Source organism: Sanguibacter sp. HDW7 (assembly GCF_011300875.1).
In the GTDB taxonomy this organism is placed as follows: Bacteria; Actinomycetota; Actinomycetes; order Actinomycetales; family Cellulomonadaceae; genus Flavimobilis.
This window is the reverse complement of record NZ_CP049862.1, coordinates 1,594,264-1,709,003: the sequence shown is the minus strand read 5'-3', so window position 1 is coordinate 1,709,003 and position 114,740 is coordinate 1,594,264. Positions and strand designations below refer to the sequence as shown.

At 72.4% G+C, this 114,740-nt stretch carries 108 protein-coding genes, 1 tRNA gene, 1 pseudogene and 1 riboswitch (2 of these 111 only partly in view); of the genes and pseudogenes, 71 read left to right on the top strand and 39 right to left on the bottom strand.

The window, feature by feature from the left end; translation table 11 throughout:
* The 26 genes from pyrR to G7063_RS07830 all read left to right on the top strand — a co-directional run.
* Positions 1 to 495 carry the 3' portion of a bifunctional pyr operon transcriptional regulator/uracil phosphoribosyltransferase PyrR gene (gene pyrR, locus G7063_RS07950; protein WP_240916003.1) on the top strand. 84 nt of this gene lie to the left of the window's left edge, so 495 of the gene's 579 nt are visible here — the last part of the coding sequence; its start codon lies off the left edge, out of view; the stop codon is at positions 493 to 495.
* Positions 492 to 1,517, top strand: coding sequence for an aspartate carbamoyltransferase catalytic subunit (locus tag G7063_RS07945; protein ID WP_166413920.1), 1,026 nt, complete (start codon positions 492 to 494; stop codon positions 1,515 to 1,517). The genes pyrR and G7063_RS07945 overlap by 4 nt, the downstream gene beginning before the upstream one ends.
* Positions 1,514 to 2,863, top strand: coding sequence for a dihydroorotase (locus G7063_RS07940; RefSeq protein ID WP_166413919.1), 1,350 nt, complete (start codon positions 1,514 to 1,516; stop codon positions 2,861 to 2,863). Before G7063_RS07945 ends, G7063_RS07940 begins: the two co-directional genes overlap by 4 nt.
* Positions 2,864 to 2,880: 17 nt before the next feature.
* Positions 2,881 to 3,402 (top strand): hypothetical protein, encoded by a 522-nt coding sequence (locus tag G7063_RS07935; protein WP_166413918.1) that lies wholly within the window; start codon positions 2,881 to 2,883, stop codon positions 3,400 to 3,402.
* Positions 3,399 to 4,652 (top strand): glutamine-hydrolyzing carbamoyl-phosphate synthase small subunit, encoded by a 1,254-nt coding sequence (gene carA / locus G7063_RS07930; RefSeq protein ID WP_240916002.1) that lies wholly within the window; start codon positions 3,399 to 3,401, stop codon positions 4,650 to 4,652. Before G7063_RS07935 ends, carA begins: the two co-directional genes overlap by 4 nt.
* 3 nt (positions 4,653 to 4,655) lie before the next feature.
* Positions 4,656 to 8,000: a carbamoyl-phosphate synthase large subunit gene (gene carB, locus G7063_RS07925; RefSeq protein ID WP_166413917.1), complete on the top strand. Its 3,345-nt coding sequence runs from the start codon at positions 4,656 to 4,658 to the stop codon at positions 7,998 to 8,000.
* Entirely contained in the window at positions 7,997 to 8,857 is an 861-nt protein-coding gene (gene pyrF, locus G7063_RS07920; protein WP_166413916.1) for an orotidine-5'-phosphate decarboxylase, read from the top strand. The genes carB and pyrF overlap by 4 nt, the downstream gene beginning before the upstream one ends.
* 161 nt (positions 8,858 to 9,018) lie before the next feature.
* A complete protein-coding gene (gene mihF, locus G7063_RS15125; RefSeq protein ID WP_206188122.1) occupies positions 9,019 to 9,330 on the top strand; it encodes an integration host factor, actinobacterial type in 312 nt (103 codons plus the stop codon).
* 1 nt (position 9,331) lies between these two features.
* Positions 9,332 to 9,958: a guanylate kinase gene (gene gmk, locus G7063_RS07915; RefSeq protein ID WP_206188257.1), complete on the top strand. Its 627-nt coding sequence runs from the start codon at positions 9,332 to 9,334 to the stop codon at positions 9,956 to 9,958.
* Positions 9,959 to 10,029: 71 nt separating this feature from the next.
* On the top strand, positions 10,030 to 10,302 hold the full coding sequence (gene rpoZ / locus G7063_RS07910) for a DNA-directed RNA polymerase subunit omega (RefSeq protein WP_166413915.1): 273 nt from the start codon (positions 10,030 to 10,032) through the stop codon (positions 10,300 to 10,302).
* Positions 10,303 to 10,337: 35 nt separating this feature from the next.
* Entirely contained in the window at positions 10,338 to 11,528 is a 1,191-nt protein-coding gene (gene coaBC, locus G7063_RS07905; protein ID WP_166413914.1) for a bifunctional phosphopantothenoylcysteine decarboxylase/phosphopantothenate--cysteine ligase CoaBC, read from the top strand.
* Positions 11,525 to 12,292 carry a 4'-phosphopantetheinyl transferase superfamily protein gene (locus tag G7063_RS07900; protein WP_166413913.1) on the top strand — a complete coding sequence of 256 codons (768 nt, stop codon included), beginning with the start codon at positions 11,525 to 11,527 and terminating at the stop codon, positions 12,290 to 12,292. Before coaBC ends, G7063_RS07900 begins: the two co-directional genes overlap by 4 nt.
* Before the next feature lie 18 nt (positions 12,293 to 12,310).
* Entirely contained in the window at positions 12,311 to 13,513 is a 1,203-nt protein-coding gene (gene metK / locus G7063_RS07895) for a methionine adenosyltransferase (protein ID WP_166413912.1), read from the top strand.
* A gap of 2 nt (positions 13,514 to 13,515) precedes the next feature.
* Positions 13,516 to 15,771, top strand: coding sequence for a primosomal protein N' (locus G7063_RS07890; protein WP_166413911.1), 2,256 nt, complete (start codon positions 13,516 to 13,518; stop codon positions 15,769 to 15,771).
* Between the two features lie 134 nt (positions 15,772 to 15,905).
* The gene (locus tag G7063_RS07885) at positions 15,906 to 18,044 is read left to right on the top strand and encodes an acyltransferase family protein (RefSeq protein ID WP_166413910.1); all 2,139 of its coding nucleotides are present in this window, start codon (positions 15,906 to 15,908) and stop codon (positions 18,042 to 18,044) included.
* Between the two features lie 210 nt (positions 18,045 to 18,254).
* A complete protein-coding gene (locus tag G7063_RS07880; protein WP_166413909.1) occupies positions 18,255 to 20,387 on the top strand; it encodes a hypothetical protein in 2,133 nt (710 codons plus the stop codon).
* Between the two features lie 74 nt (positions 20,388 to 20,461).
* Positions 20,462 to 21,412 (top strand): methionyl-tRNA formyltransferase, encoded by a 951-nt coding sequence (gene fmt, locus G7063_RS07875; protein WP_166413908.1) that lies wholly within the window; start codon positions 20,462 to 20,464, stop codon positions 21,410 to 21,412.
* Positions 21,409 to 22,929 (top strand): RsmB/NOP family class I SAM-dependent RNA methyltransferase, encoded by a 1,521-nt coding sequence (locus G7063_RS07870; protein WP_166413907.1) that lies wholly within the window; start codon positions 21,409 to 21,411, stop codon positions 22,927 to 22,929. The genes fmt and G7063_RS07870 overlap by 4 nt, the downstream gene beginning before the upstream one ends.
* Before the next feature lie 60 nt (positions 22,930 to 22,989).
* Positions 22,990 to 23,655, top strand: a complete 666-nt coding sequence (gene rpe / locus G7063_RS07865; RefSeq protein ID WP_166413906.1) for a ribulose-phosphate 3-epimerase — start codon at positions 22,990 to 22,992, stop codon at positions 23,653 to 23,655.
* A gap of 83 nt (positions 23,656 to 23,738) precedes the next feature.
* A riboswitch (FMN riboswitch) is annotated at positions 23,739 to 23,880 on the top strand.
* Between the two features lie 101 nt (positions 23,881 to 23,981).
* Positions 23,982 to 25,124 (top strand): bifunctional diaminohydroxyphosphoribosylaminopyrimidine deaminase/5-amino-6-(5-phosphoribosylamino)uracil reductase RibD, encoded by a 1,143-nt coding sequence (gene ribD, locus G7063_RS07860; protein WP_166413905.1) that lies wholly within the window; start codon positions 23,982 to 23,984, stop codon positions 25,122 to 25,124.
* A complete protein-coding gene (locus tag G7063_RS07855) occupies positions 25,124 to 25,723 on the top strand; it encodes a riboflavin synthase (RefSeq protein WP_166413904.1) in 600 nt (199 codons plus the stop codon). Before ribD ends, G7063_RS07855 begins: the two co-directional genes overlap by 1 nt.
* Entirely contained in the window at positions 25,720 to 27,009 is a 1,290-nt protein-coding gene (gene ribA, locus G7063_RS07850) for a GTP cyclohydrolase II (RefSeq protein ID WP_166413903.1), read from the top strand. The genes G7063_RS07855 and ribA overlap by 4 nt, the downstream gene beginning before the upstream one ends.
* Positions 27,006 to 27,473: a 6,7-dimethyl-8-ribityllumazine synthase gene (gene ribH / locus G7063_RS07845; protein ID WP_166413902.1), complete on the top strand. Its 468-nt coding sequence runs from the start codon at positions 27,006 to 27,008 to the stop codon at positions 27,471 to 27,473. Before ribA ends, ribH begins: the two co-directional genes overlap by 4 nt.
* A 110-nt stretch (positions 27,474 to 27,583) precedes the next feature.
* Positions 27,584 to 27,847 (top strand): phosphoribosyl-ATP diphosphatase, encoded by a 264-nt coding sequence (locus G7063_RS07840; RefSeq protein ID WP_166413901.1) that lies wholly within the window; start codon positions 27,584 to 27,586, stop codon positions 27,845 to 27,847.
* Positions 27,848 to 27,940: 93 nt separating this feature from the next.
* Entirely contained in the window at positions 27,941 to 28,789 is an 849-nt protein-coding gene (gene hisG / locus G7063_RS07835; protein ID WP_166413900.1) for an ATP phosphoribosyltransferase, read from the top strand.
* A 5-nt stretch (positions 28,790 to 28,794) separates the two neighbouring features.
* Positions 28,795 to 29,259, top strand: a complete 465-nt coding sequence (locus G7063_RS07830; RefSeq protein ID WP_240916001.1) for a PH domain-containing protein — start codon at positions 28,795 to 28,797, stop codon at positions 29,257 to 29,259.
* A gap of 76 nt (positions 29,260 to 29,335) precedes the next feature.
* Here the strand turns inward: G7063_RS07830 and G7063_RS07825 are convergent, their stop codons facing one another.
* Entirely contained in the window at positions 29,336 to 31,240 is a 1,905-nt protein-coding gene (locus G7063_RS07825) for a DEAD/DEAH box helicase (RefSeq protein WP_166413899.1), read from the bottom strand.
* A 219-nt stretch (positions 31,241 to 31,459) separates the two neighbouring features.
* The gene (locus G7063_RS07820) at positions 31,460 to 32,050 is read right to left on the bottom strand and encodes a DUF4126 domain-containing protein (protein WP_166413898.1); all 591 of its coding nucleotides are present in this window, start codon (positions 32,048 to 32,050) and stop codon (positions 31,460 to 31,462) included.
* An 83-nt stretch (positions 32,051 to 32,133) separates the two neighbouring features.
* On the opposite strand from G7063_RS07820, the gene G7063_RS07815 reads away from it, so the two are divergent.
* The 7 genes from G7063_RS07815 to G7063_RS07785 all read left to right on the top strand — a co-directional run bounded on the left by G7063_RS07815 (position 32,134) and on the right by G7063_RS07785 (position 36,639).
* Positions 32,134 to 33,024 (top strand): DUF881 domain-containing protein, encoded by an 891-nt coding sequence (locus G7063_RS07815; RefSeq protein WP_166413897.1) that lies wholly within the window; start codon positions 32,134 to 32,136, stop codon positions 33,022 to 33,024.
* Positions 33,025 to 33,040: 16 nt separating this feature from the next.
* On the top strand, positions 33,041 to 33,373 hold the full coding sequence (locus G7063_RS07810; protein WP_102508668.1) for a small basic family protein: 333 nt from the start codon (positions 33,041 to 33,043) through the stop codon (positions 33,371 to 33,373).
* Positions 33,374 to 33,375: 2 nt separating this feature from the next.
* The gene (locus G7063_RS07805) at positions 33,376 to 34,383 is read left to right on the top strand and encodes a DUF881 domain-containing protein (RefSeq protein WP_166413896.1); all 1,008 of its coding nucleotides are present in this window, start codon (positions 33,376 to 33,378) and stop codon (positions 34,381 to 34,383) included.
* A gap of 95 nt (positions 34,384 to 34,478) precedes the next feature.
* A complete protein-coding gene (locus G7063_RS07800; RefSeq protein WP_166413895.1) occupies positions 34,479 to 34,949 on the top strand; it encodes an FHA domain-containing protein in 471 nt (156 codons plus the stop codon).
* On the top strand, positions 34,946 to 35,722 hold the full coding sequence (locus G7063_RS07795; protein WP_166413894.1) for a MerR family transcriptional regulator: 777 nt from the start codon (positions 34,946 to 34,948) through the stop codon (positions 35,720 to 35,722). The genes G7063_RS07800 and G7063_RS07795 overlap by 4 nt, the downstream gene beginning before the upstream one ends.
* A 178-nt stretch (positions 35,723 to 35,900) precedes the next feature.
* Positions 35,901 to 36,485 (top strand): MerR family transcriptional regulator, encoded by a 585-nt coding sequence (locus tag G7063_RS07790; protein WP_166413893.1) that lies wholly within the window; start codon positions 35,901 to 35,903, stop codon positions 36,483 to 36,485.
* Between the two features lie 4 nt (positions 36,486 to 36,489).
* Entirely contained in the window at positions 36,490 to 36,639 is a 150-nt protein-coding gene (locus G7063_RS07785) for a hypothetical protein (RefSeq protein WP_166413892.1), read from the top strand.
* An 83-nt stretch (positions 36,640 to 36,722) separates the two neighbouring features.
* On the opposite strand, the gene G7063_RS07780 is transcribed toward G7063_RS07785, so the two are convergent.
* The gene (locus G7063_RS07780) at positions 36,723 to 37,964 is read right to left on the bottom strand and encodes a phosphatidylserine/phosphatidylglycerophosphate/cardiolipin synthase family protein (RefSeq protein ID WP_240916236.1); all 1,242 of its coding nucleotides are present in this window, start codon (positions 37,962 to 37,964) and stop codon (positions 36,723 to 36,725) included.
* 107 nt (positions 37,965 to 38,071) lie between these two features.
* On the bottom strand, positions 38,072 to 39,274 hold the full coding sequence (locus G7063_RS07775) for a sugar MFS transporter (RefSeq protein WP_206188229.1): 1,203 nt from the start codon (positions 39,272 to 39,274) through the stop codon (positions 38,072 to 38,074).
* A 102-nt stretch (positions 39,275 to 39,376) separates the two neighbouring features.
* On the opposite strand from G7063_RS07775, the gene G7063_RS07770 reads away from it, so the two are divergent.
* The 11 genes from G7063_RS07770 (at position 39,377) to G7063_RS07725 (ending at position 46,881) form a co-directional block, all read left to right on the top strand.
* Complete coding sequence (locus G7063_RS07770) at positions 39,377 to 39,961, top strand: TetR/AcrR family transcriptional regulator (protein WP_166413890.1); 585 nt, start codon at positions 39,377 to 39,379, stop codon at positions 39,959 to 39,961.
* 144 nt (positions 39,962 to 40,105) lie between these two features.
* Complete coding sequence (locus G7063_RS07765; protein WP_166413889.1) at positions 40,106 to 40,510, top strand: hypothetical protein; 405 nt, start codon at positions 40,106 to 40,108, stop codon at positions 40,508 to 40,510.
* A gap of 484 nt (positions 40,511 to 40,994) precedes the next feature.
* A complete protein-coding gene (locus tag G7063_RS15410) occupies positions 40,995 to 41,123 on the top strand; it encodes a hypothetical protein (protein WP_255454248.1) in 129 nt (42 codons plus the stop codon).
* Between the two features lie 114 nt (positions 41,124 to 41,237).
* Positions 41,238 to 41,423, top strand: coding sequence for a hypothetical protein (locus G7063_RS07760; RefSeq protein WP_166413888.1), 186 nt, complete (start codon positions 41,238 to 41,240; stop codon positions 41,421 to 41,423).
* A gap of 119 nt (positions 41,424 to 41,542) precedes the next feature.
* Complete coding sequence (locus G7063_RS07755; RefSeq protein ID WP_166413887.1) at positions 41,543 to 43,645, top strand: hypothetical protein; 2,103 nt, start codon at positions 41,543 to 41,545, stop codon at positions 43,643 to 43,645.
* Positions 43,645 to 43,905 (top strand): hypothetical protein, encoded by a 261-nt coding sequence (locus G7063_RS07750; protein ID WP_166413886.1) that lies wholly within the window; start codon positions 43,645 to 43,647, stop codon positions 43,903 to 43,905. The genes G7063_RS07755 and G7063_RS07750 overlap by 1 nt, the downstream gene beginning before the upstream one ends.
* 156 nt (positions 43,906 to 44,061) lie before the next feature.
* Positions 44,062 to 44,283 (top strand): hypothetical protein, encoded by a 222-nt coding sequence (locus tag G7063_RS07745; protein ID WP_166413885.1) that lies wholly within the window; start codon positions 44,062 to 44,064, stop codon positions 44,281 to 44,283.
* Positions 44,276 to 44,911 carry a zonular occludens toxin domain-containing protein gene (locus tag G7063_RS07740; RefSeq protein WP_166413884.1) on the top strand — a complete coding sequence of 212 codons (636 nt, stop codon included), beginning with the start codon at positions 44,276 to 44,278 and terminating at the stop codon, positions 44,909 to 44,911. The genes G7063_RS07745 and G7063_RS07740 overlap by 8 nt, the downstream gene beginning before the upstream one ends.
* Entirely contained in the window at positions 44,908 to 45,336 is a 429-nt protein-coding gene (locus tag G7063_RS07735; protein ID WP_166413883.1) for a hypothetical protein, read from the top strand. Before G7063_RS07740 ends, G7063_RS07735 begins: the two co-directional genes overlap by 4 nt.
* A gap of 283 nt (positions 45,337 to 45,619) precedes the next feature.
* Positions 45,620 to 46,414 carry a hypothetical protein gene (locus G7063_RS07730; RefSeq protein ID WP_166413882.1) on the top strand — a complete coding sequence of 265 codons (795 nt, stop codon included), beginning with the start codon at positions 45,620 to 45,622 and terminating at the stop codon, positions 46,412 to 46,414.
* A gap of 278 nt (positions 46,415 to 46,692) precedes the next feature.
* Positions 46,693 to 46,881, top strand: coding sequence for a hypothetical protein (locus G7063_RS07725; protein WP_166413881.1), 189 nt, complete (start codon positions 46,693 to 46,695; stop codon positions 46,879 to 46,881).
* A 353-nt stretch (positions 46,882 to 47,234) separates the two neighbouring features.
* Here the strand turns inward: G7063_RS07725 and G7063_RS07720 are convergent, their stop codons facing one another.
* Positions 47,235 to 47,531, bottom strand: a complete 297-nt coding sequence (locus G7063_RS07720; RefSeq protein ID WP_166413880.1) for a hypothetical protein — start codon at positions 47,529 to 47,531, stop codon at positions 47,235 to 47,237.
* 55 nt (positions 47,532 to 47,586) lie between these two features.
* On the opposite strand from G7063_RS07720, the gene G7063_RS07715 reads away from it, so the two are divergent.
* Both G7063_RS07715 and helR read left to right on the top strand, forming a co-directional pair.
* Positions 47,587 to 48,042, top strand: coding sequence for a single-stranded DNA-binding protein (locus tag G7063_RS07715; protein WP_166413879.1), 456 nt, complete (start codon positions 47,587 to 47,589; stop codon positions 48,040 to 48,042).
* 653 nt (positions 48,043 to 48,695) lie between these two features.
* Entirely contained in the window at positions 48,696 to 50,900 is a 2,205-nt protein-coding gene (gene helR, locus G7063_RS07710; protein WP_166413878.1) for an RNA polymerase recycling motor ATPase HelR, read from the top strand.
* Positions 50,901 to 50,950: 50 nt separating this feature from the next.
* Here the strand turns inward: helR and G7063_RS07705 are convergent, their stop codons facing one another.
* Complete coding sequence (locus G7063_RS07705; RefSeq protein WP_166413877.1) at positions 50,951 to 53,311, bottom strand: excinuclease ABC subunit UvrA; 2,361 nt, start codon at positions 53,309 to 53,311, stop codon at positions 50,951 to 50,953.
* A 410-nt stretch (positions 53,312 to 53,721) separates the two neighbouring features.
* Here G7063_RS07705 and G7063_RS07700 point away from each other — a divergent pair, with 410 nt between their 5' ends.
* Positions 53,722 to 54,066: an RNA polymerase-binding protein RbpA gene (locus tag G7063_RS07700; RefSeq protein ID WP_166413876.1), complete on the top strand. Its 345-nt coding sequence runs from the start codon at positions 53,722 to 53,724 to the stop codon at positions 54,064 to 54,066.
* Between the two features lie 102 nt (positions 54,067 to 54,168).
* On the opposite strand, the gene G7063_RS07695 is transcribed toward G7063_RS07700, so the two are convergent.
* From G7063_RS07695 to G7063_RS07650, 10 genes are all read right to left on the bottom strand, one after another.
* Positions 54,169 to 54,969 carry a polyprenol monophosphomannose synthase gene (locus tag G7063_RS07695; protein WP_166413875.1) on the bottom strand — a complete coding sequence of 267 codons (801 nt, stop codon included), beginning with the start codon at positions 54,967 to 54,969 and terminating at the stop codon, positions 54,169 to 54,171.
* Between the two features lie 2 nt (positions 54,970 to 54,971).
* On the bottom strand, positions 54,972 to 56,606 hold the full coding sequence (lnt, locus tag G7063_RS07690) for an apolipoprotein N-acyltransferase (RefSeq protein WP_240916235.1): 1,635 nt from the start codon (positions 56,604 to 56,606) through the stop codon (positions 54,972 to 54,974).
* Complete coding sequence (locus tag G7063_RS07685) at positions 56,603 to 58,219, bottom strand: amidohydrolase (protein WP_166413873.1); 1,617 nt, start codon at positions 58,217 to 58,219, stop codon at positions 56,603 to 56,605. The genes lnt and G7063_RS07685 overlap by 4 nt, the downstream gene beginning before the upstream one ends.
* A gap of 50 nt (positions 58,220 to 58,269) precedes the next feature.
* Complete coding sequence (locus tag G7063_RS07680) at positions 58,270 to 61,095, bottom strand: RNA helicase (protein WP_166413872.1); 2,826 nt, start codon at positions 61,093 to 61,095, stop codon at positions 58,270 to 58,272.
* Positions 61,096 to 61,116: 21 nt separating this feature from the next.
* A complete protein-coding gene (locus G7063_RS07675) occupies positions 61,117 to 62,058 on the bottom strand; it encodes a diacylglycerol kinase family protein (protein WP_240916234.1) in 942 nt (313 codons plus the stop codon).
* Positions 62,055 to 62,840, bottom strand: a complete 786-nt coding sequence (gene tatC / locus G7063_RS07670) for a twin-arginine translocase subunit TatC (protein WP_370520740.1) — start codon at positions 62,838 to 62,840, stop codon at positions 62,055 to 62,057. The genes G7063_RS07675 and tatC overlap by 4 nt, the downstream gene beginning before the upstream one ends.
* A gap of 3 nt (positions 62,841 to 62,843) precedes the next feature.
* A complete protein-coding gene (locus tag G7063_RS07665) occupies positions 62,844 to 63,074 on the bottom strand; it encodes a twin-arginine translocase TatA/TatE family subunit (RefSeq protein WP_166413871.1) in 231 nt (76 codons plus the stop codon).
* A gap of 73 nt (positions 63,075 to 63,147) precedes the next feature.
* A complete protein-coding gene (locus tag G7063_RS07660) occupies positions 63,148 to 63,465 on the bottom strand; it encodes a hypothetical protein (protein WP_166413870.1) in 318 nt (105 codons plus the stop codon).
* Between the two features lie 9 nt (positions 63,466 to 63,474).
* Complete coding sequence (locus G7063_RS07655; RefSeq protein ID WP_166413869.1) at positions 63,475 to 64,464, bottom strand: YafY family protein; 990 nt, start codon at positions 64,462 to 64,464, stop codon at positions 63,475 to 63,477.
* Positions 64,457 to 65,482, bottom strand: a complete 1,026-nt coding sequence (locus G7063_RS07650; protein ID WP_166413868.1) for a YafY family protein — start codon at positions 65,480 to 65,482, stop codon at positions 64,457 to 64,459. Before G7063_RS07650 ends, G7063_RS07655 begins: the two co-directional genes overlap by 8 nt.
* Positions 65,483 to 65,516: 34 nt before the next feature.
* Between G7063_RS07650 and G7063_RS07645 the strand changes: the two genes are divergently transcribed.
* Genes G7063_RS07645 through G7063_RS07620 form a run of 6 tightly spaced genes read left to right on the top strand, consistent with a single transcriptional unit; the run spans position 65,517 to position 70,871 of the window.
* On the top strand, positions 65,517 to 66,650 hold the full coding sequence (locus G7063_RS07645; RefSeq protein ID WP_166413867.1) for a DUF3866 family protein: 1,134 nt from the start codon (positions 65,517 to 65,519) through the stop codon (positions 66,648 to 66,650).
* Positions 66,651 to 66,669: 19 nt separating this feature from the next.
* The gene (locus G7063_RS07640; RefSeq protein WP_166413866.1) at positions 66,670 to 67,410 is read left to right on the top strand and encodes a DUF4129 domain-containing protein; all 741 of its coding nucleotides are present in this window, start codon (positions 66,670 to 66,672) and stop codon (positions 67,408 to 67,410) included.
* Positions 67,407 to 67,997: a hypothetical protein gene (locus G7063_RS07635; RefSeq protein WP_166413865.1), complete on the top strand. Its 591-nt coding sequence runs from the start codon at positions 67,407 to 67,409 to the stop codon at positions 67,995 to 67,997. The genes G7063_RS07640 and G7063_RS07635 overlap by 4 nt, the downstream gene beginning before the upstream one ends.
* Entirely contained in the window at positions 67,994 to 68,989 is a 996-nt protein-coding gene (locus tag G7063_RS07630) for a MoxR family ATPase (protein WP_166413864.1), read from the top strand. Before G7063_RS07635 ends, G7063_RS07630 begins: the two co-directional genes overlap by 4 nt.
* 2 nt (positions 68,990 to 68,991) lie before the next feature.
* Positions 68,992 to 70,293, top strand: a complete 1,302-nt coding sequence (locus tag G7063_RS07625; protein ID WP_166413863.1) for a DUF58 domain-containing protein — start codon at positions 68,992 to 68,994, stop codon at positions 70,291 to 70,293.
* On the top strand, positions 70,290 to 70,871 hold the full coding sequence (locus G7063_RS07620; RefSeq protein WP_166413862.1) for a hypothetical protein: 582 nt from the start codon (positions 70,290 to 70,292) through the stop codon (positions 70,869 to 70,871). The genes G7063_RS07625 and G7063_RS07620 overlap by 4 nt, the downstream gene beginning before the upstream one ends.
* On the opposite strand, the gene G7063_RS07615 is transcribed toward G7063_RS07620, so the two are convergent.
* Positions 70,846 to 71,226 carry a hypothetical protein gene (locus G7063_RS07615; protein WP_166413861.1) on the bottom strand — a complete coding sequence of 127 codons (381 nt, stop codon included), beginning with the start codon at positions 71,224 to 71,226 and terminating at the stop codon, positions 70,846 to 70,848. The genes G7063_RS07620 and G7063_RS07615 overlap by 26 nt on opposite strands.
* 296 nt (positions 71,227 to 71,522) lie before the next feature.
* Here G7063_RS07615 and G7063_RS07610 point away from each other — a divergent pair, with 296 nt between their 5' ends.
* The gene (locus G7063_RS07610; RefSeq protein ID WP_240916233.1) at positions 71,523 to 73,991 is read left to right on the top strand and encodes a glycogen/starch/alpha-glucan phosphorylase; all 2,469 of its coding nucleotides are present in this window, start codon (positions 71,523 to 71,525) and stop codon (positions 73,989 to 73,991) included.
* A 138-nt stretch (positions 73,992 to 74,129) separates the two neighbouring features.
* Here the strand turns inward: G7063_RS07610 and G7063_RS07605 are convergent, their stop codons facing one another.
* Positions 74,130 to 76,259: an HNH endonuclease signature motif containing protein gene (locus G7063_RS07605; RefSeq protein WP_166413859.1), complete on the bottom strand. Its 2,130-nt coding sequence runs from the start codon at positions 76,257 to 76,259 to the stop codon at positions 74,130 to 74,132.
* Between the two features lie 457 nt (positions 76,260 to 76,716).
* Here G7063_RS07605 and G7063_RS07600 point away from each other — a divergent pair, with 457 nt between their 5' ends.
* The 4 genes from G7063_RS07600 to G7063_RS07585 all read left to right on the top strand — a co-directional run bounded on the left by G7063_RS07600 (position 76,717) and on the right by G7063_RS07585 (position 79,271).
* Positions 76,717 to 77,865, top strand: coding sequence for an LLM class flavin-dependent oxidoreductase (locus tag G7063_RS07600; protein WP_166415259.1), 1,149 nt, complete (start codon positions 76,717 to 76,719; stop codon positions 77,863 to 77,865).
* Positions 77,862 to 78,365 (top strand): MarR family winged helix-turn-helix transcriptional regulator, encoded by a 504-nt coding sequence (locus G7063_RS07595; protein ID WP_166413858.1) that lies wholly within the window; start codon positions 77,862 to 77,864, stop codon positions 78,363 to 78,365. Before G7063_RS07600 ends, G7063_RS07595 begins: the two co-directional genes overlap by 4 nt.
* A complete protein-coding gene (locus G7063_RS07590; protein ID WP_166413857.1) occupies positions 78,362 to 78,982 on the top strand; it encodes an FMN reductase in 621 nt (206 codons plus the stop codon). The genes G7063_RS07595 and G7063_RS07590 overlap by 4 nt, the downstream gene beginning before the upstream one ends.
* Before the next feature lie 73 nt (positions 78,983 to 79,055).
* A complete protein-coding gene (locus G7063_RS07585) occupies positions 79,056 to 79,271 on the top strand; it encodes a DUF805 domain-containing protein (protein WP_166413856.1) in 216 nt (71 codons plus the stop codon).
* Between the two features lie 88 nt (positions 79,272 to 79,359).
* Here the strand turns inward: G7063_RS07585 and G7063_RS07580 are convergent, their stop codons facing one another.
* The 5 genes from G7063_RS07580 to hemH all read right to left on the bottom strand — a co-directional run bounded on the left by G7063_RS07580 (position 79,360) and on the right by hemH (position 84,177).
* Positions 79,360 to 80,454: a ScyD/ScyE family protein gene (locus tag G7063_RS07580; RefSeq protein WP_166413855.1), complete on the bottom strand. Its 1,095-nt coding sequence runs from the start codon at positions 80,452 to 80,454 to the stop codon at positions 79,360 to 79,362.
* A 125-nt stretch (positions 80,455 to 80,579) separates the two neighbouring features.
* Complete coding sequence (locus tag G7063_RS07575) at positions 80,580 to 81,437, bottom strand: metal ABC transporter permease (RefSeq protein WP_166413854.1); 858 nt, start codon at positions 81,435 to 81,437, stop codon at positions 80,580 to 80,582.
* Entirely contained in the window at positions 81,434 to 82,174 is a 741-nt protein-coding gene (locus G7063_RS07570) for a metal ABC transporter ATP-binding protein (RefSeq protein ID WP_166413853.1), read from the bottom strand. Before G7063_RS07570 ends, G7063_RS07575 begins: the two co-directional genes overlap by 4 nt.
* The gene (locus G7063_RS07565) at positions 82,171 to 83,109 is read right to left on the bottom strand and encodes a metal ABC transporter solute-binding protein, Zn/Mn family (RefSeq protein WP_166413852.1); all 939 of its coding nucleotides are present in this window, start codon (positions 83,107 to 83,109) and stop codon (positions 82,171 to 82,173) included. The genes G7063_RS07570 and G7063_RS07565 overlap by 4 nt, the downstream gene beginning before the upstream one ends.
* Positions 83,110 to 83,130: 21 nt before the next feature.
* A complete protein-coding gene (hemH, locus tag G7063_RS07560; RefSeq protein ID WP_166413851.1) occupies positions 83,131 to 84,177 on the bottom strand; it encodes a ferrochelatase in 1,047 nt (348 codons plus the stop codon).
* A gap of 230 nt (positions 84,178 to 84,407) precedes the next feature.
* On the opposite strand from hemH, the gene G7063_RS07555 reads away from it, so the two are divergent.
* From G7063_RS07555 to G7063_RS07545, 3 genes are all read left to right on the top strand, one after another.
* Positions 84,408 to 85,535: an SPFH domain-containing protein gene (locus G7063_RS07555; protein ID WP_166413850.1), complete on the top strand. Its 1,128-nt coding sequence runs from the start codon at positions 84,408 to 84,410 to the stop codon at positions 85,533 to 85,535.
* Positions 85,536 to 85,539: 4 nt separating this feature from the next.
* Entirely contained in the window at positions 85,540 to 86,676 is a 1,137-nt protein-coding gene (locus G7063_RS07550) for a hypothetical protein (RefSeq protein ID WP_166413849.1), read from the top strand.
* A gap of 159 nt (positions 86,677 to 86,835) precedes the next feature.
* Positions 86,836 to 87,462 carry a dihydrofolate reductase family protein gene (locus tag G7063_RS07545; RefSeq protein WP_166413848.1) on the top strand — a complete coding sequence of 209 codons (627 nt, stop codon included), beginning with the start codon at positions 86,836 to 86,838 and terminating at the stop codon, positions 87,460 to 87,462.
* Between the two features lie 12 nt (positions 87,463 to 87,474).
* Here the strand turns inward: G7063_RS07545 and G7063_RS07540 are convergent, their stop codons facing one another.
* A complete protein-coding gene (locus tag G7063_RS07540) occupies positions 87,475 to 88,698 on the bottom strand; it encodes an RtcB family protein (protein ID WP_166413847.1) in 1,224 nt (407 codons plus the stop codon).
* A gap of 360 nt (positions 88,699 to 89,058) precedes the next feature.
* Here G7063_RS07540 and G7063_RS07535 point away from each other — a divergent pair, with 360 nt between their 5' ends.
* From G7063_RS07535 to G7063_RS07520, 4 genes and pseudogenes are all read left to right on the top strand, one after another.
* Positions 89,059 to 91,173: a heavy metal translocating P-type ATPase gene (locus tag G7063_RS07535; RefSeq protein ID WP_166413846.1), complete on the top strand. Its 2,115-nt coding sequence runs from the start codon at positions 89,059 to 89,061 to the stop codon at positions 91,171 to 91,173.
* Between the two features lie 55 nt (positions 91,174 to 91,228).
* Positions 91,229 to 92,187 (top strand): annotated as a pseudogene (locus tag G7063_RS07530) (M15 family metallopeptidase).
* Positions 92,188 to 92,269: 82 nt separating this feature from the next.
* Positions 92,270 to 92,452 carry a hypothetical protein gene (locus tag G7063_RS07525; RefSeq protein WP_166413845.1) on the top strand — a complete coding sequence of 61 codons (183 nt, stop codon included), beginning with the start codon at positions 92,270 to 92,272 and terminating at the stop codon, positions 92,450 to 92,452.
* Positions 92,449 to 93,174, top strand: a complete 726-nt coding sequence (locus tag G7063_RS07520) for an SUMF1/EgtB/PvdO family nonheme iron enzyme (RefSeq protein WP_206188226.1) — start codon at positions 92,449 to 92,451, stop codon at positions 93,172 to 93,174. The genes G7063_RS07525 and G7063_RS07520 overlap by 4 nt, the downstream gene beginning before the upstream one ends.
* Before the next feature lie 519 nt (positions 93,175 to 93,693).
* Here G7063_RS07520 and G7063_RS07515 read toward each other — a convergent pair.
* Positions 93,694 to 93,767, bottom strand: a tRNA-Pro gene (locus G7063_RS07515).
* Between the two features lie 88 nt (positions 93,768 to 93,855).
* Positions 93,856 to 95,196 carry an MFS transporter gene (locus G7063_RS07510; RefSeq protein WP_166413843.1) on the bottom strand — a complete coding sequence of 447 codons (1,341 nt, stop codon included), beginning with the start codon at positions 95,194 to 95,196 and terminating at the stop codon, positions 93,856 to 93,858.
* Positions 95,197 to 95,320: 124 nt separating this feature from the next.
* On the opposite strand from G7063_RS07510, the gene G7063_RS07505 reads away from it, so the two are divergent.
* Complete coding sequence (locus G7063_RS07505; protein ID WP_166413842.1) at positions 95,321 to 96,550, top strand: NAD(P)/FAD-dependent oxidoreductase; 1,230 nt, start codon at positions 95,321 to 95,323, stop codon at positions 96,548 to 96,550.
* Between the two features lie 62 nt (positions 96,551 to 96,612).
* Here the strand turns inward: G7063_RS07505 and der are convergent, their stop codons facing one another.
* From der to G7063_RS07460, 9 genes are all read right to left on the bottom strand, one after another.
* Positions 96,613 to 98,130, bottom strand: coding sequence for a ribosome biogenesis GTPase Der (der, locus tag G7063_RS07500; protein WP_166413841.1), 1,518 nt, complete (start codon positions 98,128 to 98,130; stop codon positions 96,613 to 96,615).
* A 169-nt stretch (positions 98,131 to 98,299) separates the two neighbouring features.
* Positions 98,300 to 98,992 carry a 1-acyl-sn-glycerol-3-phosphate acyltransferase gene (locus G7063_RS07495; RefSeq protein ID WP_166413840.1) on the bottom strand — a complete coding sequence of 231 codons (693 nt, stop codon included), beginning with the start codon at positions 98,990 to 98,992 and terminating at the stop codon, positions 98,300 to 98,302.
* Positions 98,993 to 99,040: 48 nt separating this feature from the next.
* Positions 99,041 to 99,757: a (d)CMP kinase gene (cmk, locus tag G7063_RS07490; RefSeq protein ID WP_166413839.1), complete on the bottom strand. Its 717-nt coding sequence runs from the start codon at positions 99,755 to 99,757 to the stop codon at positions 99,041 to 99,043.
* 78 nt (positions 99,758 to 99,835) lie between these two features.
* On the bottom strand, positions 99,836 to 100,897 hold the full coding sequence (locus G7063_RS07485; RefSeq protein ID WP_166413838.1) for a pseudouridine synthase: 1,062 nt from the start codon (positions 100,895 to 100,897) through the stop codon (positions 99,836 to 99,838).
* Positions 100,894 to 101,586 (bottom strand): SMC-Scp complex subunit ScpB, encoded by a 693-nt coding sequence (locus G7063_RS07480; protein ID WP_166413837.1) that lies wholly within the window; start codon positions 101,584 to 101,586, stop codon positions 100,894 to 100,896. The genes G7063_RS07485 and G7063_RS07480 overlap by 4 nt, the downstream gene beginning before the upstream one ends.
* Entirely contained in the window at positions 101,583 to 102,617 is a 1,035-nt protein-coding gene (locus tag G7063_RS07475; RefSeq protein WP_240916231.1) for a ScpA family protein, read from the bottom strand. Before G7063_RS07475 ends, G7063_RS07480 begins: the two co-directional genes overlap by 4 nt.
* Positions 102,580 to 103,395: a ParA family protein gene (locus G7063_RS07470; protein ID WP_166415258.1), complete on the bottom strand. Its 816-nt coding sequence runs from the start codon at positions 103,393 to 103,395 to the stop codon at positions 102,580 to 102,582. The genes G7063_RS07475 and G7063_RS07470 overlap by 38 nt, the downstream gene beginning before the upstream one ends.
* 151 nt (positions 103,396 to 103,546) lie before the next feature.
* Positions 103,547 to 104,545 carry a site-specific tyrosine recombinase XerD gene (locus G7063_RS07465; RefSeq protein ID WP_166413835.1) on the bottom strand — a complete coding sequence of 333 codons (999 nt, stop codon included), beginning with the start codon at positions 104,543 to 104,545 and terminating at the stop codon, positions 103,547 to 103,549.
* Positions 104,546 to 104,592: 47 nt separating this feature from the next.
* Positions 104,593 to 105,528, bottom strand: a complete 936-nt coding sequence (locus G7063_RS07460) for a heme o synthase (protein ID WP_240916230.1) — start codon at positions 105,526 to 105,528, stop codon at positions 104,593 to 104,595.
* A 316-nt stretch (positions 105,529 to 105,844) separates the two neighbouring features.
* On the opposite strand from G7063_RS07460, the gene tkt reads away from it, so the two are divergent.
* The 5 genes from tkt (at position 105,845) to pgl (ending at position 112,537) form a co-directional block, all read left to right on the top strand.
* Positions 105,845 to 107,959 carry a transketolase gene (tkt, locus tag G7063_RS07455; RefSeq protein ID WP_240916229.1) on the top strand — a complete coding sequence of 705 codons (2,115 nt, stop codon included), beginning with the start codon at positions 105,845 to 105,847 and terminating at the stop codon, positions 107,957 to 107,959.
* 148 nt (positions 107,960 to 108,107) lie between these two features.
* A complete protein-coding gene (gene tal, locus G7063_RS07450; RefSeq protein ID WP_166413832.1) occupies positions 108,108 to 109,247 on the top strand; it encodes a transaldolase in 1,140 nt (379 codons plus the stop codon).
* Positions 109,244 to 110,800: a glucose-6-phosphate dehydrogenase gene (gene zwf / locus G7063_RS07445; RefSeq protein ID WP_166413831.1), complete on the top strand. Its 1,557-nt coding sequence runs from the start codon at positions 109,244 to 109,246 to the stop codon at positions 110,798 to 110,800. The genes tal and zwf overlap by 4 nt, the downstream gene beginning before the upstream one ends.
* A 70-nt stretch (positions 110,801 to 110,870) precedes the next feature.
* Entirely contained in the window at positions 110,871 to 111,782 is a 912-nt protein-coding gene (locus G7063_RS07440) for a glucose-6-phosphate dehydrogenase assembly protein OpcA (RefSeq protein ID WP_166413830.1), read from the top strand.
* Entirely contained in the window at positions 111,779 to 112,537 is a 759-nt protein-coding gene (gene pgl / locus G7063_RS07435) for a 6-phosphogluconolactonase (protein WP_166413829.1), read from the top strand. The genes G7063_RS07440 and pgl overlap by 4 nt, the downstream gene beginning before the upstream one ends.
* A 100-nt stretch (positions 112,538 to 112,637) precedes the next feature.
* Here the strand turns inward: pgl and G7063_RS07430 are convergent, their stop codons facing one another.
* From G7063_RS07430 to pgk, 4 genes are all read right to left on the bottom strand, one after another.
* A complete protein-coding gene (locus tag G7063_RS07430) occupies positions 112,638 to 112,985 on the bottom strand; it encodes an RNA polymerase-binding protein RbpA (RefSeq protein ID WP_166413828.1) in 348 nt (115 codons plus the stop codon).
* A 51-nt stretch (positions 112,986 to 113,036) separates the two neighbouring features.
* Positions 113,037 to 113,276, bottom strand: coding sequence for a preprotein translocase subunit SecG (secG, locus tag G7063_RS07425; protein WP_166413827.1), 240 nt, complete (start codon positions 113,274 to 113,276; stop codon positions 113,037 to 113,039).
* Between the two features lie 130 nt (positions 113,277 to 113,406).
* Positions 113,407 to 114,189 (bottom strand): triose-phosphate isomerase, encoded by a 783-nt coding sequence (tpiA, locus tag G7063_RS07420; RefSeq protein WP_166413826.1) that lies wholly within the window; start codon positions 114,187 to 114,189, stop codon positions 113,407 to 113,409.
* A gap of 18 nt (positions 114,190 to 114,207) precedes the next feature.
* Positions 114,208 to 114,740, bottom strand: partial view of a phosphoglycerate kinase gene (gene pgk / locus G7063_RS07415; protein WP_166413825.1) — the final stretch only. The gene runs 667 nt beyond the window's last position; only the last 533 of its 1,200 coding nucleotides appear in the window; its start codon lies beyond the right edge, outside the window; its stop codon occupies positions 114,208 to 114,210.

Sequence of the window (114,740 nt, the reverse complement as noted above, 5' to 3'; positions counted from 1 at the left end):
CACGAGATCCTCGAGCGCAACAAGGGCGGTGACGACGTCGTCCTTCTCGGCATCCCGACGCGCGGCCTCCCGCTAGCGCACCGCCTCGCCGAGCGCCTCGCAGCCGTCGAGCCGAGCCTCGACGCGGCCTCGCTCGTCGGCGAGCTCGACATCACGATGTACCGCGACGACCTCCACCGGCACCCGACGCGCCCTCTCGGCGCGACGACGCTCCCTGCGGGCGGCATCGACGGCAAGGTCGTCGTCCTCGTCGACGACGTCCTCTTCTCGGGTCGCACCATCCGGGCCGCGCTCGACGCGATCAACGACCTCGGCCGGCCGCGCGCCGTCCAGCTCGCGACGCTCGTCGACCGCGGCCACCGCGAGCTGCCGATCCGCCCCGACTTCGTCGGCAAGAACCTCCCGACTTCCCAGAGCGAGCGCGTCGCCGTGCTCCTCGACGAGATCGACGGCACGGACGCCGTGACGATCACCGCGGGGGAGGAGCAGGCATGAGGCACCTTCTCGACACGCGCGACCTGACGCGCGCCGACGCGGTCCACATCCTCGACACGGCCGCCGAGATGGCGGCGACGCAGTCGCGCGAGATCAAGAAGCTGCCGACGCTGCGCGGCCGCACGGTCGTCAACCTCTTCTTCGAGGACTCGACCCGCACCCGGATCTCCTTCGAGACCGCAGCCAAGCGCCTCAGCGCGGACGTCATCAACTTCTCCGCGAAGGGCTCGAGCGTCTCCAAGGGCGAGTCCCTCAAGGACACGGCGCTCACGCTCCAGGCGATGGGCGCGGACGGCATCGTCGTCCGCCACCACGCGTCGGGCGCGCCGCACCTGCTCGCGCACGCGGGCTGGGTCGACGCGGCCGTCGTCAACGCGGGCGACGGCACGCACCAGCACCCCACGCAGGCGCTGCTCGACGCGTTCACGATCCGCCGCCACCTCGCCGAGCGAGGCTCGGCCGGTGCGGGCGCCGGCCTCGACGCACGCAGCGGCGTCGGCCGCGACCTCGCGGGCCTCAAGGTCGCGATCGTCGGTGACGTCCTGCACTCGCGCGTCGCGCGCTCGAACGTCCAGCTCCTCACGACGCTCGGCGCAGAGGTGACGCTCGTCGCCCCGCCGACGCTCGTGCCGGTCGGCGTCGAGTCGTGGCCGTGCGCCGTGAGCTACGACCTCGACGCGACGCTCGAGGCCGTCAACCCCGACGCCGTCATGATGCTGCGCGTCCAGCGCGAGCGTATGAGCGTGGGGGGCGGCGGCTTCTTCCCGAGCCCGCTCGAGTACTCGCGGCTCTACGGACTCGACCAGCGTCGGCTCGGTGCGCTCGCCGAGCACACGATCGTCATGCACCCAGGTCCCATGAACCGTGGCCTCGAGATCTCCGCGCACGCCGCGGACGCTGCCCGCTCGGTCATCGTCGAGCAGGTCTCCAACGGGGTCGCCGTCCGCATGGCCGTCCTCTACCTCACGCTCGCGGGCTCCGGCACCGCGGCGCCTGCCCCGACGTCGAAGGAGCCCGCATGACCGCCCAGAACCGACCCGTCCTCCTCACGGCGGCACGCGTGCTCGGCGGTGAGCCCCAGGACGTCCTGCTCGCCGACGGCATCGTCGCGAAGGTCGCTCCCGCCGGGACGCTCGAGGCCCCCGAGGGTGCGCTGACGATCGACGCGACGGACAAGGTCCTCCTGCCGGGCCTCGTCGACCTCCACACGCACCTGCGCGAGCCGGGCCGCGAGGACGCCGAGACCGTGCTCACGGGCACGCGCGCGGCGGCGCTCGGCGGCTTCACCGCCGTGCACGCGATGGCCAACACGACGCCCGTCGCCGACACCGCAGGCGTCGTCGAGCAGGTCTGGCGACTCGGCAACGACGCGGGCTGGGTCGACGTCTTCCCCGTCGGCGCGGTGTCCGTCGGCCTCGCGGGCGAGCAGCTCGCGGAGCTCGGGGCCATGGCGTCCTCGGCAGCGCGCGTCCGCGTCTTCTCCGACGACGGCAAGTGCGTCCACGACCCCGTCCTCATGCGCCGTGCGCTCGAGTACGTCAAGGCGTTCGACGGCGTCGTCGCCCAGCACGCCCAGGAGCCGCGCCTCACCGAGGGCGCCCAGATGCACGAGGGCGTCGTCTCCGCCGAGATCGGCCTGCGCGGCTGGCCGGCGGTCGCCGAGGAGGCGATCATCGCGCGCGACGTCCTGCTCGCGGAGCACGTCGGCTCGCGCCTGCACGTGTGCCACCTCTCGACGGCCGGCTCTGTCGAGATCGTCCGCTGGGCGAAGTCCCGCGGCCTGCAGGTGACGGCCGAGGTCACGCCGCACCACCTCATCCTCACGGACGAGCTCGCGCGCGGCTACGACCCCGTCTACAAGGTCAACCCGCCGCTGCGGACGGCCGAGGACGTCGAGGCCGTGCGCCAGGGTCTGGCCGACGGCACGATCGACATCGTGGCGACCGACCACGCCCCGCACCCTGTCGAGGACAAGGACTGCGAGTGGGACGCCGCGGCGTTCGGCATGACGGGCCTCGAGACGGCCCTCGCGGTCGTCCAGGAGACGATGGTCGAGACCGGCCGCCTCACCTGGGCGGACGTCGCCCGCGTGCTCTCGACGAACCCCGCGCGCATCGGTCGAGTCGACGACCGTCACGGCCGTCCCGTCGCCAAGGGCGAGCCTGCCAACCTCACGCTCGTCGACCCGGCCGTGCGCCGCACGGTCGAGCCCGCGCTCCAGGGCACGATGAGCCGCAACTCGCCGTTCGCGGGTCGTGAGCTCCCGGGCCAGGTCGTCGCGACGTTCCTCCGCGGACGTCCGACGGTCCTCGACGGCGAGGCGCTCGCGCCCGCCGGTGCGCCGGCACCGCAGAGGGCGACCGCCTGATGGGCGTCCCTCCCTGGGTGACCATCACGGTCCTCTCGTTGCTCGCGGTCGGCACGCTCGTCGGCATGGTCATCGGCTGGCGCCACCGCACCGCGCGCACGTCCGCCGTGATCGGCGAGCTCCCGGCGGCCCCGACCGTCCTCGGCGCTGTGCTCGCGGGCGAGATCGCCGTGAGCTACGTCGCGACGACGTTCCACGACGAGTGGCTCGAGCGCGTCACTGCCCTCGGCCTGGGCGTGCGCGGCCGCGCGACCGTCACGGTCCACGAGCACGCGCTCGTCGTGTCCCGCAACGGTGCCCCCGACCTCGTCCTGCCCGCGACGGCCCTGTGCGGCGTCACCCGGTCCTCGGGCATGGTCGGCAAGTTCGTCGCCGACGCGTCGATCGTCGTCGTCACCTGGGCCTCGACGGGCCCGGACGGCCACGAGGTCCTCCTCGACACGGGGCTGCGCCCCGACCACACCTCCGAGCGCGGCGTCCTCGACGACGCCCTCCGCTCGATCATCAGCACCGCCCCCGCACCGAAGGAGCAGCAGTGAACCAGCCCCTCGACCTCGTGCCTCTTGACGACGACGCCGCAGTGCTCGTCCTCGAGGACGGCCGCGCCTTCGTCGGGCGCGCCTTCGGCGCGGTCGGCACGACGCTCGGCGAGATCGTCTTCAACACCGGCATGTCCGGCTACCAGGAGACGCTCACGGACCCGTCCTACCACCGCCAGATCGTCGTCATGACGGCGCCCCACATCGGCAACACCGGTGTCAACAGCGAGGACCCCGAGTCCCTGCGCATCTGGGTGGCGGGCTTCGTCGTCCGGGACGCGGCGCGCCGCGCCTCGAACTGGCGCTCGGAGGGTGACCTCTCCGACGACCTCGCGGCCCAGGGCATCGTCGGCATCTCCGACATCGACACGCGGGCGCTCACGCGTCACCTGCGCGACCGCGGCGTCATGAGCGGCGGCATCTTCTCGGGCGCGTCGCTCCTCACCGACGGCCACCCGCGCCGCATCGGCTCGCTCGTCGAGGAGATCCTCGCGAGCCCGCAGATGGCCGGCTCCGACCTCGCGACCGAGGTCTCGACCGACGCCGCCTACACGGTCGAGCCTGCGGGCCGCTTCGCGGGCCAGGAGCCCGTCGCGACCGTGGTGGCGCTCGACCTCGGCATCAAGTCGATGACTCCCGCGCGGCTCGCCGAGCGCGGCGTGCGCGTGCACGTCGTGCCCGCCGCGACCTCGTTCGACGAGCTCATGGCGTACTCGCCCGACGGTGTCTTCTTCTCGAACGGCCCCGGCGACCCGTCGACGGCCACCGGCCCGATCGCGCTCCTGCGCGAGGTGCTCGACGCGAGGGTGCCCTACTTCGGCATCTGCTTCGGCAACCAGCTCCTCGGTCGCGCGCTCGGCTACGGCACTTACAAGCTCGCCTACGGCCACCGCGGCATCAACCAGCCGGTCATGGACCTCGCGACCCGCAAGGTCGAGATCACGAGCCACAACCACGGCTTCGCGGTCGACGCGCCCATCGGTGAGGCGTCGACGGCCCCGCACGCGGACGGCCGCTACGGCCGCGTCGTCGTCAGCCACGTCGGCCTCAACGACAACGTCGTCGAGGGCCTCGAGTGCCTCGACATCCCGGCGTTCTCGGTGCAGTACCACCCGGAGGCCGCAGCCGGCCCGCACGACGCCTCCTACCTGTTCGACCGCTTCATCGACCTCATGACCTCGGGTGCGAAGACCGCCGCCGGCCTCTCGGCCGCGACCGCCGCCACGCCCGCCGCCAGCAAGGAGAGCTGACCCGTGCCTCGTCGCAACGACATCCAGAGCGTCCTGGTCATCGGGTCGGGCCCGATCGTCATCGGCCAGGCCTGCGAGTTCGACTACTCGGGCACTCAGGCGTGCCGCGTGCTCAAGGAGGAGGGTCTGCGCGTCATCCTCCTCAACTCCAACCCCGCCACGATCATGACGGACCCCGGCTTCGCCGACGCGACCTACGTCGAGCCGATCACGACCGAGGTCCTCACGTCGATCATCGCCAAGGAGCGCCCCGACGCGGTCCTCGCGACGCTCGGCGGCCAGACGGCCCTCAACGCGGCGATCGCGCTCGACGAGGCCGGTGTCCTCGAGGAGTACGGCGTCGAGCTCATCGGCGCGAACATCCCCGCGATCCAGAAGGGCGAGGACCGCGAGCAGTTCAAGCAGGTCGTCGAGGTGTGCGGCGGCGAGTCCGCGCGCTCGCACATCGTCCACACGATCGACGAGGCGCTCACGGCCGCCGTCGACCTCGGCTACCCGCTCGTCGTGCGTCCGTCGTTCACGATGGGCGGCCTCGGCTCGGGTATCGCGTACGACGAGGGCGACCTGCGCCGCATCGCCGGCCAGGGCCTGCACTACTCGCCCACGACCGAGGTGCTCCTCGAGGAGTCCATCCTCGGCTGGAAGGAGTACGAGCTCGAGGTCATGCGCGACAAGGCGGACAACGTCGTCGTCATCTGCTCGATCGAGAACGTCGACCCGGTGGGCGTCCACACGGGTGACTCCGTGACTGTCGCGCCCTCGCTCACGCTCACGGACCGCGAGTACCAGAGCCTGCGTGACATCGGCATCGCGATCATCCGCGAGGTCGGCGTCGACACCGGTGGCTGCAACATCCAGTTCGCGATCCACCCGGAGACGGGCCGCGTCGTCGTCATCGAGATGAACCCGCGCGTGTCGCGCTCCTCGGCGCTCGCGTCGAAGGCGACGGGCTACCCGATCGCGAAGATCGCTGCCAAGGTCGCGATCGGCTACACGCTCGACGAGATCACGAACGACATCACGGGCACGACGCCCGCGTCGTTCGAGCCGACGCTCGACTACGTCGTCGTCAAGGTGCCGCGCTTCGCGTTCGAGAAGTTCCCGGCGGCCGACGACACGCTCACGACGACCATGAAGTCGGTCGGCGAGGCCATGGCGCTGGGCCGCAACTTCACCGAGGCGCTCGGCAAGGCGCTGCGCTCGATCGACAAGTCCGGCACGACGTTCCACTGGGACGGTGAGGTCGCGACGGGTGCTGAGCTCGCCGAGCTGCTCGAGCTCATCCAGCGTCCGACCGAGCAGCGGCTCGTGCAGGTGCAGCAGGCGCTGCGCGCAGGCGCGGGCATCGAGGCCGTCTACGAGGCGACGAAGATCGACCGCTGGTTCCTCGACCAGATCGAGCTCGTCAACGAGGTCGCGGCCAAGGTCGCGTCGGCGCCCGCGCTCACGCGCGACGTCCTCATGCTCGCCAAGCGCCACGGTCTCTCGGACGTCCAGGTCGCGGCGCTGCGCGGCATCGGTGGTGCGGCGGGGGAGTCGACGGTCCGTGAGGTGCGCCGTGCGCTCGGCGTGCGTCCCGTCTTCAAGACCGTCGACACGTGCGCGGCGGAGTTCGCCGCGACGACGCCGTACCACTACTCGACGTACGACGAGGAGACCGAGGTCGCGCCGCGCGAGCGCGAGGCCGTCATCATCCTCGGCTCGGGCCCCAACCGCATCGGCCAGGGCATCGAGTTCGACTACTCGTGCGTGCACGCGACGCTCGCGCTCGCCGAGAAGTACGAGACCATCATGATCAACTGCAACCCGGAGACCGTCTCGACGGACTACGACACGTCCGACCGCCTCTACTTCGAGCCGCTGACCTTCGAGGACGTGCTCGAGGTCTACGAGGCCGAGCTCGCCGCCGGCCCCGTCAAGGGCATCATCGTGACGCTCGGTGGCCAGACGCCGCTGAGCCTTGCGCAGCGCCTCGCGGACGCGGGCCTGCCGATCCTCGGCACGCAGCCCGAGGCCATCGACGCCGCCGAGGACCGCGCCGTCTTCGGCCGCGTCCTTGAGGAGGCCGGCCTGCCGGCGCCCGCGTTCGGCACGGCGACGACGCTCCCGCAGGCCCGCTCGATCGCGGCGGGCATCGGCTACCCGGTGCTCGTGCGCCCCTCGTACGTCCTCGGCGGCCGCGGCATGGAGATCGTCTACTCCGAGGAGCAGCTCACGGGCTACGTCGAGCGTGCGCTCGGCGCCGCGGCCCAGCAGGGTGGCCGTGTCGCCCCGATCCTCATCGACCGCTTCCTCGACGACGCGCTCGAGATCGACGTCGATGCGCTGTTCGACGGCGAGGAGCTCTACCTCGGCGGCGTCATGGAGCACATCGAGGAGGCCGGTATCCACTCGGGCGACTCGGCGTGCGTCCTGCCGCCCGTCTCGCTCAGCCAGGCCGAGCTCGACCGGATCCGCCGCTCGACCGAGGCGATCGCCCGCGGCGTCGGCGTGCGCGGTCTGCTCAACGTCCAGTACGCGCTCGTGAGCGACGTCCTCTACGTCCTCGAGGCGAACCCGCGCGCGTCACGCACGGTGCCGTTCGTCTCGAAGGCGACGGGCGTCTCGCTCGCGAAGGCGGCCGCTCAGGTCATGGCGGGGGAGTCGATCGCAGACCTGCGCGCGAGCGGCATCCTGCCGGTCGAGGGCGACGCCGCGGTCATCGAGCTCTCGCAGCCGATCGCCGTCAAGGAGGCCGTCCTGCCGTTCAAGCGCTTCCGGACTGCGGACGGCGTCGCGGTCGACACGGTGCTCGGCCCGGAGATGCGCTCGACGGGCGAGGTCATGGGCCTCTCCCAGCGCTTCCCGACGGCCTTCGCGAAGTCGCAGGCCGCGGCGTTCGGAGGCCTGCCGACGTCGGGCACGGTGTTCGTCTCGGTCGCCGACCGCGACAAGCGCGACATCGTCTTCCCGCTCAAGCGGCTCGTCGAGCTCGGCTTCGAGATCCTCTCGACGACGGGCACGGCGACGGTCCTGCAGCGCAACGGCATCGCGACGCGCGTCGTGCGCAAGCAGTCCGACGGCCGCGGACCGGACGGGGAGCCGACGATCGTCGACCTCATCTCCGCGGGCGAGATCGACCTCGTCATCAACACGCCCTCGGGCCAGGGCGCACGCGCCGACGGCTACGAGATCCGCGCAGCGACGACGGCCGCGGACCGCGCGATCGTCACGACGACGCAGCAGCTCGCCGCGGCCGTCCAGGCGATCGAGGCGGTCCTCGCCGGACCGTTCGAGGTGACGTCGCTCCAGGAGCACATGGCGGCCCTCGTGGCCTCCGACCTGCCGACCCCGGCGGTCGTCGCGTGAGCCTCGCGCCCTTCGGTGCCCGCCTCGCGGCGGCGATGGACGCGCACGGTCCGCTATGCGTCGGCATCGACCCCCACGCCTCGCTCCTCGAAGCGTGGGGGCTCCCCGACAGCCCCGCGGGCCTGCGCGAGTTCTCCTCGCGCGTCCTCGAGGCCGTCGGCGGCCGGGTCGCCGCGGTGAAGCCGCAGGCGGCGTTCTTCGAGCGCCACGGCTCGGCCGGGCTCGCGGTACTCGAGGAGGTCGTCGAGGCGGCCCGGGAGACCGGGACGCTCTCGATCGTCGACGCGAAGCGCGGCGACATCGGCTCGACGATGGGCGCGTATGCGGAGGCGTTCCTGCGTGACGGCTCGCCGCTCGCGGGGGACGCGCTCACGGTCTCGCCGTTCCTCGGCTTCGGCTCGCTCGCCCCGGCGGTCGAGCTCGCGGCGCAGACGGGCCGCGGCCTGTTCGTCCTGTGCCTCACGTCGAACCCCGAGGGCGCGTCCGTGCAGCACGCACGGCGCGGCGCGGGCGCCGGCACGACGACGGTCGCAGCGTCGATCGCGGCCGCTGCTGCCGAGGTCAACGCGGGCGCCGACCCGATGGGCTCGATCGGGCTCGTCGTCGGAGCGACGATCGGCGACGCGGCGCAGGGGACCGGGACCGACCTCGTCGGCGTCAACGGCCCGCTGCTCGCCCCGGGCGTGGGCGCGCAGGGCGCCGGCCCCGACGAGCTGCGCGCTGTCTTCGGCGACGCACGTCGCACCGTGCTCGCGTCGTCCTCGCGCGGCGTGCTCAAGGTGGGCCCCGACGTCGCGGCGCTCCGCGCCGCTGCGCTCGACGCGTCGGCGGAGGCAGCACGCGCTCTGCGCGGCTGAACCACCCGGGTCTCACCCGGAGCCCGCGAGGGGCCCCAGCACGCCGCTGGGGCCCCTCGCGAGGCTCTGACCGGGGGTGATCACCCGTGGCACTGCTTGCCGACCAGCAAGGATGTGCCTAGGTTCACATATATCAACCCACCGCGAGGAAGGTGATGAACGTGGCACTCCCACCGTTGACCCCGGAGCAGCGGGCAGCTGCTCTTGAGAAGGCAGCCGAGGCCCGCCGAGCGCGCGCCGAGATCAAGAACAGGTTGAAGTACTCTCAGGGTTCACTCTCCTCCGTCATCGAGGCGGGCAGGACGGACGACGTCATCGGCAAGATGAAGGTCACCGCGCTGCTCGAGTCGCTGCCGGGGGTCGGCAAGGTCAAGGCGCAGGCGATCATGGACGAGGTCGGGATCGCGCAGTCGCGTCGTGTCCGTGGCCTCGGCCCGCACCAGGCTCAGGCCCTCATCGAGAGGTTCGGCTGACATCTCCGCTCCCACCGCCCCCCACGGCCCCGCCCCTGCACGTCTGACGGTCCTCGCCGGACCGACGGCGGTCGGCAAGGGGACGGTCTCGGCAGACCTCCGCGCGCGCTACCCCGAGGTGTGGCTGTCCGTGTCGGCGACGACACGGGCGCCACGCCCGGGTGAGGTCGACGGGGTGCACTACCTCTTCCTCGACACCGAGGAGTTCGAGCAGCGTCTCGCTGCGGGGGAGTTTCTCGAGACCGCCGTCGTCCACGGGCAGAACCGCTACGGGACGCTCCGTGGCCCCGTCGACGAGCGGCTCGCCGCGGGCGAGCCCGTCCTTCTCGAGATCGACCTCCAGGGCGCGCGGCAGGTCCGTGAGTCCATGCCTGACGCCCGCTTCGTCTTCCTCGCCCCGCCGAGCTGGGACGAGCTCGAGCGTCGCCTCGTCGGACGCGGCACGGAGGGCCCCGAGGAGCGCGAGCGTCGCCTCGCGACGGCCCGCGTCGAGATGGCCGCGGAGGCCGAGTTCGACCACGTCATCGTCAACGACGTCGTCACGCGCGCGACCGACGAGCTCGTGAGCGTCATCGGTCTCACGCCACGCCCGGCGGAGCCGGTCGCGGACGGCGCGCCGCTGCGCTGATAGGATGACCCTTCGGTCCGTGCGTTCCGCGCCGGGCCTCCATCACCGACCACCACGTTGCGGAGACGATCTTGTCCGGAACCGTTGCCCAGCCGACGGGCATCACCGACCCGCCCATCGACGACCTTCTCGAGCACGCGAGCTCGAAGTACGCGCTCGTCGTCTACTCGGCGAAGCGTGCCCGCCAGATCAACGCGTACTACTCGCAGCTCTCCGAGGGCCTCCTCGAGCACGTCGGCCCCCTGGTCGAGACGCGCACGCAGGAGAAGCCGCTCTCGATCGCGATGCGCGAGATCAACCAGAGCCTCCTCGAGCTCACCGAGAACGAGGCCGCCGGGGTCTGACGCCCCAGCCCCATCAGCTCCACGGAGGACGTGCGGTGCGGATCATCCTCGGCGTCGGGGGCGGCATCGCCGCCTACAAGAGCGCGCTGCTGCTGCGCCTCCTCACGGAGGCCGGCCACTCGGTGCGGGTCATGCCCACCGCGGCAAGCCTCGAGTTCGTCGGGCGGGCCACCTGGGAGGCGCTCTCGGGGGAGAAGGCGACGCACGAGGTCTTCGACGACGTCGACGAGGTCGCCCATGTCCGGCTCGGACATGAGGCAGACCTCGTCGTCGTCGCTCCGGCAACTGCCGACCTCCTCGCCCGCGCGGCCTCGGGCCGCGCCGACGACCTCCTCACGACGACGCTCCTCACGGTGACGTGCCCCGTGCTGCTCGCTCCCGCGATGCACACCGAGATGTGGCGACACCCTGCGACGCAGGCGAACGTCGAGCTGCTCCGCAGCCGAGGCGTCACCGTTCTCGAGCCCGACTCGGGCCGCCTCACGGGCGCCGACTCCGGCCCTGGGCGCCTGCCCGAGCCCGCCACGATCGCGGACGCAGCCCTCGGTCTCGTCCGGACACGGGACCTCGCGGGTCTCGAGGTCGTGGTCAGTGCTGGCGGGACCGTCGAGGCCCTCGACCCGGTCCGGTTCCTCGGCAACAGCTCCTCGGGCCGTCAGGGCGTCGAGCTCGCGCGTGCGGCGCTCGAGCGCGGCGCGAACGTCCGGCTCGTCACCGCGTCGATCCAGGTCGCGACCCCTCCGGGCGTCGCTGTGACCCCGGTGCGCAGCGCACGCGAGATGCAGGCCGTCATGGTCGATGCCGCAGCGACCGCGGACGTCGTCGTCATGGCGGCCGCCGTCGCCGACTTCCGGCCCGAGACCGTCGCGACCGACAAGATCAAGAAGGTCGAGGGCGGCGAGCCACCCGTCCTGCGGCTCGTCGAGAACCCTGACATCCTCGCGGGCCTCGCCCGCGACCGCCGCGACGGCCAGACCGTCGTCGGCTTCGCCGCCGAGACCGGTGACGCCGACGGCTCCGTGCTCGACCACGCGCGCTCCAAGGCGCGCCGCAAGGGCGCCGACCTCCTCGTCGCGAACGACGTCGCCGGCGGGCGCACGTTCGGCGCCCCGGACAACGCGGTGACGATCCTCGACCGCGACGGCGGCACGGTCGCGACCGCGTCCGGCTCCAAGGCCGAGGTCGCGCACGCCGTGTGGGACGCCGTCCTGCACGTTCGGGGATGACGACGACCGTCCATCCGCTCCTCGTCGTCGCGTCGACGACCGAGGTCCTCGCCGCGCTCACGCACCTCACGCTCGACCCGACGGAGGAGGAGCGCGCCCTGCGCATGGTGAGGGCGGAGGACGCGGCTGACTTCCGTGCCGCCCACCTCCTCGCCCGGTGGGCGCTCGCCCTGGCGACGGACACCGCCGACGGCGTGCTCGTGCCCGCGCAGAGCTGCCCCGGCTGCGGCGGTCCGCACGGCCGTCCGACGGTGCCGGGCCGGCCCGACGTCCACCTTGCGTGGGCGCACACGCGTGGCGCCGTCGCGGTCGTCGTCGCCGACGTGCCGTGCGGCGTCGACATCGAGCGCTCCGACGGCCGACCCGTCGCGCCGCGCGTCGTCGATCGCACGCTCATGCCCGACGAGGCGGTGCGCGTGCGATCCTCGTCACGTCCCGACCTCGCGTTCCTCGAGGCGTGGGGCGTCAAGGAGTCCCTCGTCAAGGCCGGAGAGGGCGATCTCGCCGCGCAGCACGGACGTACGGTCGTGGGTCCCGACGGGCTGCGGGCGCCGGGGGAGCGGGACCGCTCGACCGCGCGGATCCGCGTGAGGACGGGCCCCTCGCGGGTGCTGGACGGCATCGTGAGGGTCGATCACGACCCTGGCGTCAGCACCGTCGCGCTCGTGCTCGGGGACCTCGTCGCGATCCCGCGCGTCGGCCTGACCACAGGGGCTCTGGACACGTCTCACGTCCCGATCCTGGGGCGGCCCCGACCTGCCTGACGACTAAGATCGGCAACCATGACCGACCACCTTCGCCTGTTCACCTCCGAGTCCGTCACCGAGGGCCACCCGGACAAGGTCTGCGACCAGATCTCCGACGCCATCCTCGACGCGATCCTCGAGCAGGACACCGAGGCACGGGTGGCCGTCGAGACCATGGTGACGACCGGCCTCGTCCACGTCGCCGGCGAGGTGACGACGTCCGCGTACGTCGAGATCCCGCAGATCATCCGCTCCGTCGTCCGCGAGATCGGCTACACGTCGTCCGCGATCGGTTTCGACGGCGACTCGTGCGGCGTCTCGGTGTCGATCGGCCAGCAGTCCCCGGACATCGCGCAGGGCGTCGACAAGTCCGAGGAGTCGCGCACGAACGACGCGGGCGACGTCGACCCGCTCGACCTCCAGGGCGCGGGCGACCAGGGCCTCATGTTCGGCTACGCGTGCTCCGACACCGCCGAGCTCATGCCGCTCCCGGGCTGGCTGAGCCACCGCCTCGCGGAGCGGCTCGCCGCCGTGCGTCGCTCGGGCGAGGTCCCCGGCCTGCGCCCTGACGGCAAGACCCAGGTGACGATCGGCTACGACGGCGATCGCGCGGTCTCGCTCGACACCGTCGTCGTCTCGACGCAGCACGACCCCGACGTCCGCCACGACGTTCTCACGAGCGCCGTCCGCGACCTCGTCATCGCGCCCGTCCTCGAGGCCGCGCAGCTCGACCTCGACACGCGCGCGACCAAGGTCCACGTCAACCCGACCGGCATCTTCGTCGTCGGCGGTCCGATGGGCGACGCCGGCCTCACGGGCCGCAAGATCATCGTCGACACGTACGGCGGTATGGCCCGCCACGGTGGCGGCGCCTTCTCCGGCAAGGACCCGTCGAAGGTCGACCGTTCGGCGGCTTATGCGACGCGCTGGGTGGCGAAGAACGTCGTCGCCGCCGGGCTCGCGCAGCGCTGCGAGGTCCAGGTCGCCTATGCGATCGGTCGCGCGCACCCGGTCGGCGTCTACGTCGAGACCTTCGGCACCGAGACCGTCCCGCTGCCGCGCCTCACGGCCGCGATCCACGAGGTCTTCGACCTGCGTCCGGGCGCGATCGTCCGCGACCTCGACCTGCTGCGTCCGATCTACCGGGCGACTGCCGCGTACGGCCACTTCGGCCGTGAGCTCCCCGACTTCACGTGGGAGCGCACGGACCGCGTGGACGCGCTGCGGTCCGCCGTCTGAGCATGACGGGTCCGGCGGGCCAGGAGCCCGCCGCATCCCCTGCCGCAGCGGCCCTGCCCGACGCCCACGTCCCGGACGCCCACACGCCGGACGTTGACCTGCTCGGCGCGCCCGACCAGCTCGAGCTGCCGGGGATGCCTGCGCAGCGGCGTCGGCCCGCGCCCGGAGCTCAGGCAGTGACTCCCGCCGACGAGCTGCCGGTCGCGAGCGTCGTCGTCGAGGTGCCTGTGCTGCGCCTCGACCACACGTACGACTACCTCGTGCCCGTCTCGATGGCCGACGGCGTCGCGCCGGGCGTCCGCGTCAAGGTGCGCTTCGGTGCGCAGGACGTCGACGGCTACGTGCTCGAGCGTCGGGCGACGACGGCGCACGAGGGCACGCTGCGCCCCCTGCGCCGGCTCGTGTCGACGGAGCCCGTGCTGCCCGCGGCCTCGGCCCGGCTCGCACGGACCGTCGCGGAGCACTACGCGGGCTCGATGAGTGACGTGGTGCGTCTCGCGGTGCCGCCGCGGCATGCCCGCACGGAGGGCGAGCCGCTCGCCGACGACCCCGGCCCCGACGCCGACGGTGCGGAGGCCGAGCCCGTGACGCCCGGCCCCTGGGCGGATCTCGCAGGGGGTGAGGCGTTCCTGCGTCATGCCGCCGCGGGCGCTGCGGTGCGCGGCGTGTGGTCGGCCCTGCCCGGCCGCTGGGCGCCTGGCGGTGCAGTCCTCGCGGAGGACGGCTGGGAGCTCATGCTCGCCCGTGCCGTCCGCACCGTGCGCGATGCGGGGCGCGGTGCGCTCGTCGTACTGCCCGACGCACGCGACGTCGACCGCCTCGCGCGCTCCCTCGACGCGACGGGGATGCGCGACGCGACCGCGTCCGGCGGGACCCTTCCCGACGCCGACGGACGCGCGCACGGCTACGTGCGCCTGCTCGCGGACGACGGCCCCGCACAGCGCTACCGGGCGTTCCTCGCGGTGCTGCGCGGCCACGCTCGGGTCGTCGTCGGAACGCGCGCCGCGGCGTTCGCACCCGTCTCGGACCTCGGCCTCGCGGTCGTGTGGGAGGACGACGACCAGCTCCACTCCGAGCAGCGCGCCCCCTACCCGCACGTGCGCGAGGTGCTCGCGCTGCGCTCGGAGACCGAGGGCTGTGCCCTGCTCGTCGCGGGGCTCGGCAGGTCGGTCGAGGCGCAGGCGCTCGTACGCGGCGGCTGGGCGCACGAGATCGGTGCGCCGCGGGCGGTCGTCCGCGAGCGCACGGCGCGCGTCCGGGCTCTCACCCGGGTCGAGGTCGCGCGGGAGGGCCCGGCGGCCGTCGCGCGCATCCCGTCGGCCGCGTGGCGGTTGGCGCGTGAGGGTCTGGCACGGGGACCGGTGCTCGTCCAGGTCCCGCGTGCGGGCTATGTGCCCGTGACCGCGTGCGCGACGTGCCGGGAGCCGGCGTCGTGCCCTGCGTGCCACGGGCCGCTCGGGCTCTCGGCGGGCTCGTCGACGCCCCAGTGCCGTTGGTGCGGGCGTCTCGCGGCGGCGTGGACGTGCGCACGGTGCCACGGCGGCACGCTGCGTTCGGTGCTCGTCGGTTCCGAGCGGACCGCCGAGGAGCTCGGGCGGGCGTTCTCGAACGTGCCCGTGCGGGTCTCGGGCGCCCGCTCGGCCGGGGGAGTGCTCGCGTCCGTCTCGGGCGCGTCCGCGCTCGTCGTCGCGACGCCGGGTGCCGAGCCGGTCGCGGCGGGCGGCTACGCGGCCGCTCTCCTGCTCGATGCGGGGGTCGCGACGTCAGGGACGCACCTGCGGACGCGGCAGGACGCCGCGCGACGCTGGTTCACCGCGGCGAGCCTCGTCCGCCCCGCTGCGGCGGGCGGGATCGTCGCCGTCGTCGGCGACGGTGACGAGGTCGTCACCGGGGCGCTCGTGCGCTGGGACCCTGTGGGCCTCGCGGAGCGTGAGCTCGACGAGCGCGCCGAGCTCGGTCTGCCCCCTGCGGTGCGCGTGGGCGCGCTCACTGGGCCTCGGCAGGCGGTCGCGGCGGTGCTCGCGGAGGCGGAGCTGCCTCCCGGAGCCTCGGCGCTCGGTCCTGTGCCGGTCGCACCGGCCGACGGTGGTTCGGCGGTGCTCGGCGGCGAGCTCGGCGACGTGCGGGCGATCGTCCGGGCGCCGCGTGCGGAGGGTCGTGGTCTTGCGGCTGCGCTGCGTGCGGCGGTCGCGGGACGTGGTGCCCGACGCGGCGCCGGGACGGTGCGGCTCCACATGGACGTCGCCGATCTCGTGTGACATCCGCACCCGGCGACGTCTGTCCGTGACGAACGTCACCGACGTGCCGAGATCCTGCGGCGCGCGTCCCGGCAAGCACCGGGGGTCGTGGCACAGTGGAGGGCTGGAAGTGACGCACGGAGGCAGCTCGAGCAGTGACAGCACGGACGACGGACCCGACGATCGAGGACGCGGCAGGCACGACGCAGGACGTCGACGCCGCCGCGTCGCCCAACCCGCTCGCGTGGACGGCCGCAGACAGTCCCGTCCAGCGGCGTCCGACACCGCGGCGGATCGCAGGCATCGACGGGCTGCGTGCTGTCGCGGTGCTCCTCGTCCTCGCGTTCCACCTCGCTCCCGACGACGTCCCGGGCGGCTTCGTCGGGGTCGACGTCTTCTTCGTCATCTCGGGATTCCTCATCACGATGGGTCTGCTCCGGGAGAAGGCGCGCAACGGTCGCGTCGACCTCGCGCGGTTCTGGGTCAAGCGCGCCCGACGGCTTCTGCCGGCGCTGCTCGTCGTCGTCGCGGTGTGCTCGCCCGTCGCGCTGGCCGTCGGGGGTGACGTCCGCGTGCACCTCGACCGTCAGGTCTTCGGTGCCATGACGTTCTCGAGCAACTGGGTGTCGATCGCGGCCGACGACAGCTACTTCTCGGCGCTCGTGCCCCAGATCTTCTCGAACCTGTGGTCGCTCGCTGTCGAGGAGCAGTTCTACCTCGTGTGGCCGTTCGTCGTCGTCGGCGTGCTCCTGCTCGCACGGTCGCGGCGCGCAGGTCTGCTCGCCGCGGGCGGGGCGGCGCTCGTGTCCGCCGCGGCGATGGCGTTGCTCTACTCGCCGGGAGAGGACCCGACGCGGGTCTACTACGGCACCGACACGCACGTCTTCGGCATGATGCTCGGCGCGCTCCTCGCCTTCTGGTACTTCGGCAACGTCCGGACCGGGCGCCCTGCGCCGTGGCCCGCGGCGATCGCCCCGGTGGGTCGTGGCGCACGGCTCGTGCGTGCGCTCAAACGGCGTCGCCCCGGGGTCGTCGCGATGGTGTGCCTCGCCGTCATCGGCGCCTTCGCGCTGCTCGTGCCGTGGGACTCCCCGGTGACGTACCGCGGCGGGCTGCTCGTCCTGTCGCTCGCGGCGGCGCTGCTCGTCACGACGATGCTGCACGAGTCGCGGGTCCGACGGGTGCTCGAGACGCCCGCTCTGCGCTGGATCGGCGAGCGGAGCTACGGCGTCTACCTGTGGCACTGGCCCGTGTTCGTGCTTCTCACGCAGATCTTCGCGAAACAGTACGTCGAGGGTTCGGGCATCCCTCTCGTGTGGGTCGTCACGGTCGTCGTGACGTTCCTCCTCGCCGGCCTCTCGTACCGGTTCATCGAGCAGCCCGTCCTGCGCGACGGCGTCCTCGTGTCGCTCGAGCGGCTCGCCCGTTGGGCGCGCCCTGTGCGCGAGGCTCCGGGACGGGGCCTGCGGGCGCCCGTGCTGGGTGGCGCCGTCGCGGCGTGCCTCGTGCTCACGGGCTTCGCGGTGGCGACGGCGCCGCACGTCTCCTCGATCGAGCAGGACATCGAGGCGGGCATCGAGCTCAACGGCCCCGGGCTCGATCCGGCCGTGCCGGTCGCACCCACGGAAGGCGGCGCCACCGCGCCGGGGTCCGGAGGCTCACCTGATGCGGGCGCCGGCTCGACGCCCACGGGAACGCCGGGTGCGAGGCCCAGCAAGAGGCCGGGGGGCACGCCGGGGAAGGAACCCGCGCAGGATCCTGCCGGGACGGCGGGTGCGACGCCCACCCCGGACCCGACGACGCCACCTCCGCCTGCGACGGGCTCGGACCTCGTCATCGTCGGTGACTCGGTGACAGCGGCGTCGGCGAAGCAGATCCGGGGTCTTCTGCCTGACGCGCGGATCGACGCAGCGGTGTCACGGTCGATGCTCGTGGCGCCCGGGATCCTCTCCCAGCTCGAGAAGAAGGGTGCGCTTCCCGACGTCGTCGTGCTCGCGCTCGCGACGAACACGACGCTGCGCGAGCGGACGATCGACGACGTGCTCGCGGCGGTCGGGCCCGAGCGGCACGTGGTGCTCGTCAACGCGTACGGGGCGCGGAGCTGGATCAAGGGCACGAACGCGGTGATCGACGAGGCCGCGAAGAAGCACCCGCAGGTCTCGGTCGCGGACTGGCACGACGCCGTCCGGTCGCACGGGGAGCTGCTCGCGGCGGACGGGATCCACCCGACGCGCGACGGCGCGGAGGTGTACGCGCGTCTGCTGGTCGACGCGTACGCGGCCGCGCGCGGCTGACGCGGGCGTCCGCACACCACCCCACCATGTGACGTGGATCACGACGTCGTGTAATCTTGCAACGGCAAGTACCTGATACGCCACGTCTCAGATAAATGATCGACCGGCCCTCGACGACGCGGGCCGGACCTCCACCGGACCGCCGTGCAACGTTGCACGCCGGCCCGGTCTCGTGCGCACGCCAGTGCGCACCGTGACGAAGGAGTCCGGATGAGCTTGACCTCCAACGGGGTGAGGGCCTCGCGGTCCACGGCGGCACACGTCGTCGGCCACACCCTCCTGCTGATCACGGCGATAGTTCTCATCGCCTTCCTCCTCATCTTCTCGGGACGCGTCCGCGACGGGTCCATGCGCCTCGCCGAGGGTTCCGGCAAGGTCGACGACGGCGCCGCGCAGCTCGCAGCCGGCGCCGGCACCGCCGCCGCCGGGGCAGGCAAGGTCTCCGACGGCGCGGGTGCCCTCTCGTCAGGCGCCACGCAGGTGGCCGACGGGGCCGGGGCCCTCTCCGACGGCGCCTCGACGCTCGCCGAGGGCACGTCGAAGCTCGGCGCCGGGGCGACGTCCCTCGCCGACGGCCTGAGGGACGCCGACGACGGCGCAGGGCGGCTCGCGACCGGCGCGGGCGACCTCCGTCAAGGTGCGCGCACCCTCGCGACAGGGGCGTCCGCGCTCGACGCCGGCGCGACGACCCTCGCGACCGGCGCGCGGGACCTCCGCACGGGCATGAGCAGCGCGCACGAGGGCGCCGGGAAGCTCGCGGCCGGGGCCAGCACGCTCGCCACGGGTGCCACGTCGCTCCGCGACGGCGCCAAGGCCGCCGACAAGGGCGCGACGCAGGTCGCCCAGGGCGCCAAGGACCTCGCCGCAGGTGCAGGCACGCTGTCGGCCGGCGCCGCGACTGCCTCGGCGGGTGCCGCACAGGTGCGTGTCGGCGCAGGAGACCTCGCCACCGGTGCCGGCGAGCTCGACGAGGGCGCCACGGCGCTCCAGAAGGGTACGTACGAGCTCGCCAAGGGCATCACCGCCGCCCACAAGGGAGCGGGAGACCTCAGGGACGGAGCCGGAGCGCTCGCATCGAACCTCGTCGCGACCCAAGGCGCGTTCACGAGCGTCGACCCTGCCAACCCGGGCCTCCTGCCTGGTGCTCAGAACCTGGCCGGCGCCCTTGGCGCCGCGCCGACCACGGCAAGCGACATGGCCGACGGCTACTCGGCACTCGGGACCGGCGCGGGCGACCTCGTCACGAGTCTCGATGAGCTGAGGCTCGCCATCGCGAACGACGAGCCACCCACCAAGGCCGAGATGCTCGCCATCATCGACGGGCTCTCCCGGGGCGCCTCGACGATCCAGGCCAGGGCTAACGGAACCGCACAGCAGATCATGGCACCCGGCGTCGGGTTCCACGCCCGGCTCACCGCGGCCCACACGGGGGCCGTGGCCCTGGCTGGCGGAGCCGCCAAGTTCAACACGAACGCGCTCACGCCGCTCGTCGCGGGCGCCGCACGGCTCAGCACGGGGAGCACGGACCTCGCCACGGGCACCGGCGACCTCGTCGCCGGTGCCTCACGGCTCACGTCCGGAGCCGACACCCTCGCAGAGGGGGCGACCAGGCTCGCCACGGGTGCTGGCACCCTCAGCACGGGCGCCACGGAGCTCGCTTCGGGCACCGCTGCACTCGCCGCGGGCGCCGGCTCGCTCGCCGAGGGGTCCCAGACCCTCTCGGAGGGCACGACGACCCTCGCGAACGGGACGACGGCACTCGCGAAGGGCGCAGGAACCCTCGCGACCGGGGCTCGCACGCTGAGTGCGGGCACGAAGGACCTCACCTCGGGCACGAAGCAGCTGCTCGCCGGGTCGACGTCCCTCGCCTCCGGAGCCCGCACCCTCAACGCCGGCACCGGGACCCTCGCAGGCGGGGCGGCCCGGCTCTCGACGGGGTCCGGTGACCTCGTCAACGGCGCGACCTCGCTGGCTGCCGGGACGGACCTGCTCGCCGCAGGCTCGGTCGAGCTCCGCGACGGCCTCGGCGAGGCTGACGCAGGCGCCCAGAAGCTCGCGGAGGGGGCGGGCACGCTCGCGACCGGCGCAGGCGACCTCGCCGACGGCGCGGGCACGCTCGCCACAGGGGCGGGCGACCTCGCGACCGGCACGGCGACGCTCGCCGACGGTGCGACGACGCTCGCCGACGGCACCAGCCAGGTGGCGGGCGGGACCGTCGATCTGCGCACGCAGGTCGAGGGCAGCCCGACGAAGCAGCTCGCGGCCGGCGGCGGCGTGCTCGCGGCCCTCGCGATCGCTGCGGCGGCCGCGGGCGTCGGCAACCGTCGTCGTCAGGAGGGCTGAGCGTCCTCGCGCTCACGGACGAGCCCCCGACGACCGCGTCGTCGGGGGCTCGTCCGCGCCTAGGATGGGTTCCCATGCGCATCCTCTTCGCCGGGACCCCCGAGGTCGCGGTCCCGTCCCTCGAGGCGCTCGTCGCCTCCCCGCACGAGGTCGTCGCGGTGCTCACCCGCGCCGACGCCCCGGCCGGTCGCGGCAAGCGGCTCACGCCGACCCCCGTGCGGGTCCGCGCGGAGGAGCTCGGCCTCGAGGTCATCACGGGCCGCCCGCGTGACCCCGAGACGCTCGCGCGGCTGCGCGAGCTCGCCCCCGACGCGGCGGCCGTCGTCGCCTACGGGGAGATCCTGCGGCCTGACGCCCTCGCGATCCCGCCGCTCGGCTGGATCAACCTCCACTTCTCGATCCTGCCCGCGTGGCGCGGCGCCGCCCCGGTGCAGCGCGCGATCATGGCGGGCGACGAGGTGACGGGCGCGACGACGTTCGTCATCGGCGACGGCGTCGACACGGGCCCCGTCCTCGGGACGCTCACGGAGACCGTGCGCCCGCGCGACACCGCGGGCGACCTGCTCGACCGCCTCGCACACGCGGGCGCTCCGCTGCTCGTCGCGACGATGGACGCGCTCGCCGCCGGACAGCTTCTCCCTGAGCCGCAGCCGGCCGACGGCATCTCGCACGCCCCGAAGATCGAGGTCGCCGACGCACGCGTCGACTGGGCGCTCCCCGCCCTCGCGGTCGACCGACGGGTCCGCGGCTGCACGCCCGCGCCGGGCGCGTGGACGACCCTTCCGGACGGTGCACGCCTCGGTCTGGGTCCCGTGACGCTCGCCCCGGACGTCACCGACCTCGCTCCGGGCGAGCTGCGCGTGGGGCGGCGCGACGTCCACGTCGGCACCGCGACGCACGCCGTGCGACTCGGCGAGGTGCAGCCCGTCGGCAAGAAGCTCATGGCGGCCGCCGACTGGGCGCGCGGCGCCCGGGGTCCCGACGGGGCGCCGCTCGGCGACGGCTCGATCCTGGGTGCGGCATGAGCCCCCGGGACGAGCGCGGCCAGGGGCCGCGTCGCGACGCGAAGGGCCGCGAGCGCGGGGCCTTGCGCCGCTACGACGAGCGGTCGACGCTCGCGCCCTCGGCGCGGCGCAAGGGCTCGGACCCGGCACGTGAGGTGGCGCTCGAGGTGCTGCGCGAGGTCGACGGCTCTGACGCGTACGCGAACCTCGTGCTGCCGCCCGCGCTGCGCCGGGCGCGCCTGCGCGGGCGGGACGCGGCGTTCGCGACGGAGCTCGCGTACGGCACGCTGCGGCTCCAGGGGCGCTACGACGCGATCCTCGCGCACTGCATGGACCGTCCGCTCACGGACGTCGACCCGGTCGTGCGGGACCTGCTGCGGCTGGGTGCGCACCAGGTGCTCGGCATGCGGGTCGCGACGCACGCGGCGGTCTCGGAGACCGTGGGGCTCGCGCGCGAGCACGCGGGCACGGGCCCGTCGCGCTTCGTCAACGCTGTCCTGCGCCGGGTCTCGGAGCGGACGCCCGAGGAGTGGGACGCGCTGCTCGCGGCCGAGGCACCCGACGACGACGCCCGGCTCGCGGTCCTCGGCTCGCACCCTGCCTGGGTCGTGCGCGCGCTGCGCGAGGCGCTCACGGCGCACGGTCGCGACGCGTCCGAGATCGAGGCGTTGCTCGAGGCGGACAACGCCGCACCCCGGGTGACGCTCGTGGCACGGCCGGGGCTGCTCGACGTCGCCGAGCTCGCCGAGGAGGTCGCCGAAGAGCTCGGTGACCGCGAGGCGCGCGTCGTCCCGAGCCGCTACGCGCCGACGGCCGCCGTGCTCCAGGGAGGGGACCCCGCGTCGATCCCCGCGGTGCGCGCGGGCGCCGCCGCGGTCCAGGACGAGGGCTCGCAGCTCGTCGCCCTCGCGCTCGCCGCCGCGCCCCTCGAAGGCCCGGACGAGCGCTGGCTCGACCTGTGCGCCGGCCCGGGCGGCAAGGCGGGCCTGCTCGCGTCGCTCGCGGGGGAGCGCGGGGCGCGGCTGCTCGCCAACGAGTCCCAGGCGCACCGCGCGCGCCTCGTCGAGCAGACGCTGCGGGCCGTGCCCGCCGACGCGGTCGAGGGAGTCGTCGTCGGGGACGGCCGCACGATCCTTGAGCGCACGACGGGCGGCTTCGACCGCGTCATGGTCGACGCCCCGTGCACGGGGCTCGGTGCGCTGCGCCGTCGTCCTGAGTCGCGCTGGCGTCGCGAGCCGTCGGACGTTCCCGCGCTCGCGAAGCTCCAGCGTGAGCTGCTCGGCGCGGCGATCGACGCGACCCGGCCGGGCGGTCTCGTCGCGTACGTGACCTGCTCGCCGCACCTCGCCGAGACACGGCTCGTCGTCGACGACATCCTCGCGGGACGCGACGACGTCGAGCGGGCGGACGCCGCGGCCGCGGTGCGGTCGGTGTCGCTCGAGGAACCCGAGCTCGTGCCCGGCACGGACGTGCAGCTGTGGCCGCACGTCCACGGGACCGACGCGATGCACCTCACGCTCCTGCGCCGCACGCGCTGACCTGCGGCGCCGGGACCGGCACCACCCTTGCCGGCCCGGGCCGCCGGTAGGGTGACGCTCATGGGCATCGCCATCCACCCCAGCATCCTCTCGGCCGACTTCGCGAACCTCCAGCGCGACCTCGAGGCCATCTCGACCGCGGACGCGGCGCACGTCGACGTCATGGACAACCACTTCGTGCCGAACCTCACGCTCGGCCTGCCGATCGTCGAGCGGATCGTCGAGGTGTGCCCCGTGCCGGTCGACACGCACCTCATGATCGCGGACCCCGATCGCTGGGCGCCCGCGTACGCGGAGGCCGGTTCTGCGTCGGTGACGTTCCACGCGGAGGCCGCCGCAGCGCCCGTGCGGCTCGCACGCGAGATCCGCCGGCTCGGGGCACGGGCCGCGCTCGCGCTGCGCCCCGCGACGCCCATCGAGCCGTTCATCGATCTCCTGCCGGAGCTCGACATGATCCTCGTCATGACCGTCGAGCCCGGGTTCGGCGGCCAGTCGTTCATCGAGGCGACGCTCGCCAAGATCGCGCGAGCCCGTGCCGCGATCGATGCCACCGGCCTCGAGGTGCGGCTCCAGATCGACGGGGGCGTGTCGCGCTCGACGATCGAGCGTGCCGCCGAGGCCGGGGCGGACGTCTTCGTCGCGGGGTCGGCCGTCTACGGGGCCGAGGACGTCGCGGCAGAGATCGCCACCCTGCGCGAGCTCGGCGCGGCCGCCTGCGGCCACTGAGCCCGTTCTGCGGCGTCCACGGCTCGGACCTGCGGCCCACGTGCGGGAATGAACCCTTCGCATGTGGCATTGTTGAGGGTGAGCACGTGCTCCGGGGTCGGTGAGAATCCGAGCCGGCGGTCATAGTCCGCGAACCGTTACGTCGTCACCGCCGGTGACCGACTGACGGCTGATCCGGTGGAACTCCGGGACCGACGGTCAAAGTCCGGATGGGAGGCGTACGTGACGACGACGCAGGCATGCGCGTCCCCTCACGGGTGACGTGTCGTGCGGCGACGTCGCGGACGTCCGTCCGTCGCCCCGGGGCCGACCGTCCGGGAGCGACCATGCACGACGACGCCACCACGGGGACCACGCCGACCCCCGAGTACCTCACGCCCGTCGAGGCCCTCGCGCACGCGATCACCAGCGCCGCGGGCGGCCCCGCGTTCGGTCCCAACCCGCGCGTCGGCGCGGTCGTCCTCGCCCCGGGCGAGGGTGACGACCCGCGGCGCGTGCTCGCGACCGGCATCCACCTGGGCGCGGGCACGCCCCACGCCGAGCAGGCGGCGCTCACGCACGCGGCGGACGCGGGCGCCGACGTCACGGGCGCGTCGGTCTTCGTGAGCCTCGAGCCGTGCAACCATCAGGGCCGGACGGGGCCGTGCAGCGAGGCGCTCCTCGCGGCCGGCGTCGCCGCGGTGACGTACGCGGTCCCGGACCCGAGCACCGTCGCGGCGGGCGGGGGAGCGCGCCTCGCGGACGCGGGCGTCACAGTCGTCGGCCCGACCGAGGACGGCGACGGCCCCGGCCACGAGCTCGTGCGCGCGTGGCTCCACTCCGTGACGACGGGGCGTCCGTTCGTGACGCTGAAGATGGCGACGACGCTCGACGGCCGGGTCGCGGCCGCTGACGGCACGAGCCGCTGGGTGACGTCGGACGCCGCGCGCCGCCACGCGCACGCGCGCCGCGCCGAGGTCGACGCGATCCTCGTCGGGACGGGCACCGTCCTTGCCGACGACCCGGCGCTCACCGCACGCACCGAGCCGATGCGGCTCCTGCCCGACGGCACGTCGGTCGTCCACCAGCCGCTGCGCGTCGTCCTGGGTCGCACGGAGATCCCGCGCGAGGCGCGCCTGCGCCGGGAGCCCGGCGGCCGCATCGTCCACCTGCGCACGCACGACGTCCACGAGGCGCTCGTGCAGCTCGCGGCGCTCGAGGTCCGTCACGTCCTCGTCGAGGGCGGGCCGCGCGTCGCGGCCCAGTTCCTGCGCGCGGGACTCGTCGACGAGGTCCACGCGTACGTCGCCCCCGTCATCCTCGGCGCCGGTCGTGGCGCCGTCGCCGACCTCGGCATCACGTCGATCTCGCAGGCGCTGCGCCTCGAGCCGGTGTCGGTCGAGGTCCTGGGGCCCGACGTCCTCGTCGTGTCCCGTCCCCGGCGTGCGGCGCTCGACGCCGACGCCACCACCCTCACGAAGGAGCACTGATGTTCACCGGCATCGTCGAGGAGCTCGGCGCGATCGTCGCGTCCGAGGACCTCGGGACCGACGCCCGCCTGACGATCCGCGGCCCGCTCGTCACCTCGACGGCGGCCCACGGGGACTCGATCTCCGTCAACGGGGTCTGTCTCACCGTGACGACGCTCGACGCGGAGGCCGGAACCTTCGGCGCGGACGTCATGCCCGAGACGCTGCGGCTCACGCAGCTCGGCGCGCTGCGCCCGGGAGACCCGGTCAACCTCGAGCGTGCGGCGCTCGTCGGCGGACGGCTGGACGGGCACATCGTCCAGGGACACGTCGACGGCGTCGGGCGGCTGCGGTCGCGGACGCCGGGGGAGCGCTGGGACGACCTCGTCGTCGAGGCCCCCGCCGACGTCCTGCGGTACGTCGTCCACAAGGGTTCGATCACGGTGAGCGGCGTCTCGCTCACGGTGACGCACGTCGACGACGAGTCGTTCGGGATCTCGCTCATCCCGACGACGCTCGCCGCGACGACGCTCGGGGCGCTCGCGTCGGGCGACGCCGTCAACCTCGAGGTCGACGTCGTCGCGAAGTACGTCGAGAAGCTGATGGGGGCACGCGCATGAGGCTCGCGACCGTCGAGGAGGCGCTCGAGCAGATCCGGCAGGGGCGTCCCGTCCTCGTCGCCGACAACCCGGACCGAGAGAACGAGGCCGACGTCATCCTCGCGGCGTCGACCGCGACCGACGAGTGGGTCGCGTGGACGATCCGTCACTCGTCGGGCTACCTGTGCGCCCCCATGCCGGGGCCGCGCGCGGACGCGCTCGAGCTGCCGCTCATGGTCCCGCAGTCGCAGGACCCGCGCCGCACGGCGTACACCGTGACGGTCGACGCGGCGACGGGTGTGACGACGGGCATCTCGGCCGCGGACCGCACGCGCACGCTCCACGTGCTCGCCGACCCGGTCTCCGGCCCGATCGACCTCATCCGTCCCGGGCACGTCCTGCCGCTGCGCGCGGTCGCGGGCGGCGTCCTGCACCGCGGCGGCCACACCGAGGCGGCGGTCGACCTCGTGCGCCTCGCGGGCGCGGGGGAGGTCGGCGCGATCGCCGAGCTCGTCCACGACGACGGCACGATGATGCGCCTGCCGGCCGTCATGGAGCTCGCCGAGAAGGAGGGCCTCGTCGTCCTCACGATCGCGGACCTCCAGGCCTGGCGTCGCGAGCACGACCCGGTGACTCCCGAGGCTCCCGGCCGGCTCGCCGACGCGAAGCGCGTCGAGCGCACGGGCGTCGCGGACCTGCCGACCGCGCACGGCGACTTCCGCATCCACGGCTACCGCGACCTGCGGACGGGCGCCGAGCACGTCGCTCTCGTCCCCGCGATCCCGCCGGTCATGCCGGGGGAGCGGCCCGTCGTCCGTGTCCACTCGGAGTGCCTGACGGGCGACGCGTTCGGCTCGTCCCGCTGCGACTGCGGGCCCCAGCTCCACGCGGCGATGGAGGCCGTCGCCCGCGAGGGTGGCGCCGTCGTCTACATGCGCGGCCACGAGGGCCGGGGCATCGGCCTCGTCGGGAAGATCTCCGCGTACGAGCTCCAGGACCGGGGGCTCGACACGGTCGAGGCGAACCTCGAGCTCGGGTGGCCCGCCGACCGCCGCGAGTACGGGGCCGCGGCCGCGATCCTCAAGGACCTCGGCCTCGACCACGTCGAGCTGCTCACCAACAACCCCGCCAAGGTCTCGGGTCTGACGGCCAACGGCGTCGACGTCGCGAGCACGCGGCGCATCGAGGTCGGCCACACGCCCCACAACCAGGCCTACCTGCTGACGAAGAAGCTCGCGATGGGCCACGTCCTCGATACCGTCGAGGCACCCGCGGGCACCACCACCACCGAGGAGGACCCGCGATGAGCGGAGAAGGCGCACCCCAGGTCGTCACGGACGGCACGGGCCTGCGGGCCGTGCTCGTCGCCGCCAGCTGGCACACCGAGATCATGGACGGTCTCGTCGCGGGTGCCCGCCGTGCGTTCGAGCGCACGGGGGTCACCGACGTCACAGAGATCCGCGTGCCGGGCTCGATGGAGCTTCCGGTCGTCGCGAGCCGCGCGGCCTCGGCGGGCTACGACCTCGTCGTCGCGCTCGGCGTGGTCATCCGCGGCGGCACCCCGCACTTCGAGTACGTGTGCCAGGGCGTCACCTCGGGACTCACGGACGTCGCGGTGCGCACGGGCGTCCCCGTCGGGTTCGGGCTGCTCACGGTCGACACGGTCGAGCAGGCGCGCGAGCGCGCCGGTCTGCCGGGCTCGAGCGAGGACAAGGGCGCGGAGGCTGTCGAGGCCGCCGTCGCGACCGTCGTCGCACTGCGCGCGATCTGATCCAGGCGGGCGGGACGCCGGACGTCCCACCAGCACGCACGGCCGCGGCCGGTGCCCGTCCCTCGGGACGGGCACCGGCCGCGGCCGTCGGCGCGCTAGGCTCAAGAACCGTGAAGACCTTCGACACGCTGTTCGCCGAGCTGGGCCGCAAGGCCGTGGAACGTCCTGAGGGATCAGGCACCGTCAAGGAGCTCGACGCGGGCGTGCATGCCATCGGCAAGAAGATCGTCGAGGAGGCGGCCGAGGTCTGGATGGCCGCCGAGTACCAGAGCGACGCGGAGCTCTCCGAGGAGATCTCCCAGCTGCTCTACCACCTCCAGGTGCTCATGGTCTCCAAGGGCCTGACCCTCGAGGACGTCTACTCCTACCTCTGAGCGATGCCGGGCACCAGCCCGCCGCTCCGCGTTCCTCTCCCGATCTCCCGTCCGCGCCAGGCCGTCCGGCGCGGGCCGACCCGAAGGATCCCCGTGTTCCGTATCGCCGTCCCCAACAAGGGCTCCCTGTCCGAGCCCGCCGCCGACATGCTCCGCGAGGCGGGCTACCGCCAGCGCCGCGACACGCGTGAGCTCGTGCTGGCCGACCCGGACAACGACGTCGAGTTCTTCTTCCTGCGCCCGCGCGACGTCGCCGTCTACGTCGGCTCGGGCACCGTCGACGCCGGCATCACCGGCCGCGACCTGCTGCTCGACTCGGGTGCGCACGCCGTCGAGCACCTGCCGCTCGGCTTCGCCCGCTCGACGTTCCGGTTCGCCGCCCCGCAGGGCGTGGTGACGGACGTCGCCCAGCTCGCGGGCCAGCGCATCGCGACCTCGTACAACCTCCTCGTCGAGAACTACCTCGCCGAGCGCGGCATCACCCCGGAGCGGGTCGTCCACCTCGACGGCGCCGTCGAGTCCTCGGTGCGCCTCGGCGTCGCGGACGTCATCGCGGACGTCGTCGAGACGGGCACGACGCTGCGCGCGGCGGGCCTCGAGGTCTTCGGCGACCCGATCCTCCTGTCGGAGGCCGTCCTCATCAAGTGCGCCGACCGTGAGGACCCCGAGGGCCTCGCAACGCTCACGCGTCGTCTCCAGGGCGTCCTCACCGCGCACGAGTACGTCCTCATGGACTACGACGTCCCCGTCGACAAGGTCGACGGGGCCGTCGCGATCACGCCGGGGCTCGAGTCGCCGACCGTCTCGCCGCTGCACGACCGCGACTGGGCCGCCGTGCGTGCGATGGTGCCCCGCAAGCAGACGAACCGCGTCATGGACGACCTCTACGAGGTCGGCGCGCGCGCGATCATCGTCACCTCGATCCACGCGAGCCGGCTGTAGCAGCCGTGTCCGACGACGACGCGAGGCTCCTGGCGCCCTTCAGGCCCCGGGGAGCCCGCGTCGTCGGGCGGGTCCTCATCGTCGCGATCCTCGCCGGCGCGGCGTTCGTGCTGCTCACGTCGCCCGGTCATCCGGGGATCGGATACGACCCCGCCAACAACGTGGCCATGTGCCTCGTCGTCGGGTTCGCGGTGTGGCTGCTGTGGCGCCACGCGGGCGTGCTCGCGGTCGTGAGCCCCGAGGGGATCGTCGTGCGCAACCTCGTGCGGACGCGCGCGCTCGAGTGGGCACAGGTCGAGTCCGTGCGCCTCGGACAGGGGCAGCCGTGGGTGACGCTCGACCTCGCGGACGGCACGACTCTCGCGGTCATGGCGGTGCAGTCCTCGGACGGTGCCTTCGGCCGCGCGGAGGCGGCCCGGCTGGCGACCCTGGTCGTACGCTACGGCGAGGCGACTGAACCTGAGCGCTGAACGGGCCTCGCCCAGACATGCCGATGGCCGGCACCCCGAGGGGTGCCGGCCATCGGCGTACGTGCGGGTGCCTGGCTCAGCGGGCCCAGCGCGTCGTGCGCGGCGCGTCGGCCGAGCGGTGACGGTCGTCGCGGCGCGGGCCGCGCTCGTCCCGACGGCCGTACGCGGGACGCTCGTCGCGGCCGCCGCGCACCGGGGGAGCGCCCTCGTCGAGCGTCATGCGCAGCGACTTGCCGCCCACCTTCGCGCGCGAGATGCGCTCGATCGTCTGGTCGTCGAGCGACGCGGTGATCTCGACGAGCGAGAAGCTGCCGAAGATGTCGATCTTGCCGAGGTCGGAACCGGTGAGACCACCCTCATTCGTCAGGGCGCCTACGATGCCGCGCGGCTGGATGCCGTGGTTGCGGCCGACGGCGAGGCGGTACCGCGTGCCGGCGGTGCCGTGGTCGCGGCGCGCCACGCGGCCGTCGCTGCGACGGTCGTCGCGGCGATCCTCGTAGCGGCGGTCGTCACGACGGTCGTCGAAGCGACGGTCGCCGCGCTGCTCGCGCTCGACGGCGCGCTCCTTGGCGCGCTGCTCGAGGCGGCGGGCCTCGTCGCGCTCGGCCTCGGCCGCGACCTGCTCGGCGTAGGCGCTCGGGCCGTCGTCGCCGACGTGGAGGGCGACGAGCGCCGAGGCGATCTCGAGCGGGTCCGTGCCGGACTCGGCGGCGTAGGAGGACAGGAGCGAGCGGTAGAGGTCGAGGCGACCGGACTCGATGCGCGCGGGAACCGCGGCGAGCACGGAGCGGGCCCGGTGCGCCGAGACGTCGGCGGGGGTCGGGATCTCGACGAGCGAGAGCGGCGTGCGCGTCGTGCGCTCGATGCCGCGCAGGCGACCGCGCTCGTTGGGCGTGACGAACGAGAGCGCGCGGCCCGTGCGGCCGGCGCGGCCCGTACGGCCGATGCGGTGGACGTACGCCTCGGGCTCGCCCGGCAGGTCGAAGTTCACGACGAGACCGATGCGGTCGACGTCGAGGCCACGGGCCGCGACGTCGGTCGCGACGAGGACGTCGAGCTGGCCGCCGCGGAGGCGCTCGACGATCTTCTCGCGCTCCTTCTGGGCGACGTCGCCGGAGATCGTGGCGGCGGAGATGCCCTTGGCGATGAGCTCGGAGCCGACCTCCTCCGCGGCACCGCGGGTGCGGCAGAAGACGATCGCGGCGTCGGCGTCGGACGTCGCGAGGACGCGGCTGAGCGCACCGACCTTGTGGCGGAACGGGACGACCGCGTACTCCTGGACGACCGACGTGACGGTCGAGGCCTGGCGTGCGACAGCGATCTCGACCGGGTCGGTGAGGTGCTCGGCGGCGACGCGGCGGATCTGCGGGGGCATCGTCGCGGAGAAGAGCGCGACCTGGCGCTTCTCGGGGGCGCGCTTGAAGACGGTGTCGACGTCCTCGGCGAAGCCCATGCGGAGCATCTCGTCGGCCTCGTCGAGGACGAGGAAGCGGATGTCGTCCATGACGAGCGCGCCGCGCTCCATGTGGTCGATGACGCGGCCGGGGGTGCCGACGACGACCTGCGCGCCGCGCTGGAGGGCGCGCTGCTGCGGGATGTACGGGGAGCCGCCGTAGACGGCGAGGACCTCGAGGCCGGGAAGGTGCGTCGCGAACGACTGGATCGCGTCGGCGACCTGCATCGCGAGCTCGCGCGTCGGCGTGAGGACGAGGGCCTGGGTCGCGCGGAGCGACGGGTCGACCGCGGCGAGCATGGGGAGACCGAACGCGGCGGTCTTGCCCGTTCCGGTCTGGGCGATGCCCGTGATGTCACGGCCGCCGAGGAGGGTGGGGATCGCCTCGGCCTGGATGGCAGACGGGGTCTGGAAGCCGAGGTCGGCGACCGCCGCCATGAGGGCGTCGGGGAGGCCGAGGGTGTCGAAGGAGGGGGTGGGCTGGGCGTCGAGGGCGCGCGGAAGCGTGCCCTGCTCGGACGTCGACATACGAGAGGGACCGATTTTCTGTTCGGGGTGCGGAGCCGGTGCAGCGGACGTTGGGTCCACCGCGGTCGCTACTCCCGAAACAACCCACACGGCCACCATGGGTGGCCACCTGACTCACACGCGGGACGCGCGACACGCTCCAAGCTGAACCCTCAGCCTAGCGTGCCGGGGCCCCGTCGGGTGAGGGACCTGGCCGGTGAGGTCGGACACAGGGGAGGGTCAGGTCGTGGTCCCGAGCTGCGACGCACGGCGTCGACGGCGCCTCGCGAGCCTCACGAGCGTGACGACGACGGCGACGACGCCGATCGCCGCGAGCACGGGCACGACGATCGCGAGGACGGAGATGACGACGGACGACGCGTCCTCGACGGACGAGACGACGGGCGCCGCGAGGCCGAACGTCGCGGCGTTGAGGACCGGACGCACGGAGGCCTTGAGCAGGTGGACCGCGAGCGCGATGCCGACGCCGAGCGCGACGGCCCACCAGCTCGTGCCGCTCCACGTGCTGCCGTCGACGACCTGCTCGCCGGCGGTGCCGGCCCCGACGACGAGGCCACCCGAGGCGGGACGCACGACGGTCTGGACGACGTCGTTGAGCGTGTCGACCGCGGGGACCTTGTCGGCGACGACCTCGATGACGAGCAGGACCCCGAGGATGGCGAGCGCGGGCCACCCCGAGAGCCACGACCAGGCGTCGGGGAGCTCGACGAACGTCGTGAACCGGTCTGCGAGCCCGATGACGAGAAGCGGGACGTACGCGTTGAGGCCTGCGGCGGAGGCGAGGCTCGCCCCGGTCAACAGCTCGATCATCGTCGTCCCCTCGGTCGTCCTGTGCAGGCCTCTCCCTGCGCAGCCTAGGATGACAGGCGCACCGGAGGCAGGAGGCACGACCCGTGAAGGCAGCACCCGACGCGCGTACGCGGCCCACGCGGCCCGACGCCTCCATGGTGCTGCTCGACGAGGTCATGCGCCGTCCGCTCGACCCCGGCTACGCCGAGGAGGCGGCTCGGCGACGTGACGGGTCCTCGACCCGTGGCCCGCGCCGCACCGTCGTGCTCACGCTCGTCGCGGTTCTCCTCGGCGCCGGCACCGCGGCCGCGACGGTCGCGCTGCAGCCCAAGGACTCCGTGCTGCAGGCACGTTCCGTCCTTCAGGAAGAGATCCTCGAGCGTGCCGCGGAGGCCGACGCGGCCGCCCAGGAGATCCTCGAGCTCGACGCGCGCATCGACACGCTGCAGAACGAGGGGCTCGCCGACACCTACCCGGCGCTGCTCGAGCGCACGTTGCGCGACGGCGCGTCGGCCGGCACGGTCGCGGTGACCGGCCCAGGGCTCGTCGTGACGATGCGCGACGCTGTGCCGCTGCTCGGGGAGAAGGAGAACGAGTCCAAGCGCGTCCTCGACTACGACCTCCAGGTGGTCGTCAACGCGCTGTGGGCCTCGGGCGCCCAGGCGATCGCGGTCAACGGACACCGGCTCACGGCGACGAGCGCGATCCGCAGCGCGGGGGAGGCGATCCTCGTCGACCTCGTCGGTCTCAGCAGCCCCTACACGGTCGAGGCGATCGGCGACCCCTCGACCCTGCCCGCGTACTTCGCGCGTTCCGTGGGCCAGCAGCACCTCACGGTGCTCGCGTCGCGCTACGCGATCACGTCCGACGTGCGCCGCGAGAAGCTGCTCCAGCTCCCGGCCGGCCGTGTCGCCGAGACGCTGCTCGCGCTGCCGCCCAAGACGCTAGGCTCGTCAACGTCGCCGAGCCGCCCCGACGGCGTGCCGACCCCATGACCCGAGGAGGACGCTCGTGATCCCCGTGCTCGGCCTGCTCGCCGGAGCGCTGCTCGGCCTGTACTTCCAGCCGGACGTGCCGGTCGTGCTGCAGCCGTACCTCCCCATCGCGGTCGTCGCGGCGCTCGACGCTCTCTTCGGCGGCCTCCGGGCGCTTCTCGACGGGATCTTCGACGACAAGGTCTTCCTCGTGTCGTTCCTGTCCAACGTCGTCGTCGCGGCTCTCATCGTCTTCATCGGCGACCAGCTCGGTGTCGGGACCCAGCTCTCTACCGGCGTCGTCGTCGTCCTCGGTATCCGCATCTTCTCGAACGCCGCGGCGATCCGCCGCCATCTCTTCAAGGCGTGAGCGTGGCCGACGACGAGCGTCCTGAGCTCCCGGACAAGGCGCCCCGTGAGGGGGACGCTCCTCGCGAGGAGCTCGCGTCTCACGCGGACGAGACCTCGCATGCGGAGGACACCGCGCGCTCGGACGAGGCCTCCGTCGCGCAGGAGAACCCTGGCACGGACGCGCCGACCCGTCCGCCGGCCGGGCAGCACGCTGCGTCCGGGGCCGACGCCGCCGCGCCGAGCACACCGGCGCCGGGAGCTGGGGCGCACGTCGCCGAGCATGCGCGCCCGGCGGCCTCCGGACGCAACGCGTGGCTCACGCTCGCGCGCGCCGGCGCGCCGAGGGCGACCAGGACGCAGGTCGTCGCGGCACTCCTGTGCGGCCTGCTCGGGTTCGGCATCGTCGTCCAGGTGTCCTCTACGCGGGAGAAGCCGCTCACGGGCCTGCGCCAGAACGAGCTCGTCCGGATCCTCGACGAGACGACGCGGCGCGGCAACGAGCTTGCGCGGCAGGCGGCGTCGCTGCGCGAGCAGCTCGGCGACCTCGAGTCGGGCAACGCTGACCAGGAGGCGCTGCTCGCGCTCGCGCAGGAGCGCGCCACGGTGCAGGGGATCCTCTCGGGGCGTCTCCCCGCAGAAGGCCCTGGTGTGGCGATCAGGGTCTCGGCGGGAGCGGAGCCGCTGCGTGCGACCGTCTACCGCGCGATCCTCGAAGAGCTGCGCAACGCCGGCGCCGAGGTCGTCCAGGTCGGAGACGTCCGGATCGTCGCAAGCTCGTCGTTCATCGATACGGCCCAGGGGGTCTCTCTCGACGGCACGGTGCTCACGTCGCCCGTCGAGTGGCGTGTCATCGGTGCGGCGGACACGATCGTGCCAGCCCTCGAGATCCCGGGCGGCGCGATGGCTCAGGTCCGCAACGCCGGCGCGACGGGCGAGGTCACCACGCGCGACAAGGTCGAGGTCACAGCGGTCCGTGAGGCGCCGGCGACGCAGTGGGCGGTGCCGGTCCCGGTCGAGCCTGCGGACTGAGCCGCGCGGCGCGGACGTGCGACGCCGCGCTCAGGGTCACCTAGGATGGTGTGACGCCGGTCGCTCCGGCGGGACCGACGTAGCTTGGAGGGGCCATGACGCACGCAGCCGATCCTGCACCGGGGAACGACGCACTGCAGAGCGTGGACCAGACGCTCGTCTTCGGCGCGATCCCGAGCGAGCCCCAGGGCGACGAGCCCGTCGAGCGGCCCGGGGCGCAGGACGAGGCGACGATCGCCGCACTGCCCGCGGGCAGCGCGCTGCTCGTCACGCTGCGTGGCCCGGGCGCCGGCTCGCGGTTCCTCCTCGACGCGGACCAGGTGCTCGTGGGTCGTTCCGAGCGCTCGGACATCTTCCTCGACGACGTCACGGTGTCGCGCAAGCACGCGGCGTTCGTGCGGGACGGCGGGGGCTTCGCGGTCCGCGACTCCGGATCGCTCAACGGCACGTACGTCAACCGTCAGCGGGTGGACGTCGCCGCGCTGCGCACGGGCGACGAGGTGCAGATCGGCAAGTTCCGCATGGTCTACTTCCCGAGCCGCCAGCAGCCCGGGGCCCCTGCGTGACGCCGCGGCAGCAGCCGCAGCCGTCCGAGCCGGTCGTCGGCGAGGCGCCTCGGCTCGACCTCGTGCGTTCCTGGCCTGCGGGTGTCCCGACGACCGCGACGATGCGGATCTCGGACGTCCTCGCGGCGCTCAAGGCCGAGTTCCCGGCGCTGACCCACTCGAAGCTGCGCTTCCTCGAGGAGCAGGGCCTGGTCGAGCCGGTGCGGACGCCGGCGGGCTACCGCCAGTACTCGCGGGCCCACGTCGAGCGGCTGCGGTATGCGCTCGCGCAGCAGCGTGACGCGTACCTGCCGCTGCGTGTCATCAAGGAGCAGCTCGCCGAGCTCGACGCTGGCCTGGCCGACGCGTCGACGGGTCCGCACGCCGTGCAGGAGGGCGTGGTCTACGCGCCCCTGCGTGCGGCGGACCGCGAGACCGCAGCGTCGCTCGCTACGGACCTCGGTGTCGAGGAGTCGTTCGTCGTCGCGCTCGTCGAGGGTGGCATCGTGCGCCTCGACGACCGGGGCGGGTTCGACGCGTGGGCGCGCCAGATCGTGCTGCACGCGTCGGCTCTTGCGGAGCACGGCGTCGAGCCGCGACACCTGCGTGCGCTGCGGACGGCCGTGGACCGGGAGGTCGGGCTCGTCGAGCAGGTCGTGGCACCCTCGCGGGCCAAGCTCGGGCGAAACGCGAAGGCGCGTGCTGAGGCCTCCGCTGTCGAGCTGGGGGAGTCCTTCACGCAGCTGCACGCAGCGATGCTGCGGCAGTCGGTCGCGCGCCTCGACCTGGGCTGACACATTCCGGGAGCCTCACCCTCAAGTTGTGGTTGAAGGTCAGGGTTGAAGGTGCGACACGCCGAAAGCGTGTTGAACCCGATGTCGTTGACGGTGCCTGGGGCGGAACGTAGCGTAGCGGTAGACAACGAGCCCGGCGCCTGCGACGGGATCCTGACCCCGCCCTTCAGGAGGCACAGTGAGCGTCACCGGAGAGACGAACGACGGACCAGCACGCGCGATCGTCGCGTCGCAGGGCCTCCTCTTCGGCGAGGACCTCGCCGAGTCCGACCCCGCGACGGGCTTCCGCGGCCCGACCGCGTGCCGCGCCGCCGGCATCACGTACCGCCAGCTCGACTACTGGGCCCGCACAGGCCTCGTCGAGCCGACCGTGCGTCCCGCGACCGGCTCGGGCACGCACCGCCTCTACAGCTTCCGCGACATCCTCGTCCTCAAGGTCGTCAAGCGCCTTCTCGACACGGGCGTCTCGCTCCAGCAGATCCGCACGGCCGTCGGCCACCTGCGTGAGCGCGGTGTCGAGGACCTCGCGCAGATCACGCTCATGAGCGACGGCGCGTCCGTCTACGAGTGCACGAGCGCCGACGAGGTCATCGACCTCGTCCAGGGCGGCCAGGGCGTCTTCGGCATCGCCGTCGGACGCGTGTGGCGCGAGGTCGAGGGCACGCTCGCCGAGCTTCCGACGGAGCGGCTCACGGACGACGAGCAGGCTCCGTCGCCCGTCGACGAGCTTGCGGCACGCCGCCGGGCACGGAACGTCGGCTGACACCATGAGCACCGCCGCGCACGACCCTCACGAGGTGGCCGCGCGGCTGCGCGCGGAGCACCCTGAGTTCGACGAGGTCCCGCTCCTCGAGGACGACGAGACGATCCCTCCGCGCCCCGAGGAGGAGGCCGCCGACGCGGCCCGCAACTCCTGAGATCACGTAGGACGAAGGCCCCGCCACCGGCGGGGCCTTCGTCATGCGTCTGGCACCCGGCGCGCAGCACCGGGGGAGCGGTGCTAGAGGAGCGGCCGCAGGGGAGCGAGGATCCGCTCGCCGAGGCGTGAGTACCAGGGCCTCGTGGCCCACTCGTCGAGCGTGAGCTCGTGGCAGTTCGAGAGATCGGTCGCGAAGACGCGCTCCATCTGCCCGGCGACGTCGCGGTCGTAGATCTCGAGGTTGATCTCGTAGTTGCCCGTGAGGCTGAGCCGGTCGATGTTCGCGGTGCCGATCGTCGTCCATTCTCCGTCGATCGTCGCGGTCTTCGCGTGGACCATGGCGCGCTCGTACATCCAGATCGTCACGCCGCCCGAGAGCAGGGACGTGTAGAAGCCCCGCGAGAGCCAGTCCGTGACGACGTGGTTGGACGCGGCCGGCACGATGATCCTCACATCGACGCCGCGCCGGGCGGCCGCGAGAAGCCCGGCGAGAAGCTCCTCGTCGGGGATGAAGTATGCCTGCGTGATGTAGATGTTCCGCCGCGCACGGTCGATCGCCTGGAGGTAGATGCCGCGGATGGGGAAGAGCATGTCCGACGGGACGTTGCGCGCGGGGCGCACGTGCGGGTCCCAGACGTCAGAGCCCGGGTCGGCGAGGATCGGGTGGTGCGCCTTGCGCTTGGTGTTCCAGAAGTCGACGAACGCGTTGCGCAGGTCCCACACAGCCGGGCCGACGAGCCGCAGATGCGTGTCGCGCCACTCGGTCGCGTAGAGCGAACCGATGTTGAACCCGCCGACGAAGCCGACCTCGTCGTCGACGACGAGGATCTTCCGGTGGTCCCTGCCGAGGTGGCGGATGTTGAACGTGAACGTCTTCGGGTGGATGAACGGGAAGCGCAGCACGTGGATGGGCGCGGGCAGGTCGTAGAACGAGCGCGGCACGACCATGTTCGCGAAGCCGTCGTAGATGACGTAGACGTCGACACCGCGGCGCGCGGCATCGACGAGCGCCTCCTTGAACTGCTCGCCGAGCTCGTCACCCTTCCAGATGTAGGACTCGAGGAGCACTGTGCGTGTGGCTCCGCGGATCGCGTCGAGCATCGAGGCGAAGAGATCCTCGCCGTACGTGAAGACGGTCGAGCGCGTCGCGCCGATCTCGGCGTCGAGCGGGGGAAGGTGCGGGAAGTCGGCCGGCGCGCGGCCGTGGCGGTAGATCTTTACCGCGTCGGCGACCACGAGAGCACCGGCGAGCGCGAAAGGCGTGGCGACGGCGACCGCGCCGGAGCGGACCAGGACGCGGCGCATCTTCTCACTCAGGGGCACAGCGCCACTGTAGCCGTCCGTCGTTCACCCCGGCAGGCCCAGCGCGCACCCAGCGCGCTCCCAGGTCGCAGGTCGGACCGCTACGGCCAGGGCGGGCTCCGACCTCGTCAGACCCGGCGGGCGACGAGCCGGTTGAGCCGCTCGGACATGACTAGCCCCAGCACGACGAGCAGGAGGAGGAAGACGGGGAAGAGCCACTGCCCCAGCCACGTCGAGAGGACGCCGAAGAGCGGCGGGACGATCGTCGATCCGGTGTATGCGGCAGCCATCTGGATGCCGATGATCGCGTGGGAGCTCTCACGCCCGAAGCTCGTCGGGGTCGAGTGGATGATCGCGGGGTAGATGGGGGCGCAGCCGAGGCCGGCGACGACGAGACCCGTGAGCGCGAGCACGGGGGTCGACAGGGGGAGCGCCACGAGGAGCGCGCCCGCACCGACCATGAGGAAGCCGCCCCGGATGAGCGCCACGTCGCCGATGCGGTCGGCGACGATTCCGGCGAGGAACCGACCGCCGGTGATGCCGAGCAGGAAGAAGGATGCGAAGGCCGCCGCCGTGGCAGGGGTCACCGCGTGCTCGCCGACGAGGTAGGTTGCCGACCAGAGGATCGCGGTGGACTCGAGGCCGCAGTAGGCGAAGAACGCGACGAGGACGAACAGGACACCCGGGATGCGCAGCGCCACCTTGAGCGGGACGTGACCGCTGACGGGCTCGTCGACGGTGGGGGAGGGCGCATCTGCCGCCTCAGCCTGCGCGGCGGTGGCCGTGGCGCGCGACCACAACGGCAACGATGCGAAGAGGACGACCGCGAGCGAGATCTGGATGACGCCGACGATGCTGTACGCCCCGGTCCAGCCGAGCTCCGAGGCGAGGGCGTGGCTCATAATGAACGGGCTGATCGACGCGCCGACGCCCCAGAAGCTGTGGAGCCAGTTCATGTGGCGCGCGGCGTAGTGCAGGGCGACGTAGTTGTTGAGCGCCGCGTCGACCGCGCCCGCGCCGAGGCCGTACGGCACGGCCCAGATGCAGAGCATCCAGAAGCTGTCCGAGGTCGCGAAGCCGACGAGGGCCGCTGCGGTCGTCGCAACGCTCGCGGCCGTGACGAGGCCCGTGCCGAAGCGGCTGGTCAGACGCGCGGACAGGAGGCTCGACGCGATCGTCCCGCCGGCGATGATCATCGTGAGAACGCCTGCGGCGGCGACGGGGACGCCGAGGTCGCCGTGCATCGCGGGCCAACCGGCGCCGACGAGCGAGTCCGGGAGGCCGAGGCTGACGAACGCGACGTAGATGATGGCGAGCAGGAGGGAGTACACGGCAGACCTCAGGTGCGGGGGACGCGGGACTCCCGCGGTGGACGTGTACGATCGTACACACATCTTGGACCGGGGCCGCAAGTCGGGATAGCCTCGGTGCTCGTGACGACGACATCCGACTCCCAGCAGACGCGCGCGAGCGGTTCACGACGGGGGAGGCGCAACGACCCCGACCGGCGCGACCGCATCGTCGACGCCTGCCTCGAGGTCATCGCGCGCTCCGGCGTCGCAGGGACGTCACACCGCAAGGTCGCCGCGGCGGCCGACGTGCCGCTCGGTGCGACCACGTACTACTTCGACGGGCTCGACGACCTGCTGCACGCGGCCTTCGAGCGCTTCGCGACGGCGGCGAGCGAGGCCTTCGACGCCCGGCTCGCGGGGGCAGACGGGCCGCAGGCCGCGCGGGAGGCCGTCGTCGCGCTCATCGTGCACGACATCTTCCAGGACGAGCGCAGCCTCGTCCTCTCGCACGAGCTCTACACGCTGGCCGCCCGGGAGCCGCGGTTCAGGACGATCACCTCGGCGTGGATGCGGCGGTCGCAGGTGTCGCTCGGACGGCACTTCGACCCGGCGACGGCTCGCACGGTCGACGCGCTCATCGAGGGACTGACGATCCACCGTGCGCTCGACGACGAGGAGCGCGATGTCGACGAGGTGGTCGAGGCCGTGCGCCGGATCACGGGCTGAGAGAGCCCTGGGGAGCGGCGCGCTCCGCTAGTTTGACATAATGTACCTTATCGGCGTCAAGCCGGTTCCAAGCGCTGAGACGTTCGGTCTCGGAGTTGCGTCGTGAGCGCCCCGGCTTGGGCCGTCGCGGCGGTCAAGGAAGCGATGCGGCACGACGCGCGGACGGCGGTTGCGGATCGCTGGGCGGCGCATCGCTGCGAGCGGGTGCACGACACGTTCGACACGTGCTTCACGTGCCGCACGTGGGCGTCGGCCAAGGTCGCGGCCATGTCGGACCCGCTGGCGGAGGCTGCGGGCGTCATCGAGGCGTGGCTGTCGCTGTCGAAGTCGTCGGAGAATCTCGCGGGCGCTGCGCTGGTGCTCATCGTGCAGGACGGCTCCGGTCTTGAGCTCGTGTGGCCGGTCGCCGGTCGGTCGGCGCTGAACCTCCAAGAGCTGCTGTCCACCTGGGCGCGGGAGTTCGCCGGTCAGGTGATCGTGACGGCGCTGGGCGACGAGCACGTGTGCGTCCGACCGCACACGTTCTTTGCTCGCTGGCCGGAGGCGTGATGTGGGACGATCCCGGACTCTGGCGTACCGCGTCGCTCTGTGCGGCGTTCTGGCTGGCGCTGCGCTATGGGCGGCTCCTGCGGCGACTGCGGTGGGTGTTCAGCCGTGGCTGAGCGTCGCAGCGGTCGCGTCGTCTACTCCCGAACCCGAGCCGAGTGGGTCCGGCTCGTCGTCCTCGTCGGGCTCGGAACCGCCCTCGGACTCGGAGGGGTCGGGTGGGTCCTCCGTACCGTCGTCGGAAACATCGTCCGCTCCTTCGACTACGCCGTGCCCGTCCCCGGACTCGGCGTCGTCTGGATCGTCGCGGGGGTGGTGGGACTCTGCGCCGCTGGTGTCGCCTGCGTGCTGGGACGACCCCGCGTCGTCCGGTCCCGCGATTCTGGCGGAGCTGGCGGCTCTGCGGGCTTCGGTCGTCCTTGGGTTGGGGCTGACGGTGATGGGTCTGTGGGCGCTGGTGCTGATGCTGTGGCGGAGGTGAGCGGCGGTGGGTGACTTCTTCCCGGCCCTCGTCGGCCCGCTCGTGGCTCTGCTCGGGCTCCTGGCGCTCGTAGAGCTCGCGGCGTCGTGGCTGCGGTCGGCTCCGCGCGCTGCTGCTGGTGAATCGCTCGACTGATGGAAGCCGTCGAGCTCATGGTCTCCGCGATGACAACCGGTCTCGCGGTTGGGATGGTCGGGCGTCTGCTCGGCCTCGCTATCAGGTCTTTGACCTGGGAAAAGTAGGTGCAACATGAACGCTGCTCTCTTCGCCGCCGAGGACACCTCGGGTATCGGGGCGATCATCACCACGCAGTTCGGTGAGCTCCAGTCGACCGTCACCGGGGTGCTCGTCCCGGCGCTCTTCGGCCTCGTCATCCTCGGCGCGGTGATCGGCCTCGGCATCAAGTACCTGCGCAAGGGCGCGTCGAAGGCGTGAGAACAGCGGCCCGCCTCCCCTGTCCGGGAGGCGGGCCGCTTCACTACTGGGAAAGGTAGGTAGGGATGATGCTACGTCTGATGCGTGGTGTCGGTCGGCGGTTGGCCGGTGTAGGTGCTGTGTTCATCGTCGCGTCGTTCGTGGTGGTGGGCGCTGCTGCTCCCCCGGCCTCGGCTGCGCCGGTCGCGTCGGCGCTTAAGCCGCCGTCGTGGTTGCCGATTAAGTCGGCGCTGCCGTCGTCGGCGGTGTCGCGCGAGTACTACTACGCGACACGCCTGGGTGCTGTTGACCTTGCGGAGCAGCAGACGCAGGCGCAGGTGAAGAAGCTGCTTTCGCAGATGAATGTGCGCGGAGCTGCGGACAAGGGCGTCTATATCGAGGGCATGACCGAGATGATGAAGTCTCGGGGCGTCTCCGCTTTCGATATCTCCGACGCTGATATGTACGACTGGTACCGGGACTCTTACTCGAAGAAGCCTGGGGCGACGTCTGCTCTCGCTCCTGCTTCGGTTGCGAAATCCGGCGTGGTCACGGTGACGGATTCGCGGGGCCTGTCGAAGGTCACGAGCCCTGGCGGGACTGCCAAGAACGTGTTCATGAAGGTGGGGAATGCCGCCGCCGTTGGTGCGGCGGTCGTTGGCACTGCTGAAATTGGGGTTGCAGTCGGGACGGGTATCGCGGGTCTGGTTGGCCTCCCGACGACCGGTAGCTTCATGTGTGACGTTGCTACGGCTTTCGCGGACTCAGATTGCGGTCTGGCTGGCGTTGAGGGCTACGTGCCTAACCAGGACCTTGGGGAGGGCGTCCCGGCTGGTTTCCCGAACGGGAACACGCGGACTGTCGTCGCGAATGATCCGGGGACGTACCGTCCTGAGTCCTTTACGGTGCGGGTCGATCCCCTGCCGCCCGTCGTGCCGGAGTTCCAGGCGCAGGGCGCTGTCGAGATGGATTTCCTGTGGAGCATTGGGGGGTTCGAGTGCTCTCCGAATTACGGCACTGTGTCAACTCAGAACGGCGCGAAGGGTACGCGGAGTGACGGGCAGGAAGTGGACTTCGGAGGCTACACATCGTTCAGCGGCTCGCTCCAGTGCAACGGGGTGCATCAGGGTCGAGTCGAGCGAGACGTCACCGGAAGCGGCACCTACAAGTTCGACCATTGGGTCTGGCGGAATACCTCGACGGCGTGGACGATGGATCCGATTATCTGGGTCCCGGAGGGGCACAAGGACTGGACTCCGGGTGTCGAGGGCAATGCGCGGCGTCACTGGCTGACTGAGTGGACGTGCACGCAGGGGCCTGGTGGTCAGGCCCAGTCGGTCTGGTATCGGGAAGCTGACGATCGGATTCCCGGCGCTCCCCAGGCGTCGTGCGCGTTCGGTCAGGTGCAGACGCTCACGGTGTCCCAGGTTACCGAGGGCGTGGGTACGGAGGTCGTCTACGAATGGTCTCTGCCACAGGAGACTGAGGACTTCTTCCAGAACTACCCCGAGTGCGCCGATGGGACGTGCCTGCTCGACCTCAAGGTGAAGAAGACCGGCACGGAGGTGTCGTGCTTCCTGTCCCCTGAGCTGTGCGTGGATTGGACCAAGGACCCCGACCGCGAGACGAACTACCAGTGCTATTACGGGTCGAAGAAGGTGCCGCTTACGGAGTGCTACCTGTACGGGCCGACGTTCAACCGTGACCTTGGTGTGCCGTACGGGGACCCGGTGACGGGTGACGTTCCAGACCCGGAGCTCGAGGAGCAGCCGGACGACGGAAGCGCGCCGGGGCCGGGAGGAAGTCCAGGCGTTGAGGACTTCGACCCGAACTGCCCGCCGAAGTTCACCGCCGGCGGCCTGTTCTCGGGCTGGTGGGTGTACAAGGGCACGTCGTGCGCGCTCAAGGAGGTGTTTGTGCCGGACAAGGCCAACATCGCTACGCAGGTGAGCAAGGTTAAGACGACGTTGGACACCAAGCCACCGTTCACGCTCGTTGCTCCCGCGACGGCGACGATCAACGGCTTCAAGACCGGTTGGGATGGGGGCTGCTCGCAGCCGCTTGCGGAGTTCGACCCGTGGAAGCAGGGCAGGCTCACGATTCCGTGCACTCCCCCACAGTCGGCTCCGCTGACCGCTCTGTACGGCGTCGCGGTGGCCGGGATCGTGGGCGCAACGGTGTTTGGCGTCTGGCACATGCTCACGGCTGCTATCGGCGGTCGCGACGCGGGAACGGGCGACTGATGATCCTGGACGCGCTGATCGCTCTCATGGCCTCGAGCTTCACGCTCGTGCTCGACCTGATCCCCTCGTGGACTCCGCCGACGGAGGCGTTTTCGCAGTCGTCGGCGTCGGTGGGGTCCATGGCGTCGGCTGGCAACGGCTACTTCCCGGTGCGGGTGCTGGGTATCTGTCTCGCGCTCGTGCTCGGGCTGAAGGTCGCGCTGCTGGCGTGGCGCGGCGTCGTGTTCGTGTACTCGGTGCTGCCGCTGAAGGCGACGTGATGCGGGCGCGGCTGGCGGACTGGATGGTCCGCGGACGTATCGACTTCTGGCTCTACGTGATGAAGGGAAGAGACTCATGGAACACGTTGCGTCGTGGCTCGCGGCCTGGACGATGCTCCTGTTCGTCTGCGGGCCGTTCCTGGGGCGGTGGCGTCCGTGACTAAGAGAGACTTTGTCGAGGCTCTAGAGGTCACGTTCTGGATTACCGGAATTGCCCTCGCTTTCTGTGTCGTGATCACTCCTGTTGCTGTCAGTCTGCTCGTCTTGCAGGGCGTCATTCAGTGGCCGACCTGGGTGGGGATTGTCCTTGCCCTGGCGTCTTTCCCCTGGGTGGTATTCGGTGCCGCGCTCATCCACAAGGTGGTGCTTGATGATTGAGGGCTACGTGGGCCGTCCCGGCTCGGGGAAGTCCTACACGCTGACGGCGCGGGCTATCGAGCTCGCGAAGCGTGGGCGGACGATCTTTGCCAACTACCCGATCAACTTTGAGAACTGCTACACGTTCTCGCCGGACCAACTGCTCGACCTGCCTCCGGGCGTGATCGTCATTGACGAGGCGCACCTGTGGTTCCCGGCGCGCATGTCGCTCAAGCTGCCGCCGTCGTGGCTCGCGATGCTCTCGCAGACACGCAAGAACGGGTGGGATCTGCTGTGGTGTGCGCAGCATGAAGGCCGGGTGGATCGGATCATCCGTGACGTGTCCTCGTGGATGTGGCTGTGCACGGCGTGGTTCGAGTGGGACGGGCACCCGGTGGTGTTCTCCGCGAAGTCGTACGAGCCGGAGTTCTTCCGCAACGATAAGAAGCTCATGACGACACGTCGGCGCATCTTCTCCCGTGAGGTCGCGAACGCGTACAACACGTTCGAGCGGCTGACGACGGCGGCGCATGTCAACGCGGAGAAGGACACGTACGCGGAGACGAGCAAGACGGAGCGCGCTCGTCGTGAGCGGGACGCGGCCAAGCGTGCCGAGGTCGCTGGTGGCGTCGCGGTGGGGGGTGCGTGATGCACTGGCTGTTTATCGCGATCATCTGCGCGTCGTGGGCGTTTGCAGGGTTTCAGCACGCCGACTTCGGCCCCGGTAACGAGCCGGTCGCTGGGGTGCTCGGGCTGGCGTTTGCTGCGTCGCTGGCGGCGGTGTGGTGGCACGGGCGGCACTCGGGCAAGGCGTCCGCGTTCGCGGCGGCGTATGCGCGTGCTGAGGCTCGTGCGACGGCTGCGGCTATGGCCGGGGCGACGGCCACCAATCAGGTGAACATCGTGGTGGCTGAGGGTGCTCGGGCGGTCGCAGCTCGTGAGGCTGCGGGCCTCGACGGCGCGGAGTGGATTCAGGGTCCGCGCGCGCTCCTTGAGCAGGATTCCGACGTCGATGGGGACGCGGAGGACCTTCGGGCACTGGTCGAAGAGGGCGAGGTCATCGAGGCTACGTAGCGAGGCCAAGACTCCCCCACCTCCACACCCGTTGACGCGGGTCACAACGAAAGGGGTAGCGGTGAGCGCATGTGCTCATCGCTGGGCGGCGTCGGGCACCTGGGACGGTCCCACTGTCTCCGGGTGCTCGGCGCCCGTCCGGCTCACCTGCCGCGAGTGCGGCGAGAGTGTCGGCGCGAGGTGTCAGACCTCGCGGGCTAGCAAGTGCGTGGCGTGCGCTGCGGCGTACCGTGCGCGGGTCGGCAGGGTCGCCGGGTCCGGCATGGTCACGGGTGTCCGGGGCTTGTTTCTGACGCTGACGGCTCCGGGCGACTCCCAGCACTTCCAGCGCAACGGAGCTCCGTGCCCGTGCACGCCTGAGGGTGGCGTCGAGCTCATGTCGTGGAACGCGACGGCGGTCGCTCGCTGGAACCGTTTCCTGCGGGACCTCGGGCGTTCGATCGGCGCTCATGAGTACGTCGTCGCGGAGCGTGACGTGCTGGACAAGTACTCCGGGACGCTCGACACCAAGACGTACAAGCGCGAGATCTCGCACCTGGCCTACTTCCGGGGTACGGAGGCCCAACAGCGCGGCGCGCTGCACTTCCACGTGATGCTCCGGCGCGACGACGGGCGACCGCTCCGGGTGCGGGTCTCCGACGTGCGACGGCTGGCGATCAAGCACGGTTTCGGGCACTCGGTGGACGTGCAACGCCTCGAACCGGGCCACGCGGGCTACGTGGCGAAGTACGTAGCGAAGTCGGCCGACGACCGCTCCGGGGTCGTGTGGCCTTCCACGGTGACGCGGCGACGACGGAGCACGACGTGGCCCACGGTTGGCGAGATGCAGGACGTCGCGGTGTTCCAGAAGCGTCCGGGCTTCCGGACGTGGGTCGCCTCGCGCAGCTGGGGTCGCTCGATGCGCGACGTCCGCGCTGCACAGGCTCACCACGTCGCGGTGCTCGATGCGCTGCCGTCGTGGGCCGACGTCCCGGCGTCGGCTGGTTGGGCGCGGCTCGTGGTCCCCGATCACCCGGACCTGCCTCCGCACGTGCCGATCGCAGGTTGCGTTACGGAATCGTTATGGCTCGTCGCCTGATGCACGCTTGACCGCCCTATGTCAAGTCTACCCATAAAGACTTCTGGAAGATTGGTGGTGCGTGGAATGTTCATTTACGAGGGGCAGGGAACACTCTTCGTCGTCGAGCCGGTCGGGCACGTCGAGGTCGAGCGTATGACGTTCGAGTGGTTCCCGGAGGCGAGTGTCTATCGGGACCGGGTGCGCTGCTCGTGCGGCGCGACACCGGCTGCTGTGGACGGGTGGGCGCGGCACGTTGCGGGCCTCAAGGTCGGTCAGCGTCTGGCCGATGCAGGGGCATGAGCTACGTTCCTTTCGGTACTCCCCCGGACCCTGCGACCGCTCAACGTGTCTTCGAGCTCGAGGATGAGAACGCGCGGCTGCGGCGGCTCGTCAAGCGGTACAAGCGCGGCAACCTTGCGATCTTCGTCCTGCTCGTCGTACTCCCCCTCGGGCTGTTCGTTGCGCAGGTACTGACGTCCTCGTGACCTCGAGTCGGGCACGAGCAAAGCACCTCGGCGGGACGCAAGATGCTGCGGATTGTCGGGACGCCCTTGTCTCGCGTACGGGGGCCGGCTATGCGGTTCCGTCGTCCTTCTTGCCGGCCTTTCAGCGCTCGTCGGCCCCGCACCTGCGCTGGTGCGGGGCCTTCGGCGTTCTCCGGGGTTGCTCGGAGCTCGTGCGCGTCCACCTGCGCCCCTCCCGCGCGACGTCGTGCCGCGCGGAGCGGCTGCAAGCGGAGCGAGCCGCCCGCACGGCTCGACGCTGCGCGGAGGTGAGGGGTCCGCTCGACCCGGCCACCGCGGCCCGCGGAGCGGGCCTCTTGACTCAGTACGGAGCGTTACCCAACGGTCCCGAGCCGAGCCCTACGGGCCTCGCGCTCGGCCTCGCGCTCCGCGAGCCGTAGGGCCTCTAGTGACTGCTCGGAGGCTCGGAGCGCTCCGCGAAGGTCGTTGTTGCCCAGCGCGAGCACGGCGGCACGGGCGTAGTGGTCGTGGGCGGCGCGGTAGGCGTCGAGCGGCGGCATGCGTAGGTTCATCGGCTCGCTGAGCCAGTCTGTGAGCTCGACCATCGCGGAGCCGGTGAGGTGAGTGCTCCGCGCACGTGCGTGTTGTGTGTTGACGTGGTAGCGGTTCATGTGCATCATTGTGCCCAACGCCGTTGACGCGGCCACAACATGAGAAGAGGGCATGATGCCTACCAACATTCACGTGATGGGCAACCTCACGTCTGACCCGGAACTCCGGGTCACCCCGTCCGGTCACACGCTGCTGTCGTTCACCGTGGCGGAGAACTCCGGCTACCGCAACGCTGCGGGCGAGTACGTCGAGCACCCTACGATCTTCTGGCCGGTCACCGCCTGGGGCGAGGACATGGCGAAGAACGCTGTGGAGACCCTGCGCAAGGGTGACCGCGTGATGGTCGTGGGCGAGACGATCCAGTCGGAGTGGCAGGACAAGACGACCGGGGACAAGCGCTCCCGCATCGAGCTCCGCGCTCGTGAGGTTGCCGTCTCGCTGCGCCGGGTTTCCGGGTCGCTGCGTCGTCCGACGCGGCGGGAGGACCCCGCGCTCGTGGCGTCGGGTGCTCCGGCCTCGGCGTATGACTCCCTCGGGCCGACGCCCGACACGGGCTCCGCGCCCTTCTGACATAGCCAGGGTTTCCGGCTCTATCAAAGGGCGCGCCCCCGGGGCTGTTGACGCAGCACACCGGGGGCGACTGGAAGCCCGCCCGTCACAACCACGAGCGAGGTTCGTTGATGTCTACGCTACACGCGTCTCCGACGCCCTACAACCTGTACCTTATCGGCGAACGGGCAGGGTGTCCGCGGAGGGGCCTGCCGGCCTCAGGGTCCTGCCCCTGATGAAGCTACGGGCGCAGCGCGCGCCATCGCCGTTGCTGGCTGAACCGCGCTGCCGTCGAGCCGCGCCTCTGCGGCCGACGGGTTCGCGACCAGCTTCTGAGCCGCCAGCCCTGGATCGTCGACGATCAGATGCTCCGACGGTTCGTGCGCACGCCACCTTGCGCACGCAGCCACGCGCTCGAGCCGCTAGCCCCGGCGGCCCGACTTTCCGCATCCGATCCGCCCTCGGACCCGATGGCACCACTGATACAGCCCGTCGCGGCGAGTCGAAAAAGATGGGATGAATTGAGGTCGGGGGCCATCCGCTCCCCTCACTCTCTACGTTATGCCACGACCCGGGGCTTGCCGCAAGGCCCCCGGCAGGGCGCAGAATCACTCGCTCAGGCCACGCGGAGGACGGGACGTCCGGCCCCGCGCGACCTCGGACGGAGCCTCCCCATGCCCACTACGCCCCGCACGTCGCACACCTCCGACTCCCCCAAGACCTCTGACTTCACCACGACGTCCGGCCTCGACACACACCTCGACGACGTCCTCGACGACGCGCGGCTGGGTGCGCGCGCGACGGAAGCGCTCATCGGATCCGACGCCCGCCACCTCGCGTCCATCGCGCACGCCCTCGACACGATGCTCGCGACGCACGAGGCTCGCCTCGCCGACGCCCGGACGACCCAGGCGCGCGCCGGGCGCGCTGCCGTCGAGCGTGACCAGGCCGCGCGGCGTCTCGCGAGCCGCACGACGCAGCTTGCGCTGCTGCGCGTCGACCTCTGCCTCGGGCGTTTCGTCCCGTCGGACGGCGGCGCACCCGTCTACGTCGGGCGTACGGGTCTCGCGGACGAGGACGGGACGCGCCTGCTCGTCGACTGGCGCACGCCGGCCGCCGCGCCGTTCTTCGCCGCGACGCGCGCGGAACCTCTCGGCGTGGCGAGCCGTCGCCGCTTCCGGTGGACCGCGGGCCGGCTCAGCGGCTTCTGGGACGAGATTCTCGACCCTGCAGCACCGACCGACGGTCTCGCGCCCGACGACGAGTCGCAGTTCGTCGCCTCGCTCGCGGGTGAACGCACAGACCGCATGCGGGACGTCCTTGCGACGATCCAGTCCGACCAGGACGCGGCGATCCGCGCGGACGCGCGCGGTGCACTCGTCGTCGACGGCGGTCCGGGCACCGGCAAGACCGTCGTCGCGCTGCACCGCGCGTCCTACCTGCTGCACGCCGACCCGCGTGTCGGCGGCGGCCGCGGCGGGGTGCTCGTCCTCGGTCCGTCGGAGCGGTACCTCGGCTACGTCGCGGACGTCCTGCCCGGCCTGGGTGACGAGGGCGTCGCGACCTGCACGTTGCGGGACCTCGTCCCTGAGGGCGCAACCGCGATGCCCGAGGCCGATCCTGTCGTCGCGCGGCTCAAGGGTTCGGGTGCCATGGTCCGCGCGGTCGAGGCCGCCGTGCGCTTCTCCGAGGAGGCTCCCGCCGACGGCATCGACGTCGAGACGTCGATCGGAGCGTTCACGCTCACGGCCGACGACTGGGCCGACGCCGTCGACGCCCTCGAGCCCGGACTCCCCCACAACCTCGCCGTCGACGACCTAGTGCGCGAGCTGGCGCTCGTCGCGGCTCGCCACCAGGAGCCGCACGCGCCCGCGTCCTCCGACAACCTCGCCGCAGCGATCGCGCACGACCCGGCGTTCCGCCGGCAGGTGCGTCGCGTGTGGCCGCTCCTCGACCCGCCCGAGGTCGTCGCGGACCTCTGGGCCGTCCCCGCCTACCTCCGCTACTGCGCACCGTGGCTCACGGCCGACGAGCGAGCCGCCCTGCGGCGGGACGCGAGCGCCGCGTGGACGCTCGCGGACCTCCCGCTGCTCGACGTGGCCCGCGCCCTCGTCGGCGAGGCTGCCCGCGCCTCGCGCTCGGATGCCGAGCGTGAGGAGGAGCGCCGGGTTCGTGCCGAGGTCGCCGCCGAGCTCCGCGCGTCCGACGACGGCGGCGAGGGCCTCATGGCGCAGCTCGTCCACCCCGATCTCGCGGACACGCTGCTCGACAGAGACGACGAGGTCGACTCGGGCTCGCTCGACGGGCCGTTCGCGCACGTCGTCGTCGACGAGGCCCAAGACCTCTCGGACGCTGCATGGCTCATGGTGCTGCGGCGGTGCCCGTCACGGTCGGTCACGGTCGTCGGCGATCGTGCCCAGGCGCGCGACGGGTTCGAGGGCACGTGGGCCGAGCGTCTCGGACGTGCGGGCCTGCCCAACGTCCGGGTGCAGACCCTCACGGTCGGCTACCGCACGCCTGCCGAGGTCCTCGAGGAGGCCGCGCCCGTCATCCGCGCCGTCCTGCCCGACGCGGACGTCCCGACGGCTGTCCGCCGCTCGGGTGTGCCGGTCCTGCACGCACCGCGCACGGCGCTCGACGAGATTCTTCGCGAGTGGCTCGAGGAGTCACCGGGCGGCCTGGCGGCCGTCATCGGTGACCCCTCCGTCCCTGACGGCCCGCACGTGCGGTCGCTGTCAGCCGTCGAGGCGAAAGGGCTCGAGTTCGACCTCGTCGTCCTCCACGACGACGCGCTCGGCAGCGGCGTCACAGGTGCCGTCGACCGCTACGTCGCGATGACCCGCGCGACGTCACGGCTCGTCGTGCTGCACGGCCGCTGAACGCCGAGGTCGTGCACGTCGCCGAATCGTTCAGAGCCGCCGAAGACGCGCTACGCGCCCACGTACCTCGCAAGGTGCTCGCCCGTGAGGGTCGTGCGCTGCGCGACGAGCTCGGCGGGCGTCCCCTCGAAGACGATGCGGCCGCCGTCGTGCCCGGCGCCGGGGCCGAGGTCGATGAGGTGGTCGGCGTGCGCCATGACGGCCTGGTGGTGCTCGACGACGATGACGGTCCGGCCCGAGTCGACGAGCCGGTCGAGCAGCGCGAGGAGCTGGGCGACGTCGGCGAGGTGCAGGCCGCTCGTCGGCTCGTCGAGCACGATAATCCCGCCGGTCTCCCCCAGGTGCGTCGCGAGCTTGAGCCGCTGCCGCTCCCCGCCGGAGAGCGTCGTGAGCGGCTGCCCGAGCGTCACGTAGCCGAGGCCGACATCGACGAGTCGCTCGGCGATCGTGCGAGCCGCGGGCACGCGCGAGTCCTTCGCACCGAAGTACGCGGCCGCCTCGGAGGCGGGGAGCGCGAGCACCTCGGCGATGTTGAGCCCGCCGAGCCGGTAGTCGAGGACGTCGGCCTGGAACCGCTTGCCCTCGCACTCCATGCACGTCGTCGAGACGCCAGCCATCATGCCGAGGTCGGTGTAGATGACACCGGCACCGTTGCACGCGGGGCACGCACCCTCGGAGTTCGCGGAGAAGAGCGCGGGCTTGACGTCGTTCGCCTTGGCGAAGGCCTTGCGCACGGGCTCGAGGAGACCCGTGTACGTCGCGGGGTTCGAGCGCCGCGAGCCCTTGATGGCGCCCTGGTCGACGACGACGACGCCGTCGCGCTTCGACACCGAGCCGTGGACGAGCGAGCTCTTGCCCGAGCCCGCGACGCCCGTGACGACGGTGAGGACGCCGAGCGGCACGTCGACGTCGACGTCCTGGAGGTTGTGCGTCGCCGCTCCGCGGATCTCGAGCGCGCCCGTGGGCGTGCGGACCTCGTCCTTGACGGACGCGCGGTACGCGAGGTGCTGGCCCGTCCGTGTGTCCGACGCACGCAGCTCGGCGACCGTCCCCTCGAAGGTGATCGTGCCGCCGGCGGTGCCCGCACCGGGCCCGAGGTCGACGACGTGGTCGGCGATCGCGATCGTCTCGGGCTTGTGCTCGACGACGAGCACGGTGTTGCCCTTGTCGCGGAGCTGTTCGAGCAGCGCGTTCATCCGCTGCACGTCGTGCGGGTGCAGACCCACCGACGGCTCGTCGAACACGTACGTGACGTCCGTGAGCGCCGAGCCGAGGTGGCGGACGAGCTTGGTGCGCTGCGCCTCCCCGCCCGAGAGCGTCCCCGAGGAGCGGTCGAGCGAGAGGTAGCCGAGGCCGATCTCGACGAAGTGGCCCAGCACCTCGCGCAGGCCCGTGACGAGCGGCGCGACGCCCGGGTCGTCGATCGCCTGCGCCCACGCGAGGACGTCGGTGATCTGCATGGCGCAGACGTCCGCGATGGAACGTCCCGCGACCTTCGAGCCGCGCGCGGCCTCCGTGAGGCGCGTCCCCGCACAGTCCGGGCACGTCTGGAACGTCACGGCACGGTCGACGAACGCCCGCACGTGGGGCTGCATCGCCTCGGGGTCCTTGGAGAGCAGCGACTTGCTGATCTTGGGGATGAGTCCTTCGTAGGTGAAGTTCGTCCCGCCGACCTTGATCTTCACGGGCTCCTTGTAGAGGAGGTCGTGGCGTTCGCGCTCGGTGTAGTCCTTGATCGGCTTGTCGCCGTCGAGCATGCCCGACTCGGTGTAGATCTTCACGTACCAGCCGTCAGCTGTGTACCCAGGGACCTTGATCGCCCCGCCGAGCAGCGAGAGCTCGGGGTCGACGATCTCGTCGAGGTCGATGTCGTTGACCCGGCCGCGGCCCTCGCAGCGCGGGCACATGCCGCCCGTCTGCGTGAACGTCGTCCGCACCGCCTTCGCGTTGGGCTTGTCGACGGTCATCGCGCCGCTCGCGTGCACCGTCGGGACGTTGAACGAGTAGGCGTTCGGACCGCCGACGTGCGGCACGCCGAGCCGGGAGAAGAGGATGCGGAGCAGCGCGTTGACGTCGGTCACGGTGCCGACCGTCGAGCGCGGGTTCGCGCCGAGTCGTTCCTGGTCGACGATGATCGCGGTCGTCAGGCCCTCGAGGTGGTCGACCTCGGGCCGCGCAAGCGTGGGCATGAAGCCCTGGAGGAAAGCCGAGTAGGTCTCGTTGATCATGCGCTGCGACTCCGCCGCGACCGTGTCGAAGACGAGCGAGCTCTTCCCCGAGCCCGAGACGCCGGTGAACACGGTGAGGCGACGCTTGGGGATGTCGACGGAGACGTCCTTGAGGTTGTTCTCCCGCGCTCCCCTCACCCGGATGAGGTCGTGCGCGTCCGCCGCGTGCTGGCTCGGTTCCATCGTCTTCCCCTCGTCGAGACCGTCGGAACATCCTGACACGTCGTCCGAGGTCCGAGGGCACCCTCTGGTGAGCATCGTCACCTGCGGGCCTCGCCCCGTCCTGGAACGATCCGAGATAGAGTCTCCTCTGGTCCGGCGCGGTTTTCCACGGCACAATTCGTGAGACACGACGAAACGTCCCGTGCACCCGCCTGGCCGGGACCGCCCTCGGGCGGACCCTCCCTTAGCACCGCCGCCCCGCGCGGCGTCCCAGCCCCGCCCGACGAGCCGGAGCGACACCGGCGACGTCAGCACCCCGACATCTCGCACGCGTTTCACGGGACCTTCACGGCCATCGGGAACGTCCGCGGACGTCATGGCGTTGACCCGTCTGGACACACCCGCTGCACAACAGCCCTTTGGAGGACGACATGGCCGACCGGTCGCTGCGTGGAATGAGCATCGGCGCCAAGAGCATGGAGAACGACGAGGGCGTCGACTTCGCCCCGCGGTTCCAGGCGCACTACGACTGCCCCAACGGTCACACGATCATCCTCCCGTTCTCGACCGAGGCTGAGGTCCCGGTCGAGTGGGAGTGCCGTTGCGGCGAGACCGCGCTCCTGCGGGACGCGGACCGGCCCGAGCCCAAGGCGACCAAGCCCGTCCGCACCCACTGGGACATGCTGCTCGAGCGCCGCACCATCTCGGAGCTCGAAGAGCTGCTCGACGAGCGCCTCGGACTCCTGCGCGCGGGCAAGCTCCGCCGCTCCGCCTGAGTCGAACATCGTTCCGGGCAGACGCGACGAGCGTCCGCCCGGAACGCAGAAGGGGCCCCGACCAGATCTGGTCGGGGCCCCTTCTGCGTCGGATCGGCCGGCTCAGCGCGCGGACGCGCCCGTCGAACCCCCCGGGAGCAGCCCGCGGAGCTGACGCCCGCGCTTCTGCACGCCCCACACGGTCACCTTGCCGAGCGCCTCGACGATGATGTTGCGGCTCATCTTCGACACGCCGGCCTCACGCTCGACGAACGTGATCGGCACCTCGGCGACCTTGCCGCCGGCCTCGACGACGCGGCGCGTCATGTCGACCTGGAAGCAGTAGCCCTGCGACGAGACCGACGGCAGGTCGAGCTTCTCGAGCATCTCGGCACGGAACGCACGGAAGCCGGCGGTCGCGTCGCCGACGGGCATGCCGAGCATGACGCGCGTGTAGAGGTTGGCACCGCGCGAGAGGACCTCGCGGTGCAGCGGCCAGTTCTCGACCTCGCCGCCCGGGACCCAGCGCGACCCGATGACGAGATCGACACGCGGGTCCGCCGAGATCCGCGCGAGGAGGTCCGGCATCTGCTCGGGACGGTGCGAGCCGTCAGCGTCCATCTCGCAGATGATCTCGTAGCCCCGCTCGAGCGCCCATCCGAAGCCAGCGACGTACGCGGTGCCGAGCCCCTGCTTCCCCTCGCGGTGCAGGACGTGGATGGCCGGATCGGCCTCGCCCATCTCCTCGGCGAGCCGTCCGGTTCCGTCGGGGCTGCCGTCGTCGACGACGAGGACGTCGGCCCACGGCGCCGCCGCGCGCAGTCTTCCGACGGTGCCAGGCAGCGTGAGGGACTCGTTGTACGTGGGGACGACGACGAGGGTGCGCGGAGCATCCCCGGGTCGTGCGCCGTCATTGGCGGACATCGTCACTTCCTTCGTGAACGGGATCGAGCACCGGAGACGATACCAACTCCGACGAGGGACGACGCGCCGACGGCGAGGAGAAGCTCGACCCAGCTGCCGAGGAGCACCGCGGGGGTCGTCGACGTCCGCAGCGGCATGTCCGCGAGCAGCTGCTCGGCGGTGAACAGGCCCGTGCGCTCGAGCACCCGGCCGGCCGGGTCGACGACCGCGCTCACGCCGACCGTCGAGATCTGGATCGCGGCCCGACCCGCCTCGATCGCGCGCAGGCGCGTCATGGCGAGCTGCTGGGTCGACTCGGCCGTGTAGCCGAAGTTCGAGTTGTTCGTCTGGACGAAGATCACCTCGGCGCCCTCGCGCACCGCGCTGCGCGCGATGTGGTCGTACGCGACCTCGAAGCAGATGATCGGCGCGACGACGACGTCACGGTCGAGCCGGGCGACGGGGACCGGGACCGCACCGACCTCGGTGCCGGCGATCATGTCCGTCGTGACGAGCGCGACCTTGTCGGAGAGCTTCTCGAACAGCGACCGCCACGGGATGTACTCGGCGAACGCGGCGGGGACGCGCTTCGCGTAGACGTGCGTCGGGCCTTCGCCCGGGAGCCACAGGACCGACTGGTTGTAGCGGCCGCCCTCGACGTACTCCTGCGTGCCGAAGAGCAGAGGCACGCCGGCAGCCGTGACGGCCTCGTCGATGAGCGCACGCCCCTGCTCGTCGATGCGCGGGTCGACGTCCGACGCGTTCTCGGGCCACACGACAAGGTCGAGCCCCTCGGCCCCGGCGCGCTCGACGACCGCGAGCGTGCCCGCGACGTGGTTGCCGGTCACCTCGAGGCGGTGCGCGAACGAGCCCTCGCCGGGCTCGCCGACGTTGCCCTGGACGGCGCCGACGCGCAGCGTGCCGGCCTCGGCGCGCGTCGCGACGGGCACGAACATGCCCGACGCCGTGACGGCCGCCGCGGCGATGACGGCGCCCGCAGGGCCCATGAGCCGCAGCTGGACGAGGCGGACGACGCCGAAGGCGAGCATTCCCGCGACGAGCACCGTCGCGGCGGAGACGAGCGGCACGCCGCCGAGCCACGCGAGCCGACCGAGCGGGGACCCTGCCTGCGAGAACGCGATGCGCCCCCACGGGAACCCGCCGAACGGGTAGTACGAGCGCAGGAGCTCGACCCCGGTCCACACGACGGCGAGCGCGACGGGCTGCAACCATTCGCGCCTCGCGAGCCACGACGCGCGACGGGCCCACGAGTACGCGCCCGCGGCGAGCGCGACCATGCCGGCCTGGACGACCGACAGCGCGACCCACGGCACTGCGCCGACCGAGACGTCGGCCCACTGGATGTGCGGGAGGAAGAAGGCGACCCCCCAGAGGAAGCCGAGTCCCGCCGATCGCCACGCGGCGCGTCCGTGCGTGCCGGTCGCGTGGAGCGTCACGGCGAGCATCGCGAGACCGACGATCGCGAGCCACCACACGTCGGTGTCGGGGAAGCCGAGGTTCGTCACCCAGCCGCCGAGAGCGGCGAACGCACCGAGGACCAGGCCAGGGATGCGGCGAGCCTCGGCCTGCTCAGCAGGACGAGCCGTCGGGCGAGTCGGTGTCGTCGCCCGGCTGCGACCGGCCGTGCGCGCCGTCACCATCGTTCGTGGAGCACGATGCCGTCGCGCAGCGTCATGTGGCAGGTCGGCTCGGGCTCGACGGGCCCGAGCGCGGGCAGGAGCGGCGTCCCGGCACGTGCGTCGGTGCTCCACGACGTGCCAGGAGTCTGCGGGCCCTGGACGGCGAGGTGCTCGGTGCGCCACACCGCGAGGTGCGCGGGCGCGCCGAGGCGGATCTCGCCGGCTCCCGTGTGGTCGAGGTTCGCGAGCCGCCAGCCGCCGCGTGTGTGCGCGCGGAACGCTGCGCGGGCCGAGATCCGCTGGTCGGCGGAGCTCAGCAGCAGCGCCCCGGCGACGGCTCCCCACGGGTCGAACGGCGTGACGGGCGTGTCGGAGCCGAGCGCGAGCGGGACGCCCGCCCCGGCGAGGTCCGCGAGCGGGTTCGTGTCGGCGGCGCGCGTCGCGCCGAGGCGCGACGCGTACATGCCCGACGGGCCTCCCCACCGCGTGTCGAACGCGGGCTGGACCGAGAGGCGCAGGCCGAGCAGGACGAGCGCGGCGAGCGCGGGGGCGCCGACCATGAGCGCATGCTCGACGCGGTGGCCCCGGGCGCGGATCGCGGCGAGGCCCTCGAGGTCGGCCGCGGTCTCGAGGCCGAGCAGCACCTCCTGGAGCGCGCGGTCGCCGATCGCGTGGAAGCCGGCCTGGACGCCAGCGCGCGTCGCGGCGAGGACGTGCGTCGTGATCTGCTCCGCCGTGAGGTGCAGGGTGCCCGTGCCGCCGTCGGGGTCGTCCGCGTACGGCGCGCCGAGCGCGGCGGTGCGCGAGCCGAGGGAGCCGTCGACAGCGAGGTCGCCGCCGACCCCCGTGAGACCGGGGATCGCGTCGAGGAGCACCTGGACGTCCGTCGTCGTCTCGCACAGCTCGCCGCGGTAGCCGACGACGAGCGGCAGGCCCGACGACGCGTCCGCCGTGCGGGCGAGCAGGTCGGCGAGGCCGGCACGCGAGTCCATGCCTGGCAGCGACATCTCGTGGACCGCGACGATGCCGCGCTGAGCGGCAGAGCTCAGGGCGAGGTTCGTGAGCTCGGTGTGGCGGCTCGCGGCGAGCTCGCCGAGATAGGTCGAGACGGCCGCGTGCGCGGCGCCGGTGACCGGTCCGTCGTGGCTCCAGCCGGCGAGGTCGACGAGGCCGAGACGCGCGGCGAGCGCGGTCGAGACGAGGCTCGAGTGCTGGTCGGCGCGCACGAGCGCGATCTCCCGCTCCCCCGCGGCCGCGTCGAGCGCAGCACGCGACGGCGCGGTGCGCTCGTCCCACCGGGACTCGTCCCAGCCGTGCCCGACGACGGGCCCTTCGGTCGCCGCGGCGCGCGCTGCCGCGCGCCGCGTGAGGTCGTCGGCCGACGTCGCGGTGCCGACATCGAGGCCGTCGAGGACCTCGCCAGTGCGCAGCAGGTGCACGTGGGAGTCGACGAAGCCGGGGGCGACGAGCGCGCCGTCGAGGTCGACGACACGGTCAGCCCGCTTGGCGAAGCCGTCGGCCGTGTCCTCGGCACCGAGCCAGGCGACGACACCGTCCTCGACGAGCACCGCCTCGGCGAAGGGATCGGCGGGCGAGTGCACCACGCCGTTGCGGAAGAGGATCGAGCTCACGTCCTGACGATATGCCACGTCGGGCGGTCGACCCGCACCGGCAGGCCAGGTCAGACCCCGGCGTGAGCCACGACACCACGCCGCACCGCGTCGACCGCCTGCCGAGCGACCTTCTGGGTGCGGGCGTCGGACGCTCCGACCGTCAGCTGGTCGAGCACGTCGACGACCTGCTTGCAGATCCGCACGAAGTCACCCGCCGCAAGGTCGGTGCCACGCAGCACGTGCTCGAGGCTGCGGCCCGCGGCCCAGCGGTGGACCGCCTCGACGAGCTGCATCGACGGCGGCGGCGTCGCGTCGAGCCGGTGCGCGGTCTCGAGGTCCTCGAGCCGCGACCAGGCCCGCACGGTCGCGTCGAGCGCGACCGCGAGGCGCCCGTCGGGACCGCCGGGCACGCGCGGCTCGCCGATCTCCTCGCCCCGCGGCTCGTGGACGACGGCCGTGACGACCGCCGCGAGCCCTGGTGCGTCGAGCTCCGCCCACGCACCGTGGCGCAGGCACTCGGCGACGAGCAGGTCGTTCTCCGCGTAGATCTGCTTGAGCGTGCGTCCGTGCGTCGTCACGCGCAGGTCGGACGTGCCGTCACCGGCCGGCGCGAGGTAGCCGAGGTCTACGAGCATCTCGCACACGCGGTCGAACTGCCGCGCGATCGTGCCCGTGCGCCCCGAGATCCGCCGGACGAGCGCAGCATGGTCCTTCGTGAGGCGTGCGTGCCTCTCGGCCCAGCGGGCGTGCTGCTCGCGGTCCGGGCAGCGGTGGCACGGGTGCGCCCGCAGCGCCCGGCGCAGGGCCTCGAGCTCGGCGTCGTCAGCCGCTGCTGAACGGGCCTTCTCGGTGCGCGACGGTGCTGCGTCGAGCCCGGCCACGACGGAGCGCAGCGACGACGCGAGGTCGCGGCGGTCCCCAGGCCGACGCTCGTCGAACGCCTTCGGCACACCCACCTGCCCGACGACCTCGAGGGGGCCGAGGAGGTCCGCCGAGTCGATGCGCCGCACCTTGCCCTGCTCCGTGAGGACGATGGGCTGGCCGGGTCCGAAGCGCTCGGGGCTCGGGCCCGCGACGACGACGGCGTGCGCCGCGCGGCGCCCCTGGCCGACGCTGACGACATCGCCGCGTCGCAGCGCGCCGAGGGACTCGAGCACGGCCCGGCGGCGCGCGCCCGCGCCGGCCTTGCGGAGGTCGCCCTCGCGCTGCGCGACACGCTGGCGCAGGCGCGCGTACTCGGCGAAGTCGCCGAGATCGCACACCATGGCCGCCGCGTAGCCGTCGAGCGCCTCGGACTGCTGACGCGCCTGCGTCGCGAGGCCGACGGCCCCGCGGTCCGCCTGGAACTGCGCGAAGCTCGTCTCGAGGACCTCGCGCGTGCGGGCACGCCCGACAGTCCCGACGAGGTTGACCGCCATGTTGTACGTCGGGCGGAAGCTCGAGCGCAGCGGGTACGTGCGGCGCGAGGCGAGGCCCGCGAGGACGACGGGGTCGAGACCGGGGTGGTCGAGCACGACTGCGTGGCCCTCGACGTCGATGCCGCGGCGGCCGGCGCGCCCCGTGAGCTGGGTGTACTCCCCCGGCGTGAGGTCCGCGTGCCCGCGCCCGTCCCACTTGACGAGCTTCTCGAGGACGACGGTGCGCGCGGGCATGTTGATGCCGAGCGCGAGCGTCTCCGTCGCGAAGACGACCTTGAGCAGTCCCGCCGCGAAGAGCTCCTCGACCGTCTGCTTGAACAGCGGCAGCATGCCCGCGTGGTGCGTCGCGATCCCGCGCGAGAGCCCCTCGACCCACGACGCGTAGGCGAGGATGCCGAGGTCCTCGGCCGGCAGGTCGGCGCACCGCTCGTGCACGAGGTGGCGGATGCGCACCTCCTCCTCGCGGGACGTCAGCGCTATGCCGAGGCCGAGGCACTGCGCGAGCGCCGCCTCGCACCCTGCACGCGAGAAGATGAAGTGGATCGCGGGCAGGAGGCCCGCGCCGTCGAGCGTGTCGACGGCGGCAGCGCGCGACACCTGGCGGCCGCCGTGCGGCCCGCGCCTGCGCGGCTCGGGCCGGCCGCGTCCGCGCCGCGGCCCGGGTCCCGGTTCGAGGCGACGCATCGCCTGTGCGAGGTCGGGGTTGATGGGCGGGTTGACGCCGGGGTCGGTCGGGTCGACGTGCCCCGCGTAGAGGTCGAGGATGTCCGCGCGACGCCCGCGTCGCGGCTCGTCCTCCGAGGGCCGTCCGCGCAGCATGACGTGCTGCCACAGCGGCACGGGCCGACGCTCGGAGACGACGACGGCCATCTCGCCACGCACGGTTGCGAGCCAGTCGCCGAACTCCTCGGCGTTCGACACCGTCGCGGACAGCGACGTCACCTGGACGTCCCGCGGCAGGTGGATGATGACCTCCTCCCACACCGGCCCGCGGAAGCGGTCGGCGAGGTAGTGGACCTCGTCCATGACGACGTGCCCGAGACGGGCAAGCGCGGGCGAGCCCGCGTAGAGCATGTTGCGCAGGACCTCGGTCGTCATGACGACGACGTCCGCGTCGCCGTTGATCGAGACGTCGCCCGTGAGCAGGCCGACGCGATCGGCGCCGTGACGCTTGGCGAGGTCGGTGTACTTCTGGTTCGACAACGCCTTGATGGGCGTCGTGTAGAACGCCTTGCGGCCCTGCTCGAGCGCGAGGTGCACCGCGAACTCGCCGACGACCGTCTTGCCGGCGCCCGTCGGCGCCGCGACGAGCACGCCCTGCCCTGCTTCGAGGGCCCGGCACGCCTCGACCTGGAAGTCGTCGAGCTCGAAACCGAGCTGGGCGCGGAAGCGGCCGAAGGCCGAGGCCGCCTCGGCGGCACTGACGCGGGAGAGCGCGTAGCGCTCGGCGGGCGAGAGGTCCTCCGTGCTGCTCATGCACCCAGCGTAGGCGGCGCGTCAGACGAGGAGCGCCACCGCTCCACGGTGGATCTCGACGCGCAGAGGAAGCGGTCCGATCTCCTCGCCGTCCGCCATCGCGACGGGCGGGGTACGGCCGAGGTCCGAGGGTTCGACCGTGACGGCCGTCGCCCGAGAGATCGTCACTGCTGGGTGCGTGACGTGCGTGCCCCGGTACAGGCGCGGGAAGATCCCGACGGTCTGCATCCGACGCAATGGCCCCGCCGTCACGAGGTCGAGCTCACCGTCGTCGATGCTCGCGTCGGGCGCGACCAGCAGGCCACCGCCGAACATCGGGGAGTTCGCGACCGCGACGAGCGTTCCCGCGGAGAGCCACTCGGAGCTGGAGCCGTCCGGGTGGTCAGCGCGCACGCGGTAGCCGAACGGCAGGAACGCCCCGAGCTCTCCGACGACCGCGCGCAGGTACTTGAGGTGCCCGCGCGGGAACGTCAGCCGGTTGGCGCGCGCGTTGACGGCCGCGTCGAGACCCGCCGAGAGGACGCCGGCGAACCACCGCCCGTCGAGGGAGCGCGGCTGCGCGACGTGCGCCGCGTCGACGGGTCGCGTGCGGCCCGCGGCGAGCGCGTCGAGAATCACCCGCACGGCTACGTCGACCTTGTGCAGCGGCAGGCCCGCGGCGCGCGCGTAGTCGTTGCCCGAACCGACCGCGACGATCCCGAGCGGCGTGCGCGTCGTCGCGACCGCGTTGAAGCCGAGGTGCACCATGCCGTCGCCCCCGACGACGACGAGCGCGCGCAGCCCGTCGGACACGCCCTGACGGGCGCGGTGCACGGCATCGAGCAGCGTCTCCCCCGACAGCTCGACGACCTCGTGGCCCGCGGCCTCGAGCAGCTCGCGCGCACGCTCTCCTGCGCGTGCGCCTCGGCCGCGGCCCGACGTGGGGTTGACGACGAGACCCAGCGGGCCCTGAGGGGTGGTCACAGGCCGTCGGCCTCCTCGGCGAGGGCGCGTCGACGGTCGACGCGGCGGTCATGGAGCATCGCGATCCCGACGGCCGCGGCGTAGAGCACGAGGATCGGGACGGTCATGAGGAACATCGTCAGGAGATCGGGCGTCGGCGTCATCATCGCGGAGAACGTGAACGCGAGGATGATCGCCCAGCGCCAGCCCTTGAGCCACGTCCGTCCCCGCACGAGCCCGACGAGGTCGAGCGCGACCATGACGACCGGCAGCAGGAAGACGAGCCCGAACGCGAGGATGAACTGCGAGACGAACGTGAGGTACGACTGCGCGTCCTGGAGGTTCGTCGCCCCTTCGGGGACGAACGTCACGAGGATGACGACGGCGCGCGGCAGCACCCACCACGCGAGCGCCGCACCCGCGAGGAACAGGGGGACGCCGGACGCGACGAACGCCGCGGTCCCCCACTTCTCACGCCGGTTGAGGCCCGGGACGACGAACGCCCACGCCTGGTAGAGCCACCACGGGCTCGAGATGATGAGCCCGATCCACACCGACAGCCTGATCTGCATGTCGATCGCCGTGAAGGCGCCCGAGAAGTTCAGGGCGACCGTGCGGTTCTCCTTCGCGGCGACCTCGAGGATCGGCGCCTGCAGGAGGTCGAAGACGTGCGGGTAGAGGAACCAGCCTGCGACCGCACCGACGAGGATCCCGAGCCCGGCGAGGACGACACGGTTGCGCGCCTCGACGAGATGGGCGCGCAAGGGCATCCGCCCGTCGCGCGGGCGGCCGGTGCGTGGCACGCGTCAGGCCTTGGGGGCGTCGTCCCCGGCCTGGTCGGCCGGCGTCTGCGGGGTCGTCGGCGCGGACGGAGCCGCGGTGTCGTCGTCGGCCCGCATCTCGCGGACCTCCTTCTTGACGATGCGCATCGAGCGGCCGAGGTTGCGCGCGAGGTCGGGCAGCTTGCTCGATCCGAAGAGCAGGAGGATGAGCAGCAGGATGACCACGATGGCGAGCGGGTGGTCCTTGAGGAACATGGGGTCGTTCTCCAGACGTCGGAAGGTGCACCCATCCTAGGCCGGGTGCGGGCCGCGGACGACGCGCGTCCGTTCAGCGCCAGACCTGTGCCCAGCGCTCCCAGACCTCGGGCCGGGGCCGCACGCGGTGCGCACGGGCGCGTGCGCGGCGTTCCTCGATGGCCTGACGCAGGTGCGCGGGGTCCTCGCCCACGGTGACGTGGACGGGTTCCATCGCGTCGAGCCGGGCGTCGGTGCGTGCGGTGGCCTCGCCGAGCACGTCGCCGAGGCGTTCCGACGACGCGCCGAGCTCACGCAGGAAGCCCTTGCCGTGCCGCCACACGTGGCGCCACCTGAGGAAGCCCGCGCCGAGGGCGCCGAGCACGAGGGCCGTCCAGATCCAGAACCACACGGTCTCAGGCTATCCGTCGTACGCCTCGAGGGCCGCGGTCGCGGCGCCCGTGACGGCTGCGTGGAGCTCGGCGGGCGCGATCGCGAGGACGTTCTCGGCCTCCTCGAGGACGAGCCGCACGAACCAGCCGGTGTCGCGGACGACGAGGTCGATCTCGAACGCGCCGTCGGTGAGCTCGCGCACCTCCTCGACGGGCACGGACTCGGCGATCCACCGGGCGGGGCTCGCGAGGGCGAGCGTCGCGAGGACGGCGCCGTCGCCCGGGGCGGGACGGAAGGTCGGCACCTCGGAGAGCTCGTCGTGGGGCGACGAGGTGTCGTCGAGCACCGTGGCCTCGAGGATGCGGTCGATGCGGAAGCTGCGGCCCGCCTGCTCGCGCAGGCAGAACGCGACGAGGTAGCCGTGGGAGTCCTCGGTCGCGAGGCGCACGGGGTCGACGTCACGCTCCGAGACGACGTCGGACGCGGAGACGTAGCGCAGGCGCAGGCGCCGCTTCTCGTCGAGCGCGCGCACGAGCGCGGCCCGCACCGCGACGGGTGCCGCGGCGCCCAGGTCGACGTCGACGAGCGCGGCCGTGCTCGCGGCCTCGCCGGCCGCTGCGGTGAGCACCTCGAGCGTCGAGGCGACCTCGGCCGCCTCGCGCGGCTGGAGATCCGGGTCGAGGTTCGCGGCGAGCGTGCGCAGCGCCGCGACGAGCGCGACGGCCTCACGGGTGCTGAGCCGCAGGGGCCGTGCCATGCCGTGCGGCTCGCGCAGCGCGACGTAGCCGTCCTCCTCGTCGAGGTCGAAGTCGATGAGGTCCTCGGGACCGTGCCCGGGCAGGCCTGCGACGAAGAGCAGGTTGATGTCCTGGAGGATCTTGCGGGGCGTCACCTCGAAGCGCTCGGCGAGCTCCTCGAGCCGCCACGAGGCGTAGCCGGTCTCGGCGACGTCGTCGCGCCCCAGGAACGCGAGCAGGCCGAGCAGCCGGACGAGCCGGTCGGGTGCGGTCTCAGCCACGGTCGGCCTCCTCGTCGGGCAGGGCGGCTCCGGGTCCCGTCACGCCGAGCCGGATCGCGGCGGCGGCGCGCAGCCGCCGCTCGACGGCGGCGCGCAGCTCGTCGGGCTCGAGGACGACGACGGCGTCGCCGTACGCGGCGACGAGCCGGGCGCCCTGCTCGAGGTCGTCGAGCGTGAGGTCCACGAGGTCGCGTCCCTCCGCGCAGCCGCACGCCTCGGTCGCCTCGGAGGGGCGGCCCTGCGCGCGCAGCGCGGCCGCGCGACCCGGCGTGATCGCGAGGAACGCCTCGACCTGTGCGCCGCGCAGTCCGAGCATCCCGTCGACGTCGACGTCCTCAGGGATCGTGAACGCGGCTGCTTCGCCGACGACGTTCACCGTGCCGTCGATGCGTGAGAGCCGGAACGCGCGCGCCGCGTCGCGGTCCCGGTCGTGCGCGAGGAGATACCAGCCGCCGCGACGCACGGCGAGCCGCCACGGCTCGACCGTACGGTGGGCGACCTGCCCCGTGCTCGCTGCGCGGTACCTGAAGGTCACCGCGGTGCGCGTGTCGATCGCGTCGACGAGCGGGCCGTACGCGTCGCCCGCGGCACCGACGCGCAGCGCGAGCGCGCCGAGCCCCTGCGCGTCGACGTCCGGGTCACCGAGCGCGCGGAGCTTCGTCACGGCCCGGCGGGACTCCGACCCGAGCGCGCCGTCGCGCCACAGCTGGGCAGCGACCGAGAGCACCCCGAGCTGGGAGGCCGTGAGGTGCAGGGGCGGCATGTCGTAGGACTGCATGTCGAGCCAGTAGCGGATCGAGTCCTGGTAGGTGTCGTCGGTCGTGCCCAACGGGAAGCCGAGCTCACGCAGCGTCGCCTTGTCGCGCTCGAAGAGCTTCTCGAACGCGCCGTCGCTCGCCGCGTCGCCGTAACCCTCGACGCCGGCCCGGATCTGGGCGCGCGTCAGCCCGTGCCCGGAGTTGACGAGGGCGATGACTAGGTTGAGGAGCCGTTCGTCGGCCCGGGTGCGCGTGGACATCGAGATCAACCGTAGCGCCCGGTAGCGTGTCCGCGTGATCAGTTGGCGCGAGGGTTCGGTGGTGTCGCTCGGTCGGTCGTGGCCGGGGGCGTGCGAGGCGACGGTCCGGACGGCCTCGGGCGCCGAGGTCCGGGCGCTCGCGTACGTCGATCTCGTCGGGTCGCCGCAGGTCGGCGACCGCGTCCTGCTCAACGCGACGGCCCTTGAGCGGGGCCTCGGCACGGGCGGTTACGCGCTCGTCGTCGCCCTGCCCGACGCCTTGCCGGCCGACGCCCCCGCGGGTCCCGGCCACCTCGTCAAGGCGCGCTACTCGCCGCTGCAGACGATGGTGCTCGGCGCCGACGAGCAGGAGTCGGAGCACCACGAGCTGCTGCGCGACGCCGACGACCTCGCGGGCCTTCCCGTCGTCGTCGCTGATCTTCACTCAGCGCTCCCCGCCGTGCTCGCTGGCGTACGCGCCGCATGGACCGGCCCGCGCCCGCCCCGCACCGTCTACGTCATGACGGACGGCGGCGCGCTCCCCCTCGCCTTCTCCCGTGCCGTCGCTGGTCTGCGCGAGGCCGGCTGGCTCGACGCCGCCGTCACGGTGGGGCAGGCGTACGGCGGCGACCTCGAGGCCGTGAGCCTCCACTCAGGCCTGCTTGCCGCCCATGTCGTGCTCGGCGCGGACGTCGTCGTCGTCGCGCAGGGCCCCGGCAACCTGGGCACCGGGACCCGCTGGGGCTTCTCCGGCGTCGCAGCGGGCGAGGCGCTCAACGCAGCCGCCGTGCTCGGCGGCCGGGGCATCGCCGCGCTCCGTGTCTCGACGACGGACGCGCGCGCCCGGCACCTCGGCGTGTCGCACCACTCGCTCACGGCCGTCGGCCGGGTCGCGCTCGCACCGTCCGACGTCGTCGTGCCCGTCGTCAGCGACGACGTCCCCGTCCCGGGCGGAGCCGACACGTTGCGCGCGTCGGTCGACGACGCACGTCCCGCGCTCGAGGCCGGTCGTCACACGCTCGTCGACGTGCCCGCGGACGCGACGTTGCTCGACGCGCTGCGCACCTCGCCCGTGCGGATGTCGACCATGGGCCGCGACCTCGACGCCGACCCGTGGCCGTTCCTCGCCGCCGCCGCTGCGGGCGTCCACGCGTCGCGCGTCGCGCCGCTGCGTCCGGCTTCGCACTGAGACCCGTACGCTGAGCCCGATGATCAGCGACGACGCACCGACAGCGCAGCCGACCCCGGACCGCGCGTCCCGGCGTGCACGCACGACGACCGTCCTCGCGATCGGCTCCCTCGCGTGCCTCGTCGTCGCCGCGCTCGCCTGGGCTCCGTGGGAGCTTCGCTGGAACCCTGACCTCTCGATCACGCTGCCGACGTCCGACGCGTCGGAGCCGCCGACGCCGCCCGCCACGGAACCGCCCGATGCGCAGCAGGGCGCGGGAGACGTCGTGCTGTGGATCATCATCGCCCTCGGGCTCGTCGTGCTCGCGCTCGTCCTCGCCGTCGCGGCGCGCGCGATCCGGACGTGGTGGTCGCGGCGGCCCGAGGTCGTGCCCGAGGCCCCCGTGACGATCGACACCATGCCCGGCCAGCTCATGCCGTCGCGCGAGGTCGTCGCCGACGCGGTCGCCGAGGCCCTCGCCCGGCTCGACGGCACGCCCGACCCCGCGGACGCGGTCGTCCGGGCATGGCTCGTGCTCGAGGAGGCCGTCGCCCGCGAGGGCGTCGTGCGCGACGCGGCGCAGACGCAGGCCGAGCTCACGCGCGACGTCCTCCACACGACGCACGCGCCGCGCGCGGCGACGACCACCCTCCTGCGGACGTACGAGGCCGTGCGCTACGGCAGCGGCGACGTCGTCGCAGCGGACATCGCGACGGCACGCGCGGCCCTCGAGAAGATCCTCCGATCCTTGCGCGACGCCGAGCACGGAGCCGACGCATGAGCTGGATCCCGTCCCGGCCCCGGCTCGTCCTGTGGGGCATCGGCTCTGCCGTCGTCCTCGTCGTCGGGCTGCTCGTCCTCCAGTGGACGCACGCGATCGCGCTCGCCCTCCTCCCCCTCCTCTATGCCTTCGTCTCGCACGCCGTCGTCGCCGAGCAGGAGGACCCGCTCCTCGCCGCCGAACGCCTCTCCCAGGGCGCGGGGCGTCGCGACGAGCTCTCGGCGCTCGCCTGGGGGATGCGTTCGCGGTCGGGGCTCGTCCCGCCGCGGACCATGCGTCGCGTGGGTGACCTCGCGGCTCGCCTCCTCGCCCACCACGGGGTCGCCGCCGAGGGCGGCTTCCCGCTCGTCGTCGCCCCAAACGACGTCGCCCGCGCCCGCGCTCTCCTCGGCGCCGGCGCTGCGACCCTCCTCGATGCGGCGCCCTCGACCGAGACCCGTCCGCGTGACCTCGGCCGCTGTCTCAGCGCGCTCGAGGCGCTGGACCCCACGGGGAAGCGCATGGCGTCCCCGTCGTCCCTCGCCACGGCGACAGTCTCGTCCCGCACCCATGTCCGCCCCACCCCACCCGAGGGAGCACCCCGATGACCCAGCCCAGCACGCCGACCCCGCTGCCCGTCACCGAGGTCGCCCGGCTCGGCGCCGACGTCCTCGACGCCGTCGGCGGTGCGATCGTCGGCATGGGCGCGGCGCTTCGCCTCGCTCTCGCCACCGTCCTCGCGGGCGGCCACGTGCTCTTCGAGGACGTCCCGGGTCTCGGCAAGACGCTCGCGTCGCGCTCCCTCGCGTCCGCGCTCGGGCTCGACTTCCGGCGCCTGCAGTGCACCCCGGACCTCCTGCCCGCCGACATCACGGGCTCCAACGTCTACGACCCCGCGACGCGCGAGTTCGAGTTCCGGCCCGGTCCCGTCTTCACGGGCCTGTTCCTCGCCGACGAGATCAACCGCACGTCCCCCAAGACGCAGTCGGCGCTGCTCGAGGCCATGGCCGAGCGCCAGGTGACCGTCGAGGGCGTGTCCTACCCGCTCGCGCGCCCGTTCCACGTCGTCGCGACGTCAAACCCTGTCGAGTACGAGGGCACGTACCCGCTGCCCGAGGCGCAGCTCGACCGCTTCATGCTGCGGCTCGCCGTCGGCCATCCGGACGCTGCGGGCGAGGCCGAGATCATCCGTCGTCGTCTCGAGCGCCGTCGCGAGGAGGTCTCGGTCGCGGCGGTCGTCGACCCGGCGACCCTCCTCGCGATGCAGGCCGGCACGGAGGCCGTCGACGTCGCTCCCGACGTCGTCGCGTACGCGGTCGCGCTCGTCGCGGCGACGCGGCAGCACCCCGGCGTCGAGATCGGTGCGAGCCCGCGTGGCACGCAGGCGCTCGTGCTCGTCGCCCGTGGACTCGCCGTGCTCGACGGCCGCACGTGGGTGACGCCCGACGACGTCAAGGCCGTCGCGGTCCCCGCGCTCGCGCACCGTCTCACGCTCACGCCGCAGGCGTGGGCGACGGACCTGTCGCCTGCGGCTGTCGTGGAGCAGGCGCTCGCGTCCGTGCCGACGCCGTCGTCGGCCGGTCACGACGTCCGGGCCTGAGCATGGCCGTCGGTGAGGCGCGTCGCGCGTCGGGGGCCGCCCTGCTCCTGGCGCCGGGCATCGTGGTGTGCATCGCCGGGGTGCTGCTCAGCCGCGCCGACGTCGTGCTCGTCGGCGCCGCCCTCCTCGGGACGCTCGTCCTTGCACGGCGCGGACTGCCGACGGTCACGCTCGACGTCGACGAGCCGACGACGCGCGACGACGCGGGCGACCGTCGGCTCGTCGCACCCGTCGTCCTCACGTCGGCAGCGCCCGCGGCGGTCCTCGTCCGCGTCGCGAGCCCCGGAGCCGACCCCGTCGGGGCGCTCGTCGCCGTCGACGGCGTTCGCGAGCTGACGGCGTCCCTGCCGCTCGCGCGCACGGGTCGCGTCCCGGGGTACTCCGCGAACGGCATCGTGTGGAGCGAGGCGCTCGACACGGTCGCCCTCCTGCCCGAGAGCCGCTCGGGCGACGCGATCGTCCTGCCCGTGGCCCGCCGTCTCGGCGAGGTCCCCGTGCCGCAGCGTCTGCGTGGGCTCTCTGGCCCGCACGGCTCGCGGCGTCCCGGCGCGGGAGGCGACCTGCGCGACGTCCACCCCTTCGCGCCCGGCGACCGCATGCGCGGCATCGACTGGCGTGCGACCGCGCGTCGCTCGCCCGAGCTCGACGAGATCTACGTCCGGCGCACGCACGCGACGTCCGAGGCGCACGTCGTCGTCGTCCTCGACTCGCGTGACGACATGGCGCAGGACATCGCGACATGGACCGGCTTCGGCGAGCCCCGTCCGGACCGGCCGGGCTCGCTCGACCTCGCGCGCTCCGCGGCCGCGTCTCTCTCGACGACCTTCCTGCGCCGCGGGGACCGTGTGGGGCTCGTCGACCTCGGCCGCAGCCGCGCCCAGCTCCGTCCGGGTGCGGGCGAACGCCACCTGCGCCGGATCATGCACGCCCTCGCGCTCGCTCGTCCCGACGACGGGAGCGTCGGCCGGACCCGCGCCCCCGCGCTGCAGGCCGGCGCGACCGTCGCCCTGCTCTCGACGTTCCTCGACGACGACGCGGCCGAGGCCGCGCTCGTGTGGGTCGCCCGCGGGCACGAGGTGTGGGCCTTCGACATGCTGCCGGCCGTCGGCGGCGTCCTGCCCGACGGCGCGACGGGGCTCGCGTGGCGCGTCCTGCGGCTCGAGCGGGCATTGCGGCTCGAACGGCTCGCCGCGGCAGGCATCACCGTCGTCGACTGGTCGGCGCCCGAGCGCGCCGTGCCCGGGCCGTCGCCCGAGCAGCATCTCCGCATGATGGCTCGTGTCCGCCCGGGAGGTCGACGATGAACACCCCTCGCACCTGGTTCACGCGCGTGCTCCGGGTCGTGCGCGGCACCCCGGCCCCGTCGCGTCCGCCGCGCGTCTCGCTCGAAGGGGTGCGGACCGTTCCTCTGCTCTCGCTGCGGCTCACGTCGGCCGTCGCGCTCGCAGGGGCGTTCATGCTGCTCTCGCCCTCGCCGCTCGCGTGGTTCATCGTGGTCCCCCTGCTGGCCGCGTCGCTGGCCCCCGGCGGCTCGTGGGCCGCCGTGGTCGCCGCTGCCTTCGTCGGGCTGTCGCTCGCGGCCGCCGACGCGGGTCTGCGGTCCGCCGTCATCGCGCTGCTGCTCCCGTTCGCGGTGCACCTCTCGCTCCTCGCGGATGCTGCCTCGCGCTCCGACCTGCGCGGCGTCGGCGTCGACGTCCGCCTCCTGGGCCGTGCGCTGCGCTCGACCGTCCTGGTCGCTGGCGTCGTCGTGCCCTCGATCGCGCTCGTCTCGTTCGTCGACATCGACCTGCCGACTGGGCTCGGCCTGCTCGCCGTCGTCGGGGTCGTGGGTCTGGGTGTCGTGACGGTGCGGCTCACCAGCTCCAGCCGCGCGCGCTGAGCAGCAGCTCGCGGTCGAGGCGGACGGCGTCGGGCGTGGTCGTGCCGAGCGGCGCGACCTCCCGGGGTGCGCCGTCCGCAAGCGTGCAGGCCTCCGAGAGGAGCGCGTCGTAGGCCTCGAGCGCGACGCGCAGGTGGTGGGCGCGCGCCAACATGGTCCGGTCCACGTCGATCCGACGGACCTCGGCGGCGATCCGGGCGAGGCGGAGCTGGACGTCGAGCGCTCGGAACGGGTCGGGCGGTCTCTGTGCTGCACGGCCCCGGGCAGCGCACACCACGAACGCGACCCCGATCGCGAGGGCCGTGCACGACACCACCGCGGTGAGCATGAGCCGCACCTCCTTGTCGCGTGGCACGACCACGTCATCGGGGTCGTGACGCCATCGTAGATTCGGGGTGAACCACGCGGAAGGGTGGGACTGTGTCATCCCATGACTCTGCAACGTTTCAGCAACATCGCGAACGCGTTGCAGGGTCGTAGCGAGCGGGTGCGTTGTGTCGCCAGCCCGCAAGAACGTTGAAATTCTGCGACTTCTGGCACGTCGGACGGACCGGAGGTGCCCGGATGGTCGCGATCCCACCGGGCGACATCTTGCAAAGCACGGGCCCAAGGTCATGGCAAGTGAAGCGCCCGACAGGTAGCGTGCAACCCGTGACTGAGAACACCGAGAGGTTCATCTCCTCCCCCACGACCGTGGAGTCGTTCAAGAGCGAGTTCTGCCGTCAGCTCCGTTACGAGCAGGGGGTCGACCTCGTCGACGCCCGCACGGAGGACCTGTACCAGGCGCTCGCGCGGACCGTCCGCTCGGCCATGGTCGACGGCTGGATCGCCACGCAGGCCGCGCACCGCGCGGCACGGGCGAAGACTGTCGCCTACCTGTCGGCCGAGTTCCTCATGGGACCGCAGCTTGAGAACGCACTCCTGTCCACCGCCCTCACCGACGTGGCGCGCACCGCGCTCGCCGAGCTCGAGCTCGACCTCGACGAGCTCACGGCCTACGAGACCGAGCCCGGCCTCGGCAACGGCGGCCTCGGCCGCCTCGCCGCATGCTTCATCGACTCCCTCGCCGCGAAGTCCATCCCCGCGATCGGCTACGGCATCCGCTACGAGTACGGCATCTTCCGCCAGACGTTCGTCGACGGCCGCCAGGTCGAGCAGCCCGACCGCTGGCTCGCCAAGGGCACCCCCTGGGAGCTCGCGCAGCCCGAGAACGCCGTCACCGTGAGCTTCGGCGGCCACACCGAGCAGCACACCGACGCTGCCGGCGTCACCAGCACCCGCTGGGTCCCGTCCGAGCAGGTCCTCGCGGTCCCCTACAACTACATGGTCCCCGGCTACGAGACTCGCAACGTCAACACGCTGCGCCTGTGGTCCGCGAAGGCAACCGACGCCTTCGACCTGCAGATCTTCAACTCGGGCGACTACGAGTCGGCCGTCCGCCGCCAGACCGTCGCCGAGAACATCTCGAAGGTCCTCTACCCCGAGGACTCGACGCCCCAGGGCAAGGAGCTGCGCCTCAAGCAGCAGTACTTCTTCGTCGCCGCGTCGCTCCGCGACTACCTCGACTCCGTCCTGCGCGACGACGACCTCGCGACGCTCCCCGAGCGCGTCGTCTTCCAGCTCAACGACACCCACCCCGTCATCGCAGTGCCCGAGCTCATGCGCATCCTCGTCGACGAGCGCGGCCTCAGCTGGGACGCCGCGTGGGACATCACGCGTCGCACCTTCAACTACACGTGCCACACGCTCCTCCCCGAGGCCCTCGAGGTCTGGTCCGTCGACCTCCTCGGCCGCCTCCTGCCGCGCCACCTCGAGATCATCTACCGGATCAACGAGGAGTTCCTCAGCCTCGTGCGCCAGGCGTACCCGGGCGACGAGCTCCGCGTGCGCCGCATGTCGATCATCCAGGAGCGCCCCGAGCGCGCCGTCCGCATGGCGTTCCTCGCGACCGTCGGCTCGACCAAGGTCAACGGCGTCGCCGCGCTGCACTCGCAGCTCCTCGCGGACAAGGTGCTCGACGACTTCTCAGCCCTGTGGCCCGAGAAGTTCACGAACGTCACCAACGGCGTCACGCCGCGTCGCTTCATGCGCCTGTCGAACCCCGGCCTCTCCGGCCTCCTCGACGAGGCGATCGGCACCGGCTGGACGAACGACCTCGCGCAGCTCACCAAGCTCGAGCCGTTCGCCGACGACGCGTCGTTCCGCGCCGAGTTCCGAGCGATCAAGCAGGCGAACAAGGAGCACTTCTCCGCGCTCCTCGCGCAGCGCGACGGCATCGAGGTCCCGGCCGAGGCCCTCTACGACGTCATGGTCAAGCGCCTCCACGAGTACAAGCGTCAGATGCTCAAGCTCCTTCACGTCGTCACGCTCTACGACCGCGTCCTCAAGGGCGAGGTCAAGGCGTCCGACCTGCAGCCGCGCGTCGTCGTCTTCGGTGCCAAGGCGGCACCCGGCTACAAGATGGCCAAGGAGATCATCCACCTCATCAACCGGGTGGCCGCGGTCGTCAACACCGCACCCGAGCTCGAAGGTCGCCTGCGCATCGCGTTCCCCGCGAACTACAACGTCACCCTCGCCGAGCGCCTCATCCCCGCCGCCGACCTCTCCGAGCAGATCTCGCTCGCGGGCAAGGAGGCGTCGGGCACGGGCAACATGAAGTTCGCGCTCAACGGCGCCCTGACGATCGGGACGGACGACGGCGCCAACGTCGAGATCCGCCAGCTCGTCGGCGACGAGAACTTCTTCCTCTTCGGCATGGACGAGCCCGCCGTGCAGGCGCTCGAGGACCGGGGCTACAACCCCACGTCGTACTACGAGGTCGATGCCGGCCTCCGCGGCGCGATCGACCTCATCTCGTCGGGCCTGTTCTCCGGCGGCGACCGGACCGCGTTCGAGTTCGTCATCTCCGACCTGCTCTACAAGGACCGCTTCATGGTCCTGGCCGACTACCGGTCCTACGTCGACACCCAGGACCGCGTCGAGGTTGCCTACGCCGACCAGGACGCCTGGACCCGCTCCGCGATCCTCAACGTCGCCCGCACCGGGTTCTTCACGTCCGACCGGTCGATCCAGGACTACCTCGACCGCATCTGGCACGCGCCGGCGGCGCCGATCGCCTGATCGGACTCGTCGCGACGGCCGCCGCACCACGGCTGCGTCGCGACGCGGCGGACACCTCGGTCTGCGCAGACCGACGAGCCCTGCTCTCCCTCGGGAGGGCAGGGCTCGTTCGCGTCCGCGACACGTCGGTGTCTCGGCCTAGAACGGTGGGATGTCAGGCCCGAGGCGGTCCAGTTCGGGCATCTCGAGATCCGGAGCATCTGGGCCTGACTCGCTCGGGTCCGGACCGCTCGGGCCTGACTCGCTCGAACCCAACCTGCTCGAGTCCGGACCGCTCGGGTCTGGACCGCTCGGGCCTGACTCGCTCGAGCCCAACCCGCTCGAGCCCAACCCGCTCGAGCCCAACCTGCTCGAGTCCGGACCGCTCGGGTCTGGACCGCTCGGGCCAGCGCCGCTCTGCCCTTCTGACGCGAGCGGCCTCATCACGGGGACCGCGAGCGCCGCCAACGTCGTCGTGAGGTGCCCTCCTGGCGATCGCCATCGAAGAACTTGCTCGCCGCCGGTGGCTGCGCGCGCGTCACGAGCCTTCGGCTCGACAACCTCGACCTTCCACCCTGTCGCGTGCTTGAGCCGATGGTGGTGACGGCAGAGATGCGCGAGGTTCGGGGCGCGCGTCGTCCCGCCCTCGGCCCAGGCCTCGACGTGGTCGATGTCGCAGCGTTCGGCACGCCGACGACAGCCGGGGAACCGACAGGTCTCGTCGCGCAGGCGGAGGAACGCCGTGAGGTCGGCGGGGACCGCATACGTCGTGCGTGACACGTCGAGCACGACGCCCGTGTCCCTGTCCGTGAGAAGCCTGCGCAGCGACGGAGCCGCAGCGACGAGCTCCCGCGCCGTCGCGGCATCGAGCATCCCACCGCCGACGACCTGCGCCCCATGCTCGTGCGCCCGGGTCTCACGCTCGCCCCGCTCACGCGCCGCACTCGCGTTGGCCGCGTCCTCCCGCGCCGAGCGGCCTAGTGGAACGTGTTCGCCGGCGACCGTCCCGACTCGAGACTCCCGGAGCTCGTCCGGCAGCACGGCCTCGATCGGGACCGCGATCATCACAGTGGGACGGATCCCCCAGATGTCGACGTCGCACGCGCTCGACGCGACGAGCGCATCATCCTCGGCGAGCGACTCCGACGCCGCAGCGTCGAGGCGCCGGTCGTCGAAGGAGGCGCCCGACGGCGTTCGACCCACCGTCAAAGGTCCGGTGAGCGCATACTGCGGTGGACCCCCACGCTCCCCGTCAGGTGGAGGAGTGGCCGCCCCGCGGCTGCGGTCGCGGCCACGATCGGGGTCGCGGTTGCCGACGGGGTTGCTGTCGGGGTCGCGGTTGCAGTCGCGGCCGGTGTCGGGTTCGCTGCCGGGTTTGCTGCCGGAGTCACGGTCGAGGTCGGGTTCGCTGCCGGAGTCACGGTCGAGGTCACGGCGATGATCGGGACCAAGACTGAGCGTCCCCTGCTGCGCATCCGTGCGAACCACGAGGTCGTCGAGCACGGGCGACTCGGAGAGGCAGTACGCGGCGAACGCATCAGCACGCAGCTGGCTGAGCGTCCGGGGGTCGTCGCCACCACGGGTCGCGAGGGCCGCGTCGGTGCAGCGGTTGTAGATCGCGGCGGCAGTGACCTCGGGCAGATGCGCGGAAAGGGTCGCCATCCCTTCGCGGCCGAGCGAGAGCTGGACGTTGCGCCCTGCACGGGCCCTCCGATGGCGCCGCTCGATGCTCTCCGGGTCGACGCTCTCCCGAGCGCGCACGATCCAACGTCGCAACGCCGCAGGCGTGCACGTCTGCGCCTTCTCGATCGCCCCCGGCAGCAGGTGCTCGCGCACCCGCGCGCTCACGCACTCGAGCTCGTCGACGAGGACCTTCGCGTGCTCGGCCCCGATCTCGGCGGCGAGCAGAGCGTCGGCCGTCTGCGGCTGCTCCCGCATGCAGGTCACCGCACGGGACCAGTGTCCGCTCACCCTCGCCTCGGGCTGAGTCGTCATCGTGGCGACCTCGGCGACGAGCGAACGCCGCGCGAGCTCGTGCTCACGGGTGCTCGCAGCGGCCCCCGTGAGCTCCGCGGTGTGCTCGACCTCGTCGACAGCGAGCCTGTCGAGGATCGCCAGGGCGTGCGTCCGGAGGGCCGCGGCAGTCCGCTCCATCATCTCGGCCTGGCCGAGCGTCGCGAGCGCGGCCGCCTTTGCCTCGAGCAGGCGGTCGTGCTCGGCGATCCAGCGTTCACGAGATCCGAGAGCCTCGTGTGGCCGCGCCGAACCTGCAGACCCAGGGCGCACCACAGGCCATGCCGTCCCTGCCGGTTCCGGCCGCACCGCGGACCGCGCCGAACCTGCCCGCTCAGGGCGCGCCGCGGACCGCGACGGGCGCGGGCGGCGGGAGCGAGGTTTGCGGCTCATGTTCTCATTCTATCGAACGGACATTCGAATCGCTCGGCGGGCGGGCAACCTGTGGACGTTCGGCAGCGATACCCCCAACGAGGCGTGCGCCACCAACTTGCGGGGCGCAGTCTTGCGTGGCGCCACCCTGCGCCGCGCCGGCTTGCGCGTCGCCGCCAAGCGCCACCCACCCCAACGGCCGGACCTGAACCGCAGAAGCCGAGGCCCCGCCCCGCCCCAGGTGACGTACACCACTCCCCCGCGGGAACACATCGACACCCGTCATAGTTGAAGGCTAAAGTAGATGCAGATGCATGAACTTTCGACCGGCCCGACAGGCCGCACCCAGGAGGACACCATGATGCAGTTCGGGATCTTCACCGTCGGCGACGTGACGACCGACCCCACGACCGGCCGCACCCCCACCGAGCACGAGCGCATCAAGGCGACGGTCGCGATCGCCAAGAAGGCAGAAGAGGTCGGCCTCGACGTCTTCGCAACCGGCGAGCACCACAACCCGCCGTTCGCCGCGCCCGCCAACCCCACCGTCCTCCTCGCCCACGTCGCGGCGCAGACCGAGCGCATCCTCCTGTCGACGTCGACGACCCTCATCACGACGAACGACCCCGTCCGCCTCGCCGAGGACTACGCGCTCCTCCAGCACCTCTCCGACGGCCGTATGGACCTCATGATGGGCCGCGGGAACACGGGCCCCGTCTACCCCTGGTTCGGCAAGGACATCCGCCAGGGCGTCGAGCTCGCCGTCGAGAACTACGCGCTGCTCCGCGAGCTGTGGACCAACGACGTCGTCGACTGGAAGGGACGCTTCCGCACCCCGCTCCAGGGCTTCACGTCCGTCCCCCGCCCGCTCGACGGTGTCGCGCCGTTCGTCTGGCACGGCTCGATCCGCACTCCCGAGATCGCCGAGCAGGCCGCCTACTACGGCGACGGCTTCTTCCACAACAACATCTTCTGGCCCATGAGCCACACCAAGCAGATGGTCGCGCTCTACCGCCGCCGCTTCGAGCACTACGGCCACGGCAAGGCGCACCAGGCGATCGTCGGCCTCGGCGGCCAGGTCTTCATGCGCAAGAGCTCCCAGGACGCCAAGCGTGAGTTCCGGCCCTACTTCGACAACGCCCCCGTCTACGGCCACGGCCCCTCGATGGAGGACTTCTCGGAGCAGACGCCACTGACGATCGGCTCGCCGCAGGAGGTCATCGACCGCTACGCCGCGATGCGCGACCACGTCGGCGACTACCAGCGCCAGCTCTTCCTCATCGACCACGCAGGACTCCCGCTCAAGACCGTCCTCGAGCAGCTCGACCTGCTCGGCGAAGAGGTCGTGCCCGTCCTCCGCAAGGAGCTCGCCGCCGGCCGTCCGGCCGACGTGCCGGACGCCCCGACGCACGCGAGCCGTGTCGCCGCCGCCGGCGGCGGCCACGACTCGACCGTCTACGCGGACGCCGACGACGTCACGGGCGCCTCGCCGACCACGGACGCACGATGACGACGACGACGCGACGGCGGGCGACGTCGACGGCCGAGGCGTGGGAGGCACTCTTCCGCGCCCAGGTCGCCGTCGTCCGCCGCCTCGAGGCCGACGACGTCTGGGACGAGGTGAGCATGAAGGAGTACGACGTGCTCTTCACGCTCTCGCGCTGCAGCGCCGACGGCCTCCGGCTCAAGGAGCTCAACCGTGAGGTGCTCCTCTCGCAGCCGTCCTTGTCGCGCCTCGTCGACCGGCTCGTCGCCCGCGGTCTCGTCGAGCGGCACGCCGTCATCGACGACCTCCGCGGCACGCGCGTCGTGCTCACCGAGGAAGGACGCGCGACCCAGAAGCGCGTCGGACGTCGCCACGTCGCCTCGATCGACCGCGCGATCACAGGTTCGCTCGACACCTCCGAGCTCGCCGAGCTCGAGCGTCTCTGCGGCGTCCTGCGCGCGCACGTCGACCCCGCCCCCGCCAGCACCCCCGCCACCAGCACCTCGCAGGAGGACCTCTCATGACCCGCCGACTCGTCGCCGTGAGCGGCGGCCTCTCCCAGCCCTCGTCCACCCGGCTGCTCGCCGACCGGCTCGTCACCGCGGCCGCCGACGAGCTCGTCGCCCGCGGCCAGCAGGTCGAGACCGAGACGGTCGAGCTGCGCGACCTGGCGCACGACATCACCGACATGATGCTCACGGGCTTCCCGTCGCCGCGCCTCGGGGACGTCCTCGAGCGCGTCCGCACGGCCGACGGCCTCGTGCTCGTCTCGCCGATCTTCTCCGGGTCGTACTCGGGGCTCTTCAAGTCGTTCTTCGACGTCGTCGACCCCAAGGCGCTCACCGACGTGCCCGTGCTCCTCGGTGCGACCGCAGGCACGCCGCGGCACTCGCTCGCCCTCGAGCACGCGCTGCGTCCGCTGTTCTCCTACCTGCACGCCGACGTCGTCGGCACCGCCGTCTTCGCGGCGACCGACGACTGGGGCGCGACCGGCTCGGCGTACGACACCGCCGGCAAGCTCCAGGCCCGGATCGACAAGGCGGGGCGCGAGCTCGGCGCCAAGGTCGCGGCGTACGCGGGGGCCCAGGACGACGACATCTTCGCCGACGTCGTCCCCTTCGCCGAGCAGCTCGGACGCTGAGCGTCCCGCGCACCGAACCCGGGTAGTCTCGGACCAGGGCGCGCACGCGCCACCCAGAGCCGTTGGAGGAGCGATGGACACGTTCAACACCGAGCCCACCGAGGCGCACATGGACGACCGTCCGGTCGCCGTGAACGCCCTCATCTTCGTCGTCGTCATGGCGATCTTCGTGCTGGGCTTCTGGGCCATGGGCGAGGCCATCGCTCAGCACAGCGCGCTGCTCTTCTCGGGCGGGCTGCTCGGCTCGTGCCTCGCCGTGGGCCTCGCGCTCGGCGTCCGCAGGGACTGACGAACAGAAGAGGACGGCGGCGGCCCCGGGAACCCGGGACCGCCGCCGTCGTCGTCCGCGAGCTGCGCTCACGCGGTGACGCGCTGCATCACCTCACTCGCAGCCGCTGCAGGAGTCCTGTCGCGAACGGGTCGGAGAGCACGTAGAGCGACTGCCCACGCATCTCTGCCGCGACAGGCATCGCGGTCTCGAGCACGGTCGTGCGCTTGCCCCACCTGGGGAGCTTCGTCACCTTGCCGCCGAACATCTCGGTGACGTAGACATCGCCGCCGCGGGCGACGGCGAGGTTCGTCGCGCCGAGGAAGCCGGACGCGACCTGCGAGACCTTCCCCGTGCGGGGGTCGACCTTCCACACGCCGCCGAGCGCGCCGAGCGAACCGTCCTCCGGGCCGCCCGGGAGCGTCGAGACGTAGAGCATGCCGCGCGGGCCGACCTCGACGTCCGTCGGCACCGGGTCGAGCGCGAACTTCGCGCCGACGACGCAGTCCGGCATGCCGAGACCTGCGGCCATCTCTGCGGTCACCTTGACCTTCACGGGCGGGAGCACCGCGACCGTGCGGATCTTGCCACGGTGATCGACCGAGAAGATCGCGTTCGCGCCCGCGTCGGCGACGAAGAGCCTGCCCGCGTGCGTGACCGACTGGTACGGGTGAACGTCGATGATCCCGCCGTGCTTCTGGAGCTCGGGCGGGAGGCTGGCGGCGCAGCCCGCGTCGAGCCCGATGAAGCCGTACGTGTTCTTCGCGTCAGGGTTGTGCTTCTTCTCGAACGCGAGGACGTCGGCCACCTTCGTCGTGCGGCCCTTGCGGTCCGTGCGCCACAACGTCGAGGCGGACGGCTCGAACGTCGTCGCGTCCCGGGGTGTCGTCGCCCACAAGATCGTGCTGCCGTGGACGGAGACCGCCTCGGCCTGGACCCCGCCCGGTGCGACGAGCTGCCTCGTCATCCCGTCGCGACGGATAAGGTCGATCGCGCCGCTCGGCTGCCCGACGACGACGCCCTTGCCCGTGACGTCGAACGTCAGCGCGGCGACGAGCCCCGTCGCCACCGTCGCCGGCGGCGACGGGTCGTGCGTGCCGTGACCGTGACCGCGGCCGCCCGCGGCGGCCGACAGCGTTCCCGCGCCGAGGGCGAGCGCCGAGGCTGCGGCGATCGCCAGTGCTCTTCTGCTCCTGCGTGCCATGTCGTGTCCTGTCCGGTCGGTGCCGGACCCGGTCTGGGCCCGGCCCTGAAACCATCCTCCGACCGCACCGCACTCGTGGGGTCAAGGCGAAGGACCCGTGCGGCAGGGTGCTCCCACCCGAGACTTCACGCCGGGACGCGAACGCGTGAACGCACACGCGCGAACACGCCACGGTGCGGCGCGAGGAGCGCCGCGAGAAGGTACGCCGCGCCTTGGGCGAGCACGACGGTCGCACCCGTCGCGAGGTCCGCGTAGTACGACACGTACACGCCGACGACGCCGCACACGACCGCGACGAGGGGTGCGACGGCGAGCATCGACGAGAGCCGGTCGCACAGGAGATGTGCTGTCGCCCCCGGGATGACGAGCATCGCGACGACGAGCACGACGCCGACCGACTGGATCGCGGTGACCGACGTGAGCGCGAGCAGCACGAGCAGGAGCGCCCCGACGCGCCCGGGCGACCGGCCGAGCACCCGGAGCTGGACCGGGTCGAACGCGAAGGCCGTGAGATCGTGTCGACGTACGAGCGCGACGACGGCGACGACCCCCGCAAGCACCGCGACCTGGACGAGCTCGCCGCGGGAGACTCCGAGGACGTTGCCGAAGACGACGTGCATGAGGTCGGTCTGGCTCGGCGTCACCGAGACGAGCACGAGGCCGAGGGCGAAGAGCGTCGTGAAGACGATGCCGATCGCCGCGTCCTCCTTCGTACGGCCCGTCGTCCGCACGGCCGCGACGAGCACGACAGCCCCGAGCGCGAAGACGACGGCACCCACGGCGAACGGCAGCCCGAGGACGTACGCGAGCACGACGCCCGGCAGCACCGCGTGCGAGACGGCGTCGCCCATGAGCGACCAGCCCACGAGGACCAGCCAGCAGGACAGCAGGGCGCACACGGCGCTCGAGGTCGTGATGACGACGAGCGCGCGGAGCATGAACTCGTGCGACAGCGGGTCGGCGACGAGGTCGAGGATCGTCATGGCTGCTCCTGGGGCGGCCGGAGCCCGAACGCCTCGGCGAGAGCGTCTGGCGTGAGCGTCGTCGCGACGGGCCCGGCCACGACGACGCGCCCCGCGAGGAGCACGACGTCGTCCGCGAGGCCCGCGACGCCAGCGAGGTCGTGCGTCGAGACGAGCACGCCAGCACCCTCGGCCGCCCGTGCACGGACGACGTCCACGAGCAGCTCGGCCGACGCGACGTCCACGCCTGCGAGCGGCTCGTCGAGCAGCAGCAGGTCCGCCTCCTGGACGAGCGCCCGGGCCACGAGCACGCGGCGGCGCTGCCCGCCCGAGAGCGCACCGATCGGCCGGCGCGCGAGCCCCGCCAGCCCGACACGCTCGAGCGCGGCCGCGATCGCGGTTCGGTCCGCGGCGGACCGGCGGCCGAGCAGTCCACGCGGCGCGGGCCGACCCTGGGCGACGACGTCGGCGACAGTAAGCGGGAACGCTCGGTCGACCGTGTCGTCCTGGCCGACGAACGCGATCGCCCGACGCCGTCGGGCCGCAGCCGCGTCCGTGCCCCCGACCGTCACCGAGCCCGACGACACGTCGACCCCGCCCGTCACCGCCGCGAAGAGCGTCGACTTGCCCGAGCCGTTGGGACCGACGAGCGCCGTCACGCGGCCCGGGACGACCGTGAGCGACACGTCCGTGAGCGCCCGGACCTCGCCGCGCAGGACGGTGAGGCCCAGAACATCGAGCGCAGGTTCCCGCGTCACGCCGCACCTCCCGTGAGCCCCGAGACAATGAGCTCGACATCGTGCCGGAGCAGGTCGAGATAGGTCGGGACCGGGCCGTCCGGCGCGGAGAGCGAGTCCACGTAGAGCGGACCGACGTATCGCGCGCCGGTCGCCTCCGCGAGCCGCTGCATGGCCGAGGGGTTGACAGTGGACTCGCAGAACACCGCGGGGACGCTGCGCTCGCGGACGAACGTCTCGACGTCCGCGACCTGCTGCGGCGTCGCCTGCTGCTCGGCGTTGACGGCCCACAGGTACCGCTCCTCGAGGCCCACGTCCGCCGTGAGGTAGGAGAACGCGCCCTCGCACGTGACGAGCGCGCGCGATGCTTCCGGGACGGTCTCGAGCCGGGTGACGAGCTCGTCCCGGAGGGTCTGGAGGCGGGTCGCGTACGCCTCGGCGCGCCCCCGGTAGCCGTCGGCGTGCGCCGGGTCGAGCGCGGCGAAGGCCTCCGCCGCGCGGCGCGCGTACGCGGCGCCCGCCGACGGGCTCATCCACGCGTGAGGGTTGGGTCGGCCCTCGGCCTCTCCGCGCGCGACGGGGATCGTCGCAAGTCCCTCGGACAGGGTGACGCGCGGCACGTCGAGGCCGTCGACGAAGCGCGCGAACCAGGCCTCGAGCCCCAGGCCGTTGTCGAGGATGATGTCCGCGCCAGCAGCCCGACGCAGGTCCCCCGGCGTCGGGTCGTAACCGTGGATCTCAGCGCCGACCTTGGTGATGGACGCGACGCGCAGGTCGTCGCCCGCGACGTTGCGTGCGATGTCGGCGACGACCGTGAACGTCGCGAGGGCCAGCGGCCGTGGATCGTCCGCCACCGGATCCGCGCTCGTCCCGCACCCGCCGAGCAGCGCCAGGACAAGGACGAGCGAGGTCAGTGCCGCGAGGCGGCCGTGCCGCGGCGGACGAGGGGTGGGCATCGCCCCAACATAGTTTTCGGACTACCGAACTTCAAGCGGGGACGAGTTCTTGACGGGCTCTTCCGGCGTGCAGGCCCCCACCGGCCAACCGCCCAGGTGCTGACGGACGATCGCTGCGAGCGCGTCGACCCAGGGCTGGTTGCTGTTGCCCCACGGGACGTACGAGAAGTCGACGCCTCCGGCCTCGACGAAGGCTTCGCGGTTGAGCATGTCGATCTCCTCGAGCGTCTCGAGACAGTCCGAGACGAACCCGGGGCAGACGACGTCGAGCCGGCGGGTGCCGCTGCGTGCGAGCGCCGCCACCGTGTCGATCGTCGCGGGCCCGTGCCACTGCGCCGGTCCGAAGACGGACTGGAACGTCTCGACGACACCCTCGCGCGGCAGGCCCAGCCGCTGCGTGAGCGCGGCGGTGGTTCGCGCGCACTCCTCCGCGTAGGGGTCACCTGCCTCGATCATCGCGACGGGCACCGAGTGATAGCTGAGGAGCAGCCTGTCTCCTGCGGCGACGTCCGGGCGACCGCGCTCGACCCAGGAGGCCTCGACCGCGCGCGCGAGCGCGTCGATGTAGCCCTCGTCCTCGGGGAACGACCGCACCGTACGAATCTCGGGGGTGTCGCGCCGCCGCAGCCCGTGGCGTCGGAGCGCGTCGAGCGCCGCGCCCGCCGACGAGCCCGAGTACTGCGGGTAGAGCGGGACGACGAGGACGCGCTGCAGGCCGTCCGCCGAGAGGTCGTCGAGGACCGACGAGAGCGACGGAGAGCCGTAGGTCATCGCGACGCGGACATCGATGTCGCCACTCGCGAGCGCAGCCGCCACCCCGTCGCGCTGCGCGCGGGAGTGCACGAGGAGCGGCGAGCCGTCCGCGGTCCACACCGAGGCATACTTCGCGGCCGAGGCGCGCGGACGCACCGTGAGGACGACCGCTTCGAGGATCGGGCGCCAGAGGGCCGGGTGCGTCTCGACGACGCGTCGGTCGGAGAGGAACTCGCGCAGGTACCGCCTGACGGCGCGCGGCGTGGGAGCCTCGGGCGTGCCGAGGTTGAGCAGGACGACGGCAACGCGGGACATGCGGGCTCCTCGGGTCAGGAGCCACCGTGGCGGCGACTCACCGCCACACTAGGCTCGCCACGACAGGATCGTGACATCCAGCGACAAGGCGTCAGAACCCCGCCGCCGCGACTTTGCCGATACGTGACCGAACCCAGGCGCACCCCAGTCCTCATGTGTAGCATCAGCGATGCGCGGCCGTTCCGGCCGCACTGACCCACATTGCCGCACCAGGGGGAGACGACGGACCCATGAGCTTCATGGACAAGCTGCGCGGGCAGCTCATCGACATCATCGAGTTCCTCGACAGCTCGCGCGACACGATCGTCTGGCGCTTCCCGCGCCAGGGCAACGAGATCAAGAACGAGGCCAAGCTCGTCGTCCGCGAGGGACAGGTCGCCGTCTTCGTCAACGAGGGGCGTCTCGCCGACGTCTTCGGGCCCGGCACCTACACCCTGTCGACCCAGAACCTGCCGATCCTCTCGACGCTCAAGGGCTGGAAGCACGGCTTCAACTCTCCGTGGAAGGCCGAGGTCTACTTCGTCACGACCCGGCAGTTCACCGACTTCAAGTGGGGCACCCAGAACCCCATCATGCTGCGCGACCCCGAGTTCGGGGTCGTCCGTCTGCGCGGCTTCGGCACCTACTCGCTGCAGGTCGCCGACGCCGCCTCGCTGCTGCGCCAGCTCGTGGGCACCGACCCCAACTTCCGCACCGAGGAGATCGGGGAGTTCTTCCGCCAGAACATCGTCGGCGCGCTCGGCCCCGCGCTCGCCCACGCGAACGTCGCCGCCCTCGACCTCGCAGCCAACCAGAACGAGATCGCCGGTCGCCTCGCGACCGAGCTCACCGCGAGCCTCGCCGAGTACGGCGTCGCGATCCCCCGCTTCGTCATCGAGAACATCTCGATGCCCCCCGAGGTCGAGGCCGCGCTCGACAAGAAGACGCAGATGGCCGTCCTCGGGAACATGCAGCAGTACACGCAGTTCCAGGCCGCCAACGCGATCGAGACCGCCGCGGGCAACCCCGGCGGCGGTGGCGAGGGCATGACCATGGGCCTCGGCCTGGCCGTCGGCCAGCAGATGGCGCAGACGCTCGCCGGCGCCCAGGCCGCCCCGGCGGCCGCGCCCGCAGCCGCCGCGCCGCCGCCGCTGCCAGGCGCGGGAGCGCCCTGGTTCCACGCCACGGGCGGCGCCCAGTCGGGCCCGACGACGGTGGCTGAGCTCGGTGCGCTCGTCGCCGCGGGCTCGTTCACCCGCGACACGCTCGTCTGGCAGGACGGCATGCCGTCCTGGACCGCGGCAGGCTCGGTGCCCGCCCTCTCCTCGATCTTCGGTGCCGTCCCGCCGCCGCTCCCGCCGGCGATGCCGGGGGCCTGATCCGATGAGTATTCCTCCCCCGCTCCCGCCCGAGCAGGGCGCCGGCCCCCTCCCCGTGCCCGCCCCGTTCGTCGCTCCGACCGAGGACGCGTCGCTGCTCGCGACCCGGTGCCCGGGCTGCGGCTCGCAGCTCGGCTTCGCCGCCGGCACCTCGTCGATGCGCTGCCTCATGTGCGGCTACTTCGCCGAGATCGCCCACGACCCCGACGCCACGGTCGACGAGCACGACTACGAGACATGGGCCCGCAACAACGCGGGACGCGCCGTGGCAAGCCTCGGCGGGCACGTCCTGCGCTGCGAGGGTTGCGGCGCGACGACCGAGTCGACCGCGATCTCGTCGTCCTGCCAGTTCTGCGGCGGCCACCTCGTCGGCATCACGCCGACCGAGGGCGTCATCCCGCCCGAGGCCGTCGTGCCGTTCGCGCTCGACCACGCCAAGGCACGCGAGGCATTCACGACGTGGGTCTCCTCCCGCTTCTTCGGACCTCGCGCCCTCAAGGACGTCGACGCCGAGGAATCGCTCCGCGGCACCTACCTGCCGTACTGGACCTTCGACGCACGCACCACGAGCGAGTACGAGGGCCAGCGCGGCGACGACTACACCGTCAAGGTCGACGACGACCGCACCGAGACCCGCACCGAGTGGTCCCGCCGCTCGGGAACCGTACGGCGCACCTTCGACGACATCGTGGTGCCCGGTTCGGCGCAGCTCACCCCGAAGGAGGCACGGGGAGCCGGCAGCGCCGACCTCGTCAAGGCGCAGCCCTACCGCGCCGAGTACGTCGCCGGGTTCTCGACCGTGCGGTACGACGTCGACCCGCCCCGCGGCCTCGAGCGGGCCAAGGCCGTCATGGCGAGCACCATCCGCAACGACGTCGAGCACGCGATCGGCGGTGACCACCAGCGCATCTCCGAGATCCGCACGGCCTACGCCGCGGTGATGTTCAAGCTCGTCCTCATGCCGTTCTGGATCGCGACCTACATGTACGCGGGCAAGCAGTGGCAGGTCGTCATCAACGCCTCGACCGGCAAGGTGACGGGCAAGCACCCGGTCAGCCCGATCAAGGTCGCCCTCACCGTCCTCGCGGGCATCATCCTGCTCGTGGTCGTCGCGATCCTCTACGCGAAGTCACGGACCTGACCGACTCCGTTCCCACGTCGCGCAGCCGCGCACCGTTCCTCGGTGCGCGGCTGCGGTCGTCCTGCCCGGTGGCACCGCCCTCGACGTCGCGCGACATCCAGGGTGACGGTGGTCGGGACGGGCGGGCCGGCCGGCCGCGCGCAACGACGGGAGACGACCATGGGCATCGTCCGTGCCGAGCTGTTCTCGACCCTCGACCTCGTCGGGCAGGCGCCAGGCGGCCCCGACGAGGACCCGGTCGCGTTCACCTTCGGCGGCTGGCAGTTCCCGCTCCTGGACGACCTCACAGGCGAGCAGCTCGACGCCGCCTACACGGGCGTCGACGCGCTGCTGCTCGGCAGGCGCACGTACGACATCTTCGCGGGCTACTGGCCGCTGCAGCCTTCCGAGGGCCCCGACGGCACGATCGCCGAGCTGTTCAACCGCGTGCCGAAGTACGTCGTCTCACGGGGAAGGCCGCTGCTCGACTGGGAGCCGACGACCCTGCTCGGCCCGGACCTCACGGCCGAGGTCGACGCGTTGCGAGCGCGGCACGAGCTCGTGAGCGTCGTCGGGAGCCTCGGGATGCTGGGGACGCTGCTGCGGCTGCGGCTCGTCGACGAGATCGACCTGTGGGTCCACCCGATCCTTCTCGGCGAGGGCCGGACGATCTTCGGCACCGGCACCGCACCGTCGCGCCTCGAGCTGCGCGCCGACCCTGTCGGCAGCCCGAAGGGTGTCGTGCTGCTGCAGTACCGGGTGATCGACGGCGAGCCGGCGACCGGCGACATGTCGGTGCGCGCCTGACGGGCGATCGCCTCAGCCCTTGACGCACAGAAGGGTCGTGAGGCGGGCGACGACCTCGACGAGGTCCGACTGGGCGGCGACGACAGCGTCGAGGTCCTTGTACGCGGCGGGGATCTCGTCGACGACTCCCTCGTCCTTGCGGCACTCGACGCCCGCGGTCTGCGCCGCGAGGTCGGCGGCCGTGAACCGCTTGCGCGCGGCCGTCCGGGACATGCGGCGTCCCGCGCCGTGCGACGCCGACCAGTACGACGCGGGATTGCCGAGCCCACGCACGACGTAGGAACCCGTGCCCATGGAGCCGGGGATGAGCCCGAGCTCGCCCGTGCCGGCGCGGATCGCGCCCTTGCGGGTGACGACGAGGTCCGTGCCGTCGACCGTCTCGACCGCGACGTAGTTGTGGTGGACGTTGACGGCCTCGTCGAACGTCGGGGCGGCCGCGGCGAGGTGCGTCCGGACGACGTCGACGACGAGCGCCATCATGACCGCGCGCGAGCGCGCCGCGTACTCCTGCGCCCAGCGCAGGTCCGCGAGGTACGCGTCCATCTCGGGCGTGCCGCCGAGGAAGACGGCGAGGTCCCGGTCGACGAGGCCGTCGTTGTGCGGAAGCCGCTTCGCGATCGCGACGTGCTGCTCGGCGAGCGTCTTGCCGAGGTTGCGCGAGCCGGAGTGCAGCTGCAGCCACAGCTGCCCGGACTCGTCGACGCACAGCTCGATGAAGTGGTTGCCGCCGCCGAGCGTGCCGAGCTGGCGACGCACCTTGCCCTCGATGTCGGAGACCCGGCCGTGGAGCCCGTCGAAGCGCGACCAGAAGGCGTCGGCACCGCGCAGCGTCTCGGACATGCCCGCGCCGTTCGCGACCGGACGCAGGCGCGCAAGGTTGACAGGCTCCGCGTGCCCCTTCCAGCCGACGGGCACCGCGGCCTCGATCGCGGCACGCAGGGGCCCGAGGTTGTCGGGGAGGTCGTCGGCCGTGAGCGACGTGCGGACGCCGATCATGCCGCAGCCGATGTCGACGCCGACCGCGTTGGGTGAGACGGCGTCGCGCATGGCGATGACGGAGCCGACGGTCGCACCCTTGCCGAGGTGGACGTCGGGCATGACGCGCAGGCCCTCGACCCAGGGCAGCCCGGCGATGTTGCGGAGCTGCTGGAGGGCGGCGGGCTCGACGTCGTGCTCGTAGGTCCACATGAGGGTGGGGGCGCGCGCTCCGGAGAGCGTCACGGGGAACTCGTTCATGGGTCGATCCTTCCGGTGATCGGGTGGTGCAGGGTGGGTGGAACGCCGAGAGCCGCCGCGGAGCGGGTGCTCCGGGGCGGCTCTCGACAGCGACGACGGGGTCGTCAGGCTGGTCTGCGGGCGTGGCGGAACGGGGGCGCGTCGTCCAGGGACGACGGTCGCTTCACATACGTGGGCACGACGAGGTTGCGGCTGTCGGGCCGTTCGGTCGTCGTCGTGCGGGTCACGGTGCGTTCCTTCGCGTCGGGGCGCTGAGGTGCGCCGCGGACGACCGTAGCTGTGCACCAGGAAGGAGCGCGAGGTCATTTCCGGACGGGGGCCACCCCTTGCGGGATACCCTAGGGGGTATACGTTCAAGACATGAGCAGCCACGACCACACCCACGAGACCCACCACGCGGGACACGGCCCGGCCGAGCACGCAGGCCTCGCCACCGCTCACGACGAGACCGCCGTGCACGCGGACCACGTCATGGCGAACCACGCCCACACCGGCCACGGCGACCATGTCGGCCAGTTCCGTCGGCTCTTCTGGATCATGCTCGTCCTAGCCGTCCCCACGGTCGCGCTGAGCGGCACGTTCGCCGACCTCGTCGGCTACGACCTGCCACACACGGGCTTCCTCACGTGGGTCTCCCCCGTCCTCGGCACCTTCATGTACCTGTGGGGCGGCCGGCCCTTCCTCACGGGAGCGGCCGACGAGATGCGTCGACGCAGCCCCGGCATGATGCTCCTCGTCGCGCTCGCCCTCACGGTCGCGTTCGTCGCCTCGTGGGGCGCGACCCTCGGATGGCTCCACCACGCCCTCGACTTCTGGTGGGAGCTCGCGCTCCTCGTCGTCATCATGCTGCTGGGCCACTGGATCGAGATGCGTTCGCTCGCACAGACGACGTCCGCGCTCGACTCGCTCGCGGCGCTCCTGCCCGACTCCGCGGAGCGCGTCGAGGGCGACGGTGTCGTGCGGGTCTCCCCCGCCGACCTTCGCGTCGGTGACGTCGTCCTCGTCCGGCCCGGGGCCTCGGTGCCGGCCGACGGTCGCGTCGTCGACGGCTCGGCGCACGTCGACGAGTCGATGATCACGGGCGAGTCCCGCGCCGTGAAGCGTGAGATCGGCGACCACGTCACCGCGGGAACCGTCGCGACCGACTCCGGCCTGCGCGTCGAGGTCACAGCGACGGGCGACGACACCGCGCTCGCAGGCATCGGCCGCCTCGTCGCCGACGCGCAGGCGTCGACCTCCCGCGCGCAGCGCCTCGCCGACAGGGCCGCCGGCTGGCTCTTCTGGTTCGCCCTCGGCTCCGCCGCGCTCACCGCGCTCGTGTGGTCGCTCGTCGGCCTGCCCGACGACGCCGTCGTCCGCACCATCACCGTCCTCGTCATCGCCTGCCCCCACGCGCTCGGCCTCGCGATCCCGCTCGTCGTCTCGATCGCGACCGAGCGTGCCGCCCGCGGCGGCGTCCTCGTCACCGACCGTCTCGCGCTCGAGCGCATGCGCACCGTCGACACCGTGCTGCTCGACAAGACGGGCACTCTCACGAAGGGCGAACCGACCGTCACAGCCGTCGCCCCGGCAGGCGGCCACGACGAGGCGCACGTCCTCGCTCTGGCTGCAGCCGCCGAGCAGGACAGCGAGCACCCGCTCGCGACCGCGATCGTCGGCGCCGCACGCGCGCGCGGGCTCGACGTCCCCGCGGCGACGGAGTTCACGTCGTCACCCGCGGTCGGCGTCCGTGCGACGGTCGACGGCCGCGTCGTCGAGGTCGGCGGACCCCGCCTCCTTGCGCAGTCGGGGCTCGACGAGCTCGCGGACGTCGCACCCTGGCACGCCCAGGGCGCGATCATCCTCCACGTCCTCGTCGACGGTGCCGTCGTCGGCGCCCTGCGCCTCGCGGACGAGATCCGCGAGACCTCGCGCGAGGCGATCGACGCGCTGCACGCCGCCGGCGCCGAGGTGGTCATGGTCACGGGCGACGCCCGCCCGGTCGCCGAGCACGTCGCCGCCACGCTCGGCATCGACCGGGTCCACGCCGGCGTCCGACCCGAGGACAAGGCCGCCACCGTCGCCGCGCTCCGCGCGGAGGGCCGTGCGGTCGCGATGGTCGGCGACGGCGTCAACGACGCCCCCGCACTCGCGGCCGCCGACGTCGGCATCGCGATCGGCGCCGGCACGGACGTCGCCATCGGCTCCGCGGGCGTCGTGCTCGCGAGCTCCGACCCTCGCTCCATCCTTTCCGTCGTCGCCCTCTCGCGGGCGTCGTACCGCAAGATGCAGCAGAACCTCTGGTGGGCCGCCGGCTACAACCTCCTCGCCGTGCCGCTCGCCGCGGGCGTCCTGGCTCCGCTCGGGTTCGTCCTGCCGATGAGCGTCGGCGCGATCCTCATGTCGGCCTCGACCGTCGTCGTCGCGCTCAACGCCCAGCTGCTGCGGCGTCTCGACCTCACGCCCGGGGCGAGCACGCGCGACCTCCTCGGGTGAGGACGCGACCCGCGCGCCCCTGTCCGACGGTGGCGCGCGGGTGTGTGATGGGTGCATGAGGACAGGACGTCGCGCTGGACACAAGATGCGAGCGATGGGCCTGGTGATGTGCGCGGCCTCGCTCGCCCTCACCGTCGCGTGCTCAGTGCCCGGCGCCCCGGAGACCCCGTCGACGACGTCTGGTGCGCCAGTGACGACAGAAGCGCCGACGACGACGGAAGCCCCGACGACGACTGTGCCGCCCGCGTCGGCGCCACCGACGGAGACGCCCTCGACCGAGGCGCCCACCACCACGCCGCCCCCCGCCCCCGGGACCGTTCCGCCCGCCTGGCTCGGCACACGGTCCCTCCCGACCGACCCCGCGAAGGTGGCGCGCCTCACGACGCCGCCCGAGCTCGTCAGCCGCGCCTTCACGCTGCCGGACACGGTGCCCATGCTGCCCGGGACGGGCTTCGCGTCGAAGGTCGTCGCCCCCGCGCCTGCCGACGTCATCGCGCGCTCGACCTGGGCGAAGGGATGCCCCGTCGGGGCCGACGAGCTGGCCTGGCTCCAGCTCTCCTTCCACGGCTTCGACGGCCAACGGCACTCGGGCGAGCTACTCGTCAACGCGTCGGCCGCCGACGACCTCGTCGGCGTCTTCCGCGACCTCTGGGACGACGGCGTGAAGTTCGAGCGCCTGTCCATCACGACACGCGCCGAGCAGGACGCGACCCCGACGGGCGACGGCAACGACACGGTCGCCTTCGCGTGCCGCCCCGTCCGCGGCTCGACGGTCACGAGCCAGCACGCCTACGGCCTCGCGATCGACGTCAACCCGTTCCAGAACCCCTACGCCAGGGCGACGTCGTGCTGCCCGAGCTCGCGCGCGCCTATCTCGACCGCAGCGCCGGCATGCCGGGGATGATCACGCCCGACGGTCCCGTCGTGCGTGCCTTCGCGCGGATCGGATGGGGCTGGGGCGGCGGTTGGACCGGGCTCAAGGACTATCAGCACTTCTCCCTGCGCAACCGGTAGCAGCCACGCTTCCGCTCCTCGCGTCGCACGGGGACGCGCGGTGGGAGGATGGGTGCGGGCGGGACGACGGAAGGAGTCGACAATGACGACGCAGCAGCCCACGACCGTGTGGACCGACCCCCGTGAGCAGATCGCGGTCGGCGTGCTCATGACGAACGGGCGCCTCGCACCCCGCACGTTCCGTGACCGCGCCGAGGCCGAGGCCTGGGCGCAGCCCGACGAAGAGGTCGTCGAGTGGAACCTCGTCTGCGAGTGCGACCGTTGATCGACGTCGACTGGGTCGAGGTCCCTGCCGGCACCCTGCACCGCGGGACCCCCCTCGAAGAGATCGACGCGGTCGTCGCGCGGCACGGTGATCTCGGCCTGCCGCTGTCGTACTTCCTCAAGGAGGCTCCCCGGCACTCCGTCGAGGTTCCGGCGTTCTCGATCTCGCGCACACCGGTGACGCGGACGCAGTGGAACGCGGTCGCCGCCGTCGTCGCGCTGCCGCTCGACCCGGCGGACGGTCCCGACCTCCCCGTAGACGGCGTGGCATGGGACGACGCGCAGCTCTTCTGCGCCACCCTGCGGGATGCCACCGGCCTGCCCGTCCACCTGCCGTCCGAGATCCAGTGGGAGCGCGCGGCGCGCGGCGACGACACTCGCGAGTATCCCTGGGGTGATGTGTGGGACCCGCACGCCGCGAACACCGCCGCGCACGGCGTCGGCGCGCCGGTGCCCGTCGGCAGCCTGCCGCGCGGCGCGAGCCCGTTCGGCGTGCTCGACCTCGCGGGCAACGTCGACGAGTGGACCCGCGACCTCTTCGCGCCCTATCCCGGTGCCCCGGACGGTGTTCCCGTCGTCGAGGCGTGGGCGAACGACCGGCACGTCACCCGCGGCGGTCGCTACACGCAGGACCGCGACCTCGCTCGCTGCGCCCGCAGGCACTCGCTCTACGACGACCAGCGGGGTGCTGGCGTGAGGCTGGTCCTCGACGCTGACGCCTGACCGTCAGGCGTCGCCCCTCACGGCGGCGTCGGCCAGCCGGCACACCGTCGCGATCATGTCCCCGACGCCCGGCTGCTCGACCGGGAAGTGACCGCACTCCCGGAGCATGACGATCGTCACGGGCGCTGCCGTCCGTCGTGCGACCTCGAGGCTCAGGCCGGGCGGGGGTCACGTGTCCATCGCGGGGTGGACGAGGTCCAGGAGGAGGTCCACCCAGTCGTCGTCGGTGACGGATCGCGGTGCGGGCGACCGCGTGAGGCCGGAGAGAGGTAGCTCGAGCGCGACGGCGTCGACGGCCGGCGACGGGCTCTGCGAACGAGGTTGTCCGGTCCGTGTCGTCGACGTCCTTGGGTAGGGCACTTCGCTTCGCCAATGCCAGGCCGTCAAGCTCACCGACACGACAGATCGACGTCTCGCGCCCGCTCGACGGTCGGACAGCGTCTATCCACCGGGCCTGGACAGAACTGCCTCGGGAGACGACAACGCCCTGACGAGAACCTGTCTCGTCAGGGCGAGTTGTCGGGCTGACAGGATTTGAACCTGCGACCCCTTGACCCCCAGTCAAGTGCGCTACCAAGCTGCGCCACAGCCCGTAGGTCCGTTGCCGGACCTCCGCAGCCCTTGCGGGCCGTCAGAAATACTACCCCAGATTCGAGGTGCCACCGACCACGTCGACGCTCGTCACGGACGTGCGTCGTCCGGTTCGCCGGGAGCCTCGTCGGGGGCTTCGTCGGGCTCGTCGTCGAGCGCCGTCACCTGGCGGCTGCCGGGCAGCACGCGCATCGTGCGGAACGGCGAGAGCATGAGCGGCAGCGCCGCGAGGATCTCCCCCACGACGACGACCCAGAGCATCACGACGACGCCGAAGTGGTTGGCGATGAGGCCGCCGACGATGCCCGCGATCGGCATGCCGCCCCACACGATGAACCGGAACGACGCGTTCATGCGGCCGAGCAGGTACGGCGGGCACAGGCGCTGCCGGAAGCTCACCTGCGAGACGTTGAACCAGGTCTGGGTGACCTGCATGAGGAAGCCGCCGACGATGAGCGGGATGCGCGCGTCGACGCCGTCGTCCTGGAACGTCGACGCGAGCGGGATCGCGGCGAAGAGGAACGGCGTGAGGAACGCCGAGAACGCGATGATGCGGCCCTCGCCGATCACGTCGGTCGCGCGGCGTGAGGTGACGGCGCCGAGGATGCCGCCGACGGCGCTCGCCGACATGACGACGCCGATCGCGTCGGAGCCGAGCCCGAGCGTCGTGACGACGTAGTAGATGATCATCGACCAGCCCATGGTCGAGAACAGCGCGCTCACGCCCGTCGAGTAGACGAGCCGGTTGAGCAGGGGCGTGCGTGTGATGAAGCGCAGCCCCTCGGCGATCGCGGGTCCGAGCGGCAGGTGGGAGTCCTTGGGCGGCAGGACCTCGACCTTGCGGATGCGCGCGAGGAACGCGACGGACGCGAAGTAGGTGACGACGTTGACGCCGATGAGCACGGGCGCGGCGAGCACCTTGAGCAGCGAGCCGCCGACCGCCGGCACGGCGACGGCCGCGACGGAGTACGTCGCCTGGAGCTTCGTGTTGCCCTCGGAGACGTGCTGGAGCCCGACGAGCCCGGGCACGTACGAGAGGTGCGCGACGTCGAAGAACACCGTCGCCACCGAGATGATGAGCCCCGCCGCGTAGAGCATCGGCATGGAGCCGAGGCCGACGCTCGCGAGGACGACGACGGCCGCGAGGACGAGGCCGCGCACCACGTCGGCCCAGATGAGCACGGAGCGCTTGCGCATGCGGTCGACCCAGGCGCCGGCGGGCAGGCCGACGACGAGGAACGCCGCGGTCTGCGCAGAGGTGAGGTAGCCCATCTGGAGGGCGGACGCGCCGAGCGTCGTCACGGCGTAGACGGGCAGCGCGAGAGCGGTCAGCTGGGCGCCGACCTGTGCAAGGGCGTCGGCCGCCCACAGCCGTCGGAAGTCGGGATGGTGGACGAGGCTCTGCCGGGGTGTGCTGGCCACGCCCTCCATGGTCCCACCCGCTCAGGCCTCCAGGGGACGACGAAGGCCCTGAGTGGGCCACGTCACCGGGCCTCGCGAGGTCCGCAGGTGGGGCGTACGGTGACGAGCAGGGACGAACCGATGGAGGTGCACGATGGAGAGCTTCGACCACGTCATCGTCGGGGCCGGTGTCGCGGCCGACGCCGCCGCGCGTGGCATCCGCGAGGTGGACCCGGACGCGACGATCCTCGTCCTCGGGCCCGAGCCCGACGAGCCCTACGACCGACCACCCCTGACGAAGGACCTGTGGCGACCGGACCCGCCTGCGTCGATCGACCTCGGCACCGCTGCCGCGACGGGAGTGACCGTCCGCACGGGCCGCGCGGTCACCGCGCTCGACACGGCCGCCCGCACCGTGACGACCGACGACGGCACGACGATCGGCTACGAGCGGCTCGTGCTCGCGACGGGCGGCACGCCGCGCACGCTCACCCCCGAGCCGGTCGCGGGAGTCGGCACGTTCCGCTCGCTCGAGGACTACCGTCGCGTGCGCGTGCTCGCTGACGCAGGCAACCACGTCGTCGTCGTGGGCGGCGGGTTCGTCGGGCTCGAGCTCGCGTGCGGGCTCGCGGGCTCGGCCGCGCGCGTCACGCTCGTCATCACCCAGGACCGTCCGGCCGAGCACCTCGTGCCGCAGGTCCTCGTCGACAGGCTCGAGGAGGGTCTGCGCTCGCGCGGCGTCGAGATCCTCACGCACCGCCGCGCTGTGACGGCCGAGCCGGGTGCGCCCGGCACGGGCCCGGTCCTCGTGCTCGACGACTCCTCCTGGGTCGAGTCCGACGCGATCGTCGTCGGGCTCGGCGTCGTGCCGGCCGACGGGCTCGCGCGCGACGCGGGGCTCGACGTCGACGGCGGGATCGTCGTCGACGAGACCCTGCGTACGTCGGACCCGTACGTCCGCGCCGCCGGTGACGTCGCTCGCTACCCCGACCCGGTCCTCGGCCTCGTGCGCATCGAGCACGTCGACAACGCACATGCGACGGGCCGCAGCGCGGGTCGTGCGAACGCGGCCGAGCGCCTCGGGCAGCCGGCGGAGCCGCACACCCACACGCCGTTCTTCTACTCCGACTGGTTCGACGACGGCTGGGAGGCGGTCGGCACGCTCGACATGCGGCTCACGGTCGTCGAGGACTGGGCACCCGGCACGCCCGGTGCCGCCGGCGTCGTCTACCACGTCTCCGACGACGGGGCGCTGCGCGGCGTCATGCTGTGGAACGTCTGGGACCGTGCCGCCCGCGCCACCGAGCTGCTCGCCGAGCTCGGCTCCCCCGGCAGCGTCCCGGACCCGGCCGCGCTCCGCGGCCGCATCACGACGACCGACTGAGGGACGGACGACAGAGCCCGTGGCTGCTGCTGCAGCCACGGGCCCCGTCGTACGTCACCGCGTCAGTGCTTGCGCTTCTCGCGCACGCGCACCGAGATCTCGATCGGAGTGCCCTCGAAGCCGAAGGTCTCGCGGAGCTTCCTCTCGATGTACCGGCGGTAGCCGGCCTCGATGAAGCCCGACGCGAAGATGACGAAGCGAGGCGGACGCGACGACACCTGCGTCGCGAAGAGCACACGCGGCTGCTTGCCTCCCCGCAGCGGGTGCGGGTGCGCCGCGACGAGCTCGCCGAGGAACGCGTTGAGGCGGCCCGTCGGGATGCGCTTGTCCCAGCTCTCGAGCGCGGTCTCGAGCGCGGGCACGAGCTTGTCGGCGTGCCAGCCCGTCCTCGCCGAGATGTTGACGCGCGGCGCCCAGGTCACCTGGACGAGCTCGCGCTCGATCTCACGCTCGAGGTACTTGCGTCGCTCGTCCTCCATGAGGTCCCACTTGTTGTAGGCGACGACGAGCGCGCGGCCCGCGTCGATGACCTGCTGGACGACGCGGATGTCCTGCTCGCTCATCTCGACGGACGCGTCGACGAGCACGACGGCGACCTCCGCCTTCTCGATCGCGGCCTGCGTGCGCAGCGACGCGTAGAAGTCGGCGCCCGACGTCTGGTGGACGCGACGACGGATGCCTGCGGTGTCGACGAACCACCAGGTGCGGCCCTTGAGCTCGATGAGCTCGTCGACCGGGTCGCGCGTCGTGCCAGCGGTCTCGTCGACGACGACGCGCTGGCTGCCCGCAACCTTGTTGAGGAGCGAGGACTTGCCGACGTTGGGGCGGCCGACGAGCGCCACGCGGCGCGGCCCGTCGGGGCGCACGACGCCGTGCTGGGTCTCGAGCGGGAGCTTGCGCATCGCGGCGTCGAGGAGGTCGCCCGTGCCGCGCCCGTGGAGCGCGGAGACGGGGTGGGGCTCGCCGAGGCCGAGGCTCCACAGCGCGGCCGCGTCGGCCTCGCCACGGGGTCCGTCGACCTTGTTCGCCGCGAGGACGACGGGCTTGCCGGCGCGGCGCAGCAGGCGCACGACGTGCTCGTCGGTCGCGGTCGCGCCGACGGACGCGTCGACGACGAAGACGACGGCGTCGGCGAGCTCGACCGCGACCTCGGCCTGGCGGGCGACGGCCGCGTCGATGCCTGCGACGTCGGTCTCCCAGCCGCCCGTGTCGACGAGCGTGAACTCGCGCCCGGACCACTCGGCCTCGTAGCTCACGCGGTCGCGCGTCACGCCGGGCTTGTCCTCGACGACGGCCTCACGGCGGCCGAGGATGCGGTTGACGAGGGTCGACTTGCCGACGTTCGGGCGGCCGACGACGGCGAGGACGGGATGCGCCTTGGCGGCCTCGACCGCCGCGAGGTCGTCGTCGTCGAGGCCGAGGAGCGCGCGGTCCTCGTCGGCGAGGTCGTACTCCTCGAGGCCTGCACGCAGCGCGGAGGCGCGCTGTTCGTCGGCCTCGACGTCACCCGGGTCGTCGGCGAGGAACGCGTCCTGCGGGGTCTCGTCGGGGTCGGGCAGCGTCTGCTCGGGAGTGGTCATGGATCCATTGTCCCAGGCTTGGGGACCGCGCACGACCGTCGACCGCGCCACACTGCGCCACATCGCGCGTCGAGCGCCCATCCCCGACGTCCCCTCCGTCTGGTAGCACCCCCGCACGCTCCTCCGACCTGCAGAACCGCTACGAGTCGGAAAAGGGGCGGGTGACGCGTCAGGACGCGGGCGGCGGGACCGGTTCGTCGCCGGGGAGCGCGATCCCGCTGCGGGCCACCGCACGAGCGACCGTCGCGCGCAGCGCGTCCGCGACGGCTCGCGTGCCGTCGTCGAGCGCCTCGCGCCCGCTGCGTCCGGGCTCGCGCACGACGGCGACCGCCTCGCCCATCTCGACGACGAGCCGGGCCCGCGGCCTCGGCAACGAGCCCGCGCCACGCCCGGTGCGGCGAGTCCCGAGGATCGCGACGGGCACGACTGGAGCGCCCGAGGTGAGCGCGAGCCACACCGCGCCGCCACGCAGCGCCCCGGCGTCGCCACGGCCACGGTGCCCCTCCGGGAAGATGCCGAGCACGTCGCCGCGACGCAGCACCTCGAGCCCGAGCGCGAGCGCAGCGCGCCCGCCGGCGTCGGCGTCGACGGGGATCTGGCCCGACCAGCGCAGGATCCCGCCGACAGGCCCACGGAATGCCGACTGCTTGACGAGCAGGTGCGCGGGACGCGGCGAGGCACCGTAGAGCACGGGGCCGTCGAGCAGCCCGATGTGGTTGGCCGCGAGGATCACCGGACCCGTCGCGGGCACGTGCTGCGCGCCGACGACGTCCGTCGACCACAGCCCGTGCGTGATGAGCCAGCCGATGGGCCGCGCGCGACGCGCGGTGGCAGGCGACGGAGCGCCCTGGGCCGCGGTCACGCCGGGACCGCCGTCACGCTCGGGCCCCGGCCACGCTGCCAGCCCGGATCACGCCTGCGGACGCGCGCCCGTGAGCCGCGCGACGACCTCGAGCACCGCCTCGACAGTCTGCTCGAAGTCGAGGTCGGAGGAGTCGACAGTGACGACGCCGTCGGCCGCGACCTGGAACTCGACGACCGTCGAGTCGTCGCGGTCGCGGCGCAGCACCTGGTCGCGCGTCGCGGCGACGGAAGCCTCGTCGGCAGCTCCGTGCAGCTCCGTCGCACGGCGCGCGAGACGCGCCTCCTCGCTCGCCGTGAGCAGCACGCGCACGTCGGCGTCGGGTGCGACGACCGTCGTGATGTCGCGGCCCTCCGCGACGATGCCGCGCCCCTCGGAGAAGGAGCCCGCGACCGTCTGGCCCGCGATGACCTCGCGCTGCAGGCGACGCAGCTCGGCGCGCACGTCGAGGTTCGTCGCGACCGCGCTCACCCGCTCGGAGATCCACGTCTCGCGGATGTCCGCGCGCACGTCCGTGCCGTCGACGTCGAGCTTCTCGATCGTCGGGTCGACGCCCTGGTCGAGCGGCATCGCCCGCACGGCGTCAGCGACCGCAGCCTGGTCGGTGAGGTCGAGCTCGGAACGCAGGCACCACCACGTCGCGGCCCGGTACATCGCGCCCGTGTCGAGGTACGCGAGACCGAGGCGGCGGGCCACCTCGCGCGAGACGCTCGACTTGCCGGACCCGGAGGGTCCGTCGATCGCGACGACGACGGGCTGGGACATGAGGATCTCCACGTGGTGGTGCGGGCACGTGCGGAGCACGCTGATGGCGGGGTGGTGCGACGGCTCAGGACGCGAGGGTCAGAGCCCGACGGCCTTCATGAGGGTGCCGAGCTCGACCTGGCCGAGCACGCGGTGACGCCCCGGCGGGAGGTCAGCGAGGCGGATCGGGCCCATCTGCGTGCGCACGAGGCGCGTCACGGGGAAGCCGACCTCGTCGAACATGCGGCGCACGATGCGGTTGCGTCCCTCGTGCAGCACGACCTCGACGAGGCTCGCCTGCGGGGTCGAGTCGAGCACCTGGAAGCGGTCGAGCCGCGCGAAGCCGTCCTCGAGGTCGACGCCGTGGACGAGCATCTCCCCCACCTTGGGCGTCAACCGACCCTGGACCTCGACGACGTAGGTCTTGTCGACGCCGTAGCGCGGGTGCGTGAGGCGGTTGGCGAGCTCGCCGTCGTTCGTGAGGAGCAGGAGACCTTCGGAGTCGTAGTCGAGACGTCCCACGTGGAAGAGCCGCTCGGTGCGGTTCGCGAAGAACTCGGCGAGGCTGCGGCGACCCTCGGGGTCGTCCATCGAGGAGACGACGTGCTTGGGCTTGTTGAAGACGATCGTCACCTTCTCGGTGTCGAGCTCGAGGCGCAGGCCGTCGACGTGCACGCTCTGGCGCGCGGGGTCGATGCGGACGCCGAGCTCCATGACGATCTGGCCGTCGACCTCGACGCGGCCTTCCTCGATGAGGCGCTCGCACGCGCGACGGGAGCCGAGGCCCGCGTCCGCGAGGACCTTCTGCAGGCGCACGCCGTCGGCGACGTGGACGTCGCTCACGGGGGTCGGACGCTCACGCTCGGCGGGGGCGCGACGCTCCCCGACGGGGGACGCGTTGCGCTGGCCGCGTGCGGGCGCGCCCGCACGGCCCGGCTGACCCGGCCGTCCACCCTGCTGCCCGGGTCGGCCCGGCTGCCCCGGGCGTCCGCCCTGCGGTGCGGGGCGTCCGCCCTGCGCGCCGCCACGTCCCTGGCCGCCCTGACCGCCCTGTCCGCCACCCTGACGACCTGCGCCGCCCTGGCCACGACCTGCGCCGCGACCGCCGCCGGCCCCGCCGGCGTGGCCGCGTCCGCCGCGACCCGTGCTGCTGCTGCTCACTGCTGCTCCTCGTCCTGGGTGGTCGGCACGGTGCCGACCGGTGTCGCCGCGCGACCCGTGCCGTCGACGTCGTCAAGACCGTCGAGATCCGGCAGGTAGGGCGCTAGCGGCGGAAGATCGTCGAGCGAGGTCAGCCCCATCCGCTCCAGGAAGGAGCCGGTCGTCCCGTAGTGGTGGGCGCCCGTCGTGGGGTCGGTGCCGACCTCGTCGACGAGACCTCGCGCTACCAGGGTACGCATGACACCGTCGACGTTCACACCCCGCACCGCCGAGACCTGGCCGCGCGTCACCGGCTGTCGGTAGGCGACGATCGCGAGCGTCTCGAGCGCAGCCTGCGTGAGACGGGCCGTCTGGCCCTCGAGGACGAAGCGCCCGACGACGTCGGCGAACACTGGCGAGGAGAACATCCGCCAGCCTCCCGCGACCTCGCGGAGCACGAAGCCTCGGGGTGCTGCGGGGTCGAGGTACTCCGCCGCGAGATCGTCGAGCAGCGCCCGGACCTCGTCGACAGGAAGGCCCGTCGACGTGGCGAGCCTCACGGTGCTCACGGGCTCGTCGACGACCATGAGGACGGCCTCGAGGGCCGCGCGTGCCCCGCCGGGCAGGTCGTGGACGTCGAGCTCGGGTGTCTCCGCAGCATCGTCGCTCGCCGGACCCGTCGCCGGGCTCGCCGTCTGTCCCGCCGTCATCGCTGCTCCTCCGTCGTCGTGATGTCCTCCGCCGCGGCCGCGGCGCTCGCCCCCGGCGCGTCGTCGTCGCGCACCCCGTCGAACTCATCGATCGACATGGCCGCGACGACGTCGTCGGCCCCCGGTCCGTCCGTGCCCCCGAGCCAGCGCACCGTGAGCTCGCCGAGCGCTCCGGCCTGGTCGAGCCCGACCACCCCGTCGCGGAACAGCTCGAGCAGGGCGAGGAACCGCACGACGACGACGAGCGTGCCTTCTGCGTCCTGGGTGAGCGTCCGGAACGACAGCGTGCCCGCGCGCTGGAGACGCTCGACGAGCACTGCCGCCTGATCGCGCACCGAGACGATCGAGCCGTGCAGGTGCGACACGTCGACACCGGGCGGAGGCGCCTTGGGCGCGAGCGCCCGCGCGGCGAGCAGCGCGAGCCCCTCGGGCCCGAGCGTCCACACGAGCTCGGGCAGGAGCGCCGCGTGCTCGGGCTCGAGCCCGACCGATCGGGGCACGCTGCGTCCCTCGCGCACGAGTCGCTCCGCGAACGCCCTGGAGACGTCCTTGTACGCGCGATACTGCAGCAGGCGTGCGAAGAGCAGGTCTCGCGCCTCGAGCAGCTCGAGGTCCTCCGCGTCCTCGACCTCGCCCGACGGCAGCAGGCGCGCCGCCTTGAGGTCGAGGAGGGTCGCGGCGACGACGAGGAACTCCGACGCGGTCGACAGGTCCCAGCCGCGCACCGACCCGCCCGCGTCCTCGACGTCGCGGGCGGCGGAGTCCTGCGCGCGGATGTACGCGATGAACTCGTCCGTCACGCGCGCGAGCGCGACCTCCGTGATGTCGAGCCGGTGCTTGGAGATGAGCGACAGCAGGAGGTCGAACGGCCCCTCGAAGTTGTCGAGCCGGACGTGGAAGGCACCGTCGGCAGGCGCACCGTCGGCGGGCGCGGGGTCCGCCGCGCCGGCGACCGGGACGTCGGCGACGTCGCCCACGCCGCGCGTCACGCGCTCAGGCGGCGTCGCCGCGCGCGATGAGCTCGCGCGCAAGCTGACGGTAGGCCTGCGCACCCGCGTGCGACGGCGCGTACGTCGTGATCGGCTCGGCCGCGACCGACGCGTCCGGGAACTTCACGGTCCGCGAGATGACGGTGTGGAGCAGGTTGTCGCCGAAGGCCTCGTGGACACGCTCGACGACCTCCCGCGCGTGGAGCGTGCGGGCGTCGTACATCGTCGCGACGATGCCGTCGATCTCGAGGCGCGGGTTGAGACGGTCACGGACCTTCTCGATCGTCTCGATGAGCAGCGCGACGCCGCGCAGCGCGAAGAACTCGCACTCGAGCGGGATGAGCACACCGTGCGCGGCCGTGAGCGCGTTGACCGTGAGGAGACCCAGCGACGGCTGGCAGTCGACGAGCACGACGTCGTAGTCGTCGAGCACGGGCCGCAGGACGCGCGCGAGGACCGACTCGCGGGCGACCTCGCCGACGAGCTGGACCTCGGCCGCCGAGAGGTCGATGTTGGCGGGCAGCACGTCGAGGTTCTCGACGGACGTCCGCTGGATGATCTGCGTGATGTCCGCGGAGCGGTCCATGAGGAGGTTGTAGACCGTGAGGTCGAGCTCGTTGGCGTTGACTCCCAGGCCGACGGAGGCGGCACCCTGCGGGTCGAAGTCGACGACGAGCACGCGACGGCCGAGCTCTGCGAGGCACGCGCCGAGGTTGATCGTCGTCGTCGTCTTGCCGACGCCGCCCTTCTGGTTGCACATCGCGATGATGCGCGCGGGGCCGTGGCCGAAGAGCACAGCGGGCTCGGGGAACCGGGGCATGGGCCGTCCGACGGCGTCCGTCTCGTCGGTCGTCGTCGTGCTGGTCCCGGGCTCCTGGCTGCTCACGTCCCCACGGTAACGCAGCGGCGCCCGCCGCCCCGGATGCCACGCGGCCCGCCACGCCGGTCGATCGCGTGACGGACGCGACGCCTCAGCCGCGCGCCCGAGGGTGCGACGTGAGGTACATCTCGCGCAGGGCGTCGGGCGTGACGAGCGTGTAGATCTGCGTCGTCGTCACCGAGGCGTGCCCGAGCAGCTCCTGGACGACACGCACGTCCGCGCCGCCCTGCAGCAGGTGGGTCGCGAACGAGTGCCGCAGCGTGTGCGGCGAGATCTCGTCGGCCTGCGCGAGGCCCGCGCGCTGCGCGGCCTCCCGAAGGACGGCCCACGCGCTCTGGCGCGAGAGCCGGCGTCCGCGCGAGTTGAGGAAGAGCGCGGGCGTTCCTGTGCCATGAGCGGCGAACCCTGGCCGCGCCCGCACGACGTACGCCTCGACCGCGTCGCGCGCGTACGAGCCGAGCGGGACGACGCGCTCCTTGCGGCCCTTGCCGAAGAGGCGCACGGCCGAGCCTCGCGCGTCGAGCTCGAGGTCGTCGAGGTCGAGGCCGACGGCCTCCGAGATGCGGGCGCCCGTCGCGTAGACGAGCTCGAGCAGCGCCCTGTCGCGCAGCCCGCGCTCGCCGCCGACCGCGCCCGCGGCCTCGAGGATCGCGAGGACGTCGTCGACGGGGATCGCGCGCGGCAGCAGTCGCGGGCGCGCCGGCGGCTTGAGGCCCGAGGCCGGGTCAGCCCCCGCAAGGCCTTCTGCCTCGCAGAAGCGGGTCCAGCCACGCACCGACGCGACGGTCCGCGCGGTCGACGACGCGGCGAGCGGCGTCCGTCCGTCCGCGCCGGTCCGCACGACCTCGACGTACCCCTCGACGAGCTCGCGCGTGAGGTCGCGCGGGCTCGTCGCCCCCTCGGCGGCGACGTGCGCGACGAAGCGCTCGAGGTCGCGCCGGTAGGCGCCGAGGGTGTTGTCCGTCAGGCCTCGCTCGACGCGCAGGTGCGCGAGATAGCCCGCAAGAGGCACCGACAGGCCGCGCGGGACCTCGACGTCCGCGCGGGCACCTGCCCCGCGGGAGGCCTCGGTGCCGGGCGTCGTCTGCATGCGCACAGGCTACGCGGATCGCGTCCGGGCCTGGGTCGAGGCCCGCGTCAGAGCGGCAGGAGGACGTCGACGACGATCGCGACGGACAGGAGCGTGAGGTACGTGATCGACGCGTGGAAGACGCGCATCGCACGCGGCTTGCCGAGCGTCGGGTCCTGGAGGCGGCGCAGGAGCGTCACGCACTCGAGGAGGAACCAGCCGCCCAGGACGATCGACGCGATGCCGTAGACGAAGGTGAGGCCCGCGACGGGCCACAGCGCGACCGAGCACGCGATCATCGCGAGCGTGTAGAGGACCATCTCGACGGCCACGCGGCGGTCGCTGGCGACGACGGGGAGCATCGGCACGCCGGCGGTGGCGTAGTCCTTGCGGAACTTCATCGAGAGCGGCCAGTAGTGCGGGGGCGTCCAGAAGAAGACGACGCCGAAGAGGAGGAACGGCGCCCAGTCGAGGCTGTTCGTCACGGCGGACCAGCCGATGAGCACAGGCATGCAGCCCGCGACGCCGCCCCACACGATGTTCTGCGACGTCCGCCGCTTGAGGATGAGCGTGTAGAACACGACGTAGAGGAGGATCGCCGCGAACCCGAGCAGCGCGGAGAGCATGTTGACGAACGCGGCGAGCCACACGAACGACAGCACGCCGAGCACCGTCGCGAAGATCCACGCGCCCCTGACCGAGACCTCGCCCGTCACGAGCGGACGCTTCTTCGTGCGGTTCATCACCGCGTCGATGTCGCGGTCGAAGATGCAGTTGTAGACGTTGGCGCTCGCTGCGGCGAGCGTGCCGCCGAACAGCGTGTTGAACGCGAGCACAAGGTCCGGGACGCCACCCTGCGCGAGGAACAGCGTGGGGATCGTCGTGACGAGGAGGAGCTCGATGATCCTCGGCTTCGTCAGAGCGACGTACGCACCGACCGACGCGCGCCAGACCGCCGGGGAGGTCTCGGGGACGGCGCTCGGGGTCGAGGTCGAGGAAGACACGCGGGATCGGGTCCGTTCGTCGTGGTCCGCTCCGGGCGGCTCTCGCGAGGGCGCGGGCCGATGGTCCCGGGTGTGAGGGATGCGACCCATGCTAGTCCCGCGGGGCCTCCCCGGGCGCTGCCTCGCACGTCAGATGCGCCACAGCAGGTCGGGCAACGCGGGCCGGCGGCGTCCGACCCACGCGGCCTCGATGCCCACCGTTCGGATCGTCGACCGCAGAACAGGCCCCAGGGAACTAGTCTGGAAGGGTCGAGCCCCAGACCACCACCGTCACGATGATGTGGCGCGCCCCGACGCGCCGCAGGAAAGAGGTCCGGTGAACGCGTTCACCCCCGCCCACCCCTTCGCGTGGAACGACCTTGACCGACGCGCCGTCGACACGGCGCGCGTCCTGGCCGCCGACGCGGTCGAGAAGGTCGGCAACGGGCACCCCGGCACCGCCATCTCGCTCGCCCCCGTCGCGTACCTGCTCTACCAGAACTGGCTGCGCCACGACCCGACGGACTCGAGCTGGCTCGGTCGCGACCGCTTCGTGCTCTCCGCGGGCCACTCGAGCCTCACGCAGTACATCCAGCTCTACCTCGGCGGCTTCGGCCTCGAGCTCGGCGACCTCGAGGCGCTCCGCACGTGGGGCTCCCTCACGCCGGGCCACCCCGAGGTCGGCCACACGCAGGGCGTCGAGATCACGACGGGCCCGCTCGGCCAGGGCCTCGCGTCCGCGGTCGGCATGGCCATGGCGCAGCGCCGCGTGCGCGGCCTCCTCGACCCTGACGCCGCCCCCGGCGAGAGCCTCTTCGACCAGCGCGTGTTCGTCATCGCGTCGGACGGTGACCTCCAGGAAGGCGTGACGAGCGAGGCCGGCTCGATCGCCGGCACGCAGGAGCTCGGCAACCTCGTCGTCATCTGGGACGACAACCGCATCTCGATCGAGGGCGACACGTCGATCGCGTTCACCGAGGACGTCGCGGCCCGCTACGCGGCCTACGGCTGGCACGTGCAGGACGTCGACTGGACCGCCGGCGGCGAGTACCACGAGGACGTCGCGGCGCTCGACGCCGCGATCGCCGCGGCCGTCGCCGAGTCGTCGAAGCCGTCGTTCATCCGCCTGCGCACGATCATCGCGTGGCCGTCGCCCACGAAGCAGGGCGACCACTCCTCGCACGGCTCGAAGCTCGGCGGAGCCGAGGTCGCGTCCCTCAAGGAGGTGCTCGGCTTCCCGACCGACGTCGCGTTCGGCGTCGCGGACGAGGTCGTCGCGCACTCCCGCGGCCTGCAGACGCGCGGTGCCGAGGCCCACGCTGGTTGGGACGTCCGCCTCGCCGAGTGGCGAGCCGCGAGCCCGGAGCGTTCCGCGCTCCTCGACCGCCTCTCCTCACGCGAGCTTCCCGAGGGCTGGGCCGACGCCCTCCCCGTGTTCGAGGCCGGCAAGGCCGTCGCGACGCGCGCCGCCTCGGGCAAGGTCCTCACGGCGCTCGCCGACGTGCTCCCCGAGCTCTGGGGCGGCTCGGCCGACCTCGCGGGCTCGAACAACACGACGATGTCCGGCGAGCCGTCGTTCCTCCCCGCCCACCGCTCGAGCCACGAGTTCGCGGGCGACTCCTACGGCCGCACGCTCCACTTCGGCATCCGTGAGCACGGCATGGGCGCGATCCTCGCGGGCATCGCCCTCTACGGCCTCACGCGCCCGTACGGCGGCACGTTCTTCCAGTTCTCCGACTACATGCGTGGTGCGGTCCGTCTCGCGTCGCTCATGGGGACGATGGCGCAGTGCTCCCCCACCTACGTGTGGACGCACGACTCGATCGGCCTCGGCGAGGACGGCCCGACGCACCAGCCCGTCGAGCACCTCGCGGCGACCCGCGCGATCCCCGGCCTCTCGATCGTCCGTCCTGCGGACGCCAACGAGACCGCGGCCGCGTGGCAGGCGATCCTCGAGCGCGACAACGGCCCCGTCGGCCTCATCCTCACGCGCCAGAACGTCCCGACGTTCCCCCGCGGGACCGAGGGCTACGCGCCCGCCGAGGGCCTCGCACGCGGCGCCTACACGCTGCTCGACGCGAGCAACGGCGCACCTGAGGTCGTGCTGCTCGCGACGGGCTCCGAGGTCCACGTCGCGGTCGCCGCACGCGAGGTTCTCGAGGCCGAGGGCACCCCGACGCGCGTCGTCTCGGCGCCGTGCCTCGAGTGGTTCGACGAGCAGGACGAGGCGTACCGCGAGTCGGTGCTCCCCGCTGCCGTCCGCGCCCGTGTCTCGGTCGAGGCGGGCCTCGCGCTCAGCTGGTACCGCTACCTGGGCGACGCCGGCCGCGCCGTGTCCCTCGAGCACTACGGCGCCTCGGCCTCGGCCGAGAAGCTCTTCGAGGAGTACGGCTTCACCACGGAGAACGTCGTCGCGAAGGCCCGCGAGTCCCTCGCGGCCGCCGCGCGCTGACGCTCCGCACCCCACCCGGTGCGCGGCCCTCGTGGCCGCGCACCGGGCGTTCGCACCCCCGCCACGCGGGACGTGTCACGCAGCCCCGGCCGCTGGAACCAGGCCGACCCGCGACGTCGGGTACACGTCGCAACCCTGAGGAGCAGCCATGAGCTCATCCCCTCTCACCCACCTCTCCGGCTCGGGAGTCGCCGTCTGGCTCGACGACCTCTCGCGGCCCCTGCTCACGGGCGGCGGCCTCGCCGATCTCGTCCGGGAGAGCTCCGTCGTCGGCGTGACGACGAACCCCACGATCTTCGCGGGCGCCATCTCGGGCTCGGACGCGTACGACACCGACCTCCACGCGCTCGCCCACGAGGGCGCGGACGTCGAGGCCGCGATCACACGGCTCACGACGGACGACGTGCGCGCCGCGCTCGACGTCCTCGCTCCCGTCCACGCGGCGACGGGCGGCCGCGACGGCCGCGTGTCGATCGAGGTCGACCCGCGCCTCGCGCATGACGCCGACGGCACGGTCGCGCAGGCGGCCGAGCTCGCCGCGATCATCGACCGGCCCGGGCTGCTCGTGAAGATCCCCGCGACCGTCGAGGGCATCGACGCGATCACGCGCACGATCGCCGCCGGCATCTCCGTCAACGTCACGCTGATCTTCTCGATCGAGCGCTACCTCGCGGTCATCGACGCCTACCTCACGGGCCTCGAGCTCGCGCGCGCGGCCGGGCACGACCTCGCCGGCCTCCGCTCGGTCGCCTCTTTCTTCGTCTCCCGCGTCGACACCGCGGTCGATCCCCTGCTCGACGCGTCGGACGACCCGCGCGCCCCGGGCCTGCGCGGCACGATCGCGCTCGCGAACGCGCGGCGCGCATACCAGGTGCACCTCGAGACGCTCGCCTCGCCGCGTTGGGCGGCTCTTGCGGCCCTCGGTGCTCACCCTCAGCGCCCGCTGTGGGCCTCGACGGGCGTCAAGGACCCGTCGCTGCCCGACACGCTCTACGTCGACGCGCTCGTCGCCGACGGCACGGTCAACACGATGCCCCGGGCCACGCTCGACGCCGTCGCCGACCACGGCTCGACGTCCACGAACACGACCGACACGATCACCCCGGCGATCGAGGACGCCCTCGACCGTCTCGCCCTGCTCCGCGAGGTCGGTATCGACCTCGACGCGGTGACAGACACGCTCGAGCGTGAGGGCGTGGCGAAGTTCGCCGCCAGCTGGGACGACCTCCTCGCGACCGTCGCGACGAAGATCTCCCCGACCGACGCATCCCAGGAGGACGCCCAGTGAGCCCCACCGAGGTCACCGCCGAGCACAACCCACTGCGCGACAGCCGCGACCTGCGCCTGCCCCACATCGCGGGACCGTGCAGCCTCGTGATCTTCGGCGTCACGGGCGACCTCGCCCGCAAGAAGCTCATGCCCGCGGTGTACGACCTGTCGAACCGTGGCCTGCTGCCGCCCGGCTTCGCGCTCACGGGCTTCGCACGGCGCGACTGGGACGACCAGGACTTCGCGCAGGTCGTCCACGACGCCGTCAAGCAGTACGCACGGACGCCGTTCCGCGAGGAGGCCTGGGAGCAGCTCGCCGAGGGCATCCGCTTCGTCCAGGGCTCCTTCGACGACGAGTCCGCGTTCGAGGAGCTCGCCCGCACCGTCCAGGAGCTCGACGTGCAGCGCGGGACGCGCGGCAACCACGCGTTCTACCTCTCCGTCCCGCCGAGCGCGTTCCCGACGGTGTGCCGTCAGCTCGCGCGCTCGGGTCTCTCGAAGCCGCAGGTCGCTGAGGACGACGCCCAGCCGTGGCGCCGCGTCGTCATCGAGAAGCCCTTCGGGCACGACCTCGCCTCGGCACGTGAGCTCAACGACGTCGTCTCCGAGGTCTTCGACCAGTCGTCGGTGTTCCGCATCGACCACTACCTCGGCAAGGAGACGGTCCTCAACCTCCTCGCGCTGCGCTTCGCCAACCAGATGTACGAGCCGATCTGGAACAACCACTACGTCGACCACGTGCAGATCACGATGGCCGAGGACATCGGCATCGGTGGCCGTGCCGGCTACTACGACGGCATCGGCGCGGCGCGCGACGTCATCCAGAACCACCTGCTGCAGCTCCTTGCGCTCACCGCGATGGAGGAGCCTGCATCGTTCGCGGCCGACGACCTCGTCGCCGAGAAGATCAAGGTTCTCAGCGCGATGCGCCTGCCCGAGAACCTCGGCGAGCACACGGCCCGCGGCCAGTACGCCGCCGGCTGGCAGGCTGGCGAGGAGGTCAAGGGCTACCTCGACGAGGACGGCACCGACCCCGCGTCGACGACCGAGACGTACGCGGCGATCCGTGTCGACATCGACAACCGCCGCTGGGCGGGCGTGCCGTTCTACCTGCGCGCCGGCAAGCGGCTCGGCCGCCGCGTCACGGAGATCGCCGTCGTCTTCAAGTCGGCGCCGCACCTGCCGTTCGACTCGACCGAGACGAGCGACCTCGGCAACAACGCGATCGTCATCCGCGTCCAGCCGGACGAGGGCGTGACCATCCGGTTCGGCGCGAAGGTCCCTGGCACCGCGATGGAGGTGCGCGACGTGACGATGGACTTCGGCTACGGCCACGCCTTCACGCAGTCGTCCCCCGAGGCCTACGAGCGCCTCATCCTCTCGGTGCTCCTCGGCGAGCCGCCGCTGTTCCCGCGCCACGAGGAGGTCGAGCTCTCGTGGAAGATCCTCGACCCCATCACCGCGATGTGGGCCGCGGAGGGTGCCCCCGAGGCCTACCGCTCGGGCACGTGGGGTCCTACGTCGGCGGACGAGATGCTCGCCCGCGACGGTCGCGTCTGGCGACGCCCGTGACCCTCTCCGCACCGACCGTGACCCCCGGCGCCGTCCGCGCCTCGACCGCCTCGAGCGAGGAGAGCCACGCATGATCATCGACATGCCGAGCACGACGACGACCGCCGTCGCGAAGAAGCTCATCAAGCTGCGCCAGGAGGGTGGTGCCGTCGCCCTCGGGCGCGTCCTCACCCTCATCATCGTCACCGACGAGGCCGCGACGACCGAGGCGATCGACGCCGCGAACGTCGCGTCGCGCGAGCACCCGTGCCGCATCATCGTCCTTGCGTCGAGCACGACGACGACCGGCGTGGACGCGCAGATCCGCATCGGCGGCGACGCCGGTGCGAGCGAGGTCATCATCCTCACGGGCCCGGCGGCCGCGTTCGAGCACGCGGACACGCTCATCATGCCGCTGCTCCTGCCCGACGCACCGATCGTCGCGTGGTGGCCGCGGGAGGCTCCCGCGAACCCCGGCAAGGACGTCATCGGTTCGATGGCGCACCGCCGCATCACGGACTCCTACCGGTCGACGGACCCGCGCGCCACGATCCGTACGCTTGCCCGGTCCTACCGGCCCGGCGACACGGACCTCGCCTGGACGCGCACGACGATCTGGCGCGGGCTGCTGACCTCGACCCTCGACCAGCCGCCGTTCGAGCCCGTCACGAAGGTGACGGTCACGGGACAGGACGACCACAGCTCGCTCGACCTGCTCGGCGCGTGGCTCGGTGAGGAGCTCGACTGCGAGGTCGAGATCGTCCGCACGCCCGGCGCCCAGGCCGTCACGGCCGTGACGCTCACGCGCCCGTCGGGCGACATCACGCTCGCGCGTCCTACCGGCAAGATCGCGGTGCTCTCGCAGCCCGGGCAGCCCGACCACCGCATCGCGCTGCCGGTCCGGCAGCTGCACGAGTGCGTCGCCGAGGAGCTCCGTCGCCTCGACGAGGACGAGATGTACGGCGAGGTCCTCACGCTCGGCCTCGTGCGGGTCGCGCCGTGAGCGCAGTGCGCACGGTCGTCGTCCACCCTGACGCCGACGCGCTCGCCGTGACGACGGGGGCCCGTCTCCTCCTCCAGGTCCTTGACGCGCAGGCCGTCCGCGCACCCGTCCACGTCGTCCTCACGGGCGGCACGGTCGGCATCCGGCTCCTCGCCGAGGCCGCGCGCAACCCTCTGCGCGACCTCGTCGACTGGTCGGACGTCCACGTGTGGTGGGGTGATGAGCGCTTCGTCGGTGCGTCCGACGCGGACCGCAACGCGCTCCAGGCGCGCACGGCGCTCCTCGACTCGCTCCCGCTGCCCCCCGGCAACGTCCACGAGATGCCGGCTGCACGCCCTGAGGACCCGTCGTTCGGGCCCGACGAGGCCGCGGCCGAGCACGCTGCCGAGCTCGCCCGCTACGCGCCCGAGGGGGCGGCGACGCCCGTCTTCGACGTCGTGCTCCTCGGCATGGGCCCTGACATGCACGTCGCGTCGCTCTTCCCGGGTCACCCGGCCCGCGACGCAGTCGGCACCCCGACCGTCGGCGTCCACGACTCCCCCAAGCCGCCGCCATCGCGCGTCTCGCTCACCTTCGAGGCGATCAACGGGGCCCGTGAGGTCTGGGTCGTCGCCGCGGGCGCGGAGAAGGCCGACGCGGTGGCTGCGGGCCTTGCCGGCGACCCTGAGTCATCAGCGGCACACGTGCACGGCACAGAGCGCACGCTGTGGCTCGTCGACGCCGCGGCCGCCGGGACCGCGGCCACGGACGCCTGACGCGGCTCCTGAGGCTTCACGCAGAAGGCCGGCACCCCCGCGGGGGTGCCGGCCTTCTGCGTGGATGCAGACCCGTTCCGTGCCAGGGACGAGAGGCGGCTCAGCCGCCTCGGCGCGCCCGCAGCGCGGCGAGCGCCTCGTCGAGGAGGGCCGTGCCGTCCTCGTCGGTCCGCCGCTCCTTGACGTACGCGAGGTGGGTCTTGTACGGCTCGTTGCGCACGGGCGACGGCGGGGCGTCGGCGTCGAGCCCTGCGGGGTAGCCGCAGCGCTTGCAGTCCCACTGCGCCGGGATCTCGGTCGACGGGCCTATGGCGAACGTCGCACGGGTCTGGTGGCCGTTGGCGCACCAGTAGGACACTGCGTGCCGATCTGCGAGGTCTCCTCGCTCGGCCTCGCCCATCGGCCCTGCGCCGACGCGCGAACCGCGGATCGCGTTACCACCAGCCACGTGAGACTCCCCTGTCGTCGTGGTGCGTGAGCCGCCCGGTGGCGGCCCGGTTCAGAGCTTGGCGATGAGGCCGAGTGCGACGATCGTCAGGACCCAGACGACGACGAACCCGACGGTGAGGCGGTTGAGGTTGCGCTCGGCGACGCCGGAGCTGCCGACCGAGGCGGTCATGCCACCACCGAACATGTCGGAGAGGCCGCCGCCCTTGCCCTTGTGCATGAGGACGAGCATGACGTTCGCGAGGCTCGTGATGACCAGGATGACCTGGAGGATGATCTTGAGAATGTCCACGAGCGGAAGGGTCCTGTTCGTCTGTGCGTGATGCGGTGGCGTCTGCCACCGGGGTCAAGAGTAGGCCAGGGGGTCCCGGAGAGGCCAACGCCCCGCCGACAGGCGGGACGCGGACCTCTCCGGAGACCGGTCAGGCCTGCTGGAAACGCGCGATCTTCGCGAACTCCTCGGGGTCGAGCGAGGCGCCCCCGACGAGAGCCCCGTCGACGTCCTGCTCGGCCATGAGCTCGACGATCGAGCTCGACTTCACGGAACCGCCGTAGAGGACGCGCACGGCGTCGGCGACCTCGGCCGAGTAGAGCTCGGCGAGGCGCGCACGGATCGCGCCGTTGACCTCCTGGGCGTCGGCCGGGGTCGCGACCTCGCCCGTGCCGATGGCCCAGACGGGCTCGTACGCGACGACGACCTTGGCCGCGTCCTCGGCCGAGATGCCCTCGAACGCACCGTCGACCTGTGCGAGCGTGTACGAGACCTGCTCGCCGGCCTTGCGGACGTCGAGGCCCTCGCCGACGCACACGATCGGCACGAGGCCGTGCGCGAGGGCGTTCTTCGTCTTGGCGTTGACGAGCGCGTCGTCCTCACCGTGGAACTGACGACGCTCGGAGTGGCCGATCGCGACGTACGTGACGCCGAGACGCGCGAGGAACACGGGCGAGATCTCGCCCGTGTAGGCGCCGGACACGTGCGCGGACACATCCTGCGCGCCGTAGGAGAGGCCGGACTTCTCGGCATCGACGAACGTCTGCACCGAGCGCAGGTCCGTGAACGGGACGAGGACGGTGACCTCGGCGGCGGCGAAGTCGTGCTTGCCGTCCTTGAGGTGCCAGTCGAGCTTCTGGACCAGGTCGATGCCCTCGAGGTGGTCCTTGTTCATCTTCCAGTTGCCCGCGATGAGCGGGGTACGGGTAGCCATGATGGGTCTCCTAGGGGTTCAGGCGTCGAGGACGGCGATGCCGGGGAGCGACTTGCCCTCGAGGAACTCGAGGCTCGCGCCACCACCGGTCGAGATGTGGGAGAAGCCGGCCTCGTCGAAGCCGAGGATGCGCACGGCCGCGGCGGAGTCGCCACCTCCGACGATCGAGAACGCGCCGTCCGCGGTCGCGTCGACCATCGCCTGCGCGACGGCACGCGTGCCGCCGGCGAACGCGTCGAACTCGAAGACGCCCATGGGGCCGTTCCAGACGATCGTCTTCGCGTCCGCAAGCTTCGCGGCGAAGAGCTTCTGCGACTCGGGGCCGATGTCGAGACCCATGCGCTCGGCCGGGATCGCGTCGGCGGCGACGACGTCGTGCGGGGCGTCGGCGGCGAAGCCGTCGGCCGCGACGATGTCGACGGGCAGGACGATCTCGACGCCGCGCTCGGCAGCCGTCGCGAGGTAGCCCTTGACGGTGTCGATCTGGTCGACCTCGAGGAGCGACTTGCCCACGGAGTGGCCCTGCGCGGCGAGGAACGTGAAGACCATGC

What these genes read in the sequence shown, in the direction of transcription:
- G7063_RS07945 (WP_166413920.1), top strand. Translation starts at nt 492, where the DNA reads ATGAGGCACCTTCTCGACACGCGCGACCTGACGCGCGCCGACGCGGTC.
- G7063_RS07940 (WP_166413919.1), top strand. Translation starts at nt 1,514, where the DNA reads ATGACCGCCCAGAACCGACCCGTCCTCCTCACGGCGGCACGCGTGCTC.
- G7063_RS07900 (WP_166413913.1), top strand. Translation starts at nt 11,525, where the DNA reads ATGACGACGACCGTCCATCCGCTCCTCGTCGTCGCGTCGACGACCGAG.
- metK (WP_166413912.1), top strand. Translation starts at nt 12,311, where the DNA reads ATGACCGACCACCTTCGCCTGTTCACCTCCGAGTCCGTCACCGAGGGC.
- G7063_RS07890 (WP_166413911.1), top strand. Translation starts at nt 13,516, where the DNA reads ATGACGGGTCCGGCGGGCCAGGAGCCCGCCGCATCCCCTGCCGCAGCG.
- G7063_RS07880 (WP_166413909.1), top strand. Translation starts at nt 18,255, where the DNA reads ATGAGCTTGACCTCCAACGGGGTGAGGGCCTCGCGGTCCACGGCGGCA.
- fmt (WP_166413908.1), top strand. Translation starts at nt 20,462, where the DNA reads ATGCGCATCCTCTTCGCCGGGACCCCCGAGGTCGCGGTCCCGTCCCTC.
- G7063_RS07870 (WP_166413907.1), top strand. Translation starts at nt 21,409, where the DNA reads ATGAGCCCCCGGGACGAGCGCGGCCAGGGGCCGCGTCGCGACGCGAAG.
- rpe (WP_166413906.1), top strand. Translation starts at nt 22,990, where the DNA reads ATGGGCATCGCCATCCACCCCAGCATCCTCTCGGCCGACTTCGCGAAC.
- ribD (WP_166413905.1), top strand. Translation starts at nt 23,982, where the DNA reads ATGCACGACGACGCCACCACGGGGACCACGCCGACCCCCGAGTACCTC.
- G7063_RS07855 (WP_166413904.1), top strand. Translation starts at nt 25,124, where the DNA reads ATGTTCACCGGCATCGTCGAGGAGCTCGGCGCGATCGTCGCGTCCGAG.
- ribA (WP_166413903.1), top strand. Translation starts at nt 25,720, where the DNA reads ATGAGGCTCGCGACCGTCGAGGAGGCGCTCGAGCAGATCCGGCAGGGG.
- ribH (WP_166413902.1), top strand. Translation starts at nt 27,006, where the DNA reads ATGAGCGGAGAAGGCGCACCCCAGGTCGTCACGGACGGCACGGGCCTG.
- G7063_RS07825 (WP_166413899.1), bottom strand. Translation starts at nt 31,240, where the DNA reads ATGTCGACGTCCGAGCAGGGCACGCTTCCGCGCGCCCTCGACGCCCAG.
- G7063_RS07820 (WP_166413898.1), bottom strand. Translation starts at nt 32,050, where the DNA reads ATGATCGAGCTGTTGACCGGGGCGAGCCTCGCCTCCGCCGCAGGCCTC.
- G7063_RS07800 (WP_166413895.1), top strand. Translation starts at nt 34,479, where the DNA reads ATGACGCACGCAGCCGATCCTGCACCGGGGAACGACGCACTGCAGAGC.
- G7063_RS07785 (WP_166413892.1), top strand. Translation starts at nt 36,490, where the DNA reads ATGAGCACCGCCGCGCACGACCCTCACGAGGTGGCCGCGCGGCTGCGC.
- G7063_RS07765 (WP_166413889.1), top strand. Translation starts at nt 40,106, where the DNA reads ATGCGGCACGACGCGCGGACGGCGGTTGCGGATCGCTGGGCGGCGCAT.
- G7063_RS07760 (WP_166413888.1), top strand. Translation starts at nt 41,238, where the DNA reads ATGAACGCTGCTCTCTTCGCCGCCGAGGACACCTCGGGTATCGGGGCG.
- G7063_RS07750 (WP_166413886.1), top strand. Translation starts at nt 43,645, where the DNA reads ATGATCCTGGACGCGCTGATCGCTCTCATGGCCTCGAGCTTCACGCTC.
- G7063_RS07740 (WP_166413884.1), top strand. Translation starts at nt 44,276, where the DNA reads ATGATTGAGGGCTACGTGGGCCGTCCCGGCTCGGGGAAGTCCTACACG.
- G7063_RS07725 (WP_166413881.1), top strand. Translation starts at nt 46,693, where the DNA reads ATGAGCTACGTTCCTTTCGGTACTCCCCCGGACCCTGCGACCGCTCAA.
- G7063_RS07720 (WP_166413880.1), bottom strand. Translation starts at nt 47,531, where the DNA reads ATGAACCGCTACCACGTCAACACACAACACGCACGTGCGCGGAGCACT.
- G7063_RS07715 (WP_166413879.1), top strand. Translation starts at nt 47,587, where the DNA reads ATGCCTACCAACATTCACGTGATGGGCAACCTCACGTCTGACCCGGAA.
- helR (WP_166413878.1), top strand. Translation starts at nt 48,696, where the DNA reads ATGCCCACTACGCCCCGCACGTCGCACACCTCCGACTCCCCCAAGACC.
- G7063_RS07705 (WP_166413877.1), bottom strand. Translation starts at nt 53,311, where the DNA reads ATGGAACCGAGCCAGCACGCGGCGGACGCGCACGACCTCATCCGGGTG.
- G7063_RS07700 (WP_166413876.1), top strand. Translation starts at nt 53,722, where the DNA reads ATGGCCGACCGGTCGCTGCGTGGAATGAGCATCGGCGCCAAGAGCATG.
- G7063_RS07695 (WP_166413875.1), bottom strand. Translation starts at nt 54,969, where the DNA reads ATGTCCGCCAATGACGGCGCACGACCCGGGGATGCTCCGCGCACCCTC.
- G7063_RS07680 (WP_166413872.1), bottom strand. Translation starts at nt 61,095, where the DNA reads ATGAGCAGCACGGAGGACCTCTCGCCCGCCGAGCGCTACGCGCTCTCC.
- G7063_RS07665 (WP_166413871.1), bottom strand. Translation starts at nt 63,074, where the DNA reads ATGTTCCTCAAGGACCACCCGCTCGCCATCGTGGTCATCCTGCTGCTC.
- G7063_RS07650 (WP_166413868.1), bottom strand. Translation starts at nt 65,482, where the DNA reads ATGTCCACGCGCACCCGGGCCGACGAACGGCTCCTCAACCTAGTCATC.
- G7063_RS07640 (WP_166413866.1), top strand. Translation starts at nt 66,670, where the DNA reads ATGATCAGCGACGACGCACCGACAGCGCAGCCGACCCCGGACCGCGCG.
- G7063_RS07635 (WP_166413865.1), top strand. Translation starts at nt 67,407, where the DNA reads ATGAGCTGGATCCCGTCCCGGCCCCGGCTCGTCCTGTGGGGCATCGGC.
- G7063_RS07630 (WP_166413864.1), top strand. Translation starts at nt 67,994, where the DNA reads ATGACCCAGCCCAGCACGCCGACCCCGCTGCCCGTCACCGAGGTCGCC.
- G7063_RS07625 (WP_166413863.1), top strand. Translation starts at nt 68,992, where the DNA reads ATGGCCGTCGGTGAGGCGCGTCGCGCGTCGGGGGCCGCCCTGCTCCTG.
- G7063_RS07620 (WP_166413862.1), top strand. Translation starts at nt 70,290, where the DNA reads ATGAACACCCCTCGCACCTGGTTCACGCGCGTGCTCCGGGTCGTGCGC.
- G7063_RS07600 (WP_166415259.1), top strand. Translation starts at nt 76,717, where the DNA reads ATGCAGTTCGGGATCTTCACCGTCGGCGACGTGACGACCGACCCCACG.
- G7063_RS07595 (WP_166413858.1), top strand. Translation starts at nt 77,862, where the DNA reads ATGACGACGACGACGCGACGGCGGGCGACGTCGACGGCCGAGGCGTGG.
- G7063_RS07590 (WP_166413857.1), top strand. Translation starts at nt 78,362, where the DNA reads ATGACCCGCCGACTCGTCGCCGTGAGCGGCGGCCTCTCCCAGCCCTCG.
- G7063_RS07585 (WP_166413856.1), top strand. Translation starts at nt 79,056, where the DNA reads ATGGACACGTTCAACACCGAGCCCACCGAGGCGCACATGGACGACCGT.
- G7063_RS07580 (WP_166413855.1), bottom strand. Translation starts at nt 80,454, where the DNA reads ATGGCACGCAGGAGCAGAAGAGCACTGGCGATCGCCGCAGCCTCGGCG.
- G7063_RS07575 (WP_166413854.1), bottom strand. Translation starts at nt 81,437, where the DNA reads ATGACGATCCTCGACCTCGTCGCCGACCCGCTGTCGCACGAGTTCATG.
- G7063_RS07565 (WP_166413852.1), bottom strand. Translation starts at nt 83,109, where the DNA reads ATGCCCACCCCTCGTCCGCCGCGGCACGGCCGCCTCGCGGCACTGACC.
- hemH (WP_166413851.1), bottom strand. Translation starts at nt 84,177, where the DNA reads ATGTCCCGCGTTGCCGTCGTCCTGCTCAACCTCGGCACGCCCGAGGCT.
- G7063_RS07555 (WP_166413850.1), top strand. Translation starts at nt 84,408, where the DNA reads ATGAGCTTCATGGACAAGCTGCGCGGGCAGCTCATCGACATCATCGAG.
- G7063_RS07550 (WP_166413849.1), top strand. Translation starts at nt 85,540, where the DNA reads ATGAGTATTCCTCCCCCGCTCCCGCCCGAGCAGGGCGCCGGCCCCCTC.
- G7063_RS07545 (WP_166413848.1), top strand. Translation starts at nt 86,836, where the DNA reads ATGGGCATCGTCCGTGCCGAGCTGTTCTCGACCCTCGACCTCGTCGGG.
- G7063_RS07540 (WP_166413847.1), bottom strand. Translation starts at nt 88,698, where the DNA reads ATGAACGAGTTCCCCGTGACGCTCTCCGGAGCGCGCGCCCCCACCCTC.
- G7063_RS07535 (WP_166413846.1), top strand. Translation starts at nt 89,059, where the DNA reads ATGAGCAGCCACGACCACACCCACGAGACCCACCACGCGGGACACGGC.
- G7063_RS07525 (WP_166413845.1), top strand. Translation starts at nt 92,270, where the DNA reads ATGACGACGCAGCAGCCCACGACCGTGTGGACCGACCCCCGTGAGCAG.
- G7063_RS07510 (WP_166413843.1), bottom strand. Translation starts at nt 95,196, where the DNA reads ATGGAGGGCGTGGCCAGCACACCCCGGCAGAGCCTCGTCCACCATCCC.
- G7063_RS07505 (WP_166413842.1), top strand. Translation starts at nt 95,321, where the DNA reads ATGGAGAGCTTCGACCACGTCATCGTCGGGGCCGGTGTCGCGGCCGAC.
- der (WP_166413841.1), bottom strand. Translation starts at nt 98,130, where the DNA reads ATGACCACTCCCGAGCAGACGCTGCCCGACCCCGACGAGACCCCGCAG.
- cmk (WP_166413839.1), bottom strand. Translation starts at nt 99,757, where the DNA reads ATGTCCCAGCCCGTCGTCGTCGCGATCGACGGACCCTCCGGGTCCGGC.
- G7063_RS07480 (WP_166413837.1), bottom strand. Translation starts at nt 101,586, where the DNA reads ATGACGGCGGGACAGACGGCGAGCCCGGCGACGGGTCCGGCGAGCGAC.
- G7063_RS07470 (WP_166415258.1), bottom strand. Translation starts at nt 103,395, where the DNA reads ATGCCCCGGTTCCCCGAGCCCGCTGTGCTCTTCGGCCACGGCCCCGCG.
- G7063_RS07465 (WP_166413835.1), bottom strand. Translation starts at nt 104,545, where the DNA reads ATGCAGACGACGCCCGGCACCGAGGCCTCCCGCGGGGCAGGTGCCCGC.
- tal (WP_166413832.1), top strand. Translation starts at nt 108,108, where the DNA reads ATGAGCTCATCCCCTCTCACCCACCTCTCCGGCTCGGGAGTCGCCGTC.
- G7063_RS07440 (WP_166413830.1), top strand. Translation starts at nt 110,871, where the DNA reads ATGATCATCGACATGCCGAGCACGACGACGACCGCCGTCGCGAAGAAG.
- tpiA (WP_166413826.1), bottom strand. Translation starts at nt 114,189, where the DNA reads ATGGCTACCCGTACCCCGCTCATCGCGGGCAACTGGAAGATGAACAAG.